The 114656-nt window shown below is 55.8% G+C and carries 114 protein-coding genes, 6 tRNA genes and 1 pseudogene (2 of these 121 cut by a window edge); 45 read left to right on the top strand and 76 right to left on the bottom strand.

What is annotated here, in order from left to right; all coding sequences use genetic code 11:
* From phaR to LKO31_RS00755, 22 genes and pseudogenes are all read right to left on the bottom strand, one after another.
* Positions 1–41 carry the 5' portion of a polyhydroxyalkanoate synthesis repressor PhaR gene (phaR, locus tag LKO31_RS00860; protein ID WP_227688183.1) on the bottom strand. 508 nt of this gene lie to the left of the window's left edge, so the window shows 41 of its 549 coding nt (coding positions 1–41); it begins with the start codon at positions 39–41; its stop codon lies beyond the left edge, outside the window.
* Between the two features lie 111 nt (positions 42–152).
* A complete protein-coding gene (gene alr, locus LKO31_RS00855; protein ID WP_227688182.1) occupies positions 153–1199 on the bottom strand; it encodes an alanine racemase in 1047 nt (348 codons plus the stop codon).
* Positions 1200–1208: 9 nt separating this feature from the next.
* A complete protein-coding gene (locus LKO31_RS00850; protein WP_227688181.1) occupies positions 1209–2885 on the bottom strand; it encodes an MFS transporter in 1677 nt (558 codons plus the stop codon).
* A gap of 188 nt (positions 2886–3073) precedes the next feature.
* A complete protein-coding gene (locus LKO31_RS00845; RefSeq protein WP_227688180.1) occupies positions 3074–3334 on the bottom strand; it encodes a DUF1467 family protein in 261 nt (86 codons plus the stop codon).
* 1 nt (position 3335) lies between these two features.
* The gene (locus LKO31_RS00840) at positions 3336–4910 is read right to left on the bottom strand and encodes a ribonuclease J (protein WP_227688292.1); all 1575 of its coding nucleotides are present in this window, start codon (positions 4908–4910) and stop codon (positions 3336–3338) included.
* Positions 4911–4966: 56 nt separating this feature from the next.
* Positions 4967–5749 (bottom strand): type III pantothenate kinase, encoded by a 783-nt coding sequence (locus LKO31_RS00835; protein WP_227688179.1) that lies wholly within the window; start codon positions 5747–5749, stop codon positions 4967–4969.
* 2 nt (positions 5750–5751) lie between these two features.
* Positions 5752–6549 (bottom strand): biotin--[acetyl-CoA-carboxylase] ligase, encoded by a 798-nt coding sequence (locus LKO31_RS00830; protein WP_320443465.1) that lies wholly within the window; start codon positions 6547–6549, stop codon positions 5752–5754.
* Positions 6477–7907 (bottom strand): NADH-quinone oxidoreductase subunit NuoN, encoded by a 1431-nt coding sequence (gene nuoN / locus LKO31_RS00825; protein WP_227688178.1) that lies wholly within the window; start codon positions 7905–7907, stop codon positions 6477–6479. The genes LKO31_RS00830 and nuoN overlap by 73 nt, the downstream gene beginning before the upstream one ends.
* Positions 7904–9406 carry an NADH-quinone oxidoreductase subunit M gene (locus tag LKO31_RS00820; protein WP_227688177.1) on the bottom strand — a complete coding sequence of 501 codons (1503 nt, stop codon included), beginning with the start codon at positions 9404–9406 and terminating at the stop codon, positions 7904–7906. Before LKO31_RS00820 ends, nuoN begins: the two co-directional genes overlap by 4 nt.
* A gap of 8 nt (positions 9407–9414) precedes the next feature.
* On the bottom strand, positions 9415–11448 hold the full coding sequence (gene nuoL / locus LKO31_RS00815; protein ID WP_227688176.1) for an NADH-quinone oxidoreductase subunit L: 2034 nt from the start codon (positions 11446–11448) through the stop codon (positions 9415–9417).
* A 4-nt stretch (positions 11449–11452) separates the two neighbouring features.
* Entirely contained in the window at positions 11453–11758 is a 306-nt protein-coding gene (gene nuoK, locus LKO31_RS00810; protein ID WP_003051614.1) for an NADH-quinone oxidoreductase subunit NuoK, read from the bottom strand.
* On the bottom strand, positions 11755–12366 hold the full coding sequence (locus LKO31_RS00805; RefSeq protein ID WP_227688175.1) for an NADH-quinone oxidoreductase subunit J: 612 nt from the start codon (positions 12364–12366) through the stop codon (positions 11755–11757). Before LKO31_RS00805 ends, nuoK begins: the two co-directional genes overlap by 4 nt.
* Positions 12367–12377: 11 nt before the next feature.
* Positions 12378–12866 (bottom strand): NADH-quinone oxidoreductase subunit NuoI, encoded by a 489-nt coding sequence (nuoI, locus tag LKO31_RS00800; protein WP_227688174.1) that lies wholly within the window; start codon positions 12864–12866, stop codon positions 12378–12380.
* The gene (nuoH, locus tag LKO31_RS00795) at positions 12863–13906 is read right to left on the bottom strand and encodes an NADH-quinone oxidoreductase subunit NuoH (protein ID WP_227688173.1); all 1044 of its coding nucleotides are present in this window, start codon (positions 13904–13906) and stop codon (positions 12863–12865) included. Before nuoH ends, nuoI begins: the two co-directional genes overlap by 4 nt.
* Entirely contained in the window at positions 13903–15915 is a 2013-nt protein-coding gene (nuoG, locus tag LKO31_RS00790) for an NADH-quinone oxidoreductase subunit NuoG (RefSeq protein WP_227688172.1), read from the bottom strand. The genes nuoH and nuoG overlap by 4 nt, the downstream gene beginning before the upstream one ends.
* Positions 15915–17204, bottom strand: coding sequence for an NADH-quinone oxidoreductase subunit NuoF (gene nuoF / locus LKO31_RS00785; RefSeq protein ID WP_227688171.1), 1290 nt, complete (start codon positions 17202–17204; stop codon positions 15915–15917). Before nuoF ends, nuoG begins: the two co-directional genes overlap by 1 nt.
* A 3-nt stretch (positions 17205–17207) precedes the next feature.
* Complete coding sequence (locus LKO31_RS00780) at positions 17208–17876, bottom strand: complex I 24 kDa subunit family protein (protein ID WP_227688170.1); 669 nt, start codon at positions 17874–17876, stop codon at positions 17208–17210.
* On the bottom strand, positions 17876–18181 hold the full coding sequence (locus LKO31_RS00775) for a nuclear transport factor 2 family protein (RefSeq protein ID WP_227688290.1): 306 nt from the start codon (positions 18179–18181) through the stop codon (positions 17876–17878). Before LKO31_RS00775 ends, LKO31_RS00780 begins: the two co-directional genes overlap by 1 nt.
* A gap of 23 nt (positions 18182–18204) precedes the next feature.
* The gene (locus tag LKO31_RS00770; RefSeq protein ID WP_407699226.1) at positions 18205–19434 is read right to left on the bottom strand and encodes an NADH-quinone oxidoreductase subunit D; all 1230 of its coding nucleotides are present in this window, start codon (positions 19432–19434) and stop codon (positions 18205–18207) included.
* Between the two features lie 47 nt (positions 19435–19481).
* Positions 19482–20093: pseudogene (locus tag LKO31_RS00765) on the bottom strand (NADH-quinone oxidoreductase subunit C); the annotation flags it as partial.
* On the bottom strand, positions 20093–20647 hold the full coding sequence (locus tag LKO31_RS00760) for a NuoB/complex I 20 kDa subunit family protein (RefSeq protein ID WP_320443464.1): 555 nt from the start codon (positions 20645–20647) through the stop codon (positions 20093–20095). The gene LKO31_RS00760 and the pseudogene LKO31_RS00765, both read right to left, overlap by 1 nt.
* Positions 20644–21018: an NADH-quinone oxidoreductase subunit A gene (locus LKO31_RS00755; RefSeq protein ID WP_227688168.1), complete on the bottom strand. Its 375-nt coding sequence runs from the start codon at positions 21016–21018 to the stop codon at positions 20644–20646. The genes LKO31_RS00760 and LKO31_RS00755 overlap by 4 nt, the downstream gene beginning before the upstream one ends.
* 401 nt (positions 21019–21419) lie before the next feature.
* Between LKO31_RS00755 and LKO31_RS00750 the strand changes: the two genes are divergently transcribed.
* Positions 21420–21917, top strand: a complete 498-nt coding sequence (locus LKO31_RS00750) for a YbjN domain-containing protein (RefSeq protein ID WP_227688167.1) — start codon at positions 21420–21422, stop codon at positions 21915–21917.
* Positions 21918–22060: 143 nt separating this feature from the next.
* On the opposite strand, the gene LKO31_RS00745 is transcribed toward LKO31_RS00750, so the two are convergent.
* Positions 22061–22879, bottom strand: a complete 819-nt coding sequence (locus LKO31_RS00745) for an inositol monophosphatase family protein (RefSeq protein WP_227688166.1) — start codon at positions 22877–22879, stop codon at positions 22061–22063.
* A gap of 52 nt (positions 22880–22931) precedes the next feature.
* Between LKO31_RS00745 and LKO31_RS00740 the strand changes: the two genes are divergently transcribed.
* Positions 22932–23117, top strand: a complete 186-nt coding sequence (locus LKO31_RS00740; protein WP_227688165.1) for a hypothetical protein — start codon at positions 22932–22934, stop codon at positions 23115–23117.
* On the opposite strand, the gene efp is transcribed toward LKO31_RS00740, so the two are convergent.
* Together efp and thiE are read right to left on the bottom strand one after the other, a co-directional pair.
* Positions 23118–23681 carry an elongation factor P gene (gene efp, locus LKO31_RS00735; RefSeq protein WP_227688164.1) on the bottom strand — a complete coding sequence of 188 codons (564 nt, stop codon included), beginning with the start codon at positions 23679–23681 and terminating at the stop codon, positions 23118–23120. It lies immediately after the preceding gene.
* Positions 23682–23854: 173 nt separating this feature from the next.
* Positions 23855–24499: a thiamine phosphate synthase gene (gene thiE / locus LKO31_RS00730; RefSeq protein WP_227688163.1), complete on the bottom strand. Its 645-nt coding sequence runs from the start codon at positions 24497–24499 to the stop codon at positions 23855–23857.
* 35 nt (positions 24500–24534) lie between these two features.
* Here thiE and LKO31_RS00725 point away from each other — a divergent pair, with 35 nt between their 5' ends.
* The gene (locus LKO31_RS00725) at positions 24535–24969 is read left to right on the top strand and encodes a hypothetical protein (RefSeq protein WP_227688162.1); all 435 of its coding nucleotides are present in this window, start codon (positions 24535–24537) and stop codon (positions 24967–24969) included.
* A 63-nt stretch (positions 24970–25032) separates the two neighbouring features.
* Here LKO31_RS00725 and LKO31_RS00720 read toward each other — a convergent pair whose 3' ends face one another.
* From LKO31_RS00720 to tkt, 4 genes are all read right to left on the bottom strand, one after another.
* On the bottom strand, positions 25033–25923 hold the full coding sequence (locus LKO31_RS00720) for a fructose bisphosphate aldolase (protein WP_227688161.1): 891 nt from the start codon (positions 25921–25923) through the stop codon (positions 25033–25035).
* 153 nt (positions 25924–26076) lie between these two features.
* Positions 26077–27273 carry a phosphoglycerate kinase gene (locus LKO31_RS00715; RefSeq protein WP_227688160.1) on the bottom strand — a complete coding sequence of 399 codons (1197 nt, stop codon included), beginning with the start codon at positions 27271–27273 and terminating at the stop codon, positions 26077–26079.
* A 99-nt stretch (positions 27274–27372) separates the two neighbouring features.
* The gene (gene gap / locus LKO31_RS00710) at positions 27373–28380 is read right to left on the bottom strand and encodes a type I glyceraldehyde-3-phosphate dehydrogenase (protein ID WP_227688159.1); all 1008 of its coding nucleotides are present in this window, start codon (positions 28378–28380) and stop codon (positions 27373–27375) included.
* A 60-nt stretch (positions 28381–28440) separates the two neighbouring features.
* On the bottom strand, positions 28441–30408 hold the full coding sequence (gene tkt / locus LKO31_RS00705; RefSeq protein WP_227688288.1) for a transketolase: 1968 nt from the start codon (positions 30406–30408) through the stop codon (positions 28441–28443).
* Positions 30409–30596: 188 nt separating this feature from the next.
* Between tkt and LKO31_RS00700 the strand changes: the two genes are divergently transcribed.
* The 4 genes from LKO31_RS00700 to LKO31_RS00685 all read left to right on the top strand — a co-directional run bounded on the left by LKO31_RS00700 (position 30597) and on the right by LKO31_RS00685 (position 32642).
* On the top strand, positions 30597–30833 hold the full coding sequence (locus LKO31_RS00700; RefSeq protein ID WP_227688158.1) for a hypothetical protein: 237 nt from the start codon (positions 30597–30599) through the stop codon (positions 30831–30833).
* Positions 30826–31422 carry a cell division protein ZapA gene (gene zapA, locus LKO31_RS00695; RefSeq protein WP_227688157.1) on the top strand — a complete coding sequence of 199 codons (597 nt, stop codon included), beginning with the start codon at positions 30826–30828 and terminating at the stop codon, positions 31420–31422. The genes LKO31_RS00700 and zapA overlap by 8 nt, the downstream gene beginning before the upstream one ends.
* A 396-nt stretch (positions 31423–31818) precedes the next feature.
* Positions 31819–32424: a 5-formyltetrahydrofolate cyclo-ligase gene (locus LKO31_RS00690; protein ID WP_227688156.1), complete on the top strand. Its 606-nt coding sequence runs from the start codon at positions 31819–31821 to the stop codon at positions 32422–32424.
* Positions 32421–32642 (top strand): DUF2842 domain-containing protein, encoded by a 222-nt coding sequence (locus LKO31_RS00685; protein WP_227688155.1) that lies wholly within the window; start codon positions 32421–32423, stop codon positions 32640–32642. Before LKO31_RS00690 ends, LKO31_RS00685 begins: the two co-directional genes overlap by 4 nt.
* 142 nt (positions 32643–32784) lie before the next feature.
* Here the strand turns inward: LKO31_RS00685 and LKO31_RS00680 are convergent.
* From LKO31_RS00680 to thyA, 8 genes are all read right to left on the bottom strand, one after another.
* A tRNA-Asp gene (locus tag LKO31_RS00680) sits at positions 32785–32861 on the bottom strand.
* 203 nt (positions 32862–33064) lie between these two features.
* Positions 33065–33141, bottom strand: a tRNA-Asp gene (locus LKO31_RS00675).
* 238 nt (positions 33142–33379) lie between these two features.
* Positions 33380–33456: transfer RNA gene (locus LKO31_RS00670), tRNA-Asp, on the bottom strand.
* 56 nt (positions 33457–33512) lie between these two features.
* A complete protein-coding gene (locus tag LKO31_RS00665) occupies positions 33513–34649 on the bottom strand; it encodes an AI-2E family transporter (protein ID WP_227688287.1) in 1137 nt (378 codons plus the stop codon).
* A gap of 243 nt (positions 34650–34892) precedes the next feature.
* A complete protein-coding gene (locus tag LKO31_RS00660) occupies positions 34893–36239 on the bottom strand; it encodes a dihydrolipoamide acetyltransferase family protein (protein ID WP_227688154.1) in 1347 nt (448 codons plus the stop codon).
* Between the two features lie 4 nt (positions 36240–36243).
* On the bottom strand, positions 36244–37272 hold the full coding sequence (locus LKO31_RS00655) for an alpha-ketoacid dehydrogenase subunit beta (RefSeq protein WP_227688153.1): 1029 nt from the start codon (positions 37270–37272) through the stop codon (positions 36244–36246).
* Positions 37269–38564, bottom strand: a complete 1296-nt coding sequence (locus LKO31_RS00650; protein ID WP_227688152.1) for a 3-methyl-2-oxobutanoate dehydrogenase (2-methylpropanoyl-transferring) subunit alpha — start codon at positions 38562–38564, stop codon at positions 37269–37271. Before LKO31_RS00650 ends, LKO31_RS00655 begins: the two co-directional genes overlap by 4 nt.
* A gap of 95 nt (positions 38565–38659) precedes the next feature.
* Positions 38660–39595 (bottom strand): thymidylate synthase, encoded by a 936-nt coding sequence (thyA, locus tag LKO31_RS00645; protein WP_265104490.1) that lies wholly within the window; start codon positions 39593–39595, stop codon positions 38660–38662.
* A gap of 142 nt (positions 39596–39737) precedes the next feature.
* On the opposite strand from thyA, the gene LKO31_RS00640 reads away from it, so the two are divergent.
* Together LKO31_RS00640 and LKO31_RS00635 are read left to right on the top strand one after the other, a co-directional pair.
* Positions 39738–40166 carry a JAB domain-containing protein gene (locus tag LKO31_RS00640; RefSeq protein WP_227688151.1) on the top strand — a complete coding sequence of 143 codons (429 nt, stop codon included), beginning with the start codon at positions 39738–39740 and terminating at the stop codon, positions 40164–40166.
* 111 nt (positions 40167–40277) lie between these two features.
* Positions 40278–40354, top strand: a tRNA-Pro gene (locus tag LKO31_RS00635).
* 410 nt (positions 40355–40764) lie between these two features.
* Here the strand turns inward: LKO31_RS00635 and LKO31_RS00630 are convergent.
* Together LKO31_RS00630 and LKO31_RS00625 are read right to left on the bottom strand one after the other, a co-directional pair.
* A complete protein-coding gene (locus LKO31_RS00630; protein ID WP_227688150.1) occupies positions 40765–41109 on the bottom strand; it encodes a hypothetical protein in 345 nt (114 codons plus the stop codon).
* 532 nt (positions 41110–41641) lie between these two features.
* Complete coding sequence (locus LKO31_RS00625) at positions 41642–42577, bottom strand: N-formylglutamate amidohydrolase (RefSeq protein WP_227688149.1); 936 nt, start codon at positions 42575–42577, stop codon at positions 41642–41644.
* A 106-nt stretch (positions 42578–42683) separates the two neighbouring features.
* Between LKO31_RS00625 and cpdR the strand changes: the two genes are divergently transcribed.
* Positions 42684–43061: a cell cycle two-component system response regulator CpdR gene (gene cpdR, locus LKO31_RS00620; RefSeq protein ID WP_227688148.1), complete on the top strand. Its 378-nt coding sequence runs from the start codon at positions 42684–42686 to the stop codon at positions 43059–43061.
* 81 nt (positions 43062–43142) lie between these two features.
* A tRNA-Val gene (locus LKO31_RS00615) sits at positions 43143–43217 on the top strand.
* Positions 43218–43312: 95 nt separating this feature from the next.
* On the opposite strand, the gene LKO31_RS00610 is transcribed toward LKO31_RS00615, so the two are convergent.
* Complete coding sequence (locus tag LKO31_RS00610) at positions 43313–44104, bottom strand: SDR family oxidoreductase (RefSeq protein ID WP_227688147.1); 792 nt, start codon at positions 44102–44104, stop codon at positions 43313–43315.
* Between the two features lie 119 nt (positions 44105–44223).
* Here LKO31_RS00610 and LKO31_RS00605 point away from each other — a divergent pair, with 119 nt between their 5' ends.
* Complete coding sequence (locus tag LKO31_RS00605; protein ID WP_227688146.1) at positions 44224–45093, top strand: alpha/beta fold hydrolase; 870 nt, start codon at positions 44224–44226, stop codon at positions 45091–45093.
* 58 nt (positions 45094–45151) lie between these two features.
* Complete coding sequence (locus LKO31_RS00600; protein ID WP_227688145.1) at positions 45152–45877, top strand: energy transducer TonB; 726 nt, start codon at positions 45152–45154, stop codon at positions 45875–45877.
* An 18-nt stretch (positions 45878–45895) separates the two neighbouring features.
* On the opposite strand, the gene LKO31_RS00595 is transcribed toward LKO31_RS00600, so the two are convergent.
* From LKO31_RS00595 to LKO31_RS00580, 4 genes are read right to left on the bottom strand one after another with little or no spacing between them, the layout of a single operon-like run.
* The gene (locus LKO31_RS00595) at positions 45896–46831 is read right to left on the bottom strand and encodes an FAD:protein FMN transferase (protein WP_227688144.1); all 936 of its coding nucleotides are present in this window, start codon (positions 46829–46831) and stop codon (positions 45896–45898) included.
* A gap of 29 nt (positions 46832–46860) precedes the next feature.
* Positions 46861–47676 carry a DUF4198 domain-containing protein gene (locus LKO31_RS00590; protein ID WP_227688143.1) on the bottom strand — a complete coding sequence of 272 codons (816 nt, stop codon included), beginning with the start codon at positions 47674–47676 and terminating at the stop codon, positions 46861–46863.
* 58 nt (positions 47677–47734) lie between these two features.
* On the bottom strand, positions 47735–48265 hold the full coding sequence (locus LKO31_RS00585) for a DUF2271 domain-containing protein (RefSeq protein ID WP_227688142.1): 531 nt from the start codon (positions 48263–48265) through the stop codon (positions 47735–47737).
* A 13-nt stretch (positions 48266–48278) separates the two neighbouring features.
* The gene (locus tag LKO31_RS00580; protein WP_227688141.1) at positions 48279–48920 is read right to left on the bottom strand and encodes a PepSY-associated TM helix domain-containing protein; all 642 of its coding nucleotides are present in this window, start codon (positions 48918–48920) and stop codon (positions 48279–48281) included.
* 376 nt (positions 48921–49296) lie between these two features.
* On the opposite strand from LKO31_RS00580, the gene LKO31_RS00575 reads away from it, so the two are divergent.
* The 6 genes from LKO31_RS00575 to mnhG are packed head-to-tail and all read left to right on the top strand — an operon-like array spanning position 49297 to position 55417.
* Positions 49297–52221 carry a monovalent cation/H+ antiporter subunit A gene (locus LKO31_RS00575; protein ID WP_227688140.1) on the top strand — a complete coding sequence of 975 codons (2925 nt, stop codon included), beginning with the start codon at positions 49297–49299 and terminating at the stop codon, positions 52219–52221.
* Positions 52221–52565 (top strand): Na+/H+ antiporter subunit C, encoded by a 345-nt coding sequence (locus tag LKO31_RS00570; RefSeq protein WP_227688139.1) that lies wholly within the window; start codon positions 52221–52223, stop codon positions 52563–52565. Before LKO31_RS00575 ends, LKO31_RS00570 begins: the two co-directional genes overlap by 1 nt.
* 8 nt (positions 52566–52573) lie before the next feature.
* Positions 52574–54256, top strand: coding sequence for a monovalent cation/H+ antiporter subunit D (locus LKO31_RS00565; RefSeq protein WP_227688138.1), 1683 nt, complete (start codon positions 52574–52576; stop codon positions 54254–54256).
* Positions 54253–54738 carry a Na+/H+ antiporter subunit E gene (locus LKO31_RS00560; protein WP_227688137.1) on the top strand — a complete coding sequence of 162 codons (486 nt, stop codon included), beginning with the start codon at positions 54253–54255 and terminating at the stop codon, positions 54736–54738. Before LKO31_RS00565 ends, LKO31_RS00560 begins: the two co-directional genes overlap by 4 nt.
* Positions 54735–55016, top strand: coding sequence for a K+/H+ antiporter subunit F (locus LKO31_RS00555; protein ID WP_227688136.1), 282 nt, complete (start codon positions 54735–54737; stop codon positions 55014–55016). The genes LKO31_RS00560 and LKO31_RS00555 overlap by 4 nt, the downstream gene beginning before the upstream one ends.
* Positions 55013–55417, top strand: a complete 405-nt coding sequence (gene mnhG / locus LKO31_RS00550) for a monovalent cation/H(+) antiporter subunit G (RefSeq protein ID WP_227688135.1) — start codon at positions 55013–55015, stop codon at positions 55415–55417. The genes LKO31_RS00555 and mnhG overlap by 4 nt, the downstream gene beginning before the upstream one ends.
* A 57-nt stretch (positions 55418–55474) precedes the next feature.
* Here the strand turns inward: mnhG and LKO31_RS00545 are convergent, their stop codons facing one another.
* The 4 genes from LKO31_RS00545 to LKO31_RS00530 form a co-directional block, all read right to left on the bottom strand.
* Entirely contained in the window at positions 55475–56614 is a 1140-nt protein-coding gene (locus LKO31_RS00545) for an acyl-CoA dehydrogenase family protein (protein ID WP_227688134.1), read from the bottom strand.
* Positions 56615–56702: 88 nt separating this feature from the next.
* A complete protein-coding gene (locus tag LKO31_RS00540) occupies positions 56703–57896 on the bottom strand; it encodes an acyl-CoA dehydrogenase family protein (RefSeq protein WP_227688133.1) in 1194 nt (397 codons plus the stop codon).
* Positions 57897–58214: 318 nt separating this feature from the next.
* On the bottom strand, positions 58215–59090 hold the full coding sequence (gene yghU, locus LKO31_RS00535) for a glutathione-dependent disulfide-bond oxidoreductase (RefSeq protein ID WP_227688132.1): 876 nt from the start codon (positions 59088–59090) through the stop codon (positions 58215–58217).
* A gap of 124 nt (positions 59091–59214) precedes the next feature.
* Entirely contained in the window at positions 59215–60393 is a 1179-nt protein-coding gene (locus tag LKO31_RS00530) for a CaiB/BaiF CoA transferase family protein (RefSeq protein WP_227688131.1), read from the bottom strand.
* Positions 60394–60594: 201 nt separating this feature from the next.
* Between LKO31_RS00530 and LKO31_RS00525 the strand changes: the two genes are divergently transcribed.
* A tRNA-Ser gene (locus tag LKO31_RS00525) sits at positions 60595–60684 on the top strand.
* A gap of 590 nt (positions 60685–61274) precedes the next feature.
* Complete coding sequence (gene hspQ / locus LKO31_RS00520; RefSeq protein ID WP_227688130.1) at positions 61275–61655, top strand: heat shock protein HspQ; 381 nt, start codon at positions 61275–61277, stop codon at positions 61653–61655.
* A gap of 121 nt (positions 61656–61776) precedes the next feature.
* On the opposite strand, the gene LKO31_RS00515 is transcribed toward hspQ, so the two are convergent.
* Positions 61777–62661, bottom strand: a complete 885-nt coding sequence (locus tag LKO31_RS00515) for an ABC transporter permease (RefSeq protein ID WP_227688129.1) — start codon at positions 62659–62661, stop codon at positions 61777–61779.
* 115 nt (positions 62662–62776) lie between these two features.
* On the opposite strand from LKO31_RS00515, the gene LKO31_RS00510 reads away from it, so the two are divergent.
* A complete protein-coding gene (locus LKO31_RS00510; protein WP_227688128.1) occupies positions 62777–63490 on the top strand; it encodes a GcrA family cell cycle regulator in 714 nt (237 codons plus the stop codon).
* Positions 63491–63509: 19 nt separating this feature from the next.
* On the top strand, positions 63510–63917 hold the full coding sequence (locus LKO31_RS00505; RefSeq protein WP_227688127.1) for a PaaI family thioesterase: 408 nt from the start codon (positions 63510–63512) through the stop codon (positions 63915–63917).
* A 98-nt stretch (positions 63918–64015) separates the two neighbouring features.
* On the opposite strand, the gene LKO31_RS00500 is transcribed toward LKO31_RS00505, so the two are convergent.
* Complete coding sequence (locus LKO31_RS00500) at positions 64016–64819, bottom strand: outer membrane protein (protein ID WP_227688126.1); 804 nt, start codon at positions 64817–64819, stop codon at positions 64016–64018.
* 210 nt (positions 64820–65029) lie between these two features.
* Here LKO31_RS00500 and parE point away from each other — a divergent pair, with 210 nt between their 5' ends.
* Entirely contained in the window at positions 65030–67009 is a 1980-nt protein-coding gene (parE, locus tag LKO31_RS00495; protein ID WP_227688125.1) for a DNA topoisomerase IV subunit B, read from the top strand.
* A gap of 108 nt (positions 67010–67117) precedes the next feature.
* On the opposite strand, the gene LKO31_RS00490 is transcribed toward parE, so the two are convergent.
* The 15 genes from LKO31_RS00490 to LKO31_RS00420 form a co-directional block, all read right to left on the bottom strand.
* Entirely contained in the window at positions 67118–67915 is a 798-nt protein-coding gene (locus LKO31_RS00490) for a LysR family transcriptional regulator (RefSeq protein WP_227688124.1), read from the bottom strand.
* Complete coding sequence (gene apaG, locus LKO31_RS00485; protein WP_227688285.1) at positions 67912–68310, bottom strand: Co2+/Mg2+ efflux protein ApaG; 399 nt, start codon at positions 68308–68310, stop codon at positions 67912–67914. Before apaG ends, LKO31_RS00490 begins: the two co-directional genes overlap by 4 nt.
* Positions 68311–68330: 20 nt before the next feature.
* A complete protein-coding gene (locus LKO31_RS00480; protein WP_227688123.1) occupies positions 68331–69539 on the bottom strand; it encodes a trans-sulfuration enzyme family protein in 1209 nt (402 codons plus the stop codon).
* A gap of 12 nt (positions 69540–69551) precedes the next feature.
* Entirely contained in the window at positions 69552–70592 is a 1041-nt protein-coding gene (gene leuB, locus LKO31_RS00475) for a 3-isopropylmalate dehydrogenase (protein ID WP_227688122.1), read from the bottom strand.
* A gap of 47 nt (positions 70593–70639) precedes the next feature.
* The gene (gene recO / locus LKO31_RS00470) at positions 70640–71377 is read right to left on the bottom strand and encodes a DNA repair protein RecO (protein WP_227688121.1); all 738 of its coding nucleotides are present in this window, start codon (positions 71375–71377) and stop codon (positions 70640–70642) included.
* Positions 71365–71757: a PaaI family thioesterase gene (locus tag LKO31_RS00465; protein WP_227688120.1), complete on the bottom strand. Its 393-nt coding sequence runs from the start codon at positions 71755–71757 to the stop codon at positions 71365–71367. Before LKO31_RS00465 ends, recO begins: the two co-directional genes overlap by 13 nt.
* A 20-nt stretch (positions 71758–71777) precedes the next feature.
* Positions 71778–73709, bottom strand: a complete 1932-nt coding sequence (gene uvrC / locus LKO31_RS00460; protein WP_227688284.1) for an excinuclease ABC subunit UvrC — start codon at positions 73707–73709, stop codon at positions 71778–71780.
* A gap of 169 nt (positions 73710–73878) precedes the next feature.
* A complete protein-coding gene (locus tag LKO31_RS00455) occupies positions 73879–74409 on the bottom strand; it encodes a F0F1 ATP synthase subunit B family protein (RefSeq protein ID WP_227688119.1) in 531 nt (176 codons plus the stop codon).
* Complete coding sequence (locus tag LKO31_RS00450) at positions 74402–74902, bottom strand: F0F1 ATP synthase subunit B family protein (protein WP_227688118.1); 501 nt, start codon at positions 74900–74902, stop codon at positions 74402–74404. Before LKO31_RS00450 ends, LKO31_RS00455 begins: the two co-directional genes overlap by 8 nt.
* Before the next feature lie 80 nt (positions 74903–74982).
* Complete coding sequence (locus LKO31_RS00445) at positions 74983–75210, bottom strand: F0F1 ATP synthase subunit C (RefSeq protein ID WP_227688117.1); 228 nt, start codon at positions 75208–75210, stop codon at positions 74983–74985.
* 39 nt (positions 75211–75249) lie between these two features.
* Positions 75250–76035: a F0F1 ATP synthase subunit A gene (locus tag LKO31_RS00440; protein ID WP_227688116.1), complete on the bottom strand. Its 786-nt coding sequence runs from the start codon at positions 76033–76035 to the stop codon at positions 75250–75252.
* 63 nt (positions 76036–76098) lie between these two features.
* The gene (locus LKO31_RS00435) at positions 76099–76416 is read right to left on the bottom strand and encodes an AtpZ/AtpI family protein (protein ID WP_407699225.1); all 318 of its coding nucleotides are present in this window, start codon (positions 76414–76416) and stop codon (positions 76099–76101) included.
* Between the two features lie 229 nt (positions 76417–76645).
* Positions 76646–77056 carry a YdbL family protein gene (locus tag LKO31_RS00430; RefSeq protein ID WP_407699221.1) on the bottom strand — a complete coding sequence of 137 codons (411 nt, stop codon included), beginning with the start codon at positions 77054–77056 and terminating at the stop codon, positions 76646–76648.
* A gap of 26 nt (positions 77057–77082) precedes the next feature.
* Positions 77083–77283 (bottom strand): YnbE family lipoprotein, encoded by a 201-nt coding sequence (locus LKO31_RS00425; protein WP_227688114.1) that lies wholly within the window; start codon positions 77281–77283, stop codon positions 77083–77085.
* A gap of 11 nt (positions 77284–77294) precedes the next feature.
* Positions 77295–80618 carry an intermembrane phospholipid transport protein YdbH family protein gene (locus LKO31_RS00420; RefSeq protein WP_227688113.1) on the bottom strand — a complete coding sequence of 1108 codons (3324 nt, stop codon included), beginning with the start codon at positions 80616–80618 and terminating at the stop codon, positions 77295–77297.
* A gap of 156 nt (positions 80619–80774) precedes the next feature.
* Here LKO31_RS00420 and radC point away from each other — a divergent pair, with 156 nt between their 5' ends.
* Both radC and rnk read left to right on the top strand, forming a co-directional pair.
* Positions 80775–81464 (top strand): RadC family protein, encoded by a 690-nt coding sequence (radC, locus tag LKO31_RS00415; protein WP_227688112.1) that lies wholly within the window; start codon positions 80775–80777, stop codon positions 81462–81464.
* 258 nt (positions 81465–81722) lie between these two features.
* Positions 81723–82142: a nucleoside diphosphate kinase regulator gene (gene rnk, locus LKO31_RS00410; protein ID WP_227688111.1), complete on the top strand. Its 420-nt coding sequence runs from the start codon at positions 81723–81725 to the stop codon at positions 82140–82142.
* 178 nt (positions 82143–82320) lie between these two features.
* Here the strand turns inward: rnk and LKO31_RS00405 are convergent, their stop codons facing one another.
* Positions 82321–82725, bottom strand: a complete 405-nt coding sequence (locus LKO31_RS00405) for an EF-hand domain-containing protein (RefSeq protein WP_227688110.1) — start codon at positions 82723–82725, stop codon at positions 82321–82323.
* A 209-nt stretch (positions 82726–82934) separates the two neighbouring features.
* Here LKO31_RS00405 and purB point away from each other — a divergent pair, with 209 nt between their 5' ends.
* The 8 genes from purB (at position 82935) to LKO31_RS00365 (ending at position 90583) form a co-directional block, all read left to right on the top strand.
* A complete protein-coding gene (purB, locus tag LKO31_RS00400; RefSeq protein WP_227688109.1) occupies positions 82935–84248 on the top strand; it encodes an adenylosuccinate lyase in 1314 nt (437 codons plus the stop codon).
* A gap of 195 nt (positions 84249–84443) precedes the next feature.
* The gene (locus LKO31_RS00395) at positions 84444–84857 is read left to right on the top strand and encodes a lipopolysaccharide assembly protein LapA domain-containing protein (RefSeq protein ID WP_227688108.1); all 414 of its coding nucleotides are present in this window, start codon (positions 84444–84446) and stop codon (positions 84855–84857) included.
* Positions 84854–85528, top strand: coding sequence for an orotidine-5'-phosphate decarboxylase (gene pyrF / locus LKO31_RS00390; RefSeq protein WP_227688107.1), 675 nt, complete (start codon positions 84854–84856; stop codon positions 85526–85528). Before LKO31_RS00395 ends, pyrF begins: the two co-directional genes overlap by 4 nt.
* 89 nt (positions 85529–85617) lie before the next feature.
* Positions 85618–86247 carry a phosphoribosylanthranilate isomerase gene (locus tag LKO31_RS00385; RefSeq protein ID WP_227688106.1) on the top strand — a complete coding sequence of 210 codons (630 nt, stop codon included), beginning with the start codon at positions 85618–85620 and terminating at the stop codon, positions 86245–86247.
* A 5-nt stretch (positions 86248–86252) separates the two neighbouring features.
* On the top strand, positions 86253–87491 hold the full coding sequence (gene trpB / locus LKO31_RS00380) for a tryptophan synthase subunit beta (RefSeq protein WP_407699224.1): 1239 nt from the start codon (positions 86253–86255) through the stop codon (positions 87489–87491).
* Positions 87488–88279, top strand: coding sequence for a tryptophan synthase subunit alpha (gene trpA, locus LKO31_RS00375; protein WP_227688105.1), 792 nt, complete (start codon positions 87488–87490; stop codon positions 88277–88279). Before trpB ends, trpA begins: the two co-directional genes overlap by 4 nt.
* On the top strand, positions 88276–89127 hold the full coding sequence (accD, locus tag LKO31_RS00370) for an acetyl-CoA carboxylase, carboxyltransferase subunit beta (protein ID WP_227688104.1): 852 nt from the start codon (positions 88276–88278) through the stop codon (positions 89125–89127). Before trpA ends, accD begins: the two co-directional genes overlap by 4 nt.
* 79 nt (positions 89128–89206) lie before the next feature.
* On the top strand, positions 89207–90583 hold the full coding sequence (locus LKO31_RS00365) for a bifunctional folylpolyglutamate synthase/dihydrofolate synthase (protein WP_227688103.1): 1377 nt from the start codon (positions 89207–89209) through the stop codon (positions 90581–90583).
* Positions 90584–90647: 64 nt separating this feature from the next.
* Here LKO31_RS00365 and LKO31_RS00360 read toward each other — a convergent pair whose 3' ends face one another.
* Entirely contained in the window at positions 90648–92324 is a 1677-nt protein-coding gene (locus tag LKO31_RS00360; protein ID WP_227688102.1) for an AmpG family muropeptide MFS transporter, read from the bottom strand.
* A gap of 99 nt (positions 92325–92423) precedes the next feature.
* Entirely contained in the window at positions 92424–92861 is a 438-nt protein-coding gene (locus LKO31_RS00355; RefSeq protein WP_227688101.1) for a response regulator, read from the bottom strand.
* 162 nt (positions 92862–93023) lie between these two features.
* Between LKO31_RS00355 and LKO31_RS00350 the strand changes: the two genes are divergently transcribed.
* Both LKO31_RS00350 and rsmD read left to right on the top strand, forming a co-directional pair.
* Positions 93024–94310 carry a pseudouridine synthase gene (locus tag LKO31_RS00350; protein ID WP_227688100.1) on the top strand — a complete coding sequence of 429 codons (1287 nt, stop codon included), beginning with the start codon at positions 93024–93026 and terminating at the stop codon, positions 94308–94310.
* Entirely contained in the window at positions 94310–94894 is a 585-nt protein-coding gene (rsmD, locus tag LKO31_RS00345) for a 16S rRNA (guanine(966)-N(2))-methyltransferase RsmD (RefSeq protein ID WP_227688099.1), read from the top strand. Before LKO31_RS00350 ends, rsmD begins: the two co-directional genes overlap by 1 nt.
* A gap of 95 nt (positions 94895–94989) precedes the next feature.
* Here rsmD and LKO31_RS00340 read toward each other — a convergent pair whose 3' ends face one another.
* The gene (locus LKO31_RS00340; protein WP_227688098.1) at positions 94990–96264 is read right to left on the bottom strand and encodes an MFS transporter; all 1275 of its coding nucleotides are present in this window, start codon (positions 96262–96264) and stop codon (positions 94990–94992) included.
* 172 nt (positions 96265–96436) lie between these two features.
* Here LKO31_RS00340 and LKO31_RS00335 point away from each other — a divergent pair, with 172 nt between their 5' ends.
* Together LKO31_RS00335 and LKO31_RS00330 are read left to right on the top strand one after the other, a co-directional pair.
* Positions 96437–98743, top strand: coding sequence for an ATP-dependent helicase (locus tag LKO31_RS00335; RefSeq protein WP_227688097.1), 2307 nt, complete (start codon positions 96437–96439; stop codon positions 98741–98743).
* Between the two features lie 264 nt (positions 98744–99007).
* Positions 99008–99598 (top strand): hypothetical protein, encoded by a 591-nt coding sequence (locus tag LKO31_RS00330; RefSeq protein ID WP_227688096.1) that lies wholly within the window; start codon positions 99008–99010, stop codon positions 99596–99598.
* Between the two features lie 116 nt (positions 99599–99714).
* Here LKO31_RS00330 and LKO31_RS00325 read toward each other — a convergent pair whose 3' ends face one another.
* Positions 99715–101157: a DEAD/DEAH box helicase gene (locus LKO31_RS00325; RefSeq protein ID WP_227688095.1), complete on the bottom strand. Its 1443-nt coding sequence runs from the start codon at positions 101155–101157 to the stop codon at positions 99715–99717.
* Positions 101158–101290: 133 nt separating this feature from the next.
* Positions 101291–101827: a hypothetical protein gene (locus LKO31_RS00320; RefSeq protein WP_227688094.1), complete on the bottom strand. Its 537-nt coding sequence runs from the start codon at positions 101825–101827 to the stop codon at positions 101291–101293.
* Between the two features lie 265 nt (positions 101828–102092).
* Here LKO31_RS00320 and LKO31_RS00315 point away from each other — a divergent pair, with 265 nt between their 5' ends.
* Complete coding sequence (locus LKO31_RS00315) at positions 102093–103526, top strand: FAD-binding oxidoreductase (protein ID WP_227688093.1); 1434 nt, start codon at positions 102093–102095, stop codon at positions 103524–103526.
* 181 nt (positions 103527–103707) lie between these two features.
* Positions 103708–104496, top strand: coding sequence for a SapC family protein (locus tag LKO31_RS00310; protein ID WP_227688092.1), 789 nt, complete (start codon positions 103708–103710; stop codon positions 104494–104496).
* 132 nt (positions 104497–104628) lie between these two features.
* Here the strand turns inward: LKO31_RS00310 and LKO31_RS00305 are convergent, their stop codons facing one another.
* Positions 104629–104838, bottom strand: a complete 210-nt coding sequence (locus LKO31_RS00305; protein WP_227688091.1) for a DUF1674 domain-containing protein — start codon at positions 104836–104838, stop codon at positions 104629–104631.
* Positions 104839–104925: 87 nt separating this feature from the next.
* On the opposite strand from LKO31_RS00305, the gene LKO31_RS00300 reads away from it, so the two are divergent.
* The 5 genes from LKO31_RS00300 to LKO31_RS00280 all read left to right on the top strand — a co-directional run bounded on the left by LKO31_RS00300 (position 104926) and on the right by LKO31_RS00280 (position 110601).
* Positions 104926–106221 carry an RsmB/NOP family class I SAM-dependent RNA methyltransferase gene (locus tag LKO31_RS00300; protein WP_227688090.1) on the top strand — a complete coding sequence of 432 codons (1296 nt, stop codon included), beginning with the start codon at positions 104926–104928 and terminating at the stop codon, positions 106219–106221.
* 123 nt (positions 106222–106344) lie between these two features.
* Entirely contained in the window at positions 106345–107673 is a 1329-nt protein-coding gene (locus tag LKO31_RS00295) for an MFS transporter (protein ID WP_227688089.1), read from the top strand.
* A gap of 156 nt (positions 107674–107829) precedes the next feature.
* A complete protein-coding gene (locus LKO31_RS00290; RefSeq protein WP_227688088.1) occupies positions 107830–108489 on the top strand; it encodes an RBBP9/YdeN family alpha/beta hydrolase in 660 nt (219 codons plus the stop codon).
* A complete protein-coding gene (gene cysK, locus LKO31_RS00285) occupies positions 108486–109406 on the top strand; it encodes a cysteine synthase A (protein WP_227688087.1) in 921 nt (306 codons plus the stop codon). The genes LKO31_RS00290 and cysK overlap by 4 nt, the downstream gene beginning before the upstream one ends.
* A 13-nt stretch (positions 109407–109419) precedes the next feature.
* Positions 109420–110601 (top strand): cell wall hydrolase, encoded by a 1182-nt coding sequence (locus LKO31_RS00280; RefSeq protein WP_227688086.1) that lies wholly within the window; start codon positions 109420–109422, stop codon positions 110599–110601.
* Between the two features lie 102 nt (positions 110602–110703).
* Here the strand turns inward: LKO31_RS00280 and LKO31_RS00275 are convergent, their stop codons facing one another.
* The 4 genes from LKO31_RS00275 to cysD form a co-directional block, all read right to left on the bottom strand.
* On the bottom strand, positions 110704–111840 hold the full coding sequence (locus LKO31_RS00275; protein ID WP_227688085.1) for a zinc-binding dehydrogenase: 1137 nt from the start codon (positions 111838–111840) through the stop codon (positions 110704–110706).
* Positions 111841–111961: 121 nt separating this feature from the next.
* On the bottom strand, positions 111962–112705 hold the full coding sequence (locus LKO31_RS00270; RefSeq protein WP_227688084.1) for a 3'(2'),5'-bisphosphate nucleotidase CysQ: 744 nt from the start codon (positions 112703–112705) through the stop codon (positions 111962–111964).
* Positions 112702–114609, bottom strand: a complete 1908-nt coding sequence (cysN, locus tag LKO31_RS00265; RefSeq protein WP_227688083.1) for a sulfate adenylyltransferase subunit CysN — start codon at positions 114607–114609, stop codon at positions 112702–112704. The genes LKO31_RS00270 and cysN overlap by 4 nt, the downstream gene beginning before the upstream one ends.
* Positions 114609–114656, bottom strand: partial view of a sulfate adenylyltransferase subunit CysD gene (cysD, locus tag LKO31_RS00260; protein ID WP_227688082.1) — the 3' portion only. The gene runs 858 nt beyond the window's last position; only the last 48 of its 906 coding nucleotides appear in the window; the start codon falls outside the window, past its right edge; it ends in the stop codon at positions 114609–114611. The genes cysN and cysD overlap by 1 nt, the downstream gene beginning before the upstream one ends.

The following is a 114656-nucleotide window of genomic DNA, read 5'->3' as shown; positions in this document are numbered from 1 at the left end:
GTTATGACATCGCCTTCGGCGCTTGCCTTCGATTTACCCATGCCGCAATTGCTCCATCTTCCTGTGTGTGGCATGTCACTAGCATCAAAGCGCGCCGCATCGCAACATGACTGTCACCGCCATAGCGCACAAAAGGCGCAGATTTCAGACGATCATTCCCAGATGCGCAAAAAGCGTTGGCCCAGCACTGTCAGCAGTTCATATTGCGACAGGCCCGTTTTTTCCGCCTGCTCGGCCAGATCATAAGACAGGCTGATCCAATCCCCCTCGGCAACATCACCGACGTCGCTGACATCAAAGGCCAGCAGATCCATTGAGACACGGCCAATGGTCGGAACAAGCATTCCATTCAACATACCAGCCCCATTGCCGCCGTGACACCGCAAATAGCCGTCCGCATAGCCCAAATTGACCACCGCCACGCGGGTTTCGCGCGATGCGGTCCATGTGCAGCCATAGCCAACGGTTTCTCCCACATCTACGGTGCGAAGTTGCAAAATACGGGCTTCGGGCACCACAACTTGGCCAATATTACCTGCCATGCGGGGGTGAACGATGCCGCCATAAAGCGCGATGCCGGGGCGCATCAGGTCAAATTGATACTCCGTCCCCAAACATAGACCCGCACTATTGGCCAAGCTGTAACGCTGGGCCTTCACAAGGCGGGTCACGGTCTGAAACGCCGCCAATTGCGCGGCGCTGACGTCCAAATCCTCATCAGCCGAGGATAAGTGGCTGAGGCAATTGACGATATGCAACCCATCCGCTGCGCCTTGGGCGACTTGTTCCACACGCAGCCCAAGGCGGTTCATCCCCGTGTCGACCATGATATCGCAGGGCCGCCCTGCCCCCATCGCCTTCCACCGCTGGATTTGCTCTGGACTGGCCAGCACCGGACGGGCGGCTATGGCGGAGGCAGGTCCCATATCATCGGGCCCAAGGCCGTGCAGCACGGACAATTCGCAGCCATAAGGCAATGGCAACAGCGCCGCTGCCTCTGCCCATGTCGCGACAAAGAAATGACGACAGCCTACCCCAGCCAAGCGCAACATCACGTCGCGCGCGCCCAAACCATAGCCATTGGCCTTCACCGCCGCGCCGCATGCCGCGCCATCCGCTTGCGCCGCCAACCAGCGCCAGTTGGAAATCAGGGTATCATGGGACAAACGAAGGCGCAGCGGCGATGTTATTTCAAGCATTTGGGCTAACTAGCCGGATTTACTTCCATCGCCAATGGGGCTTTGATGATTATCTGCCCCGCCCCATGCGTCGCGTCCCGCTTCTTTCAGCATGAAGGCACTGATGAGAAAGGCGACCAGCACTACCACCCATGTATACCACAGACCGGCAAAAGCATTGCCCGATTTGGCAACAATGAAGGTCGCGATCAGTGGCAAAAATCCGCCAAAATACCCCGTTCCCAAATGATAAGGCAATGATAGCGACGAATAGCGGACATGCGGCGGAAAATATTCCGACAAAAGCGCCGCCACCGGCCCATAGGTAAAGCCCGACAAAGCACTCAGCCCAACAAGCGCCAAGAAAATCATCAACAAACCTGTCCAATGCGGGATTTGCGGGTCGAAACCATAGCCCATCGCTTCAAGCGCAGGCTTTAATATGCTGGGGTCATCGCTGGCAACTTCGCGTCCGCCGATATGGACGGTCGCCACGTCAAAGGCGCTATCGCTGGGTGCTACATCATAGGATACGCCCAATTTTGTTAATTCTGACAATATCTTGCCGCATGACGTAGCCTGAACCTGTGCAAAGGGATCAAAATTACATTGCGACCCCGTGACCACCACGGGCGCGTCCTTCGCGGCTTGGGTCAAGGCCGGATTTCCGACCGCGCCCATCAACCAAAACAGCGGAAACAACAGCAACAATGTCGCGGCATAGCCCCAGACAATTGGCTTTTTCCGGCCCACACGGTCCGACACACGGCCCGCCCAAATGAAAAACAGCATCCCCACCGCCGCCGCCAAACCAACAATAATTTCCGCCACGGTTTCCTCAACTCGCATCGGTCCTTTTAAGAAGGACAGGCCAGAAAACATCGCCGTATACCAAATCACCGTCAAACCTGCTGCTATGCCGAACAAGGCAACGAACATGCGGCGAATATTGCCGGGATAAGTAAAGCTTTCCTTGATGGGGTTTTTAACAATTTCGCCCTTGGCTTTCATGGCCTTAAAGACCGGGCTTTCGGATAGTTTCAAGCGCATCCACAAGGATATAGCCAGCAATAGGATCGACAATAAAAAGGGAACGCGCCAGCCCCAGCTTTGCCAAATATCATCGGACATCAACGCCTTGCACCCCAACAACACCATCAGGCTGAGCACAAAGCCGCCCACTACGCTGGCTTGAATGAAGCTGGTGTAAAATCCGCGCTTTTCCGGCGGGCTATGTTCGGCGACATAAATGGCCGCGCCGCCATATTCGCCGCCCAGCGCCAATCCTTGCAAGATACGCAGCAAAATCACGATGATCGGGGCCGCAATGCCGATACTCTCTGCCGATGGAATAAGCCCAACGCCCGCCGTCGCGACGCCCATCAGGGTGACGGTGACCAAAAATGTATATTTGCGTCCCAAACGGTCGCCCAAGAAACCGAACAACAGCGCACCAAGAGGGCGAAAGCCAAATCCGACAGCAAAGCCCGCCCACACCAGCAAAACCTCTAAGGTTGTATTATCGCTGGGGAAAAAGGTTCGTCCAATGATGGCCGCCAAAGTCCCATAGATGAAGAAATCATACCATTCAAAGATCGTCCCTGCGGACGATGCCGCAATGACCATGCGAATTTCTTTGGCATTGGGTTGATATTCCGACGCCGTATCGGCGGGGTGCATCGGGCCATGGTCGGACGTTGCGCTCATTCTCTCTCCCTACTTTATTCGGCGGTGAATGGTTCGCATAGGACCAGATTGTTACAGCCGCCTCGGTCCACATGTGTAGCGATGGGCGATGCGGGTGCAATATATTTTGCGCCCGCAATTTCGGGCGATGCCCAAGACAGAAAGGAGCAAAGAAAACACGGCCCATTTTACGGCATGGACCGCCCTTGTCATGCCCGACCTGCGATCACGTTCGGATCGGCCCAACCTTGGGTGAAAGCTATGTAAAATAAGGCAAAAAGCAAGGCTGACAAAATTGTTATTTGCAGGGCAATACGTCCAAGGCGCACCTGTGACGGTGCGCCCGGTTCTTGGCCCGCGATCAACGGCACCGCGTCATCCGCGGGGCGCCGACCATGAAAAGGCAGGACAAAAAATGCGCTGATCGACCAGACAAGCGCGTAAATCGCAAGCATGGACGTCCAACTCATTTTATACCTCCACGACCAAAACATCGGTGATCGGCTTTTTGCCTGTCCACTCGGTTGCCACACGGCGCACGCCAAGGCGAATATTTTCTTTGCGGGCATCAAAGTCTTTGGCCGGTTTGTCCGCCGCTGTTTCGGCGGCCTCATTGAGCTGGGCCAAAAATTCTTCGCGGTCATCCTCCACCGGAACACCACGATATTGGATGCGGGTGCCAATGCAGCGCCCCTTTTGCAGCACAATCGCCACGCTGATATGGCCATAGATAGCCAGTTTGCGGCGCTCGTTGATGCTTTCGCCGTCGGCGGGCAAAATGACATCCCCGTCCAGCAACAAGCGGCCAGCGCGCACTTGGTCGATGATTTTCCCGCCCTTGGGGGCCAAGCGGACCAGATCGCCATTTTTCTGGGTAATGGCGTGGGGGACACCGCATTGCAGCGCAAAGCGCGCCTGTTCCTGCATATGGCGAATTTCGCCATGCACCGGCAAAATGGTTGTCGGGCGCAACCAGCCATATAGCGCCGCCAATTCCGGCTGACCGGGGTGGCCACTGACATGGATATGGGCTTGTTTTTCCGTGACAGTCAAAACTTCCTTGGCCGCCAATTGGTTCATAATACGCCCAATGGCCAATTCATTGCCCGGAATTTGCTTGGACGAAAATATTACCGTGTCGCCCGCGTCCAATTTAATTTGGTGCGTGTCGGCGGCGATGCGGGCCAAAGCGGCACGCGGTTCGCCCTGCCCGCCGGTGGCGATAATCATTACCTCGTGACGCGGCAGGCGCATCGCTTCGTCAAAGCTGATGGTCGCGGGAAAATCTGTCAAATAGCCGCAAGATTGGGCAACGCCCAAAATCCGATCCAGCGAACGACCCGCCACGCATAATTTGCGGCCACTGGCTTTGGCGACTTCGCCCAATGTGTGCAGGCGCGCAGCATTGGACGCAAAGGTCGTCACCAAAGCGCGCCCGCGCGCATTGGTGACGGCGCGCAGCAAATGTTCATGCACGCTGCCTTCGCTGCCCGAGCTTTCGGGGTTGAACACATTGGTGCTGTCGCACACCAGCACGTCGACCCCTTCGTCGCCAATGCTCTTGAGATATTGGGCAGGCGCGGGCTGGCCCAAAACGGGCGTTTCGTCCAATTTCCAGTCGCCGGTATGGAACACGCGCCCATAAGGCGTGTCGAGCACGACCGCGCTCATTTCCAAAATGCTGTGCGCCAAGGGAACAAAGCGCACACCAAAGGGGCCAATATCGACTTGGCCGTCAATGTCCATAACCCGCAGGTCGACGTCTTTCTCCAGCCCCTCTTCGATCAGTTTGTGCGCGATCAGCCCCGCTGTAAATCGATTGGCATACAGCGGAACGCCCAAATCGGCCGCCAAATAAGGGATCGCCCCAATATGATCTTCATGACCATGGGTCAGCACGATAGCCAGCAGGTCATCACGCCGTTCCTCGATAAATTCCAGATCGGGCATGACAATATCAATGCCCGGATATTCTTCACCGCCAAAGCTGACGCCCAAATCAATCATCAACCATTTGCCGTCACAGCCATAAAGATTGGCGTTCATGCCAATCTCTCCTGACCCGCCAAGGGCCAGAAATAGCAATTCTTTACCGGGCTTTGTCACTCAGCGTCTCGCTTTTCATATAATTGCATTAAACCATTTAAGGTTAAATCTGGTTCGATACGGTCGAACAAACCCGTTTCTTGATCAAATAATACCGCCAAGCCGCCGGTGGCGATTACCGTGACAGGCTGGCCAATTTCCGCCTTCATGCGCGCAATCAGCCCCTCAACCATGGCAACATAGCCCCAATAGATGCCAATCAACATCTGGCTTTCGGTGGTGCGGCCAATCACGCTGCGTGTTTCCGGCGCTTCGATGGCGATGCGCGGCAATTTCGCGGCGGCGGCCACCAAAGCTTCCAGCGACAAATTCACACCGGGGGCGATAATTCCGCCCATATAAGCGCCCTCTGCGCTGATATGGTCCAATGTCGTTGCCGTGCCAAAGCTAATGACCAATTTCTCGCCTTGTGGTTCCAACGCTTGTGCGGAAATAGCGTTCACCGCGCGGTCGGCGCCAACGGAACCCGGCTCCTCTACCTTTAACGCAATACCCCAGCCCACCGGATCGCGGCCCGCGATCAACGGTTCCAGTTGGAAATATTTTTGGGACAGCAAACGCAAATTATGAAGCGCACGGGGCACCACGGTGGAAATAATCACCGCTTGCACCAGCTTGCGGTCCAGATTTTCGATGCGCATCAATTGATCAAGCCACACGGCATATTCATCGGCCGTGCGGCGATCATCGGTGGCGATACGCCAGCGCGTGACCATGCGATGCCCGTCAAACAGGGCAAATTTGGCGTTGGTATTGCCAACATCAATCGCAAGCAGCACCGTTAATTTCCTTCTTCGACAGGGCGCAGCAATTCGACATCACCGGCGTGCACCTCAACAATATGACCATCCGCCATTTTCAAGCGCAAGGCCCCATCGGGGTTCAATCCGTGAAACAAGCCATCGATCCCCTGCTCGCTGACGCGCAGCGGGGTGCCGATGGGATGGGCGATGGCCAACCAGCGGTGAACAATGGCCGCGACCCCTTCATCGCGCCAACAGCGCAGCGCGTCCATCAGGGCGATGGCCAGCGCATCGCCAAATAAGTCGCGCGAAAATGTCACGTCATAATCCGCGAAACAGGCCGTGCGGCGATCCGGTAAATCGGGGGATGACACAAGATTGACCCCGATGCCAATGACGACCGCGTCCCCGCTGCGTTCCAGCAAAATGCCCGCGCACTTCGCCCCATCCAGTAACAGATCATTGGGCCATTTCATTTGCATCGGAAGGTCTGGCGCTAAAGCCTTGACCGTATCGGTCAGTGCGACGGCGGCCACCAAAGCCAATGTCGCGGCCATCGGGTCGGTTTTGGTCAAATGGATAGCGACCGACCCCATAAAATTTCCAAAACCATCGCCCCATGCACGGCCCAATCGGCCACGACCGGCACTTTGTCTGTCAGCGACGAGCCAATGCCCGTCGCCAACATATTCTTGCCTCGCAAGGCGTCCCAGCAGATCGGCGCTGGTAGAGCCGGTCTGCTGAACCCGTTCAATGGGCGGTATCAGAACAGCACCGAAGCAGCGCTGGTCGAAACCGTGCCCAGAACGGGAATGAACAAATAGCCGATGACGCACAGCCAAACCGCGCTGGCGGCCAGCATGGCATTGTCAATCAGCGTGCCCTGACCCGTGATTTGAACGTCCGACTTGTCGTCAAAATACATCGTCTTGATGACGGCGATATAATAATAAGCGCCAATCACCGAAGCGACGATACCTGCAACCGCCAAGGGCACCAGATCGGCGGCAACAGCGGCTTCGAACACCAAATATTTGGGCCAGAAACCGAAGAGCGGCGGAATGCCAGCAAGGCTGAACAGGAACACTGCCATGGCCGCTGCCAAACCGGGGCGGCTGGACGACAGACCCGCCAAAGCCGGAATGCTTTCAACGCGGTTGCCGTCTTTGTCGGTCAGTTGCAATACAACCAAGAAGGCACCCAAGGTGGTGACCAAATAAACGACCAAATAGGTCAGGATCGCTTCGACGCCGGCCTGTGTGCCTGCCGCCAAACCAATCAGCATGAAGCCGACGTTGTTGATCGACGAATACGCCAGCAGACGCTTGATATTCTTTTGTCCAATGGCACCAACCGCACCCAAGATGATCGAGGCCAAGGCCAAGAAAATCACGATTTGCTGCCATGCGCCCAATGCAGGGCCCATCGCATCAATGGCAACGCGGGTCATCAAAGCCATAGCCGCCACTTTGGGGGCCGACGCAAAGAAAGCGGTGACAGGGGTCGGCGCGCCTTCATAGACGTCGGGCGTCCACATGTGGAACGGAACAGCGCTGATTTTAAACGCCAGACCGGCCAAGACAAAGATCAGGCCGAACAATTCGCCCCTCGACACATCGCTGGCCAAGGCGGCTGCGATTTCGTTGAACTGGGTCGAACCCGAAAAACCATAGAGCAGCGAGATACCGTAAAGCAGCATACCCGAAGCCAAAGCACCCAAAACAAAATATTTCAGGCCCGCTTCGCTGGAGCGATCATCATTGCGCATGAAGCTGGCCAAAACATAAGCCGCGAGGCTGTTCAGTTCCAGACCGATATAAAGCGTCATCATGTCGCGCGACGACACCATGATGCCCATACCCAGCGCGGCCAACACGACCAGAACCGGATATTCCGCCTTCATGCCTTTTTCAAAAAAGCGCGGCGCAATGACAATGCAAACCAAGCTGGCGGCATAAATCAGGATTTTGGCAAAATTGCCGAAATTATCGACCGCAACCGTGCCCGAAAAAGCAGTGGCTTCGGTACCAAAGATGGTGGCGACGGCTGCAATTGCAGCCGCCAGCGTAACCATGGTGCTGATTTGATACAGCGCCACGCGGCGATCGCCGAGATAGACACCAATCATCAGCGTCACCATCGCCCCAACGGCGAGGATGATTTCAGGCCAAATCAAGTTCAGATCAGCGATCATTGCGCCACTCCTGCAATCACGGCAGGTGCCGCAAGCTGTGCATCACCCGCAGGCTTTGCATCGGCCAGACGCTCTACCACAAAGGCTACGTCATCGCGCATCGGCGCAAGGAAGCTTTCCGGATAGATACCCATCCACAAAGCCACGGCGGCCAGCGGAACCATGATGGCCCATTCACGGGCATTCAGGTCGGTCATCGCCTTCACATCGTCCTTGGTCAAATCGCCGAACACCACACGGCGATACAGATAAAGCATATAGGCAGCACCCAAGATGATGCCGGTAGCGCAGATCAAAGCTACAAAGCTGGATGCTTCGTAAATGCCCAGCAAGCTGAGGAATTCACCGACGAAACCGCTGGTGCCTGGCAAGCCAATCGACGCCATGGTGAACAGCAAGAAGAAGACAGCATAAGCTGGCATGTTAATAGCCAAACCGCCGTAACGGCTGATTTCACGCGTGTGCAGACGATCGTAAATCACGCCAACACAGAAGAACAATGCCGCCGAAACAACACCGTGGCTGAGCATGATGACCAGCGCGCCTTCAAGGCCTTGTTGGTTGAACGCGAACAGACCAGCGGTGACAATCGCCATGTGGGCAACCGACGAATAAGCAATCAGCTTCTTCATATCATTCTGCACCAAGGCGATCAGGCTGGTGTACACCACCGCGATCATCGACAAGATGAACACGACCCACATCAGATCAGCAGATGCGTCTGGGAACATCGGCATCATGAAACGAATGAAGCCATAGCTACCCATTTTCAGCAACACACCGGCCAAGATCATCGACCCTGCGGTTGGTGCCTGAACGTGGGCGTCCGGCAACCAAGTGTGCACAGGGAACATCGGCATTTTCACAGCCAAGCTAGCGAAGAACGCAAGCCACAGCCAGAATTGCATGTTGGTCGGGAAATCATAGTTCAGCAAAGCGGTAATGTCAGACGTGCCAGCCGTGTTGATCATCACGATCATCGCAATCAGCATCAAGACAGAACCGAGCAGCGTATAAAGGAAGAATTTAAACGCGGCATATTTGCGGTTGTCGCCGCCCCAGATACCGATGATGAAATACATCGGGATCAGCGCTGCTTCAAAGAAGATGTAAAAGAGGATCAAATCCTGCGCTGCGAAAACGCCGATCACGATCGCTTCCATCAGCAAGAACATGCCCATGTACAGGCCAACACGCTTTTGAATGGCCTGCCAGCTAGCGAGGATGCACAGCGGCATCAAAAATGCCGTCAGCAAGATCAGCATCAACGCCATACCGTCAATGCCCAAAGCATATTGGAAACGGCCAAATAGGTCGGCGCGCTCGACAAATTGCCATTGCGCCCCATTCACTTCGAAACCGCGCCACATGACGAGCCCCAAAGCAAAGTTCACCAAGGTGGCGCCCAGCGCGACAAAGCGCGCCAGACGATCACCGGAAAAGATACAAAGGATGGCAGCGATCGCGGGGATCGCCAGCATCAGCGAAAGGATACCCATAGAGCCGCTCACAGGAATTTGACCATTGCCCATGTGACCAACCCGACCAAGCCGAGCAGCATCACAAAAGCATATCCATAAACATAACCCGACTGAAGTCGGACGGCGAGACGCGAACCACCGGAAACAACCGATGCAACGCCATTCGGACCCAGCGCGTCAATGGTGCCAACGTCACCGCGCTGCCAGAAGAACCGGCCCAAAGCAAAGGCAGGCTTGACGAAGATTTTATCGTAAAGTTCGTCAAAATACCATTTGTTGAACAGGAACTGGTGCAGCGGGCGGAAGGTCGCCACAAAGCGGGCCGGGATCGACGGATTGCGAATATAGCTGTTCCAAGCAAGGAGCAGACCAATGGCCATGACGGCAAATGGCGTCCATTTCACCCACATCGGCACTTCATGCGCCGCATGCATCAACTCAGCATTATAAGCCAAGCTGCCAGCCCAGAAGGCCGTGCCTTCTTCGGGATAGATGAACGGGTGGTTGAAGATAAAGCCAGCGAACACCGCACCAATCGACAAGATCACCAGTGGAACCAGCATCGGCAGCGGGCTTTCATGTGGATGATAACCCGCTGTGCCATCGCTGTCCGCCTTTGGTGCATGGGCATGGGCATAATCATGCGCATCATCATGATGTTCGTCATGAACAGCATGTTGAATATGCTCGCTCTGTTCCCAACGCGGCTTGCCGTGGAAGGTCAGGAACACCAGACGCCAGCTATAGAAGCTGGTGAGCAGAGCTGCGAAAATGCCGACCCAAAACGCCATGGTGCCAAGACCGCCAGCGGCAAAGGCTGCTTCCAAAATGCCGTCCTTGGAATAGAAACCAGCAAAACCAAATACGCCATAAATACCCACACCGGTTATGGCGAGCGTGCCCATCATCATCGCCCAATAGGTCAGCGGGATATGCTTACGCAGGCCGCCATAATAGCGCATATCTTGTTCGTGATGCATCGCATGGATCACCGAACCGGCGCCCAAGAACAACAAAGCCTTGAAAAATGCGTGCGTGAACAAGTGGAACATCGCTGCGCCATAGGCCCCAACGCCAGCAGCGAAGAACATATAGCCAAGCTGCGAACAGGTCGAATAAGCGATTACGCGCTTGATATCATGCTGCGTGGTGCCAACGGTTGCCGCAAAGAAGCATGTCGCAGCGCCAACAACGGTCACCACCGACAAAGCCACCGGAGCAGCTTCGAACATCGGCGACAAGCGGCAAACCATGAACACACCAGCCGTCACCATGGTGGCGGCGTGGATCAGCGCCGACACAGGGGTCGGACCTTCCATGGCGTCTGGCAACCAAGTGTGCAGACCCAATTGCGCCGACTTGCCCATTGCGCCGATGAACAGCAGCAAGCACAGCACGGTCATCGTATCAAGGCGCAACCCCAAGAAACCGATGGTCGATCCAGCCATGGCCGGAGCCGCTTCGAGAATTTCAGGGATCGACACGGTGCCGAACACCAAAAAGGTCGCGAAGATACCCAGCATGAAGCCCAAGTCGCCAACGCGGTTGACCACAAAGGCCTTCATGGCCGCAGCATTTGCGCTTTGTTTCTTGTACCAGAAACCAATCAGCAAATAGGACGCCAGACCAACGCCTTCCCAGCCAAAGAACATCTGAACGAGGTTATTGGCTGTCACCAGCATCAACATCGCAAAGGTGAACAAGGACAGATAGGCAAAGAAGCGCGGCTGGTGCGGATCCTCGCTCATATAGCTCCAGCTATAGAGGTGAACGAGGGCCGAAACCGTGTTGATCACCACCAGCATTACCGCTGTCAGCGTATCAATCTTCAATTCCCAGTTAAAGCTGAGCGTGCCCGATTGGACCCACTGCAGCACCGTCACAACACCCGCTTCGCCGGTGCCGTTGATGAACGAAAGGAAAATTGGCCAGCTCAGGGCCGCGCTGATGAACAGCGCGCCCGTCGTGATCATTTTCGATGCGGTTTTGCCGATGACATGATGCCCCAGCCCCGCAACAAGCGCCGCCAGCAGCGGCAGGAATACGATTGCCTGTATCACCGGCTTATCCCTTCATCCGGTTGGCATCGTCAACCGCGATGGTGCCACGGCCACGGAAATAAATAACAAGAATTGCCAGACCAATGGCTGCTTCACCCGCCGCAACGGTCAGAACAAACATCGAAAAGACCTGACCAACCAAATCCCCCAATGCCGCCGAAAAAGCGACAAGGTTGATGTTGACGGCCAACAAGATCAATTCGATCGCCATCAAAATGACGATGATATTCTTGCGGTTGATAAAGATGCCAAGCACGCCCAGCGTGAACAGCACTGCCGAGACGGCAAGATAATGTCCTACGGAAATCACAGTTCGACCCCCTGCCCGACGGGCTGATCAACAAGGCGCGTAGCCTCTTCCGGACGACGACGGACCTGATCGGCAATCACTTGCCGGCGAACACCTGCGCGCTGACGGTTGGTCAGAACAATGGCGCCAATCATGGCCACCAACAGGATCATGCCCGATGCTTCGAACAGGAACACATAGCGCGTAAAGATCTGCGCACCAATTTGTTCGATGTTCGTCATGTCGGTTGCAATCGGAGCGGCGCGTGCGGCCATGTCAATGGCCCCTGCATTCCATGCCCCCAGCGCAAAGACGAGTTCAGCTACCAAGATAATGGCCACCAACGCGCCAAGCGGAAGGTAACGGACAAAGCCCGCTCGCAATTCAGCAAAGTCAATATCCAGCATCATGACGACGAACAGGAACAACACCGCCACCGCGCCGACATAAACAATGATCAGCAACATGGCGATAAATTCCGCGCCGCACAGCAGCATCAGACCCGCAGCATTGAAAAATGCCAAGATCAGCCACATCACGCTATGCACGGGGTTGCGAGAAAAGATCACCATCGCCGCAGAGGCAATGCAGACCGTAGCGAAGATATAAAAGGCAAATATTTGAATCATTTGCGCTGCCCCTAGCGATAGGGCGCGTCAGCGGCAAGGTTTGCCGCAATCGCGCTTTCCCATTTGTCACCATTGGCCAGCAGCTTTGCCTTGTCGTAAAGCAACTCTTGGCGCGTTTCGGTGGCGAATTCGAAATTCGGACCCTCGACGATCGCATCGACCGGACATGCTTCCTGACAGAAGCCGCAATAAATGCACTTTGTCATGTCGATGTCATAGCGCGTGGTGCGACGCGAGCCGTCCTCACGCGGTTCCGCTTCGATAGTGATCGCCTGTGCGGGGCACACCGCTTCGCACAACTTGCAAGCGATGCAACGCTCTTCCCCATTGGGATAGCGGCGCAGCGCATGCTCACCACGAAAACGTGGTGAGAGCGGATTCTTTTCGAACGGATAGTTAATCGTCGCTTTTGGCTTGAAGAAATATTTCAGCGTCAGCGCATGCGCCTTCACAAATTCCCAAAGCGTAAAGCTTTTGACGAGATGACCAACGTAACTCATGCGTACCTCGTCAGCATCAGATAACCGGAAACCAAGACCACAAAGATCAACGACAATGGCAGGAAGATTTTCCAACCCAAACGCATCAACTGGTCATAACGATAACGGGGAACCGTTGCCTTCACCCAGCTGAACACGAAGAAGAAGAAAGCAATCTTCAGCAGCAGCCAGACAAAGCCGGGAACCAGATAGAGCGGTGCCCAATCCAGCGGCGGCAACCAGCCACCCCAGAACAAAATGGCGTTCAATGCACACATCAAAATGACGTTCGCATATTCACCCAGCCAGAACAGCGCAAAGCTCATCGACGAATATTCGGTTTGATAACCGGCGACGAGTTCGCTTTCCGCTTCGGTCAAGTCGAACGGCGCACGGGCCGTTTCCGCCAAGGCGGTGATCAAGAACATGATCGCCAACGGGAATAACAGCAAGTTGAAACCAAAAGCGTTGACGATGCCAAGACCGTGGCCTTGCTGTGCCTTGACGATTTCGTTCATGTTAAAGCTGTCGGCGAACAGGATCACGCCGATCAAGATGAATCCCATCGAGACTTCATAAGAGATCATCTGAGCCGATGCACGCAGCGCTGAGAAGAACGGATATTTCGAGTTGGACGCCCAACCCGCCAAAATCACGCCATAAACACCCAGCGAGCTGACCGCCAAAATATAGAGCAAGCCAACGTTAATATCGGCCAGCACCGCGCCAGAGTTGAACGGGATTACCGCCCAAGCAATCAGCGCCACCGTGAAGGTGATGATCGGTGCGATCAGGAACAAGGTGCGGTTGGCGGCGGTCGGAACAATGGTTTCCTGCAAGAAAACCTTCAGACCGTCGGCGAAACTTTGCAGCAGACCAAAGGGACCAACCACGTTGGGGCCACGGCGCAGTGCAATGGCGGCCCAAATTTTACGGTCGGCGTAGATGATCATCGCCACCGCCAGCATCAGCGGCAAAGCGATCAACAAAATGCCAGCGACGGTGGCAAGGCCCCATGCCCATTCATAGGACAGGCCTAGGCTTTGGAAAAACTCGGTCATTCCGCTGCCTCCACAAATTCAACGCCGTGGATCAGTTCATCCGAACAACGCTGCATGGTCGGCGATGCGCGGCAAATCGCGTTGGTCAGGTAAAAATCCTTGATCGGCGTACCGATTTCCCGCGCTTCGGGGTTCGAGGGCAGCTTTGGTACTGTCCAACCATAATCCGCCAAGCCTTCGACGCCCAGCGCCGGAACCTCTGCCACCATTGCAGCGCGGCAAGCGTCAAAGCTGTCGAAACCAAGGCTTACGCCCAACGTATCGGCCAGTGCGCGGAAAATGCTCCAATCTTCACGGGCATCGCCGGGGGCAAAGACCGCGCGTTCGCTGCGTTGGACGCGGCCTTCGGTGTTGACCGTCGTAAAGTCTTTTTCCGTCCATGCGGCGGCTGGCAGGATGATGTCAGCCGCATGCGCGCCCTTGTCACCATGATGGCCCACATAAACCTTTACCGTGCCGGCAAAATTGGTGAAGTCGACTTCATCGGCGCCCAAGAAGAAGGCCAGCTTTGGCTTGGCTGCGATGATATCCGCGATACCGCCAACTTGCGCATAGCCCAGCATCAAACTGCCCATACGAGCGGCCGAGAAATGAACAACGTTAAAGCCGTTCCAGCCGTCCTTCACCGCGCCAACCTTGTCTGCCAAGGCCAACAAAGCGCCATGCACACCGTCGATCGCCAGCGCGCCGCCGCCAGCAATGATCATCGGCCGCTCTGCCTTCGACAGGGCTTCCAATACATCAGCAGGCAGATTGGCAACCAGCGAAGCGTCATTGCCCAGATGCTGGGTCTTATAGCTTTGGTCAATATCTTGACCGATGGTATAAACCTTGACGCCGCGCTTCCACGCAGCCTTGCGGATGCGGGTGTTGATCAGCGGTGCTTCCCAGCGCAGATTGGTGCCAACCAACAGCACCAGATCAGCATTTTCAGCCTGTGCAATGCTGGTGTTGAAATTGACAGCCGACAGGCTGGATACATCATATTTCAGGCCGGTCTGACGACCTTCGAGCAGGTTGGAACCCAATGCGCTGACCAAAGCCTTGGCCGCAAACATGGTTTCGCAATCCGCCATATCGCCCGCTATGGCCGCAACCGACGAACCAGCATTGACCGCCTTGATGGCGGCAAAGGCTTCGCCCCAGCTTGCTTCCACCAGCTTGCCATCCTTGCGGACGAACGGGCGGTCAAGGCGGCGCAAGATCAGACCATCGACATGGTGGCGTGTCTTGTCGCTGGCCCATTCTTCGTTCACGTCATCATTGACGCGCGGCAGAACGCGCAGCACTTGGCGGCCACGGCTGTCGATGCGCACATTGGTGCCAACAGCGTCGGTCATGTCGATGCCCATGGTCTTGGTAAGTTCCCAAGGACGGGCTTCGAAAGCATAGGGTTTCGACGTCAAAGCACCCACAGGGCACAGATCGACCACGTTACCGCTGAGTTCGCTGTTAACCGCGCGCTCAAGATAGCTGGTGATCTGCATATTTTCGCCGCGATAAATCGCACCGATTTCTTCGACACCCGCCACTTCTTCGGCGAAGCGCACGCAGCGTGTGCATTGGATGCAGCGGGTCATCACCGTTTTCACGATGGGGCCCATATATTTTTCGGTCACGGCGCGCTTATTTTCGTCATAGCGCGAACCGCCACGACCATAAGCAACCGATTGATCCTGAAGATCACACTCGCCGCCCTGATCGCAAATCGGGCAATCCAGCGGGTGGTTGATCAGCAGAAATTCCATCACGCCCTCGCGTGCCTTTTTCACCATCGGGCTGTCGGTCTTGATGACCTGACCTTCGGCGGCGGGCAGCGCGCAAGATGCTTGCGGCTTGGGCGGTCCGGGGGACACTTCGACCAAGCACATGCGGCAGTTGCCCGCAATGCTCAGGCGTTCGTGGTAACAGAAACGGGGAATTTCCTTCCCCGCCATTTCGCAAGCCTGAAGAACGGTCGCGCCCTGTGGCACTTCCAATTCTTGGCCGTCTACGGTGACTTTAACCATTATTCCGCGGCCTCCATCATGCCGCCATTTTCACGGATGCGACGTTCCATTTCCGGACGGAAGTGACGGATCAGGCCTTGAATGGGCCATGCCGCTGCGTCGCCAAGCGCGCAAATCGTATGGCCTTCCACCTGCTTCGTCACGTCAAACAGCGTGTCAATTTCTTCGATCTGGGCGTCACCGGTGCGCATACGCTCCATCACGCGCCACATCCAGCCCGTGCCTTCACGGCAAGGCGTGCATTGGCCGCAGCTTTCATGCTTATAGAAATAGCTGATGCGGCTGATCGCCTGCACAATATCGGTGGACTTATCCATCACGATGGCAGCCGCGGTGCCCAGACCCGACCCAACAGCCTTCAAGCCGTCGAAATCCATCGGACAATCCATGATCTGTTCTGCGGGAACCAACGGAACGGACGACCCGCCGGGGATCACCGCCAGCAAATTGTCCCAGCCACCGCGAATGCCGCCACAATGACGGTCGATCAATTCGCGAAAGGTGATGCCCATTTCTTCTTCGACCACGCAAGGGGTGTTCACATGGCCCGAGATTTGGAACAGCTTGGTGCCCTTATTGCCTTCGCGGCCAATGCTGGAGAACCAGCCCGACCCGCGCCGCAAAATGGTCGGAACAACCGCAATGGATTCCACATTATTCACCGTGGTGGGGCAGCCATAAAGGCCAGCGCCAGCGGGGAATGGTGGCTTCAAACGGGGCTGACCCTTTTTGCCTTCCAAGCTTTCGATCATCGCCGTTTCTTCGCCGCAGATATAAGCCCCTGCGCCGCGATGAACGAACACATCGAAGTCATAGCCCGAACCAGCCGCGTTTTTGCCCAGCAGGCCCGCGTCATAAGCTTCTTGGACGGCCGCAAATAATGTCTTCGCTTCGGCGATAAACTCACCGCGAATATAGATATAAGCCGCACGTGCCCGCATCGCGAAACCAGCAATCAACGCGCCTTCGATCAGCTTGTGCGGATCGTGACGGATGATTTCACGGTCTTTGCACGAACCCGGTTCGGATTCGTCGGCATTGATGACCAAGAAGCTTGGACGATCTTCGCGTGGTTCCTTGGGCATGAAGCTCCACTTCAAGCCCGTTGGAAAGCCAGCGCCGCCGCGCCCACGCAGGCCCGACGCTTTAATCTCTTCGATGATCGCGTCTTGACCGCGCGCGATAATATCTTTGGTATTATCCCAATCGCCACGCATTTGAGCGGAGCTAAGGTTCCATGGCTGGAACCCGTAAAGATTGGTAAAGATACGATCCTTATCGGCTAGCATCGCTTACCACTCCTTCCGGTAATCATGGTTGGCGTTTTGCATGTCCTTCAGCGTCGTCGGTCCGCCTTCTGGATCGGCCTTGTGGCGACCCGAATTTTGCGTGCCAACCTTGGGCTGACGACCAGCGGCCAGTTCTTCTAGGATATGGCTCATGCTGTCATAATCCAGATCTTCGAAATTATCGTCGTTAATCTGAACCATGGGCGCATTGGTGCATGTGCCAAGGCATTCCACTTCGGTCAGGGTGAACAGACCATCAGGGGTTGTCTTGCCCTTGACCATGCCGCGATTTTTACACGCCGCCATGACATTGTCGGAACCGCGCAGCAGGCACGGCGTGGTGCCGCAAACCTGCACATGGAAACGGCCAACGGGTGCCATATTGTACATGGTATAGAAGGTGGCGACTTCATAAGCGCGGATGAACGGCATATCGAGCTGGGCTGCGACATATTCGATCACCGGCACGGGCAGCCAGCCTTGGGTTTGGGTCTCGGCTCCAACCTGACGCTGGGCCAAGTCCAGAAGCGGCATCACCGCAGAACGCTGACGTCCGGCGGGATAACGGGCGATAACCGTTTTGGCGTTTTCGGCGTTTTCGGCTGTCCAGGCAAAATTGCCCCAGCGAGCGCGTACTTCGGCTTCATCGGGAATTTGGGGTGCGTCGGCCATTAGCGGACAAACTCCACGCGCGACACAAGGTCGTTTTCAAAAGTGTAAATCGACATGACCTCGAAAGGTTCTGCGTCGGACGAACGAAACACCTTTTCGTGCAGGGCGACATGGTTGCCCAATTCATAACCCGTCAGGATTTCGGCACGATTTTCAGGAAATTCCGCAAACATAGCCTTCAGGCCGCTACGCACGCCTTCCTTGCCATCGCGCACCACATCACCGCGATAGCCCGCCTCGGCGGCATCATCGGTCATCAGCGCGACATAGGCATCCGCATCCTGCGCATTATAATGCGCGATCATCTGCTTTGCGATTGCCAGCTTGCTCAACGGTCACACTCCCCGAACACGACGTCGATGGCACCGATGATAGCCGTGGTATCGGCCAGCATATGCCCCTTGGACATCATATCCATCGCCTGAAGGTGGCTGAATGCGGTCGGGCGAATTTTGCAGCGATAAGGTTTGTTGGAACCATCGCTGACCAAATAGACGCCAAATTCGCCCTTCGGGCTTTCGGTGGCGACATAGACTTCGCCAGCGGGAACGTGGAAACCCTCGGTGTAGAGCTTGAAATGGTGGATCAAGCTTTCCATCGATTGCTTCATTTCGCCGCGCTTGGGCGGCACGACCTTGCGATCGGTGCTGGCAACGGGGCCTGACGGCATTTCGTTGATGCACTGCTTGATGATGCGGGCCGATTGATAGACTTCTTGGACGCGCACCATGAAACGATCATAGCAATCGCCGCGTGTGCCAACCGGAATGTCAAAGTCCATCTTGGCATAAGCGTCATAGGGCTGCGATTTCCGCAAATCCCATGCAATACCGCTGCCACGGATCATCGGACCAGAGAAGCCCCACGCCAAGGCATCTTCTTTGCTCACGGTCGAAATATCGACGTTACGCTGTTTGAAAATGCGGTTATCGATAACCAAGCTCATGGCATCGCCGAACAGCTTGGGCAGACGTGTATCTACCCAATCTGCAATATCCACCAACAGCTTTTCTGGCACATCTTGATGAACGCCGCCGGGACGGAAATAGGCGCTGTGCATCCGCGCGCCCGACGCCCGTTCAAAGAAGTTCAGGCAATCTTCGCGCAGTTCGAACACCCACAGGTTCGGCGTCATCGCGCCAACGTCCATGACATGAGCACCGATGTTCAGCATATGGTTACAAATGCGCGTCAATTCCGCAAACATCACCCGCAGATATTGGCCGCGCTCTGGAACCTCTAGGCCCAGCAATTTTTCGACAGCCAGAACATAGCTATGCTCCATGCCCAAGGGCGAGCAATAGTCGAGGCGGTCAAAATAAGGCAAAGCCTGAAGATAGGTTTTATGCTCGATCAGCTTTTCGGTGCCGCGATGCAGCAGGCCGACGTGCGGATCGACACGTTCGATGATTTCGCCGTCCAGTTCCAACACCATACGCAAAACGCCGTGCGCCGCAGGGTGCTGCGGGCCGAAGTTAATCGTATAATTGCTAACGCTCAGGTCGCCAGCGGTTGAACCGGGGTCCAGCGGGCCATCAATGGGATAGCCTTCGAACATATCACTGCCGTGATGCTTGACGGTTACGGTTTCCGTCATGCTTTATCTCCTTCGGCCTTCTCATCGCCGGGCAGCACATAATCAGCACCTTCCCATGGCGACATAAAGTCAAAGCTGCGGAAATCCTGTTGCAAACGAACAGGTTCTTGCACGACGCGCTTTTCCTCTTCGGAATAGCGCAATTCGACATAACCGGTCAGCGGGAAATCCTTGCGCTGCGGATGGCCTTCAAAGCCATAGTCCGTCAAAATACGGCGCAAATCGGGATTGCCAGCGAACAACACGCCATACATGTCGAACACTTCACGTTCCAACCAACCCGCGACGGGCCAGATGTTGACGACCGTCGGCACCGGCGTGGCTTCGTCGGTGGTGACGCGTACACGCAGGCGGTGATTTTTCGTCACCGACAGCAAATGATAAACCACCTCGAACCGTTCGGCACGGTCCAGATAGTCAACACCCGCAATTTCCATCAGTTGCTGATATTCCAGCCGGTCGCGCAGCGCGACCATCACACCGCCCAGCGCATCGCGCTTTACGGTGATGCTGTCTTCATCAACGGCGAAAACATGATCCAGCAGATCTACACCCAATACGGACTTCAGATCAGCCGCAATCCCTGCCCGAGGGGCGATGAGGGGAGCATTATGGGCCATCAGCGTTCAATCGTCCCAACGCGGCGGATTTTCCGCTGCAACTGCATCACGCCATAAAGCAAAGCTTCGGCGGTCGGCGGGCACCCGGGAACATAAATGTCCACCGGAACGATGCGATCACAGCCGCGAACCACCGAATAGCTATAATGGTAATAGCCGCCACCATTGGCGCAGCTGCCCATCGAAATCACATATTTGGGGTTCGACATCTGGTCATACACGCGGCGCAATGCCGGCGCCATTTTGTTGCACAGCGTACCAGCAACAATCATCACGTCCGACTGGCGCGGCGAAGCGCGCGGCGCAGCGCCGAAACGCTCCATGTCATAACGCGGCATGTTCACATGGATCATTTCCACCGCGCAGCAGGCCAGACCAAAGGTCATCCACCACAGCGAGCCGGTGCGCGCCCACGAAAAAAGATCCTCAGCCGAGGTAACAAGAAAACCCTTGTCATTCACCTCGGCATTCAGATCATCGAAAAACCCTTGGTCCGGAGCAGTGCCGGGCGCAACCGGCATCTGACCGGGGGTGAGGATAGATGTATTGGTCATTCCCAATCCAACGCCCCTTTCTTCCATTCATAAATAAAGCCGACCAACAAAATGCCGAGGAACACCATCATGGCGCCCCAGCCAGCCCAACCAATCACATCCAGGCTAACAGCCCAGGGAAAGAGGAAGGCAGCTTCAAGATCGAAGATGATAAAAAGGATAGCGACGAGATAAAAGCGCACGTCAAATTGGCCACGTGCACTTTCAAATGCAGGGAAGCCGCACTCATATTCCGTCAGCTTTTCGGCGTCGGGCTGATGCGATCCGGTCAGCTTCGCCACACCCATCGGCAAAAATACAAATGCCGTGGATAGTGCCAGAGCTATCGCCAGAAAGATCAGAATCGGCAGATAATGCGTCAGATCGACCATGGGAACTCGCAGTCAAGTTTGTGCAATCATTGGGGTGAACTTCTTCACCCGATTGGACGCGCTTTAGGCCAGCTATCCCCTTCCCGCAAGCACTGAGGCCATGATTTTATCATCAAATGAGTGGATTATCGTGGCTAGATCGAAAAGTAGGCGCGAACCAACGCGTAAAATTCCACCGGCGTCGAATATCCTGCGGCCAACCAGCCATAACAACATAACAGCAAGGCAATGACATTTCCGCCACTTAGCCTTGGTGAGCGATACGCCTTGCGAAAAGCCATGACGTCGTGGAAACAGCAAAGACGCCCAATTTCGCTATCAACCAATTCCGGCAATCTATTGACGTAATATAAAAATATCTCTTTCTACCCTTTATCCTATGATCGATAAAAAGGAATGACATGCGCTCGCTCGTGACAAGGCTCTCCCTTCCCCTTTTGCTGGCGGCGATGGTTGGATCGCCAGCCGCTGTAGCCCAGACATGGGTTGATGCCAAAAATCCAAAAACTTTGTTTGCACTGGCCAAGGCCGAAGGCTTTGCCCCCGAAATAATTAACAAAAAAGGCGAGGCTCCGTCTTTTCGTATGTCGGTCAATGGCACCAATTCGCTGGTGCTGTTCATGGACTGCGACGATGCCAAGACCAATTGCAAGACCATCCAATTTTATGCGGGCTACAGCATCAGCGATGTGTTCGAGACCGATCGCATCAATCAATGGAATCGCAAAAAACGCTTTGCCCGCGCTTATGTGGATGACAGCGGAGACCCTGTCATAGAAATGGACGTCGATCTGGACTTCAACGGTTTGCCGCGTGAGAATATCGTCGAGTCTTTTGCCATCTGGAAGTCGCTAGTGAGCAGCTTTGGGAAATTTGTGAACGGCGAAGAGGCCGAATGACGGTTCGGGCAATATCCACCCGCCGATATATTCATCAATGACCCACATAAATAAAGGCCACCCACCCTATTGGTGAGCGGCCTTTATTTTTAGCGCGCCGCAGCCCCTTGCCTGTCAACATTTGGGCAAAGGCGGTTTTCAGATCAGGCGTTCCGCAGCGATCCGGCGATCAGCTTTTGCAGCTTGCTGTGCACAGCGCCGCTACCTGCGATCAACTCCTTACGCTCAACCGCGCGGTCGCCACCGCGATAATCGCTGACGAAACCGCCCGCTTCGCGCACCAGCAACATACCAGCCGCAACATCCCAGACATTCAGATCGCTTTCCCAAAACCCATCGAAGCGGCCCGACGCCACCCATGCCAAATCCAAGCTGGCAGCGCCAAAGCGACGCAAACCGGCCACTTCGGGTGCTACCGCGCCGAAAATGCGCGCCCATTGGCCCATATCGCCATGGCCCATGAAGGGGATGCCCGTGCCAATCAAACATTCGTGCAAATGACGGCGCGACGATACGCGCAAGCGGCGGTCGTGCAGCCACGCACCGCGACCACGTTCCGCCCAATAGCTTTCGTCGGTCACCGGCTGGTAAATCAGGCCAGAGGTAATATCCCCCCAACCACCGCCCAGCTTGGGTTCCTGTACCGCGATGGAAATCGCAAATTGCGGAATGGCGTGCAGGAAGTTCGACGTGCCATCCAAAGGATCGACGATGAAACGCGGCTTGCCGGGTTCCCCCTCAATCTCGCCCGCTTCCTCCATCAAAAAGCCCCAGCCCGGACGAGCATGGCTCAACTCTTCGTAAAGGGTGCGTTCCGAGGCCTGATCAGCCTTGGTCACAAAGTCGGCGGGACCTTTTTGCGAGACTTGCAGATGTTCGATTTCGCCAAAGTCGCGGCGCAGCTTGGCACCAGCCTTGCGCGCTGCGCGTTCCATGACGGTAATGATGCCGGAAATGGCCATGATCAATCCACTCGCTTGTTAAAATATATAATCGCATACCCATAAAATAGGCATGTATAAGACCAAAATGTCGGTCCCAATGGCGGGGCCTGATTGGCATCCCTTGGCGCTATGGCTGAGCAACAGGCCTCCCGCCCTGCCTGTTCCGCCGCCCGCGACCAAGGGCGATAAAGCAAGGCCGCCAACCGCGCCGATTACCAAATTTGGTAAGATGAGCGGCAAGCGGCCAAAATCTTAATTAGTCGGCGCGGCGCACATATTCGCGGTCAGCCACATTCACAACAATGCGGGTTCCGCTGCTGATGTGCGGCGGCACCATCACGCGCACGCCATTGTCGAGGATCGCGGGCTTGTAAGACGAAGAGGCCGTCTGACCCTTCACAACCGCGTCGGCTTCAACGATGGTGGCTTCAATATTTTCGGGCAGTTCCACCGAAATCGGGCGTTCTTCCCACAGTTCCAGAACCACTTCCATGCCATCTTGCAGAAAATCGGCGTCGTCGCCAATCACTGCCTTGGCAATGGTGATTTGTTCATAGCTATCTTTGTCCATGAACACGAGATCCGTGCCTTCGGCGTAAAGATATTGGAAATCTTTGGTTTCCAGACGGACTTTTTCGACCGTATCGGCGCTACGAAAGCGCACGTTGGTTTTGCGGCCATCAATCAGGTTCTTCATTTCAACCTGCATATAGGCGCCACCCTTGCCTGGTTGGGTGTGCTGAATTTTGGCGACCTTCCAGATGCCACCTTCATATTCAAGAATATTGCCGGGACGGATTTCAACGCCGGATATTTTCATCGCGCACACTCTCTAGAACAAAGATGGAAAGAGCAGCCAGCGCATTGCGCGCTGGATCAGAAGGCGGGCCAATAGACGGCCTCGCCCAAAATGGCAAGATGCTTGACCGCCAAAAACGTTCAAGCATCAGAGCCGCCCATGCCCGCAAGGGCTTGGGCGGATGGTCATGGCCGTTATAGTTCGCGCGGCGGCGCGGCGGCGAAAATTTCGGCAAAGGCTTTGACAGCCGCAGCCGGACCGTCGGGGTGGTTCCATACACCGCCCGAAACAGCCAAAAAGTCTGCGCCAGCTTCCACCAAAGCCGCCGCATTATCCACGGTAATACCGCCAATGGCGACGCAAGGCAGTTCAAACAAGCCCTGCCACCATGTCAGCAATTCTGGGTCGGCATAGACCTCCACCTCTTTGGTGGTGGTGGGATGAAAGGCCCCAAATGCGACATAGTCCGCGCCAGCATCGCCCGCCTCCATCGCCAAATGGCGGCTATTATAGCAGGATATGCCAATTTGCGTGTCGGGCCCCAATGCGGCTCGCGCATCACGCGGGTCGCCGTCATCCTTGCCCAAATGCACGCCGTCCGCGCCGACGCGCTTGGCCAAAGCCACATCGTCATTAACGATGAACGCCACATCATGGTCCGCGCAAATGGCGCGCAGCGGCGCGGCCAAATCGGCGGCTTGGTGCTGGGTCAATCCTTTGACACGGAACTGAAAAGCCGCAACGGGGCCAGCCGTCAAAGCGGCAGTCAGGCGTTCGGGGAAATCTCCGCCCACATCTTGCGGGGAGATCAAATATAATTGGCAGGAATCTGTGGTCATGCAGCGTTCATAGCGATGGAGTGATGGTGCCGCAAATGATGAAAGCCCCCCTTCCCCTCGTCGCTGGCGCTTTTTTGCCCATAACCCTGTTGCTGGCAGGCTGTGCCAGCGGCAACACGCCGCTGGCGACACCCAACCAAGCCGCAGCCATTCTGCCCCAAGCGCAGGATATGGCATTGGGCCAGCGCGCTTATGCAGATGGTCCGATTATCGAAGCCGTAAAGATTTTAGAAGATAGTCGCTGCCCACAAAATGCGCGCTGTGTGTGGGCGGGCCGGTTAAAATTGGCGATGATTTGGCATCGCGGAAATGGGCAGGCTTTTCCCTTTGAACTGACGTTGGGCGAAATCACGCATATCGCCGATGGACATATTGAAATCACCGCCGCCACGCCGCCATCCCTTGCAGGCGAAGAACCAGTGAAGCCGCAAGATTATCGTTTTTCTTTCCGCTTTTCGGGCGGATATTAAAATGAAACAGCCCCGCTAGCCTAGGCCAGCGGGGCTGTTATCAAAACTGATCGATGCTTGAAATTATGCGACCGATGCCGCGTGAATTTCGTCAATCGCACCGCCGAGCGAGGCGTCAAATTCGTCATCGCTCATTTGTGCGCGTAGATCCGACAGCAGGGCGCGGCTGAAGCTGGCGATGATGCCGGGGTTTTTGGCCAGCTCTACGCACGCTTCGGCACGAGCGAAACCGCCCGACAGCGCCACGACGCGCAGCACCTTGGCATGGTCAACCAGCGGCTGGAACAGGCCAGCTTCGGTCGGCAGGCTGAGCTTCAGCATGACTGGTGCGCCAGTCCATGCATCCAAAGCCGCCAGCAATTCGGTCAGCAAGATACGATCCGCAGCGTCGCGTTCCACGCTCTTGATGTTCACTTCTGGTTCGATCATCGGAACCAAGCCATGCGCGGCAATACGGGCAGCTTCTTCAAACTGCTGCTTAACGATCGCCTTAACGCCAGCTTCGTTCGCCAGGTTCACAACGCTGCGCATCTTGGTGCCGAACACGCCCTTGGCAACCGAGCGAGCGCATAGTTCGTCCAGCGTGGGGTTGGCCTTCATCAATTGGACGCCATTGGCTTCGTCCTCAAGGCCCTTGTCGACCTTGATGAACGGAACCACGCCGCGTTCCCACAGCAAGGCAGGAACCGACTTGCCGCCAGCTTCACCGTCCATGGTGCGTTCGAACAAGATCGCACCGATGACCTTTTGACCATCAAAGCAAGGCGCGGTCACAATGCGGCTGCGCATTTGGTGGATCAGGGCGAACATTTCTTCTTCGTTCGCATAGGCATCTTCATCAACGCCATAGCCCTTCAATGCCTTTGGCGTAGAGCCGCCCGACTGGTCGAGTGCGGCAATGAAACCTTGTCCCGATTTAATCTTTTCCATCATCGCGGCATTGGGGGTTGTCATAACGTCTCCGTGGCTGTGCATACGTATGTTGTGCGGGCGCATAGCATGACCAGTGCATGATGCAACCGGCCTGTTGATCTTTTGCGCTGGCGCTATGAAAAAAGGCCCGCCTTTTGTTCAGCGGACCCTTTAATTCTATGGGCAAATGGGGTTTCAGGCCTTGAGCGCGTCAACGCCGGGCAAGGGCTTGCCTTCCATCCATTCCAAAAATGCGCCGCCTGCGGTCGACACAAAGCTGAATTGGGCCGCAACACCGGCATGGTTCAGCGCCGCCACCGTATCACCGCCGCCCGCAACGGAGGTCAGCGATCCGTCAACGGTCAGCGCGGCAGCGGTTTTGGCCAAGGCGACGGTTGCCATGTCAAAGGGCGGGGTTTCAAAAGCACCCAGCGGGCCATTCCATACCAAAGTGCGGCAGTTTTTGATCGCATCGCCCAAGGCTTCGACGGCGGCGGGGCCAACATCGAGGATCATTTCATCTGCGGCCACTTCATGCACATTGACGGTGCGCGTTGGTGGGTTGGGCGCGAATATTTTTGAAACCACCACATCATAGGGCAGATGGATGGTACAACCCGCCGCATCCGCGCTTTCAAAGATCGCATTGGCCGTGTCGATCAAATCATGTTCGCAGAGCGACTTGCCGACATTCACGCCGCGTGCGGCCAAGAAGGTGTTGGCCATGCCGCCGCCGATGATCAGATGATCGACTTGGCCGACCAAATTGCGCAGCACGTCGATTTTTGACGATACTTTTGCGCCGCCGACAACGGCGGCCACCGGATGCACCGGCGCGCCCAGTGCAGCGTCGAGCGCCTTGAGTTCCGCTTCCATCGAGCGGCCAGCATAAGCGGGCAGACGGCGCGCAATGCCCTCGGTCGAACCATGGGCACGATGCGCGGCCGAGAAAGCGTCGTTCACATAAAGATCACCGATTTCCGCCAAAGCATCGGCGAAAGCAGGGTCGTTGGTTTCTTCGCCGGGGTTGAAGCGGGTATTTTCCAAAATTGCGACGTCACCAGCGGCCAACACGGCCACGCCAGCCTTGGCCCCTTCCCCAACGCATTCGGGAATGAACATCACGCCGTGCCCCAGCACATCTTCGACACCGCCGACCACCAAGGACAGCGATTGCTTGGGGTCTTTCGCGCCTTTCGGACGGCCAAAATGGGCCAGCAACAACACGATAGCACCCTTGTCCGACAATTCCTTAATTGTCGGCATGGCGGCGCGAATGCGCGTATCGTCTGCAACCGCTCCGTCATTCATCGGGACGTTCAAATCGACGCGCACCAACACGCGCTTGCCATGAATGTCACCAATATCGTCGAGGGTTTTAAAGCTAGCCATTATCTTCATCCGTTTCCCGAAAGCCGGAGCTATTCCTGATATGGCGATGCCCTCCGACGCCAAAAGCGCCAGAGGGCAACACCGATAGTCTTGCTGATCTTAGAGCAGCTTGCCGATCACGCCAGCGGTATCAACCATGCGGTTCGAGAAACCCCATTCATTGTCATACCAGCTCACCACGCGAACCAGCTTGCCTTCCAGCACGGTGGTTTCCAAGCTGTCGATGGTCGACGACGCTGGGCAATGGTTATAGTCGATCGAAACCAGCGGCTCGTCCGAATAATCCAACACGCCCTTCAGCGCGCCTTCCGAAGCATCCTTCAGCAGCTTGTTCACTTCTTCCACGCTGGTATCGCGAGCTGGCGTGAAGGTCAGGTCAACCAAGCTGACGTTCGGGGTGGGAACGCGGATAGCCGAACCGTCCAGCTTGCCCTTCAATTCGGGCAGCACTTCGCCAACAGCGCGGGCTGCGCCGGTGGTGGTTGGGATCATCGACATGCCAGCAGCGCGGGCGCGGCGGTCATCCGTGTGGATTTGGTCGAGGATTTTTTGGTCGTTGGTATAGGCATGAACCGTGGTCATCAGGCCGCGTTCGATACCGATGGCGTCGTTCAGCACCTTGGCAACCGGAGCCAAGCAGTTGGTGGTGCACGAAGCGTTCGACACGATTGTGTGTTCTGCAGTCAGCTTGTCATGGTTCACACCATAAACAACGGTCAGATCCACGCCCTTGGCAGGAGCCGAGATCAGAACGCGCTTGGCGCCAGCGTTCAGATGCTTTTGTGCGCTGTCACGGTCGGTAAAGAAGCCGGTGCATTCCAAAGCAATATCCACGCCCAATTCGCCATGCGGCAGGTTCGCAGGATCGCGTTCCTTGGTGACGCGGATTTGCTTGCCGTTGATCGTCAGCACATCGCCGTCTGCCGATACGTCGCCAGGGAATGCGCCGTGAACGCTGTCGCGCTTGAACAGCAAAGCATTGGCCTTGGCATCAGCCAAATCGTTGATGGCGACCAATTCCAGACCGCAATCGGGGCGTTCCAAAATTGCGCGTGCCACCAAGCGGCCAATGCGACCGAAACCGTTAATTGCGACTTTTACTGCCATGTTATTCTGTCCTCTTGATGAAAGAGTGGGTCAATGAAGGAGTGGGAGGCAAAGGCCGGCTTATGCGCCGACCTTGGCCAAGATTTTGGGTGCAATTTGGTCAGCGGTCAGGCCGAAATGACGATAAAGATCATCAATCGGGGCCGACGCACCAAAGCTGTCGATGCCGAAGCGCAGACCGTCACGACCCGTATAACGTTCCCAACCAAAGGTCGTGCCCGCTTCGATAGAAACGATCAGCGCATCACGCGGCAGGATATCGGCTTGATATTCGCCGCTTTGTTCGTCGAACAATTCGGTCGATACCATCGACACCACATCCGCGCCAATGCCAGCGGCTTCCAGCTTGTCTGCGACTTCGCGGGCCAGCGACACTTCCGACCCAGTGCCGAGCAACACGACCTTGCGGGCAGCATCGGCCGTTTTAACGCGGTAAGCACCCTTGACCGACAGGTTCACGCGGGCGTCATCGCGGAAGGCAGGCAGGTTCTGACGGGTCAAAGCCAGCAAGGTCGGACGATCTTTTTGTTCCAGCGCAATCGCCCAGCATTCCGCCGTTTCCACCGCATCGGCGGGACGCATCACCAACAGGTTCGGCATCGCACGCAGCGATTGGATATGCTCGATGGGCTGGTGGGTTGGGCCATCTTCGCCCAAGCCAATGCTGTCGTGTGTCATCACATAGACAACGCGCTGCTGCTGCAAAGCCGACAGACGGATCGCGCCGCGGCAATAGTCCGAGAACACCAAGAAGGTGCCGCCATATGGAATGATGCCGCCATGCAGCGCCATACCATTCATCGCCGCCGACATGCCAAATTCGCGAATGCCATAATAGACATAGCGGCCCGAATAATCATCCTTGCTGAATGGCGCGGTTGATTTGGTTTTGGTGTTGTTCGAACCGGTCAAATCGGCGCTGCCGCCAATCATCGATGCGATATCGGCGGTCAATGCACCCAGCGCATTTTCCGATGCTTTGCGCGTTGCCACATTGGGCTTGTTCGCGGTGATATCCGCCAGATAGGCTTTGAAATTTTCACCAGGGGTTACATCACCCGAAAGCTGAGCTTCAAAGGCCGCCTTTTGGTCAGCCGATGCCAAACGAGCTTTCCATTCGGCGTGCGCAGCCTTGCCGCGTTCACCAAAGCCAGCCCAAGCGGCCTGCACATCCGCAGGCACCACAAAGGCTTCGAACGTCCAACCCAATTCGCTGCGCGTCGCAGCGATTTCATCGGCGCCCAAAGGCGCGCCGTGGGTTGCCGATGTACCCTGCTTGTTGGGCGAACCATAGCCAATAACCGTGCGGCAAGCGACCAACGACGGACGCGGATCCGCCAAAGCTTCGTCAATCGCGCGGCGGATGTCCGCAGCGTCATGACCATCGCAGGCCACAACATGCCAATTGGTGGCGCGGTAACGGGCTTGCACATCTTCGCTGGTCGACAGGTCGGTCGAACCATCGATGGTGATGCGGTTATCGTCCCACAGCACGATCAAACGGCCAAGGCCAAGGTGACCTGCCAGACCAATGGCTTCGTGGTTGATGCCTTCCATCAAGCAGCCATCGCCCGCGATTACCCATGTGCGGTGATCGACCAGATCATCGCCATAGGTCGCGTTCAAATGCCGTTCGGCCATCGCCATACCAACGGCGGTGGCAATGCCCTGCCCCAGCGGACCGGTGGTGGTTTCGACGCCTTCCAGCTCGAAATTCTCGGGATGGCCAGCGCAAGGGCTGGTCAATTGACGGAAATTCTTAATGTCGTCGATGGTCGGACGCGCATAGCCCGCCAGATGCAATGTGGCATAGGCCAGCATCGAACCATGGCCCGCCGACAGAATAAAACGATCGCGGTCGGCCCATTTCGGCTGGGTCGGATCAAATTTCAAATAATCCGAATATAACACAGTGGCGACATCGGCCATGCCCATCGGCATACCTGGATGTCCGCTGTTGGCGGCTTGGACGGCGTCCATAGCAAGAGCGCGGATCGCATTAGCGAGCTGGCGTTCGGGCAGTGTCATAATTCCCCCGGTCATAGGCTGGGCTGCATAAAGGTGCCGCCGCGCGGGAGGCACCCGTTCGTTGCGACAGCCCTTTGGCGTGATAGGGACAGGAGTCAACCTTCTGTGGCACCAGATTTGATAAAAAGCGCCCATATCTTGTGTTTCAGATGATTGCTTAGGGTCCAACTCGCTGCTAGGCGATCAATATGGAACTCGACATCGATGAATCCAGCCTGGCCATCAGCCGGATTGAACGCGCCCTAAGCCGCATGGAAGATACATTATCTCTGCTGGCGAGTCGCGCGCCCGAATTGCCGCTTGGAATTTCCGGCGCGAACACTGCTGCAACACCGTCCCCCGAAGATTCGGCGCTACTTCGCCAAGAAGTGGTCGCTGTAATCGCCGAATTAGACCGCCTGATATCGGAGGCTGAAAATGGCTGACGTCCGTTTGAACATTGCTGGCCGCCATTATGATGTCCACTGTTCGGACGGTCAGGAACAACAATTGCTGACCCTAGCGGCAATGGTGGATGAAAAAGCCGCCGGCGCTGTTGGAACGACGGAAATTCGGCAATTGCTTTTCTCCGCTCTCTTTTTGGCGGATGAATTAAAAGAAGCCCGTGCTGGCATCCCGAAAAATTCCCCAGAACAGGATGAATTGCGCAGCAAATTGGCCCAAGCCGAAGCGCAAGAGCAAAAATTGGCGGCGGATTTGGCTGCCATGACCCAAGAAGCACAGCGTCTGCGCGAGCAAAGCATTACACAGGTTCAGCAATTGGCCGACACCCAAGCCGCGCTTCAGGCCGCTCATGTCGCCCTGACCGAAGCGGAAGTGGCCGCAGACAACGCCGCCGAGCAAGCCGAGGCCGCGACCCAAGCCTTGGCCGAAGTCCGCGCCGCAAACGCAGCAAGCGCAGCAAACGCAGAGAATGACGGGGCACCAGCCACGCCGCCCATCCCTGCACAGATTTTATCGGCCTTGGCGGACCGTGTTGAGGCTTTGGCCGACAAGTTTCAATCCTTAACCTGAACAGCCGCGTGCGAAAATCCTGTCAGGATCAAGGCTCCGCCCGACAATATCGACGCCGCCCACATCTAAGCCCTTGAGCTATGGGGCCATCCCGCCTACATAGAGGGAGGCGGGAACTGCTCGGCACGAGCCGCTGCGAAAATCCCTGAGGCGATACATCTATCCACGGGAGCTGTCCCTGCCCGGGCCCTGGCCCGACGTACATGGCGCCCACCTGACGTTACTGGCGTCAGAGGATCTTCCGGAAAACGACCCATAGTGGTCCCGCCACCCTTTCCCCATCCAGTCCGCGCACACATCGCTTCCCTCCGGCCTATTTGGCCGACCAACAGGGATAATCCCGCAATTGGCAGCAATCATCTGGACAGCCGCGGCGCAAGCGCGCACAGCGACGGGATGGAGAGCGAAAGCGATATGGACGGCATCTTGGCCGAAAAAGCCCGATTGCGGGAACGGCTGCGTTTTCGGCGGCACCATTTCACCGCCAATCTGGACGGCATGGCGGCCCTGACAGCCTTTCGCACCCTGCCCGCACCGCTTTATGACGTGATAAACAGCGGCGACCCCATTGTCAGTGCTTATGCCGCAACGAACGGCGAACCAGATATTCTGCCGCTGATGCGCGAATTTGTGCCGCTTGGCCGGCTGGCCATGCCCTTTCACGCGGCGCGCGACGAGCATATGAGCTTTCGGCTGTGGAACATCGGTGACGCCCTAGAAAAAGGGCCATGGCGGACGCCGCAGCCCAGCCCAGACAGCACAGCCACGACACCCGATATCCTATTATGCCCGTTGCTGGGCTTTGACCGCTCGGGCGGGCGCTTGGGCCAAGGCGGCGGCCATTATGATCGATATTTTGCAAAAAATCCAAATGCCTTACGCATCGGAATCGCATGGTCCATTCAAGAAGTGGATCAAATCGCCTGCGAAAGCACCGACATGCGCCTAGACGCGATCCTGACCGAACAAGAATATATAGACTGCGGGGAACGAACGACATGAACCAAGAACAGCCACAACCAAGCTGGCGCAAGCCCGCTGGAATTTTCATGATCCTCGCGCTGATCGTCATTTGGGCCGTGGCGATTGGCAGCCTGTCGCCATGGGTCGGTGAATGGCCCATTTTGGTTCAAGCGCTTTTCTATTTGATAACAGGTGTTTTGTGGATCATGCCGCTGAAGCCATTGCTTCGCTGGATGGAATTGGGGCGCTGGCGTTAAACGCCAGCGCCACCATCATAGCAACCGAAACCCGCCGCCCACCTATGCCCGCAAAAGACGCATAAACTAGCTGACAGCAATTTATCAAAAATTTTTGGGAATTGTCCGAGCAAATAACAATCGCCACCCTTCCAAGAAGGAGTGGCGCGAGTGACGGGACTCGAACCCGCGACCTCCGGCGTGACAGGCCGGCGCTCTAACCAACTGAGCTACACCCGCTTTGTTTGCGGTAAACAGGCCTCTAGGGGCGGGCACAACATCTGTCAACAGCGGAAAATGCCCTTGCAAAGAAAAGAAAAAATTCCGGTAACACAGGCAAGAATAGGCCCAGAAATCATCCGATCAGGCTTTACGATATATAGCGTATGAGATGTAGAAGAATGCGCTTCTGCGCTGCGCCAACTCACTTGCATTTCAAGGAGTGGCGCGAGTGACGGGACTCGAACCCGCGACCTCCGGCGTGACAGGCCGGCGCTCTAACCAACTGAGCTACACCCGCTTTGTTTGCGGTAAACAGGCCTCTAGGGGGGGACGCTTCATCTGTCAACGGAGCAAAAGCATTTTTTGAAAAATATTTAGATACCGGACACTTAGCCCGAAAAATCTGCCGCCCTCATGCGCAAATCCCTCGCCCACGCAGAAGCAAGTGACGGGCCGCCAAGGCCAATCTGAGAATGTATAGATGAGGATTAAACCAGCGAAATCGGAACAGGAGTGCGCCATTCTTGTTCAAAGAATGGCGCGAGTGACGGGACTCGAACCCGCGACCTCCGGCGTGACAGGCCGGCGCTCTAACCAACTGAGCTACACCCGCTTTCGCTGTGGTAGGGCGCATCTATGCTGAGGCTTGCGCCCTGTCAATCAGGAGTTTCAAAAATCCGTATCTTTCAACTGATCGCGGTCGAAATCCTTACCGGTCAAGGTGCCGCGCTCGAACAGAAAACCCGCGAAATCCGGCGTTCCTGTCGACCGTAATATTGTTTGCATAATCAACAACAACGGAACCGCCAACAAGGCCCCTGCGGTTCCCCACACCCAGCCCCAAAAACTGAGAGATACCAGAATCAACAGCGGATTGATGGTCAGACGGCGTCCCAATATCGTCGGGGTCAGTATATTCGCTTCGACCAGATGAACCGAAATGAAAATCAGGGCGGGCAACATCGCATAGCCCACCGCATCAAAGGTCATTAATCCGCCCAGTCCCAACAGCACGGATGCGACAATCGGCCCCAAATAAGGCACAAAGTTACACAGCGTAACAATACCGCCCCACATGAACGGCGATGGCATCCCCAACGCCCACAATAATAACGCGACGATCAAGCCCAGAATCGCGTTGATAAAGGTGATGATCGCCAAATAATTGGCGGTGACGTCGACCACATTTTGGATCATGCGCGCCGTCTGCATCGCGCCATCAAAGCTGCCGCGCCGCCGGATGGTGCTTTTGCGCAGACGCGTCCAACCCGCCAAAAAGAAAAAGATCACCAATATAGCGAAAAATAATTGAATGGCCGCCGCCGGAGCCGTGGAGATTGCATAATCAATGATTGAAGACGGCGTGGTGGCTGCCACAGCCTGTGCGGTAGCCTCTGTCCCGCTAGCGACAAAAAACAATGTCTTTTCAACGAAGTCTTGCAGTGACGCGTAAAAATCAATCAGCGGTGCCAGATTATTTTGAATGCGTGGTATCGAACTGGGGATCATCGCAAACCAGTCCGTCGCTGGTACAACAATCACGGCCAGTGCAACGTTGGTCAGCATCAGAAAGGCGAAGGTAGCAACAAAGGCCGCGAGCGCAGAGGGCAAACGGCGGCGTTCCAGCCATTCGAGCAATGGCACCAAGGCGACCGAGATGACCAGTGCCGCCGTCAACGGCATGAAAAACTCTTGCCCCGCCTTTAAGGCAAAGGGCAAAGCGATACAAAATGCAGCCCCAACAGTCAGCGCCAAAGCCGCCAGCAATCGGTCACGCCGCAGGTCATCATCCGCAATTTGTGCCAACGAATCGCGCGATGGTGCATCTTGTTGATCAAGACCGGTTGGATCGCCCACGCACCACTCCCCTCATTGGAACTGCCGTCCTAATAAACCGACACCCCATTTCATGCTAGGATAATAGTGATTTGGCGCAAAGAAGGGCGCGCGAAAAAGAAGAGCGCGCGAAAGAAATTGCCCCCTTCCGCGCGCCCATCATTTCATCGGGTCATGCCGACATAGTTTATCAGCACGGTGATCGGTAACGCATCACAAGGAGAAAAGCTGGACTGGCTTTTCGATCAGCCGCTTTAGTGCCTGCACAAAGCTGGCCGCGTCCCAACCATCCACCACACGGTGATCGCAGCTAATGGACAAGTTCATCAACTTGGCTTTGCGAATTTCCTCCACGCCTTGCGCGTTGGTGACAAATATGGGCCGTTCAACGATCTTATTTGGCCCGATGATCGCCACTTCGGGACGATTGATAACGGGCGTGGTGGCAATTCCGCCAAGCGGCCCCAATGAAGTGATGGTCAATGTGCCCCCGCCCATTTCCTGCGGTGCAATTTTTCCATTGCGCGCAGCATCGGACAACCGCCGGATTTCATTGGCCAACTGCCATATATTTTGGGCCTGCGCATCGCGGATCACCGGCACCATCAGGCCCCCGTCCGTCTGCGTCGCCATGCCCAAATGCACAGCGCCATATTGGGTGACAACACCGCCTTCATCATCATAACGGGCGTTGATCATCGGGAAATCGGCGACGGTGCGGCAAATGGCAGCAATTAAAAAGGGCAACATCGTCAGCTTGGGACGATCGCCGCGCACATCGTTTAAATCCGCGCGCAGCGCCTCCAGTGCCGTGACGTCGATTTCTTCGACATAGGTGAAATGCGGAATAGCCCGCTTGGACGCGGCCATATTCTCGGCAATTTTCCGTCGCATCCCAATCACTTTAATGGGATTATCTGCGCGAGGAGCTGCTGTTTGCGGGGCATGATAGCCCTGCCCGCTGCCATAACGCAGAAAGGCATCCAAATCAGCATGCCGAATGCGGTCGCCCTCGGCCTTCACTTGGCTCAGATCGACCCCCAAATCCTTGGCACGCGCCCGCACGGCTGGTGACGCCAGAACATGGCGCACGGCCCCAATCGCGGCTTGCGCGCGCTCACCCTCTGTATGGACTGCTGCAGGGATGGGAACAGCTTCTGCCGTAGTTTCTCCCTTGGCCACTATTTCAACCGCATGAGCGTCCTGCGCTGGCGCGGCCTGTGGTGCCGATATCATTTCGGCATCGGATATCACCGCGCTCGTTTCAGCAGCTGTTTCGGAGCGCTGATCACTTTCCGCGTCATCCGTCCCATCCGCACCCTCCACACGAATAACCGCGAGGGTGGAGCCGATAGGGATCATGTCCCCAACCTCGCCCGCCAATTCAACAACCACACCCGTCACAGGGGATTCCATTTCAACAGTGGCCTTGTCGGTCATCATGTCGGCCAATGGACTATCTTCGTTAATCACGTCACCCACGGCGACATGCCAAGTGACGATTTCTGCTTCAGCGATGCCTTCACCGATATCCGGAAGGCGAAAGGAATACAGACCCATAGAATCAGTCCTTCAAAATCTTTTTAACTGCAGTCGCGATACGAATGGGGCCTGGAAAATAAGCCCACTCCAGACTGTGCGGATAGGGTGTGTCAAAACCAGTGGCCCGCTCAACGGGCGCCTCCAAATGATAGAAGCATCGTTCCTGCACCAATGCCGCCAGTTCGGCACCGAAACCGGAAGTTCGTGTCGCTTCATGGACAATCAGGCAGCGGCCGGTTTTTTGCACCGAACGTTCAATCGCCTCAATATCCAAAGGCAACAGTGACCGCAGGTCAAGGATTTCGGCGTCCACGCCCATTTCCTCTATGACGGTTTTCGTGACATGCACCATCGCACCATAGGTCAATATGGTCAGCGCCTCGCCCGCGCGAACGGTTGCGGCCTTGCCCAACGCGATCTTATAATAACCCTCTGGCACTTCTGCTTCGCGGTGCCGCGACCAAGGTTCGACAGGACGATCATAATAGCCGCTAAATGGCCCATTATAAATGCGTTTCGGTTCCAGAAAGACCACCGGATCATTGTCTTCGATGGCGGCAATCAGCAACCCCTTGGCGTCATAAGGACTGGACGGGATCACCGTTTTGACACCGCAAATATGCGTCATGATGCTTTCGGGGGATTGGCTGTGCGTCTGCCCACCGAAAATGCCGCCGCCAAAAGGCGTGCGGACCGTCATCGGACAAATGAAATCGGCCGCGGAGCGGTAACGAAGGCGCGCCGCCTCACTGACCAACTGGTCTAGGCCCGGATAGATATAGTCCGCAAATTGAATTTCCGGCACCGGACGCAAGCCATAAGCGCCCATACCAATGGCGACGCCAATAATGCCGCATTCGTTAATCGGCGTATCGAAAACGCGGGTTTTTCCGTGCTTTGTTTGCAAGCCCGCCGTTGCGCGAAAAACGCCGCCAAAATAGCCGACATCCTCACCCATCACCACGACATTTTTGTCGCGTTCCAACATGACGTCCATGGCGCTGTTGATCGCTTCGATCATGTTCATCGTTCGCATCGTATCGCCCGTCATGCTGGTGTCCAATCTGGCCCGAATTTCGCTACACGCTCTGCCAGCATTTGCTCGCGCTGTTCTTTCAGGTGCCACGGCAACTCTTCGAACACGTCGTCGAACATGCTTTCAAATGGCTGGTGCATGCCATGCCCCAAAATACCAAGCTTTTCTGATTGTTTCTGGTTCGACTTTACCAAATCTTCTAGCTCAGCATATAGCGCCTGATGGCGATCCGCATCCCATGCCCCGATTTCTTCTAGATGCTGGCGCAATCGCGCAATCGGGTCACCGAGCGGCCAAGCGGACGCTTCTTCTGCTGCGCGATAAGCACTGGGGTCATCGGATGTGCTATGCCCTTCAGCGCGGTAGGTAAAATGCTCAATCAAGGTTGGCCCTTGGTTGGTACGCGCCCGTTCCGCTGCCCATGCCGTGGCGGCGTAAACAGCCAAAGCGTCATTGCCATCAACGCGCAGACCAGCAATGCCATAACCAATAGCGCGCGCCGCAAAGGTTGTGCGCTCGGCCCCCGCAAATCCCGAGAAGCTGGAGATGGCCCATTGATTGTTGATGATATTAAAGATGACCGGTGCATTATAAACGGCCGCAAATATCATGGCAGAGTGGAAGTCACCTTCCGCCGACGATCCTTCGCCGCACCATGCCGTCGCAATACGGTTATCGCCGCGTGATGCCGATGCCATCGCCCAGCCCACAGCCTGCGGATATTGCGTCGTTAAATTTCCAGAAACGCTAAAAAAACCGCATTCTGGCGCGCTATACATAATCGGCAATTGACGACCGAGCAGATGATCGCCGCGATTGGAGTAGATTTGGTTCATCATCTGAATGATGGGATATCCGCGTGTGATCAAAATGCCTTGCTGGCGATAGCTGGGAAAGCACATGTCCGCACGGTCCAGCGCCATGGTCGAAGCAACGCTCGTCGCTTCCTCGCCCGTCGCCTTCATATAAAAGCTGGTTTTCCCCTGACGCTGGGCCCGAAACATCCGATTATCAAATGCGCGCAGCAGCATCATAGAGCGGAGCATCTGCAATAAGCGATCAGGCGACAAATGCGGGTTCCATGACCCGGACGCCCGACCATCAAAATCCAAAACCCGAATCAGACCATATGATAGGTCCCGAATATCATCCGGTTTTGCCGCTTCGGACGGCCTTACCATCGCGCCCACGGGCGGGACGTCGATATCCCCAAAATCTGGCGTGTCGCCCGGACGATAGCGCGGTTCCGGAACATGCAAGGACAGCGGCGGCAAATTATGTGCCGCGCGGGGCGGGTCGTCAGCCATAGGTTTCCACTCCAACGCGAATCAACGCGCAAACAGTTATATTTCAATACTAGGACATAATATTTCAACCTATCTTATATGACAATATAGCAAAATCAGATCGCAACAGGAGCAGCGATATGTTGAAGCGGATTATAATCTTCAACCACAAAATCGCTGAATTGATATGAGAATATATCATCCGCTTTGCGGATTATGCGCATTTTCGGGGCGCCTGAAGGGGTTCGTTTCAATTGCTCCTCCACCAATTCGGCATGGTTGAGATACAAATGAACATCGCCGCCAGTCCACACCAATTCATGGGCGTGCAGGCCCGTTTGGTCTGCGATCATTCGCGTCAGCAACGCCGCCTCGAATATATTAAACGCAAAACCCAGCCCAAGGTCGCAAGACCGCTGGAACAACAGACATGATAGCCCGCCATCGCTCTGCACATGAAATTGATATGTCATATGACAAGGCGGCAAAGCCATTTGCGATAATTCCGCGACATTCCAACCCGTAAAAATGTGACGGCGCGATGCAGGGTTGGTTCGTAGCGACGAAATCAATTCGACAATTTGATTATATCCTTGATCGGAACGACGGAATAATCCCTGCCCCGCATCTTCATATCGCGGCCAATTCACCCATTGCGCACCATAAACAGGGCCCAAATCACCCCATTTCCGCGCAAACTCTGCATCATTGACAATATTTTGTTCAAAATCAGCCAAGGACATATCATCATCGGTTTCGGCACGATATTTTTGATGAGGCCATTCGGTCCAAATCCGCACACCCTGCTGAAGCAGCGGGCGAATATTGGTGTCTCCGCTCAAGAACCACAGCATTTCGCGCAGGGCCGTCTTCCAATAAACACGCTTTGTCGTCAGCAACGGAATCGAATCATCCCGCAGCGAAAAACGCATAGTTTCCCCGAAAAGCGAGCGCGTCCCCACGCCTGTTCGGTCCCGTCGTTCGTCCCCTTCGTTCCAAATGCGACGCATGAGATCCAAATATTGATCTTCGTAATGGACCAGCTGAGACAAAGAAACCTCCAGAAAATTCAATCAATAAGATCGTCACGCACCATCAAAATGGCACAAGCAGCGCATCGAACCCGATGCCAATTCCTCCGATATGGCGCAATCCCTGCTTGGGCCGTGCGCATGTTGAGCGCAAGGCGAAGCGATGTCCACACCAGCCTCCGCCATAGCAAACAGCGCCAGCCCGAAAAGCTTGGGTTTCATCGAGCGCGATCAAGAAAACAGCATCGCTCATGATCTGATTCGCCCTTATTTTCAGGACGATCATGAACTATTTCTGCTGCTGGCCTTTGACGCCATGGGGCGATTGGTCCGCATGCAGCAAGCCAACAGTCAGTCCCGCCTTCATTGCATCATACCACTATCATTGTGGCGCAATATATTGGGGAACGAGGTTCGAAGCGTCGTCATGGCCCACAATCACCCCTCCGGCATTGCGTGGCCCAGCGGCGGCGACCGACAGACCACATTGCGCGCTGCAATCATGCTGGACCTATTGGGTATCCGCTTGGGTGATCATCTGATTTTTGTGAAGAATGGCCATTATAGCTTTCAGCGCGCCGGATTGCTGTGACACAATAATTTGCACCTCCGCGCCACTTTCCGTCTTGCAGTTCATATACGCCCCGCCTAAACGGCAGCCCTGCCTCGGCGCCAAAGCACAGACTAAGGCGCCAGCATCGGTCGGGGAATAGCTCAGCCTGGTAGAGCACTGTCTTCGGGAGGCAGGGGCCGGAGGTTCGAATCCTCTTTCCCCGACCAACTTAACAAGCTGATCTACTAAAGAAATTCATCTAGAAAATCCCTCTATTGACTGCTCTCAAATGGCAGGGAAACGCTGGGGCAATGCCCTTCTATTTCTAGAATAATCTGCTCTGCCACAGCCAAAGCGGCCCCCAAATTGGCAAGGTCTGACGACGCAGAAAGGTCCGAGATATCGGCGCGCAAATGGATCGTCACCGTGCGACCGTGCGCCCAACCTTCTCCATCAAGTCACCGTTAGCGATCCATCAACCAGTGGGGCCATCGGCGGCACCGGATTAGCTGTGCCCGCTGTCAACTCACGCTGATCCACCCACGACGATTGACAAAATCTGAATTGGCTCAATGAAAATGGCGCGATACTCGGTATCGCGCCACCAAAAATCGTTACTGCGCTTAGCGCCTGCCAATCACGCAAGCGCACCATTGCGCTTGTTTGCACTTGGACTGGACACATAGGATTGCGGGGTCACCGGCACAACCACATCGCCCTTCAAACCATCAATTGCGGCGATGGGCGCGACATCGGCCATGCTTTCCAGCAATTCAATGGCCTGTTGACGGCGGGATTCTGGGATACGCTCAAACAATTCCATGACAGGCGACGCTTCTTCGCCAAACAAAAGCCATCGCAGCGACACGCCAGCAGCAACCGCAACTTTTTGCAGATTATCGGTCGTCATGCTTTGGGTACGGCCCGTGCAATATTTATGAACCGCACTGTCAGACAAGCCTGCGCGGACCGACACACTCACAAATGTAAGCGTATCACTTTGTTCGATTAACTTTCGAAGCCTTTGCCTCGTATCCATATTCTGCCCCCCGGCTTGTAAAAAGGCCACCTTACTGCACGATAGCAGCAAATGTTCCTGAAACAGGCGTTAGCAACTTGATTACTTTTTACTAGCGTAAATTTAGTCATTTATGTTCAAATTGGCTAGAAACACGGATCAAAATGTTAAATTTGCTAAAAACTTTCTTAGCCAAGTCGGCAGCGACCACCCTCAACTTTCGTCGCTAACCATCGGTATCGCAGGGAGGAGCATGGCGAAAAGCGTCGGATTGCATCCGAAACAAACTGCCCGATTCTGAATTATTTTCTTTTATGTGCCATTTTTGCAGCACTTCTTCTTGTAAGTCGCCTACCGCGCCCCTAAATTCTAAATCGCCGCTGTGGTTTCCCCCCTTTACCATCGCGGCAGTATCTCTGCCTTTGCTGGCAAAGATGCGTCCTCCCTGGACCCTGGCCACCTCATGCACGCATGGGGTGGTTTTTTTTTGCGGTCTTTATTCGGCCGCAACATTCATAGGGTAATGACGAGGATCGCCCATGGAGACCAAGGCGGCAAAGTCCGAAAAAAATTTTTCCAATTCTATCAATGCGGTAATACAGGGATCACCATGGGGGGTCAGATATAAGGAACGATCCCATTCCAACTGCACCCCATAAATATGCCGCTTGGGGGCCGCGTGTCGTTCCAAGATATACCCGCCCGCATAGGGACGGTTTAAGCCCACCGACAGGCCCATATGCTGCCCCATTTCGATGGCAGCACCCGTTAACCAATCCGCGCCGCTCGCGCCAAACAAGTCCCCGACGATCAATTTCTGCCCATGACCAACCCGATTCGCTGAAATGCTCGGCATAGAATGTAAGTCGATCAGCACCGCATATCCGTGCAGATGCAGGGCGCATGTTATTTCTTGATCAATCGCACGATGATAGGGGCGATGGATCATATTTAAGCGCCGTTCCCATGATGCACGGTCAATTGGGCGCCGCCACAACACCCCCGCCGTGCCAAGCCGCGTGGGAACGACCCCCAAGCCCGCTCGCTCCTTCACGCCAACAGCGTTCATCTGACCCCTGAGGTCGTTCGCGACGTCGGTCGATGCCATTTGCAGTTCCGCCCGGTTACAGTCGGCGACGGCGCGTGCATATCGAGCGGTGACGATCGTCGCCCCTTCGGTCTGCGCCTTTCGCGCGATTAAATCGCTCCATCGGTCCTCAAATTGTTCAAGAACCGTCTGCGGAACACGCGCCTCATCCAATATTTCTTGCGGATAAATTCGCCCAGCGTGCGGAATTGAGACAATCACGGGCGAAGGCACCGCAGCGCGATTGACAGTGACAGGGGCAAAGGAAATGCTCTGAGGCGACATGTTACATGGGTGACAAAATTCCGACCACAAATCCAGTGGAACCGAAATTAAATGCGTCACTCAGGGATCATGAACTTTTGAATACCGCCTAAAAACAATAAACTAATAACATGCTGTCGCACCGGCCATTTGGGCCAAACGTCAGCTTGCCTTGGGGTACAAGCATATGACACAAATTTTACTGGCCGAAGATGACGATGTGATGCGGGAATATCTGACCCGCGCCCTCAGCCGTGCTGGCTATGTGGTCACGGCCGTTGATCGCGGCACCGCCGCCCTGCCCCATATCGAAAGCGGAATTTTTGATTTGCTGCTGACCGACATTGTGATGCCCGAGATGGACGGCATTGAACTGGCTCAGCATAGCGCCAAAGTCGCCCCCCATACCCAAGTCATGTTCATTACCGGCTTTGCGGCGGTATCGCTTCGCGCAGAAGAAAGCATGCCGCAGGCCAAATTGCTGTCCAAACCATTTCATCTGAAAGATTTGATCCGCGAAGTGGACATGCTTTTTTCCACAAAACACCGGTCGACGCTGCAATAAGTCATTTTTTTGAAAAGATTGCAAAAGAAGGGCTTGCCAGAATCTATCACCCCCATTAGAGGCGGCGTCACCCCAACGGTTGGGCGTATAGCTCAGTGGTAGAGCACTATGTTGACATCGTAGGGGTCGCAAGTTCAATCCTTGCTACGCCCACCATTTTAAAAACCCGCCCTCTCTATGAGACGGCGGGTTTTTTAATATCTATTCAAAGCAACGCATATTGCGCCGAGCTTGGAAATTGAGCCGCGTCGTCATGCCATCCCGCGCGACAGATCGATGCGGGACGCATCGCCGATTTGACTGCCGCCATCACAATCCAAAATTGTGCCGGTAATATAGCTAGCGGCCGGTGAGCAGAGGAACAGCGCCGAATCCGCAACTTCATCAATCAAGCCCCACCGCTTCATGGCGATACGCGCATAATGAGCATCCCGCGCCGCAGGGTCCGGTGCCAAGCGCTTCATGCCTTCGGTGTCGGCGATGGGCCCCGGGGAAATACCATTCACCCGTACCTCTGGTCCCCATTCCAAGGCCAAAACGCGGATCAACTGGTTAATCCCTGCCTTGGCCGCGCAAGCATGAGCCTGAAGAGCGGAAGCATTCACCGCCTGCCCCGCCGAAATGGCGATCAACGATGCCCCCGGCTTGTTCAGCAGATCATGGCATCCGCGAAAGACGTTGAAGGTGCCGTTCAGGTCAATATCAATCACCGTGCGAAAGGCATTGGCCGACATGCCATTGACGGGGGCCAGAAAATTGCCCGCCGCGCCCGATATCACAATGTCCAGCGAACCAAAGGCAGAGGCGACATTTTCCATGGCACAGCGAATCGCGTCATAATCGCGAACATCGGCGGACAGGCCCATGGCATCATGGCCAATTTCCTGCGCCGCATGGGCGGCCTTTTCGGGATTGCGCCCCACCACAGCGACCTTTGCGCCATATTCAGCAAATTTCTTGGCGATGCCCAGATTGATTCCACTGGTTCCACCCGCAATGAATGCATTTTTTCCGGCCAATAAATTTTCACGAAATGTATTCATTTCCAACTCTCTCCCATTCATTATTATCATATCGGTTGTGGGGCATCGGGACGCGCTGCTCTTGACGAAACGACAATCCGTGGCCTTTTGAAACGGATAGAAACAACAAGGATGGCAAAATGGCAAGCACTGGTCCCACGTCAAACAGCTATATTTCGCAGCGGATGAAGCTGCATTATATGGATTGGGGAAATGCCGGTGCGCCGCCATTATTGTTGATCCACGGTGGCCGCGACCATTGCCGCAACTGGGACTGGACGGCGCAAAGGCTGCGTGATCGGTTCCACATCATTGCCCCCGATTGGCGCGGACATGGTGACAGTAGCTGGGCCGCCGACGGCAATTATGACATGCAATCTTATATTTATGATCTGGCCCAATTGATCCACCAATTGGATTTGGGGCCGGTGTCGATTGTGGCCCATTCCATGGGCGGCAATATCGCGCTGCGTTACACCGGCCTATATCCTGAAAATGTTAAAAATATTGTGGCGATTGAGGGGCTTGGACCATCGCCCAAAGTCCTCGAAGAGCGAGCTAAGAAAAGCTATGCGGAGCATTTCCGTGGCTGGATCTTGGACAAACGCCAAGCTGCTGGGCGCACCCCGCGCCGCTATGCGAGTTTTGAGGACGCGCTGGCGCGGATGATGGCGGAAAATGCCTATTTGACCGAAGAACAGGCGCGCCATTTATCCATTCATGGCATCAGCCGGAACGAAGATGGCAGTTGGAGCTGGAAGTTCGACAATCACCTTAATATCTGGCCAAATAATGATGTTGCCCAAGCCGACTTGCATGACCTGTGGGGGGCCATCACTTGCCCGACCTTGCTATTATATGGCGCAGATAGCTGGGCATCCAACCCCGAACGCGATGGCCGAATAGAATATTTCAAAACCGCCAAAGTCATCGAATTTGAAAATGCGGGCCATTGGCTGCACCATGACCAATTTGAGCGGTTCATCTCTACGTTAGAAGAGTTTCTATAAACGAGGATGAGCCTTCCGCATTTCGCGGGACCACAGCCAAGACGGGCATAGATCGGATATGGCATATCGCGCATCCTTGAACCGGAAAGACCATATGGCCGCCGCCGCCATGACCGTGGCGGTATGTGCGGCCATGGTGTCATGGCTCATATGGGGTCTGAATGTCGACACGCTGAAAAAGGTCAGCGATTATATGAAGGTGGTGAATATCGACGCGCCCCCGCCGCCCGAACCTCCGTCTATACCCGCCGAGGTGCCATACCAAAAAGCCGCTAGCAAGGCGGGCGCGCCGAATATCACATCAAAAGCCGCATCTATAGTAGCTCCCAAAGCGGTCATTCCCCCGCAGACCCCCACCGTTCCAGCGGCACCCATCGCCGGAAGCGGCAGCGAGCATCAGTCGGGCGCAACGCCGACACTAGGCGCAGGAACGGGCGCTGCCGGCCAGGGTCATGGGACTGGTGCGGGCGGATCGGGTATGGGCACCGGCGGCGGGACACGCCCCGTCTGGCAGAGCGGCACCATCCAAGATCGCGATTACCCCCGCAGCAGTTCCAGCGCCCAGCGCGGGGGAGAGGTGGAGGCACGTTTTACCATCACGCCAACAGGCCGTGTGACGTCATGCCGCGTCACAAAATCAAGTGGTGATAGCGACTTAGACCAAATAACTTGCAAGTTAATTGAACAAAGATTTCGCTTCCGCCCTGCTACCAATGCTGCTGGCGAGGCCATATCCAGCACCTATGGCTGGCGGCAAAGCTGGTGGTTGGAACGGCGGCGCTAAGGCTGCTTGGCCCTGCCTTTAATCCAACATCGCTCGCCAAGCCGGGCTGGTCCATTCTCGGTCGCCCGCAACAATGCACAAAGCAATATCCAATTGCGCGGCCAGTTTCATCGCTTCTGCCGCTTTCATCACCGTGAAGGCGGTTGCCCAACCATCGGCCATCATGCAGCTACGGTGCAAGACCGTCACCGACGATGTGCCATGAGCGATGGGCATGCCCGTGCGCGGGTCAAAGCTGTGGCTATAATGCTGATGATCGATCACAATCCCTCGGCGGTAATTGCCCGATGTCGCAATGGATATATCGTGCAGCGCGACCCGATATGGGGCGACATTGCTGGTCGGCGGCATTTCAATGTCCACCCACCAAGGTTGGCCGCTGGGTTCAATCCCCTCCCCGCGCAGTTCTCCGCCAATTTCAATCAGGAAATGGCGCATGCCGCGGGCCAGCAGATGCTCTGCGACGAGGTCCACCGCAAAGCCTTTAGCGATGCCGGATAAGTCGAGCAAAGCCCCCTGTTGGCGCGAAATGGACGATGTTTGTGGGTCTAGGCCAATGGCGTTAATCGGCACAAGTGGGCGTTGAACGGCTTGCGGCTTGCCATCTATCGCGGCTGTGCCAAAACCCCATGCCTCGCTCCATTCCCCCAAGGCTGGGTGAAATGCGCCGCCGCTTGCCCTGCCAATCTGCTGCGCGGCCATGATAACATGTAGAAATTCAGCGGGGATGGGAAACCAATCGCCAGCACGGGCGCGGTTAAATTGGGCCAGGGTCGATTGCGCATCCCACTGGCTCATTTGGGAAATCACGCGGGCAAAGCCAGCCTCGGCCACAGCGCGCATATCAAAGCCTGCTGCGACGCCGTGCAGCGACCAACTGGTCCCCATCGTATCACCGACATGGCTTTCCACTATGGCGGCGGGGTTACGCTGGGCAAATGCCGCGGGCGTCAACGCCCGCGGTATCAAAATTCGGTCGTTGCTCAGAGTTCGCTGACCTCAAAGGTTCCGACATAGGATGCACGGCTGGGCGCCGGAGCAGCCCCTTCGGCGCGCGGCGTGGTGACATTAATCCAATACATGCCAGCCATGGTCCAGTTGATCGTCACCTTGCCTTCGGCATCGGTTTTCAAATCCTGTTGTCCCAGATCGTTACGGTAGCGAATACCGCCCGGAATGACGGTGACATTCAATCCCGCAACTGGCTTGCCGTCCAGCAGAAACTTGAATGTTGCGGCTTCGCCGTTCACCAAATCATTGGGATGGGTGACGGGCACAAATTCGATGCCCTTATTTTCCAGCTTGAAAACATCCAGCGATGGCTCACCCACCGTCACATAGGTTTCGTTGCGATTAACCGAGACGCCGGTTTTCACATCCGTCGCGCCCGCTGGAATACGCTCAGCCAATGTAGCCGTGGTGACGCCGCGTGGCAGGCGCTCTTCCTTGCCATTCAGCATATAAGTGCCCGATACGCTTTCCATCATCGACGCGATGCGCCACGTGCCGCGCTTGTCCAATTGCAGGTCGAACGTGCTGCGATAGCGGCCCGTCGCTTTATTCTTCAGTTCCGCTTCGACGCCGTCGGGCGCAATGGCTTTGACACCATCAAGGCGCAGGGGCTGGTGTTGAAAATAGAAAACATCGTTGGACACGGCTGCATCGACCGTTACCCATACATCATCGCCAGACAGGGTCGTGGACGATGGCAACATCCATTGGCGGTGCGCTTGGGCTGGTTGAACGGTCAATGCGACAATCGCTGCCGTCATGGCGAGCCCCAAAATTCCCTTTTTCATGACTTATCCCTCTTGATCCGACATATATCTGATATGCGATGAAATGCGCTGATGGCGATTAACGGAAGGCCACGGACACAAGGCCCAATTCGCTTTGACCTTGGGCATTGCCACCACTTCCGGCTCGGGCAGGCCAGGTGAAGGGGATCCGCAGCAATTCGCGTCCGCCCACTTCGCGTGCAGCCTCAACCACCAGCACATAAGCCCCCGGTGCAGTCGCGCCCAATTGCGCGCGCGTGAAGGAAATTTTGTGCGAACCTGGTGCGCGGGTCGCGCTGCTGACACCGCGTGCGGGGAAGGTCATCGACCGGCCCGAAACCCGCCACCATTGGCGCATATCGCGCAGCCATTTGGTGCCTTCATTGGCCTTCATGTCAAAATCATACCAAACCGCGACGGTCTTTGGCGCCTCGCCCTGCTTCTCCACCCAAAACGCCACATAGGGACGGTGATATTCCGCCACTGTCAGACGCGGAATATTAACCGTGACATCCATGGTAGTGGGGGCCGCCGCCATGACGGGCGCAGCAAAAACACTTCCCAAACCGGCGGTTCCACCGATCAGCAAAGCACGAGATTTCATGGTCATGCTGTGTCTTTCCTTAATGAATGAAGATGATCGCAATGGCCGCCGGGATGGCCAAGCCCAAAGCCACTAAGGGCCATGTGCTTTTGCGTTTGGCGGCATGAAGTTGCAGCAAAAACAAACCGGTGATCGCAAAAACCAGTGATGCTGCGGCAAAAATATCTATAAACCATGACCATGCCGTTCCGCTGTTGCGACCTTTGTGCAGGTCATTCAGATAAGCGATGGTCCCACGGCTGGAAATTTCGCCGACAACCGCACCACTTTCCCGATCAATCGTCACCCAAGCATCGCCGCCTGGGCGGGGAGCAGGCAGATAGACTTCGCTATCCGACCATTCCGCTTCGCCGCGCGCGCGCAGAGGCAAATTATCCTCAAGCCATGCCGCAACCGGCATGGGCAATACAGCCTTTTCGGATTGCGGCGCGGCCTCGGCCAATTTGGATAAGAGCACCGGCGGCAATTGCACGCTGACTTCGGCGGACTGGGATTGTCCTTCGATGTCAGCAGCATGGTTCAGGGTGAAACCCGTGATGGTAAACAGCAACAAGCCAATCAAGCATATAGCCGAGCTAACCCAATGCCATGTATGCAATTGCTTCAGCCAAAAGGCTTTGGCGGCTTTCTTGGTCTTTTTCGGAGGAAGCGTTGCGTGCATTGGACCTTCAGACTTTATCGGCTATGGAGCGCCCATATCGAGAACGATTTGCAATTGCAATTGTGAAACGCAATTTTTCCGTGCCTCATTCCGCTTTTTCCTTTGGCTAATAAGCGGACGCAAAAAAACTGCCTGATGCTCAGGCCCTCGGCATTTCACCATGGCTTGGTCGATCTTGCGGCGAGATATATTGGGATGAGATACAGCGATGCCCCAATGATGTCCGGTACAGTTCATGCCAACGACCCGTAGTTTTGAAGGGAATATTTGCCAGACGGGCGAAAAAAATTCTGCGGTGGGTTGCCCGATGCGCCCCACCTTTCCATAAGGGCTTGGCTCACCCCGCAAGCTTAACCCATGGAGAACCCCCGCAGCGATGCAGAACAGCCCGCTTTTATTGATAGCACTCGCCCTTCCCTTTCTGGGCAGTCTTATCGCGGCTTTTCTGCCATCTCGCGCTCGAAATGCGGCTTCGTCGATTGCTGGATTATTAGCGGTTGCGTCTGCCTTGCTATTGGCGACCCATTTCCAAAATGTCTTAAACGGCGAAAAATTGCGCTATCTTGGCGAATGGCTGCCATCGCTGGGTCTGAATTTTTCGCTGCGCCTTGATGGCTTTACGTGGATGTTCGCCACAATGGTGCTGGGCATCGGGGCATTGGTCATTCTTTATGCCCGCTATTATATGTCACCCCAAGATCCCGTCCCGCGTTTCTTTGCTTTTTTACAGGCATTTATGGGGTCCATGTTGGGTGTTGTCCTGTCTGGAAACTTGATCCAACTGGCATTTTTCTGGGAATTAACCAGCATCTTTTCCTTTTTGCTGATCGGATATTGGCACCACAACCAAGGCGCGCGTGACGGCGCACGAATGGCGTTTATCGTCACGGGCTTTGGCGGTGTATGCTTGCTGGTCGGCATTTTGTTGTTGGGCCGTATTGCCGGAAGCTATGATGTCGACACGGTTCTGCAATCGGGTGCCATCATCCGCGCCCATGATGCCTATGTTCCGGCGCTGATCTTTATCTTGCTGGGTGCCTTCACAAAAAGCGCGCAATTCCCGTTTCATTTTTGGTTGCCGCACGCCATGGCAGCCCCGACACCGGTATCGGCCTACTTGCACTCAGCAACGATGGTCAAGGCGGGCATATTCTTGATGATCCTGCTGTGGCCCGCGCTGGCGGGGACCACCGAATGGTATGTCATTGTGACCTCAGCGGGTCTCGCGACCTTGGTGATCGGGGCATGGGTGGCAATTTTCCAACAGGATATGAAAGGCCTGCTGGCCTATTCAACAATCAGCCATTTGGGCTTGATCACCCTATTGTTGGGCCTCAGCAGCCCCTTGGCCTGTGTCGCGGCCATTTTCCACACCATGAACCATGCGACATTCAAGGCATCGCTTTTCATGGCAACCGGTATCATCGACCATGAAACTGGAACGCGCGACCTGCGATTATTGTCGGGGTTGGCGCGCTATATGCCCATCACCGCAACACTAGCCATGGTCGCGGCCGCCGCTATGGCTGGCGTCCCCTTGCTGAACGGCTTTATTTCCAAAGAAATGTTTTTGGCCGAAGCCTTGGACGCCCAAAGCGGAACGTTGATTGACCTCATCCTGCCCGTCGCTGCGACCATCGCCAGCGGTTTTAGCGTTTTTTATTCCATCCGCTTCATTCATCAAACCTTCTTTGGCCCGCCGCCGACCAACCTGCCCCGCCAGCCCCATGAGGCCCCGCATTGGATGCGCTTGCCGATTGAAATTCTGGTGATTGCCTGTTTGCTGGTCGGTATCTTGCCCGCCATCACCATTGGCCCCGTGCTGCGCATGGCGGCGCATTCGGTACTAGGCGATCAAATGCCGGAGTTCAGCTTGGCGATCTGGCACGGATTTAACGCGCCTTTGGTCATGAGCTTAATGGCGCTGGCGGGTGGTGCCCTTGCTTATAAAAAATTCGGCGCACGCCTTAATGCCGTCGAGGAAAGCCCGATTGTTGGCCGCCTGAAGGCCCGACGCACCTTTGAAGCGGTACTGGCTGCCGTGGTCGATGCGGCGCGGGCTTTGCACAGCGTTACGGGCACCGCCAAATTGCAAACACAGCTTCGCCTACTCATCGCCACGGCGCTCTGTATGGCGCTGACGCCTTTCCTATTTATGGGATATAGCCGAGGGCCAGAGCCGGATACATTGATCGACCCAATTTTTGCCTTGCTATGGGTCATCGGCGGCTTGTGCGCCATTGGCGCGGCATGGCAGGCAAAGTTCCACCGTTTGGTGGCTCTGATTTTGCTGGGCGGATCAGGTTTGGCGACCTGCATCTCCTTTATTTGGCTGTCCGCGCCGGACTTGGGCCTGACGCAATTGCTGGTCGAGGTGGTCACATTGGTGCTGCTGTTGCTCAGCCTGCGTTGGCTGCCGCAGCGCAAACCTGAAATTTGGCTGCAAGAGCGCATACCTGCGTCGGTACGTCTGCGCCGTTCCGGTGATTTGCTGCTGGCGATATTGGGCGGATTGGGCATGGCCTTATTATCTTATGCCATGATGACGCGCCCAATCCCGCCAACGATTTCCGATTATTTCTTGGACAATGCCTATTCGGGCGGTGGCGGCACCAATGTCGTCAACGTCATTTTGGTCGATTTCCGCAGCTTTGATACATTGGGCGAGATTACGGTTTTGTCGATTGTGGCGCTGACGATCTTCACGTTGCTACGCCGCTTCCGCCCCGCGCCGGAAAGCGTGGAACGCCCGCATCAGCAACGCCGCCAGTCCAAATTTGACGAAGAACAAGAACATCGCAGCGAAGGCGATACGTTGGAACATTATTTATTCGTTCCCCGTATTATCATGCAATGGATGTTCCCGATTATCATCACTTTGGCGCTCTATTTGTTGATACGCGGGCATGATTTACCCGGTGGAGGCTTTGCGGCGGGAATCACCGCGTCCATTGCGATTTTGCTGCTGTATATGGCGGGCGGCACCCGATGGGTGGAGGCGCGCCTGAATGTTCAACCTATTCGCTGGATTTCGCTGGGACTGCTGAGCGCAGCGTTAACCGGCGTCGGTGCGATTGTGGCGGGTTTTCCTTTCCTCACCACCTATTTCAATTATTTAACCGTGCCGATCATCGGGGACATTCCCATCGCCAGCGCGCTCATCTTTGACATTGGGGTCTTTGCCGTTGTTGTCGGAACAACCGTGCTGATGCTGATTGCCATCGCGCACCAAAGCATCCGCTCGCCGCGGGCGAAAAAGCCTGTCGAACCGAGCAATCCTGCCAAGGGGGAGGCCGGCTGATGGAAATCGTCTTGTCTCTTGCCATTGGTGTGTTGACAGCCTCTGGCCTGTGGTTGTTGTTCCGCCCCCGCACCTTCCAAGTCATATTAGGATTGGCGTTACTATCTTATGCCGTGAATTTGTTCATCATTGCATCCGGCAGGCTGCGTCTGGATGCCCCGCCAATTATCGGTAAATCGGCCGAGGTGGACCCATCGGCCTTCGCCGATCCGCTGCCCCAAGCCTTGGTTCTGACAGCCATTGTGATTTCTTTTGCCACCACCGCTTTGTTGCTGGTGGTCCTGCTCGCGTCGCGCGGACTGACCGGCACGGACCATGTTGACGGAGAGGATGGCGAACTGTGAACGCGTTCATGCAACATCTTATCATCATCCCAATCCTGTTACCGCTGATCGCCAGCGCCGCGATGTTGGCGCTGAATGAACGGCGGCGGACGCTGAAGCGCAGCATTAGCTTGGCCACAGCGGCGCTGTTGGTGGCGACAGCAACGGCTTTGCTTTGGTCCGTGTCGCAAAGCATCGATAGCGGGCCCATGGTTTACCGACTGGGCAATTGGCCATCGCCATTTGGCATTGTGCTGGTCGCTGATCGTTTATCAACGATCATGTTGTTGCTCACCAGCATATTGGGCTTCACATCCTTATTCTATGCCACCGCGCGGTGGGACCAAAGCGGGCCGCGTTTTCACAGCCTATTCCTCCTGTTGTTGATGGGCCTGAATGGCGCATTTTTGACCGGTGACATATTTAACCTCTTTGTTTTCTTTGAGGTTTTGCTGGCCGCCAGCTATGGTCTGATTTTGCATGGTTCTGGCACCGAAAAAACCAGCGCCAGCCTGCATTATATCACCATCAACATCACCGCATCCCTGCTCTTCCTCATTGGTGTCGCGCTGCTCTATTCGGTGGCGGGGACATTGAATATGGCGGATCTGGCCGTTCGCCTTGCCAATACACATAGCGAAGATTTGGCGGTCCTAGAAGCTGGCGCCGCGATTTTGGGCGCGGCCTTTTTGGTGAAGGCAGGCATTTGGCCGCTATGTTTTTGGTTGCCCCGCACCTATGCGGCAGCCGCTCCACCCGTCGCCGCCATATTTGCGATCATGACCAAAGTCGGCATTTACATCATCCTGCGCTTGTCCTTTTTGCTGTTCGGCAAAGGGGCCGGCGGCGCGGCGGGCTTTGCCAATGATTGGTTGATGTATGCGGGCCTTGCCACCATGGCCTTTGGGACCATCGGCCTGTTTTCTGCGCGTCAATTGTCGCGGGTTGCGGGCAATTATCTGTTGGTTTCATCGGGCACTTTGCTGGCATCCATCGGTATTGGCGGTGAAAAGCTGACGTCTGCCATGCTATTTTACATGATCAGTTCGACACTAGCAGTCAGCGCCTTATATCTGATCATCGAACCGGTTCAGCGTAACGCCGACGAAGATGACAAGATCGAGGGCCTGTTGGAACCCGTGTTCGACGACGAATATATCGGCACCGCCAAATATCAGGAGGATGAGGATGAAGTCGGCGTCGTCATTCCCGGCACCATCGCCATTTTGGGTGGCGGCTTTATTTTCTGCGCCTTGCTATTGGCTGGCTTACCGCCCCTGTCGGGCTTTATCGCGAAATTTGCGATTATCGATGCCTTGTTCGGCAATGTCGTAATTGCGCCGCCACATTGGACGATGATCGGCCTGCTCATTCTGTCTGGTCTGGCGACCATGATGGTGATGACCCGCGCTGGCATTGATTTGCTGTGGACGCCGGGCGAAGATAGCCCCGCCCACCTCAGCATCATTGAAGTGACCCCCATTGCCCTGCTGCTTAGCGTATGCTTGGGATTGATGGTCGCGGCCGGTCCCGTCATGCTGTTTATGGAAGCGACGACCAATGCTTTGTACAATCCTGCCGATTATATCCGCAACGCTGGTCCTGTGCCAGAACCGCTGCCAATTGAAATCCGCTCGGCTCCCCCAGCAGAAAGCGTCGCGCCGATAGCAATAAACCCCAATATGATCGGCACGGGGGCAAGTCCGTTATGATACAAAGGCTTATTCCATATCCGATTTTGTCTGCCTGTATCTTTTCGATGTGGGTGTTGTTGACCGGATTTTCGCCCGGCCATATTTTGTTGGCTAGCGTCATCGCCATTTTGGTGTCGCGGACCATGTTGGCCTTACTGCCGGAAAAACCGGCCTTAAAATTGGGGTGGGCGATACCAAAACTGGCCTATTATGTTGCGTTGGACATTATCCAATCCAATATCTTGACGGCGCGCATCATTTTGTTCGGCAAAAAAGACCGTGAAGCCGATTTCGTGCTGATGCCCGTTCAGCTCCGCAGTCCTTATGCGCTTGCGACCTTGTCGATCATTTTGACGGCCACACCTGGCACCTTGTGGATCCAGCATGACCCCAGCCGCCATATGATCCTGATCCATATGCTGGACCTGACGCAAAAAGAGGCATGGGTTGCGATGATGAAGGACCGCTATGAGCCCTTGTTGATGGAGATTTTCGAATGAGCGCCTTGCTATTCGCCCTCGTCATCACGTCGGCCCAGATTTTATTGGGCCTTGCCATGCTGTGCGGCGCTTATCGCATGTTGCGCGGGCCACGCGCCCAAGATCGGGCATTGGGGCTCGACTCCCTTTATGTCAGCGGCATGTTGCTATTGATCACCTATGGCGTGCAAACGGGCCGTACCTTATATTTTGAGGCGGCTTTGGTGATCGCATTGCTCGGCTTTACCGGAACGGTCGCCATCGGAAAATTCTTGATGCGTGGGGAGGTTATCGAATGATCCAAGCTCCCAATCTTCCCGGCTGGGCCGCCTTGATTGTTGGCATTTTGCTGCTGTCTGGTGCGTCCTTGACCTTGCTGGGCACGATCGGCCTTGTCAGCCTGAAAAGCTTTTATGAACGCGCGCACGCCCCCGGATTGGGAACCTCTATGGGTTCGATTTTGGTGTTAAGCGCATCCATGATATGCTTTTCCGTGCTTCAGACGCGGCCGGTGGTTCATGAAATTTTGATTTTCATTTTCATCACCATCACCACCCCCGTCACCCTTATGCTTTTATCGCGGGCATCCGTTTACCGCGACCGTGCCGAAGCATCGGTGGATCAGGCCCCGCCGGACTTGGCCCGTGTGCAGCCGAATGCCCCGAACAACAACGACTGCAAAGGTCAAAAAAAGGAATAGGAAAAGGGCCGGATCGCATGTGGCGATCCGGCCCTTTTCATGGTCCTTCATTCCCGATCAGTCGGGCAGAACCAATTGTTCGAAACGGTCCATGTGGAAATCATGGCTGCCAAATTGACCTTCGATCAAGGTTGCCCGCTTGAAATAATGGCCGATCGCCAATTCCTGCGTAATGCCAATGCCGCCATGGGTTTGGATGGCATTTTGACCAACAAATTTCGCCGCACGGCTGACCTTGGCTTTACAGGCCGACACTGCAGCCTTGCGTTCATTGTCGGGCAGGCCAAGCTTCAGCGTCGCCATCAATGTCATGGATTTGGACTGTTCCCATTCCATGAACATGTCAACCATGCGATGCTGCAACACTTGGAACTTGGAAATGGGCACGCCAAATTGCTTGCGCTGCTGGGTATATTCCAACGTTCCTTCATGCAATTTATGCATCACGCCCACAGCCTCGGCGCAAATGGCGACGGTGGCTTCGTCCATGATTTTTTCGATGAGTGGCAAGGCCCCGCCTTCGGCACCCAGCAAAGCATCGGCAGGAACCGATACATTTTCAAAATACACCTCGGACGCCCGATTGCCATCAACGGTGGGATAGTCACGACGCGAAATACCCGCCGTCTTGGCGTCGATTAGGAACAACGAAATGCCATCCCGTTCGCTTTGGCTGCCACCCGTGCGGGCCGTGACCAGCAAATGCGTGGCCCAAGGCGCCGCATAAACAACCGCCTTATGGCCGTTCAGCACATAAGATCCGCCTTCTTTCTTGGCGGTGGTGCGCAGGTTGGCTGGATTATAACGGCCCTGTGGTTCGGCATAGGCAAAAGCAACAATGGCCTCGCCCCCAATGATCGCGGGGATCATTTGTTCAGCCAAAGGACCACCGACGGCGGTCAGCGCACTGCCCGCGACAACAACCGTTGGAATATAGGGTTCTACGGCCAAGACCTTGCCCATTTCTTCCATGATGATCGCATGTTCCAGCGCGCCGCCGCCCAGACCGCCTTGTTCTTCGGAAAAGGCAGCGCCCAGCATACCCAAATCCTGTGCCAACGCCTTCCAAACACCGGGATCACGGCCAGCGTCGCTGGCAATCAATTTCTGGCGATGTTCGAAATCATAGCTATCGCTCAGAAAACGCGACAAAGTATCGCGGATCATATCCTGTGTTTCGGTATAGGTGAAATCCATCTTACATCCCTCTTCCCATCAGCGTCAGCCAATCTGCAGACATGGTCTTTGCCATTCCACGCAGATTGGCCGCGCCATCATTTTTCTGTCAAAGGCCAAGCACCATCTTTGCAATAATGCCGCGCTGGATTTCATTCGACCCGCCATAAATGGTAGTTTTTCGCATATTGAAATAGGTCGGCGCAGCGCGGTGGGCATAATCTGGCCCAATTGGATGGGCATTGTCGCCTTCGTCAAAGCCGCGGAAATATGGCGCGCCATAATGGCCCACAGCTTCGAGCGTCAGTTCGGTCAAGCGTTGCTGAATTTCACTGCCCTTAATCTTGAGCAAGCTGGATTCCGGTCCGGGGCCTTTATTGGCATTGGGGCCAGCCAAGCCGCGCAATTCCGTGAATTCCAGCGCCGTCAGGTCGATTTCCAATTCCGCGACTTTGCGCTTGAAGAAAGCGTTGGACAGCAAGGGCTTGTCGCCGTCCACTTCGGTACGGGCGATTTCTTTGACCTTTTCAAGACCACGCTTGGATGATGCAACACCGGCAATGCCCGTGCGTTCATGGGCCAATAGGAATTTGGCACAGGTCCAACCCTTATTTTCCTCATAGACGAGTTGATCGGCTGGAACGCGAACATTTTCCAAAAACACTTCGTTCACTTCATGCTCGCCGCCCAAGGTAATGATGGGGCGCACGGTGATTCCGGGTGTTTTCATGTCGATCAACAAGAAGCTAATGCCTTCTTGTGGCTTGGCATCCTTGTTGGTGCGCACCAAGAAAAAGCCCCAGTCCGCATGTTGGGCCAAGGTCGTCCATGTTTTTTGGCCGTTGACGATATATTCGTCGCCCTCGCGAACAGCCGCGGTGCGAAGCGACGCCAAATCCGACCCTGCGCCTGGTTCGGAATATCCCTGACACCACCAATCTTCGCCCGACAAGATGCGGGGCAAAAAGCGTGCCTTTTGTTCCGGCGTGCCGAAAGTATAGATAACCGGCCCCACCATGGTCAGGCCGAATGGCATCAATTTCACGCATTCTGCGCGCGCGGTTTCTTCGGAGAAAATGAAGCGTTGGGTTGGCGTCCATCCGGTGCCGCCATATTCCACGGGCCAAGCCGGCGCGATCCAACCCTTTTCATATAAAACCTTGTGCCAAGCGAGGAAATCCTCCTTGCTCAACTCATCCCCTTCATCCTGCTTGCCACGCAATTGCGCGGGATAATTTTCAGCGATGAATGTGCGGACTTCTTGTTGGAAGGCGAGTTCTTCTGGGCTGAACTCCATCTCCATTTTCATTCTCCCATCGACGGTAATTTTCTGTTTCCACTGTATCAACGACTATCGTTTACGTAAACGGGAAGATGCGCGGGAAAAAGCTGGCAAATCTGTTGGTTTCCGGCGAATTTCAGACGCCTCTTAACGCTACGTCATAGCGGATATATTCCGCATAGATGACCAAAATCGTCATTTGACCGGCCAAAGCAGCCCGAAGATGCCGCAACGCCCCCGCAACCGATATTGAATAAAATGTCAATGCGATGAGCAAAAACCATACTCACCGCACCGACTGATTCTTTGCGGCATCTGCGCCGCCAAAGCCGATATGAGTTAATTTTGATCGGCCAATTTATCCTGTGTCTTGGTATCAAAATCGGACGCATCATGTCGTTCATGCAGCTGGCTGGCGGGGTCGCCTTGCACGCGGTTTACCATGCGGCCGCGGCGCACAGCCGGACGCAAGGCCAGTTGATCCGCCCAGCGGTTCACATGTTCATATTCCTGAACCTGCAAAAATTCGCCGGATTCATAAGCTAAACCTTTGACCGTCAATCCATACCATGGCCAAATCGCCATGTCCGCAATGCTATAATCGGCGCCAGCGATATATTCCCGATCCGCCAAATTCCGGTTTAACACGTCCAACTGCCGCTTGGCTTCCATCGCATAGCGGTTGATCGCATATTCAATCTTGATGGGCGCATAAGCATAAAAATGCCCAAAGCCGCCGCCCAAAAATGGAGCGCTGCCCATTTGCCACATCAGCCATGACAAGGTTTCGGTGCGCCCGCGGGTCTCGGTTGGCAGAAAGGCGCCAAATTTTTCTGCGAGATAGATCATGATCGAACCGCTTTCGAAAACCCGCAGCGGTTCGCCAACACTATGATCCACCAACGCCGGAATTTTGCTGTTGGGGTTAATGTCTACAAATCCCGACGAAAATTGATCGCCGTCACTGATGTTAATCAACCACGCATCATATTCCGCGCCGCTGTGGCCCGCCGCCAGCAATTCTTCGAGCATGATGGTGACCTTGACCCCATTGGGCGTGCCTAAGGAATAAAGCTGCAACGGATGCTGTCCCACTGGCAAAATCTTGTCATGCGTTGGACCTGCAATCGGCCGATTAATTTGAGCGAAACGCCCACCGCTTTCCTTGTCCCATTTCCAAATTTTTGGCGGAACATATGCTGTCTGATCGGTCATCAACGGCTCCCTAAATTCTCTATATCATCATAAAATGGCGCTATGCGGCCCATTGGTCACGCCAGCACCATAATTGATTGGGCGAAATTTTCATCATCACAAATCCACGGGGGCTTCGCAAAATCTAAACCACATCTGCCTCAACAAGGGCTTGTATTTCCGTGTCATTATAACCCAAATCCCGCAAGATATCGTCCCGCCCTTCCCCCAATATGGGGGCTGCCCGCAGCACTTGCTTTGGGCTGTCGGACAATAAAATTGGCGCGCGAACCACGGGTGCGGGACGAGGCAAATCTGGATAGCTCATGGGTTCCGCCAGTCCCATCGCTTGGACCTGCGGATGGGCTAGCACATCCGATGGTTTTAGCACGGGCGCAGCCGGTACGCGGGCGCGGCCCAATGTCGCCAGCACGGTTTCATTGTCTTTATCACGGCACCAATTTTGCATGATGGCGCACAGCAGCGCGCTATTTTCCCCGCGATCAATATCGGTTCCAAAGCGCGGGTCGTCGACCAATTCGGGGGCGTCCACCATATGCGCCCAACGGGCAAAAATGGCATTGCCGACAACTTGCGTGATGACAGAGCCATTGCTGGTTTGAAATACATCTGTCGGCCCAGAACTGAAGGAGCGGTTGCCCATGGGCGCGCGGTCCGTGCCATTCACAGCAGCGTCGATGGTCAAGCTGTTGCTATAGGCTATCGCCGTGCCCAACAGAGATGCCGACACCCGCTGGCCCTTGCCCGTCGCGTCGCGGTGGCGCAGTGCGGCCATCACGCCAAAGGCCAAATGAAGTGCCGTTCCAAAATCGACATAATTGACTTGGCTTCGCGATGGCTGTTTGTCGGTCCCACTAAAATAGACTGCACCGGACATGGCTTGGCCAACCGCGTCAAATCCCACATGATTGGACAGCGGCCCCGTCGATCCAAAAGAGGATGCGGTGGCCAGAATGACCCGTGGGTTGATCGCGCTGACATGATCATAATCCAGTTCCAATTTTTCCAGAACCTGATCGGGCAGATTGGCAATGATCACATCGACAGATTTGACCAGACGCCGTAAAATCTCCTGCCCTTGGGGTGTTGATGGCCGCAGGGTCAAACAACGCTTGTTCCGGCTCATTTGCAGGAACATTCCACCGGACCCATCTGGGGCTGCTGGCACATTGTAACGATCATCATTGCCCTCTGGCGATTCCACACGGATCACATCGGCGCCATAATCGGCCAGCAGCGTCGCACAATATGGTCCCGCAATATAGCGCCCGAAATCAAGCACGCGCACACCGGTCAATGGCATAAACTCTCCCGCTCTTTGGCTGATCTTTTATAGATATGATGGGTAGCATCCTATGTTCACCACAGCCACCGCCTTTCCAACCAACATGAAGGATGGCGCCGTTTCGCTTCAGCCCATTCAGAACATGTGATTTTTATGACATTTTTTCAAATAGCGCTTGCCAGACCCTGATTCCCCCTTTAGAGGCGGCCTCCTCAGCGAGGAGAGTTGGCTGAGTGGTCGAAAGCGTCGCACTCGAAATGCGAAGTGCCGGCAACGGTACCGAGGGTTCGAATCCCTCACTCTCCTCCAGTTTACTGTTCACAGTAAGCCTGATCCGACCACAGCCCACAATAAGAACACCTCCCCTCTTGGGGGAGTAAAGCCCCCATTCATCGGCCCAAACCCATAGTCATTTCCAGCCCATCATAGCATGGTATAATCCATGGTATCGGGTCAGACATCCATGACATTTGGGTTGTCATGAGGTAAAAATCCTCTCCCCCGACAACGTCCGAAGGCAGCCTATCGCACACCAATCGGCACAGCTATGGTCACAAGCTATCGCAACCCCGCAACCTTGCTCATATCATCGATCGTAATTTTTTTAAAAAAAACGTCGCCCAAATGCGCAGCGAGAATTGCGGAGAAAGCCGCTCGCATGACAGTATAATTTCTCAAGCAAGCGACGCTTTCCACATTTTATTTCAAACACGCCCAAGAGATACCATCCCTTTCACTGATATATTAATATATTTCATATATTAATGAATAACTTTTAAAGGTATCCTCTCAACTGTTCAGCAGGGTCAGCATATCGCATGCAACCTTCATCCTAGCTTCATGTTTGAGCGGCCAAAGCCTCTTGAACTTCTCGTTCCTCCTCATAGATATGCAAGACGATGCCCCACAAAGCGACCCATATTCATGACAGCGGCGAATGGAACGCTGCCCCCCTGATCGGCAAAGCGAATTTTGCACCCGGCGATATTGTACGTCACCGGATGTTCAATTTTCGCGGCGTGATCTTCGACGTCGATCCTGTGTTTAACAACAGCGATGAATGGTATGACGCCATTCCCGAAGCGATCCGCCCGTCCAAAGATCAGCCCTATTATCACTTGCTCGCGGAAAATGATGACAGCAGCTATGTTGCCTATGTCAGCCAGCAAAATCTGATTGAGGATAGCAAGTCAGGCCCCATCGACCATCCGCAAATTGATGCGATGTTCGAAGGACTGACCAAAGGACGCTATCAGGTTCGCAATATCCATCGACACTAAGCCCCGTTTCAGGTTCTTCGGCGGAAGTCCCCAAGCACCGCGAAACACGGAATAGATTAAGGGCGCGCCAGATCATCTGAGCGCGCCCTTATTGCTTATTGTCTTTTTCGTGGTTCGTCCGTTAGGCCTTAATTTTCCAGCCTGATTTCAGCAGTCCATAGGACAAGCCCGCCAACAATAGATTGACGGCAGTCAGCATCATGATCGCCACCATGATCGGGTTTGCGATCGTCGTATCCACTGTGCCGACAAAGGCATAACGAAAGCCCATGATCGCATAATAGACAGGGTTGGCATGGGCGACCTGCTGGAACCAGCCAGCCAGACTTTCAATCGAATAAAATGTGCCCGACAGCAGAGCCAGCGGCGTCACGACAAAATTGGTGACAGCAGCCGCATGGTCAAATTTTTCGGCCCAAATGGAGGTGATTAAACCCAAAAAGCCGAATAATGCCGAACCCAGCAGCGCGAAAACCACCACGGCCCACAAATGTTGCGGCACCACATGGACCCCCGGCCACGCCAACATGGCCAACCACAAGGCACATCCAACCAATAAGGCGCGGGTAACCGAGGCCGCAACCACCGCGACGATCAATTCCCCTGTGCCAATCGGCGGCATCAGATAATCAACAATCGTGCCTTGGATTTTTCCAACCAACAAAGAAAAGCTACTGTTCGCAAAGCTATTTTGCAGCATCGCCATCATGATCAACCCTGGCGCGATAAAGTCCGCAAACGGAACGCCAATCACCTGTCGATCACCGCGCCCCAATGCCACGGTGAAAATCACCAGAAACAATAAAGTGGTAATAGCTGGCGCCCAGATTGTTTGCATGTGGACCTTGAAAAACCGCTTCACCTCCTTGACATAGAGGGCTCGTAGGCCAGAGAGGTTCAAAGATCGGATTTGCGGCACGCCAGGTTCCGAAAAATGGAATGATTTTTTTTGAGCCTGATCGGTGTCATGCATGTCGGATGTCGCAATTTTGGGCTGGTTGTTCATAAGAAACTGGCCTATCGCCTCCCTGACCTTACCGCAAGATGGCCCTTCATTTATGGCATATGACATGCCAAATAAATATTGTGCCGTCCCGCGTGAGAAGATTGAGGAATAATATATGTCATGGACTGATGAGCGCATCGATAGTTTGCGCGCCATGTGGGAAAAAGGCCTGACGGCTAGTCAGATCGCCGAAGAGCTGGGCGGTGTCAGCCGTAACGCCGTGATCGGCAAAGCGCACCGCTTGGGTCTGAAATCACGTCCGTCGCCCGTAAAGTCGGCGGACAAGAGCAAGGCGGCCAAGGCACCTGCCGCGCCAAAGGCCGCGCCGACACCGGCGCCCGCCGCCGCGACGCCAGCCGCGCCAGTTCGCGCTGCTGCGCCGCGCCCTGCTGCGCCAACACCGCCGCGCCCTGAAGCCAAGCCCATGCCGGCCCCCGCTGCGCCGGTCGCCGCCGCAGGTGATGCCAGCGAAGCTCCGCCAAAACCAGAAGGCCCACGGATTGTTTCCATTGGCCCAGGTGGTTTTATCCGCCAAGGTCCTGGCGATCAGCAGGCACCGATTCCGCCGGCCCCGCCGCGCCGTTTGGTTCCTGCCAAGCCAAGCCCAGAAATTGCCGACAAAACCAGTTTGCTGGACCTGAACGACCGAATTTGCCGCTGGCCGATGGGCCACCCGGGCGAGCCGGACTTCCACTTCTGTGGTGACGCGGTCAACCCTGGCTTCCCTTATTGCGTCGAACATTGTGGCCGTGCCTATCAAGCGCAATTGCCACGCGGCACTCGCCGTCCGCCGCCGCCGCCGCCATTTGGCGGACCGCGCGTCCGCTAATTTCGCGTTGGGGCGTCAATTGCGAAGCTATAATCCCGATTTTGCATTTGCGCGCGCGCTGGGCCTTGAAATGGTCCAACGCGGCGATGGCCGATGCGTTATGGCGATTGATATTAACGCGGAGCAACATTTCAGTCCCCAACAAGCCGCCCATGGCGGCGTGGCCTATAGCTTGGCTGACACCGCAATGGGCGGAGCGCTCACCAGCGTGCTGCCGCTCGATATGTGGTGCGCGACGCTGGAAATGAAATTTAATTATCATATTCGGATTAGCGAAGGTCGGTTGACCTGCGAAGCAACGATCATTCACCGCGGCAAGCGCGTAGCGAATATTGAAGCGCGGCTTTATCAACATGATAAATTGGTCAGCAGCGCCAATGGGAATTTCGTGATTTTCCCTGCCCCCAACCCCAATAGAGACGGTTGAATATCGGCTGGTTCAGCGTATTCACCCGAGCAGAATTTCAAAAAAGGGCCCCATATCCATGGATATGAGGCCCTTTTCATGCGAACCAAGCCGATGACTTAGAAACGGAAGTTCAAGCTGCCACGCACGGAGTGGGTACGGAAATTTTGATTGCTACGCTGAACATCGGCCAAAGTTACGGCTGATGGTGTTGCTGGTGCCGCAATGTTCGCAGCATAATCGTCATCCTTAATGTCGGTATAAAGATATTCGACGCCCAAGGACAAATTCTTGGCGACCATCACTTCGGCGCCGCCACCAGCCGACCAGCCCCACGCGTTGCTGTTTCCGCTGTCGCTGATGATGTTCACGGCGTCCGTGGTGCTAAAGCTGTTTTTCAAACGCGCATAAGCCCCACCGCCCGTCACATAAAAAAGCGCACCGCCATTGGGTGTATAACCGGCACGTAGACGTGCGCCAGCATTCCACTTGGCTTTGCGGGTCATGGTATAAAAATCAGTGGGGGTGAAACCGCTGACACTGTCGGTCGAATCATTCTTGCCAGCTTCGATCAGGCCACCGATAACGAAATTGCCCATGCGGCGGTCATAACCGGCGCGGGCATAATATTCCCAGCCATCCTTATCGTTGCGACAATCCAGCGCAGCGGCGCTTCGTGCGGCACCGTTACAGCCGGCGGTAAAAACATCGACGCCGCCAACTTGCGGTATGTTATCGTACACACCATCGCCGTCAGTGTCGAACACCAAGCTCTCGCCCGTGTCGTTATTCTGCATGGTTTTTCCGCCAACAACGGAGATATATCCGCCGTTAAAATGTTCCGATCGGTCGTTTGACTGGGCCATGGCCGGAACAGCGGCAACCGCAGCTGTGGTTACTGCAAGGAGAGCGATGAATTTCATATTATTTTCCTCCACTTTTTTGACGAAGTGTCGGCTGCGCAACGTCCGCCTTCTTTCATTGTTCCTCGATAATATGATAATTCTCTTTATATTATCTGATAAATATCTTATAATCTTTTCAAGATTTGAAAATTTCCAACGCGCTGCTGGCCAGCGCAAATGGAAAAACTGGCCTTGCCAGCGCCCTTCCCTGCCCCCTATATCTGTCGCATGAGTCACGATTTGTTCGACGCCTCCCAGCCCGCTGTGGAAAATTATGATGCCTCGCAAATTGAGGTTCTCGAAGGGCTGGAGCCTGTCCGGCGCAGGCCGGGCATGTATATTGGCGGAACCGACGAACGCGCCCTGCATCATCTGGCATCCGAAGTGCTGGACAATAGCATGGACGAAGCCGTGGCGGGCCATGCCACCCGCATCGAGATCACGCTGGATGTCGGCAACCGCCTGACGATTACCGACAATGGGCGTGGCATCCCCGTCGACCCGCACCCCAAATATCCGGGCCAGTCGGCGCTCGAAGTGATTTTAACCACTTTGCACTCGGGCGGTAAGTTCGAAGGCAAAGCCTATGCGACATCTGGCGGTTTGCACGGCGTGGGGATCAGTGTGGTTAACGCTTTGTCCACGGAAACCATCGTCGAGGTTGCGCGCGCCAGGAAATTATATCGTCAGATTTTCTCGCAGGGCAAAAGCCTTGGCCCTGTGACCGAAGTTGGCGCAGCCCCCAACCGGCGCGGCACCAGCGTATCCTTTACGCCGGACACCAGCATTTTTGGCGACCATAATCGTTTTCGCCCGAACCGCCTGTATCGACTGGCCCGTTCCAAGGCCTATTTGTTCGCAGGCGTCGAAATTCGTTGGAAATGCGCCCCCGAACTTATTGGGGATGACACACCCGCCGAAGCCACATTCCAATTCCCCGGCGGTTTGGCAGACCATCTCAAAGAACAAATCGGCAATCGCGAATGCGCCGCCGCCGAACCTTTTGTCGGGCGGCAAGATTTTCCCGATGAACAAGGCCGCGCGGAATGGGCGATCGCATGGCCTTTATGGTCCGATGGCAGCTACAGCTATTATTGTAATACCATTCCGACGCCCGCTGGCGGCACGCATGAAAGCGGCCTGCGCGCTGCTTTGTCCAAGGGGTTGCGCGCCTTTGGTGAATTGATCGGGCAAAAGAAGGCCGCGCAAATCACACCCGAAGATGTGTTCAACGGCGGCGAAATGATGCTGTCGGTGTTCATCCGTGACCCGCAATTCCAAAGCCAAACCAAAGACCGCCTGACCAGCCCAGAGGCTTCGCGCCTGACCGAGGCCGCAATCCGCGACCATTTCGATTATTATTTGTCGAACAATATGGACCGTGGCCGCGCCATTTTGGGCTTGGTTATCGACCGGATGGATGAGCGGCTGAAGCGCAAAGCCGAACGCGAGGTTAAACGCAAAACCGCCACCAGCGCCCGCAAATTGCGCTTGCCTGGCAAATTGACCGACTGTGCCAATGATGGGCCAGAGGGCACCGAATTGTTCATCGTCGAAGGCGACAGCGCCGGCGGCAGCGCCAAACAAGCACGGGACCGCAAGACCCAAGCGATTTTGCCCATTCGTGGTAAAATATTGAACGTCGCCAGCGCCAGCGCCGACAAAATCCGCGCCAATCAGGAAATCGCCGATCTGGCCCTTGCCTTGGGTTGCGGTATGCGAAAGGACTGCGACGCAGATCGACTGCGTTATGAACGCATCGTCATTATGACCGATGCTGACGTTGACGGCGCGCATATTGCCACTTTGTTAATGACTTTCTTTTTCCAAGAAATGCCGGACATTGTGCGGCGCGGTCATATTTATCTGGCCCAGCCCCCGCTCTATCGCCTGACATCCGGCGCAAAATCCGCTTATGCCCGCGACGATGAGCATCGCGCTGAATTGGAACGCACCATATTCAAAGGCAAAAAGGTGGAGGTTGGCCGGTTCAAAGGCCTTGGAGAAATGAACGCCAACCAGCTTAAAGAAACGACGATGGACCCCAGCAGCCGTTCGATGCTGCGCGTCACCTTGCCGCAAGAATATGAAGAAAGACATCAGGTCAAGGACTTGGTGGACCGCTTGATGGGCAAACACCCCGAACACCGCTTCCAATTCATTCAGGCCAATGCCGCGACCTTGGATGATGACGCCATTGATGCTTAAGACCTAGTTGGTCCGCCATCGACCACGCAGATATAAAAAATGCGCCATTCCCAATCGGATTGGCGCATTTTCTATATCTGCATGGCTATCATCACTTAGGCGGTACGTTTAACCCTCCGCACTCAGCGCGGCCACCAATGCTTTGACCTTGGCTTGTCGCCATTGCGGCAAGGGCGCGACCAACCAATAGCCTTTGCGTATTTCCTCCGCATCGCCAATTTTGCGCACACGGCCCGCGGCCAAATCGCCCGCGGCCAACAAGGCTGGCACCACCGCGCGGCCCAAGCCACTAGCCGCTGCATCAATGGCCAAACCTGCATCGCCCAAGCGAAGCAATGGGTCCTGTTCGGCGTGCAAAGCACCCGGCCAGCTAATCACATGATCGCTGTTGCCATCAGGGCTAGCAATTTCGATCAATCCCTGACCGTTCAATGCCACCCCTTCATGCTCGCCAGCATTTTCGGCCCATAAAATGGCCAAATCCAAATTGGCCTCTGTAAAATCAATACCATCGTCCGATGCGACCAAGGTGAAGCGCACGTCCGGCGCGCCTTGGCTATAGCGGGCCAAGCGCGGGGCCAGCCATTTGGCGGTAAAATCCCGCGGCGCGGCAATGGTCAGCGACTGCGAGCTTTGGCCCGCCTGCATCGCGCGCACGCTTTCTTCAAATTGCAAAAACCCTTGACGCAGCGCCTCTAGGCCAGCCTCCGCCTCACCCGTCAGTTCCAACCCTTTGGGGGTTCGGCGAAACAGAACGACGCCCAGCATATCTTCTAACGCGCGGATTTGTTGGCCGACCGCCGCAGGGGTCACCGCCAGTTCATCCGCCGCGCGGGTAAAGCTTAGGTGGCGGGCCGCCGCATCAAATACCCGCAAAGCGTTAAGGGGAAGATGTGTTCTTTTCATGGGATTGTGGCCGGTGCAGTCAAAAGAAAGTGGGGAATGACGACCAGCATTTCTGTGCCGTCCGCCAAGACCATTAAATAGCTGCCCTCCATCGACCCTTCGGTGGTCGACAAGGGGCAACCGGACACATAGTCGTATGAGGCGCCAGGAAGCAGCACAGGCTGTTCGCCCACGACCCCCTCGCCCTCAACTTCGCTCAGCGCGCCATTGCCGTCGGTGATCAACCAATGGCGGCTGATCAATTGCGCGGCGACATCACCATGATTTTCCAGTCGAATATGATATGACCAGAACCAACGCCCCAAGGCGGGCAGAGATTGTTCTGCCAAATAGCTGACCGCCACACGTACAGTGATCGGGCCCGTTATGGACACATAGGGGAAGAAGGATTCCATCATGATGGGCGGAAAATCCCTTAAAGTCCGACCTGCGTCAATGCTTGCTCCATATCGGCAATCAGATCAATGGGATCTTCCAAGCCGATATTGATACGAAGCATCCCCTCAACGACCCCCATATCCGCCCGCGCTTCGGCGCTGACACTGAAATGGGTCGTTGACGCAGGGTGACAGCACAAGCTGCGTGCATCGCCGATATTGTTGCTGATATCGACCAATTCCAAAGCGTTCAAAAAGGCCATGGCTTGTTCGCGGCCACCATCCAAGATGAACGAGAAAATCGGGCCGCACATCGCCATCTGGCTTTGTGCCAGTTCAAATTGCGGGTGGCTTTCCAAACCGGGGTGCAAGATGCGCGACACGCGATGCTCGATGGCGCGGCCCACCGCCAAGCTATTTTCCGACTGGCGGCGTGCGCGCAGTTCCAGCGTTTCCAAACCCTTGTGAACCACCCATGCGTTGAACGGCGACAGGTTCGGCCCCGTATTGCGCTGAAATGGCATCAGCACATCGTTGATAAAGGCCTCGCTGCCGCAGACGGCCCCTGCCAACACGCGGCCTTGGCCTTCCATCAACTTTGTCGCGCTATAGGCGACGATATCCGCGCCAAAATCCATCGGTTTTTGAATGACGCTGGTGCAAAAGGCATTGTCCACCACCGTGGTGATGCCATGCGCCTTTGCGATGTCGCACAGACCGCGCAAATCGACGATATCCATCGTCGGGTTGGCGGGGGTTTCAAAGAAAAAGACTTTCGTATTGGGACGAATGGCTTCTTCCCAAGCCTTCAGGTCGCGGCCATCAACCACCGTGGTTTCGATACCGAAACGGGGCAGCAGATTGTCGACCAACCAACGGCAGCTTCCAAAGGCAGCCTTCGCGGCCACCAGATGGTCGCCCACCGACAATTGGCACAATAAAGCCGTGGTCATCGCCGACATGCCGGTCGCTTGAACACGGCAAGCTTCAGCCCCTTCCAACAGGGCGATGCGTTCTTCCAGCATCGCCACCGTTGGATTTTGCAACCGGCTGTAAGTCATGCCTTGTTCGTCGCCCGCAAAGCGTGCCGCAACGATTTCTGCACTGTCATAGGTATAGCCCGAGGTTAGGAACAAAGCCTCGGACGTTTCCCCATGCTCGCTGCGCCACGTTCCACCACGGACAGCCTGTGTTGCAGGCTGCCATTGGCGCGTCTTGCTGCGATCAAAGCCGGTTGTCTTTTTCATATACTCAGTCCGTTATAAGGCAGCAACAACAGCATCACCCAATGCCGATGTGCTCATATCTCCGCCCAGATCGGCGCCGCGTGCGCCGCTGGCCAATACTTTTGCAACGGCGGCTTCGATCCGCGCTGCGCTCGCTTCGTCGCCGCCCGAATGACGCAGCAACATAGCCAGTGACAAAATCATCGCCAAGGGGTTGGCGATGCCCTTGCCTGCGATATCAGGGGCGCTGCCATGAATGGGTTCATACAGACCCAGCTTCCCTTCGCCCAGCGATGCCGATGCCAACAGGCCGATGGAACCAACGCACATAGAGGCCTGATCGGACAAAATATCACCAAATAAATTGCCCGTCACGATCACGTCAAATTGGCCAGGATTGCGCACCAACTGCATGGCCGCATTGTCGACATACATATGGGTCAATTCAACATCGGGATATTCTGCCGAAACCTCGATCATCACGTCACGCCACAATTGCGATGTTTCGAGCACATTGGCTTTATCAACGGAACAGAGGCGCTTTTGACGACCTTGGGCCGCACGAAACGCCACATGGGCGATGCGGCGGACTTCGTTTTCGCTATAGGACATGACGTCATATCCCTCGCGCTGGCCATCGGCGGTTTGGCGCATACCCTTGTCGCCGAAATATACGTCGCCGTTCAGTTCGCGTACGATCAGCAAATCAATGGCCGCTGCCACTTCGGGGCGCAGCGCCGAATGTTCTTCAAGGCCCGAAAACACTTGGGCGGGGCGCAGGTTCGCGAAAAGACCCAACGCCGTGCGAATGCCCAAAATCGCTTGTTCGGGGCGCAAATGGCGCTCGACATGATCATATCGAAAATCACCAACCGCGCCGAACAGCACAGCATCGGATGCGCGGGCTTTTTCAACGGTTTCAGGCGGCAGAGGATGTCCCGTGGCGGCATAAGCAACGCCGCCGACCAACCCACGGTCCAGCGTGACGGGTAAATTCAGCGCCATCAGCACCTTTTCGGCTTCCGCCATAATTTCCGGTCCGATGCCGTCGCCGGCCAGCAAAAGAATTTTCACAACATCCCCTTTCAAATCATTCCAGCCGCTTACGGAGCGATTGCGAGTCACGCAACCGCCCTGTGCAATCTCTCGATTAATCGCAGACGGACATTTCCCAATTCTCGCATCCGACCATCCATCAGGTCACGTTCCAGAAAATGACCTGTTATCAATAACCCATCCATCACATCGCGCATAGGCGGGTCACGATCCATGCCTTTCAAAAAGTTCGGCAAATGAAAAAGCTTTTTTTCATAACCCCTTGCAGCTTGATCTGAAACTGCGCCGCCAGATCTGGGGCTAAGATAGGATAAATCCGTGCTTTGATCGCTTATCACACAGTTGGTCAGGTTCAGCCCAAAGCCAAGCTCTGCTAGCAACAATAATTCATATCGCGTCAAAGCTGCCGCCCATTGCCGCGCAGACGCTGCCACCATCACCGCGTCCAATGTTGCGGACAAGGCATCATATATCATCGGATAGGGCTGCGCTTCCGGCAGGGTAGCGGCAGTCAAGCTGGTCAGCCAATCCAAGGCCGCCGCCGATAGGGCTTGGTTGAGACAGGGCGCACGGCTGATCAGCAATTCTGCCGTCATACTGCCAAGCTGCCCCTCTGTCCGGCTGCGCAGGTCCAAGCTTATGGCGTTTCCCGCCATCAATATGGGCCGATATTGGCGGGAACGCCCGCCGCGCACATAGCCCGCAACAATACCCGCCTCGCGCGTTAGGGCGCGGACTATGGCGCCATGTTCACCATGCTGGCGCACCGAAACGATCATCGCGTCATAATTTATGCTGGCCACAGCACCAACTGCGTTTGCGTCACCAAGGCGACGTCGGATCCGTCATCGGTGCGGATTTGACATTGCCAAACCGACAGCCGTTTGCCAATTTTCACTGGCGTCGCCACCGCAACCAAATGGCTAGCTTGCGGCGCACTTCCCAAGAAATTGCTTTTGCTTTCAATGGTCGTGGTCATATTGGCACCGGATGGCAACGCCAAATAGGCCCCAATGGCCGACACGCAATCGGCCAATGCCATAATGGTCCCGCCATGGGCGATCTGACCGATGGTGCAAAGCTCGGGCCGCACCAGCAATTGACCAACCACTTTATCGGGGTTGGCTTCGCTAATCTTTATGCCCAAATGCTGTGCTAGCGGCATCATCGTGGCCAATTCCATATTGCCTCCCTCCCCCAATTTCATCCTTCGGGATGATAAAAGTCATAAACAGTTTGCGCGACACCGGCGCTGACCCCTGGTGCCCGTTGTAAATCGGCCAAAGTCGCGTTTTTCACCGCGCGCGCCGTGCCAAAATGCATCAGCAACGCCTTTTTCCGCGCGGGGCCAATGCCAGGAACCTCGTCAAGCGGTGAACTGCCAATGGCTTTGGATCGCTTCTGGCGATGCGCCCCAATGGCAAAACGATGGGCTTCATCGCGCAGACGTTGGATATAGAATAGCACGGCATTGTTGGGGGGCAGCGTAAATTCACGGCCATCGGGATGATAAAATGTTTCGCGCCCAGCGTTACGGTCCGGTCCCTTGGCCACACCGACATAGCAAATATCGTCAATGCCCAATTCCGCAAAAACCTCGCTGACAGCGGACACTTGCCCCTTGCCGCCGTCGATCAGCACCAAATCGGGCCATTCCCCCTTTTCGCGATCTGGGTCTTCCTCCATCGCGCGGGCAAAGCGGCGGGTAAACACCTCGCGCATCATCGCGAAATCATCACCGGGTTGGGTTTCGGCGCGCTTGATGTTGAATTTGCGATAGGCCCCTTTCATCCAGCCTTCCGGCCCTGCAACCACCATCGCGCCCAAGGCATGGCTGCCCTGAATATGGCTATTGTCATATATCTCGATGCGCTGGGGCGGCCCATCCAAATCGAATAGCTCGGCCAATTCGCGGCCCAATTTGGCCTGACTGCTGCTTTCAGCCAAACGGCGGTCCAGACCTTCGCTGGCGTTGCGAATAGCCTGATCGAGCAAATGCTTGCGGCTTCCCCGTTGCGGAATAAGAAACTCCACCTTGCGGCCCGCAATCTCGGTCAGGGCATCGGTCAGCAACTCTGCCTCGGCGGGTTGGCGATCCAGCAAAATTAGTTTGGGCGGCGGAACGCCTTCGTAAAATTGGGTCAGAAAACTCGCCATCACTTCATCTTCGGGAACATCGGCGATGTGCGCCGGAAAAAAGTTCCGATGCCCCCAATTTTGGCCGCCCCGAATGAAAAATCCCGCGATGCATAATTGCCCGCCCCGCGCCGCCAAAGCAAAAACATCGGCGTCACCCAAACCTTCGGCATGGGTGGTTTGCGAGCCTTGGACAAAGGAGAGCGACTTCAAGCGGTCGCGCAAAACCGCTGCCAGTTCAAAATCTAAATCCTCGGCGGCCTGCATCATCGCATCGCCCAAGCGCTTTTGAACGGCCGTTGATCGCCCTTCCAGAAAATCCTGCGCATCACGCACCAAGGCGGCATAATCCGCCTGATCAATACGCCCCACGCATGGCGCGGAACAGCGACGGATTTGATACAGCAAACAGGGGCGCGAACGATTGGCGAAATAGCTGTCGGTGCAGCTGCGCAGCAAAAAGATTTTTTGCAGAGCGTTCAGCGTTTGGGACACCGCCCCGCCACTGGCGAACGGGCCATAGTAACGGCCCTTGGCGCGCCGCGCGCCGCGATGTTTCTGGACCCGCGCAAAAATATGATCGGTCCGGAGCAAAATGAAGGGAAAGCTTTTATCGTCGCGTAGCAGCACATTATAGGGTGGCCGATAATGTTTGATCAGCTGCGCTTCCATCAACAAAGCCTCGGCCTCGCTGACGGTAGTGACAATCTCCATCGCGCGGGTCTGGGCCACCATGCGTTGGATGCGCTGGGTCAGCCGGCCAATTTGGGTATAATTGGCCACACGGCGCTTTAGCTGTTTGGCCTTGCCGACATAAAGCACGTCGCCGCGCGCATTCAGCATCCGGTAAACCCCCGCCCGTAGCGGCAGGGTTTTCACGACAGCGCGAATGACCTCTGCCCCCCGTTCCAGATCGGGCAAGTCCTGCTGATCCTCGCCGCGCACCAAATAGGCGGATTTTTCTTCGTGAAATCTATCGGGATTATTCGAAACGGACATATCATCCATTTAGGGTGTCTTTCGCCCCACCGCCAGTCTGTTCGGGGCTGGCGCATCGACAGTGGCACCAAATCTGGCCGCTGAACACGCCCAAAAACGAAGAAAGGCGCTGTACCCATGGGTTCAGCGCCTTCGCATCTTGTTCGGTCCAAGGACCTATTCGGTCAGATCAAGCTTTGGTGACCGAAGCAATCGCACTATCAACCAACGCCTTGTCAGCGGCCGCATCATGCTTTGCAGCAATCAGCACAGCAGCGGCATCAGTAGCAGCCTTGGCAGCAGCCGAACGAACATCTGCCAACGCACCAGCTTCTGCTGCTGCGATGCGATCTTCGGCCATTTGCTGGCGGCGGCCAATCAAAGCGGTCGCATCTGCCTTGGCCTTTTCGATCAGGCCATCGGCTTCTGCGCTGGCGCGGCTGCGAATGTCTGCGACTTCGCGTTCCGCCGATGCCAACTTGGCTTCATATTCGCTCTTCAAAGCTTCGGCATCCTTACGGAGCGCCTCTGCTTCAGTGAGCTGCTTTGAAATCTCAGCAATCTTGTTGTCCAAGCTGCCTGCGATCATCGCAGGAACCTTTTTCCACAAGACAATGGCGACCAGCGCCAGCATGGCGATGGAAACCCAGCCTGTGGCGTCAAAGCCAAAAGCTGTGGGTTCATTGGCACCTGCAGCCAAAATCAAGGATGCATTAACCACGGATCACCGCCTTTACTGCCTGCTGAGCATCAGCCTGTTCGACTGTAACGCCGGAAAGCTTGGCAACCAAATCCGTCGCTGCTTCTGCAGCAACCGATTCCACTTCTGCCATAGCAGAGGTGCGAGCAGCCGAAATTTCCTGTTCAGCCGAAGCCAGTTTTTGCGCCAATTCTGCGTCGATAACCGCAAGGCGCTTTTCTGCATCACGTGCAGCAGCATCCTTGGCTTCCGTCACAACGCGCTGGGCGTCGGCACGGGCGGCATCATTTTTCTGGCGATAGCTTTCTTCCAAAGCGTCGGCGGCGGCGTGGGCCGATTTGGCGGCTGCCAAATCACCTGCGACCTTGCGATCGCGTGCGTCAACCGTCGCCTCGATCTTCGGCAGCATGCCGCGGCCGATTACCACATAGACGCTGGCGAAAATGACCAGCAACCAAAAGAGTTGCGAGGCAAGATACCAATTGTCAGCGGTTAGCTGGGCTATCTGAGGCATGAAAATCGAGCCTTGATGAAAGGAAACACGTCAAGAGCAAGCCGGTCACCCCATAGGGCAACCGGCGAATTCTCTTGGGATTAGGCGACGAAGATCAACAGAACTGCGACGACGAACGCCAACAGGCCCAGAAGTTCTGCCGCGGCAAAGCCGATGAACAGACGGCCTTGCTGACCATCAGCAGCTGCTGGATTGCGCAGAGCGCCTTCCAAGAAGCTGGAGAAAACATTGCCCACGCCCAGAGCCGAAATACCGGCGCCAATTGCGGCCAGACCAGCACCGATCAGCTTTGCTGCTTCTGCGTCCATTATCTTAACTCCTTCGTATGATAACTTAAAAATCTAGTATTAGTGAAGATTAACCGCGTCGTTAATGTACAACGAGGTCAAAAGGGCGAAAACATAAGCCTGAATACCAGCCACCAGCAGTTCCAGCGCGGTAATACCGATCATCAGCGTGAAGCTGAGAACCGAAACAATCGAACCAAGCCACAGCGTGTCAGCGTTAAAGCCGCTGATCACGAAGCTGGAAAGAACCTTCAGCAAAAGGTGACCGGCTGTCATGGCCACAAAGAGACGCAGTGCCAAGCTGAACGGACGGATCATGAAAGAGAAAAACTCAATCGGAACAATCAGCGGCAACATCACTTTGGGCGTGCCCTGCGGCACGAACAGCGAGAAGAAATGCAGGCCATGCTTCCAAAAGCCAACAATCAGCACAATGGAGAAGGAGAGCAGCGCCAAAACGCCGGTCACCGCCAAATGGCTGGTGGCTGTAAAGGGATGAAGCCCAAAAACACCCAGCGGCAACATGCCGACAAGGTTACAAAATAGGATGAACATGAAAAGCGAGAAGACATAAGGCGTATATTTACGACCTTCACTGCCAATGCTTTGCGTGGTCATGCCAGCGATAAAATTGGTGAAGCCCTCGACTGCTGCCTGCCAACGGCCAGGCACCAGTTGACGCTTCATGCCGCCAATCATGAACACAGCCAGCAGAATGGCCGCTACAGCCATCCACAAAGCGCTGTTCGTGAACATGATTTCCTGACCGCCCAAGTCGAAGCCGCTGCCGATTGGCGCAACTTCAAACTGGTGCATCGGATCGATCTTGCCGGATTCCGCCGCCACTCGTTCACTCCACACGCATTGCGAAGCAGCAAAACTGCCCCGCTGAAAAACCCCATGCTCGCGCTAGTCGCGCGGCGTTGAAGCCAGACGAATAATGTTCCGAAACGCCACAATGACGCCCAGCAACAACATGCCCAGCAAACCCCAAGGTTGGGTACCAGCGACCAGATCAATCAACCACCCAAAAAGAGCGCCGCCGATCAAACCGCCCAGCAATTCCGCCAGAACACGGTTTCCAAGTCGGTAGTTGGCATCGCCTTCCGCCGTCCCTTTCACCGCTGTCCGCTTCACTTCATTGGCCGCAGCCTGATCCAATCGCTTGTTCAGCGAGGCCAGACGCGAATCCTCCGAAGTGCGTTTCGGATCGCTGCCACTCTCCATCGTCATTGGCCATCCTCCTTGAATGGATACGGAAGCCTTTCCGAATTCCATTTACGAAAAAGGCCCAGAAACTCTGGGAGCCCCTAAGGCGCGGTCCGTTTAGGTATGCATCCCCCGTAAGTCAATGCTTGTGCTGCACCATATAGAAATGCCGCAGCGCAAAAAGACGCCGCGGCATGAAAATTGTGGGTTATTCAATGGATTGCAGCGCAATATCCAAAATATATTTTTAGATGCACCGCGAATCGCGTATTGGCGCATCCGCACCCCGCGTTTGCCAGCTTCCATCGGGGGCTTTATATTTTTCACCCGGCTTTGTTTTGGCGATCAAATTACAAGCCGTGGTGAAGGCAAATTGCTCCACCGTGCTGCCAGCCGGCGCGCCATTGGTATAAGCTGCTTTGCGTTTGATATTGATATCCGTCACCAAATTGCGAATGTCGGGGGTCGGCGCGGTGACAAAGCCCAAATAGCCGTCAGGCTGCTCGCCAATCTGGCCTGCCGCACGTGCGGCTTCATAAGCAGGGTCACGCTGCGCCATGGCCGATGGAACCGCAACCGCCACAGCGGCAGCCGTTAACAAGGCCCCAGCGATCCAACGCTTCCGACCCATCAGCTTTTGTGATCCAATCTTTGTCATAATCTTCGTCCCTGTCGAATATATTGTCAGAATATGCCGCTATTTTGATCGATCAGCTTTTTGGCATCCCCGTCCAGCTTATAAACGATTTCCTGATTGATGCGGATGTTCAGGTTGATCTTTATTGGCTTATCTGGCGCTTTGATCTGCACACAGGCGGCCAGCGACATCAACGCAACTGCCACAACAATATTTTTCCCACCCAAGGCCAATAGACCTTCCTTCATTTTCGAAATTATCATTGCACAGGCTCGCTTGCTGAAGGCTGAACAAGCTTATTTTGCTGTTCGACCTGCTCTTCCATCTCTTCTTGCCTACGGATCAGTTCAGGCAAATTCTGTTCTATTTGGACACTGGGGTCATATAATCCCCGCACCGTTGTAAAAAGCGACCGGAAAGGCGCGCTGATTTTCACATTAAATATCATGGGAATACGCGCGATCTGACGAGTCAGGAAATTTTGGGTGGTCCCTTCCCCCTGTCCTACACCGCCAAAACGAATATCGGTCACCATTTCCCCGTCCAACTCGCCATTTAAGACAATCGACAGTTCGGAATAGTTGAGCGAGCGCAGCGCGCCAAAGGCAAAATTGGCCATCGCGCCCAGATTGCGGTTCGATAATTCGCCGACATAGGCGATATTTCCACCACCCGAACGCGAATCGACACGGCCATCGACAATCCGACCACCCAACCCACCAAATTCCACTGGCAAGCTTCCGTCAAACACCCCAGTCACGTTCAAATTTTCGAAATCAAAGCTTTGCATTAAATGCGCCGCATCAATGCCCACCAATTCAAAATTCAAATGGCGGGTTTCCTCGACGCCAAAATTCAACGTCGCGGGGTGCAAACGCAGTTCCCCGCTGGCCAACGGCCAACGGCCACCCTCGATCCGCACGGTTTGATCGCCGGTCAGCATATATTCGACTTTGCCGTCCAGCACGGCGATACCGGGGTTAATTTCGCCAATCGTCACAACTTGCGTTGGGGCCGAGCGCAAATTCAACAGATCATCAAAAACGATGGTCCCGCTTAGGTTACTAACGGGACCAAAGGCGGCCGCCAAATTGGTGTGCGCTGTGGCGAAAGTGCCATTGCTGGTGACGCCAGCATCATTCCAGCGAATAAAACCTTCACCAACAACCGACCCGTCGACATTGGCGACCACACCCAAGGCCAGACGGGTCAGTTGGTCGGGCTGAAATTGTTCATCAAAGCGCAATTCCTTGACAGTCAGCTTGGTCGAGCCACCGCTGCCATCAAATTGGTGGACGATATCGGCATCGACAATATGGCGAGCACTACGTTCTTCGTTGAAAGCGGCATGAGCGGTCATGCGGCCATTTTCAAAGCGCAGCGATGCAGCGGGCGCAACCAATGGCTGAAAACGCGGATCATCAGACGCATCCGTCAGGCGCATTTGGCCGTCCAGCGTTAGCGCCCCATTCGCCCATCGCCACACGCCATCAATTTGCCCCATGTTCAAGGGGACAGCGCCTATGCGCCCTTCCGCGCCGCTTAAATTGCCCGCCATGGCTGCACCGTCACGCCGCCCGTCAATATGGGCAACAGCAAAATGGGTAGGAACGGCTGGCGCGTCCTCTGGCTGGCTTGGGTTCGCGGGGCCTGTGCCTGACGGTGTTGCCACTTGGGCGGCAACCGCAGCAGGCGACAGGCTGATCACCGCATCGCGGGCGCTCCATCGGCCGCTGGCCAAATCCACCACGCTACGGCCTGCTTTGATATCCAGCAGGCTACCGTCTTGCGACGTGCCGCGTAGCGCCAATACGGGCATATTTATCTGCCCCGACAATCCTTGCGGCCCCATCGCCATCAAGGGCCGCCCCGCCGCGCTGCATAGGGACAAACGCGGCTTATCCACATGATAGCCGCCAAACAAAATCATCTGAGCATTTAGATTGTGACACCCACTATCCAGCGCCAAGACACCATTTCGGCTCCACCGGCCTTTCAGCGGGACGGTCGCACTTTCCACACGCCCGTCACCCACCGGACCCGACAGGCGAATCTGACCGTCGAAACGATAATCACCATCACCCGCGCCGCTGACCCTAAGCGGAGACATGGCGAGCATCGCATTGCCAGCGACATAAGGGGCCAAAGCAAATTGTCCATGGACATGGCCATCGTATTTACGCTGCACCTGGGCGGACAGATGCGGCAAGCCCCCACCGCGTACGTCCCATTTGCCATTCATAGTCCATGTCGGGCCGTCGCCGCCCATTTTATAGATTAAGCGGCTACCGGCGCCGCTGGTAATTTGACCGCCCGTTCCGCTTCGCAACTGCACATTGGCCAAGGTGAATTCGGAAACATCGCCGCTGCCCAACAACGCAAATTCCGCGCTGGTCGAAAAATCTGCCAAGGCCATGGATGCAGCGCGCCCCGCTTGCAGAACCACCGGACCGATGGGTGTGGCCGACAGGCCCGCCCCGCCTTGCACCAAGCTGTTTCGCCATGATGAGGCGACCGATGCCCGCGTCATCTTGGCTTCGCCTTCAATAGCTTGGCCATTGGACCCCGCATAGCCTGCGAAGTTCAGCGTCACCGCTTGCCCCTGCCCCTGCGGGGCCGACCAACGCTTGATCAAAGCAGAAACATTAACATCGGTTCGCTGCCTAGTTCCGGAAAAATGCCCCTCTATGCCGACGTCCCGCGCCGATAGTGATGCGACTTTCACCGTTGGCGACGCCGCATCCATGCGGCCGCGCCAACGGGTCATGTCTTCGGAAATTCCGGCATCCAGATTAACGCGAAGCTTGTCCAGCCGCACATCCTGCTGTGCACAGGTCAAGCGATCCAATGTCAGCGGACCAAGAAATTGCGGTTCTGCGCGGCGTATCCGCACATCCCCTTGGAAGGTGGTCTGCTGCCCTGAACAGCCCGCCACCTGTAACGCAGGTGCCAGCAACACCAGCTTGCCATTGAAATTGCGCCGCAAATTCCCAGCGCCATTCAAAGACGCGCCGATATTCGCCCATGGCGTGACAATCGACAGGCGCGCATCGTCCAATCGGGCATAAAAGTCAGGCAGTGAAAAGGGTTTATCGCTGGTGGGGTCCGTAAATTTATCCAATTCCCCAAAGCTGACTTTGCCTTGTTGATAGCGCCCCACCAAGCGCAAGCCATCCGCCCGCACGCTGTCAATTGTTGGACCAGACAAGCCCCAATGCAGCGTCAATTCCAACGATTTGGCAAGCAAATCAGGCCGGTCAGGCCGCCCTATGACAACATTGGTCAACCGCTGGGTACGCAGTCCAATGGCTTCGATATCATAGGTGGCGGCAATACCGCGATCATCCAATTGTTGGCGGATCAATTCATCGCTGATGGCCACCCGCTGTGCCCACAACAGGCCAGCAACCGCCACCAATGTTCCCGTACCAATCAGCAAAGCTTTTTTGCGGCGCGATAGGCGCGAGAAGCGGGATCCCAATTGACTTGAACGCGCATCGCCGCTGCCAAGGGCGTCGTCGTCCACGGCACTTTGTGCATCCATGGGCCGATCAGGCCTATTGGGCGGCACGCTGCTGGTCATAATTTTTGCTTTTGGGCTGATATATCAAAGATACTCGGCAACTGCTCCGCTTTGCAGCAGAATATAGAGCATCTTAAGCATTGGGTCGCCATGATCATCACTGCCATGACCTTATGACCGTTGAGGTGCGCCCGCAAGGCGGCTATTCTCAATTTCATGGGGGACACGGAAAATATTCAGCCTGACCATTTGGGGCATCGCGGACGATTGCGGGCTCGACTGCTGGCGGACCCGCAAAGCTTGGCCGATTACGAACTTATTGAATATCTTCTGGCGCTTGCCATTCCCCGCCGTGACACAAAGCCCTTGGCGAAAATATTGCTGCGCGAATTTGGCAGCTTTTCCCAAACCATCAGCGCCGACCCCGAATCGCTGCGCCGTATAAAAGGCATGGGGGACGGCGCGATTGCTGCCTTGAAAATTGCCCAAGCCACCAGCCTGACCATGTTACGCGATCAATTTCGTGATCAACCCATTTTGTCCAGCTGGGACGCCCTGCTCGATTGGCTGCGCGCCGACATGGGGCCAATAGAGCGCGAACGGGTTCGGGTTTTATATTTGAACAGCCGCAATATGTTAATCCGCGACGAATTGGTTAGCGAAGGCTCTGTTGATCAAAGCGCCATTTATATTCGCGAAATTGTCCGCCGTGCGTTGGAACTGGCCGCCGCCGCCATCATCATTGTCCACAACCACCCCAGTGGAAATCCAGAACCCAGCCGGCAAGACATTAATATTACCCGCGATCTGGCCGACGCAGCGGGCAAATTGGGTATCACGCTGCATGATCATATCATCATTGGCGGCCAAGATTTCCGAAGCCTGCGTTCTATGGGATTGATTTAGGTATATTTCTTACATCATTAAAGCGCATTTGACTTGCCCGCCCATGCAGGACATCATTGCAGGATGAAGATTCGACGCGACCTTTTTCGTTTTCGCCTTCACGGGGGCCAACTTCTCGCGGGCATTTAGCCCCGGGTTCCAGCGCGCCCGCGCTTAGAGCCCGGGGCAGCCGCTGACGTCCTTCCTAAATAACTGAAATTTTCTGACCACAGCGTATGATTTGCGCTGACTTTGTCTATACCACGGAAAGCCCGTACCATGACCACTCGTCCCACGGTTCGTAAGCCACGCGTTCATATGATCGACACGCAAGCTGATGCCCTCTCCACTTTGGCATTGGCCAAGGAAGATGATCTTCCCGAAATTTGCGAAATGCTGCTGGACGAAATCAACCGCGCGAACATCCATACCGCCAAGAAATTCCCCGCAGATGCCGTGGCGATGGGATCGCAGGTAACCTATGTGGATGAAGCATCGGGCGCCGAGCGCAGCGTAACATTGGTTTTCCCACGCGATGCCGATATTTCAGCAGGGCGTGTGTCCATTTTGACGCCCATTGGTGCCGGACTAATTGGAATGACAAAGGGCGCGTCCATCAGCTGGCCTGACCGCGATGGCAAGAAACGTATTTTGACAATCATCGACGTGAGCCAACCGGCTGATTTGCCGTCAAGCTAAACATGATCATGAGGGCCCCTGTCGCTCGAACCTTCATGGACGGTGACGGATGTGGTTCAGGACCTCATGCCGCCAAAATTAAAAACAGCCGCCGAAATGTTCCGGCGGCTGTTTTTATTTACGTCTTTTTCACATCCCATCGTCAAATCCACGGCTTTCCGACGATAGGACAGGATATTTAAGCTCCACGCGACAAAAAGCTGAGCAATTCGGCTTTGCTGACGCTTGCCGAGCTATCAGCGTCAGCAACCTTAAAGGCCTGAGCCGCCCAAGTTGCGGGGTCAACGGCTGGTGACTGCTGCGGCGCAGACGCACGAAGCTTGGTCATCCATGCTGTAAACTCTGCCGCGCTCAATTCCCCATTGGCGTCGCTGTCATATATTCCAAACTCCTTGTCCACAATGGCCGCAATTTGATCAGCCGATGCCGCTTGGCCGGTTGGGGCCTGATCAGCCACCGGTCGCGCGGCCTGTTCGGTCGGGGCGTGCGCATGTTCCGCGCCATCTGTTGGCTGCATAGTCTGCGCCATAGCAGGAACACTCATGATAGCGGCACCAACGAACAAAATCTGCTTTAACATCATATTCTCCTTGTGGGCGCAGGACCGCGATAGCGTGATGTGCGCCCGTTCCAAAAGACATGGGCCATAAAGACATGGGATAATAAGGCGCGATTTTCCTTTCCGTTGCGTGCAACAGCCGATTGGCGAAGCAGCCCACCGATGCTAGGGGGCGGTCAACCCCTGTTGCGCTTCGATTCCACGACAAGCCGACAAAATAGGAAGGAATTTTCATGGTCCCGCGTTACGCTCGGCCGGATATGACCGCGATCTGGTCTGCCGAAAACCGTTTCAAAATCTGGTTTGAGATTGAAGCCCATGCAACGCAGGCGCTTGGCGAGCTTGGGGTTGTCCCCAAATCTGCCGCCAAGGCGCTGTGGGACTGGTGGGCCACCAACCCTGCCATTGACGTTCCCGCCCTCGACGCCATTGAAGCGGTCACCAAGCATGACGTCATCGCATTTTTGACGTGGGTGTCGGAAAATGTCGGCGAAGAAGCGCGCTTTATGCACCAAGGCATGACGTCTAGCGACGTGCTCGACACCTGCCTTGCTGTGCAAATGACCCAAGCCGCCGACATTTTGCTGGCTGATCTGGACCAGTTGCTGGCCGCCATTAAAAAGCGCGCTTATGAACATAAGCTCACCCCAACCATTGGCCGCAGCCATGGCATTCACGCCGAACCTGTCACCTTTGGTTTGAAGCTGGCCCAAGCTTATGCCGAATTTGATCGCTGCAAAAAGCGCCTGATTGCGGCCCGCGAAGATATTGCGACCTGTGCGATTTCGGGCGCGGTGGGCACCTTCGCCAATATCGACCCCAAGGTTGAAGCCTATGTGGCGGACAAGCTGGGCCTTGCTATTGAACCGGTATCCACACAAGTTATCCCGCGCGACCGCCATGCGATGTTCTTTGCGGTGCTGGGTGTGATCGCTGGCTCGATCGAACGTTTGGCCATTGAAGTGCGTCACTTGCAGCGCACCGAAGTGCTGGAAGCGGAGGAATATTTCTCCCCCGGTCAAAAGGGCTCGTCCGCGATGCCGCACAAGCGCAATCCTGTGCTGACAGAAAATCTGACCGGTTTGGCCCGCATGGTGCGCAGCGCCGTTATCCCGGCGATGGAAAATGTTGCTTTGTGGCACGAACGCGACATCAGCCATTCGTCGGTGGAACGCTTCATCGGCCCAGACGCGACCATCACGCTGGACTTTGCCTTGGCTCGCCTGACCGGTGTGATCGACAAATTGGTAATCTATCCAGCACGGATGGAAAAGAATTTGAACCGCATGGGCGGTTTGGTGCATTCGCAGCGCGTATTGCTTGCCCTGACCCAAGCTGGCGCGAGCCGCGAAGAAAGCTATGTGCTGGTTCAACGCAACGCCATGCGCGTCTGGGAAAGCGATGGCCAATTGTCGCTGCTGGAACTGCTGAAGGCCGACACGGACGTTTCCGCGCGATTGTCGGACGCCGAACTGACCGCTTTGTTCGATCTGGAATATCATATGAAGCATGTCGACACGATTTTTGATCGCGTTTTCACGGCTTAATTCAGCCGATAATTGAGTTCAATTGGCCCGCCAATTGAACTCAATGCCCGCTCAAACGTCACAGACAGGCCGTCTTTGTCTGTGACGTTTCGCTTATATCAAGCGCCGAGCATGGGCGGCACTGGTCAACAACGCCAATATGGCCTAGCCTGATCCATAGGCAGACCATATCGGTCACCGCAAGGATCTGGCACGATGAATATGCTGCGCACGATTATCTGGGTTTTGCTCACCGCCATATTGGTGATTTTTGCGATGGCCAATTGGAGCCCAGTCACGGTCACAGTGTGGCCCGGACAGGTTCTGGATACCAAATTGCCCTTGCTGATCTTGATTTCCTTTTTAATCGGCAGCGTACCGATGTGGATTGCCCTGCGCACCACACGCTGGACATTGAACCGCCGCTTGAATGACAGCGATCGCCAATTGGCCGATCTGCGCGCCATGGCGCATCGTCAGGCCGAAGCAAATGCCGCCGTTGCCGCTGCCGTCGCCGCGTCACCGGAACCCGTTCCAGCCCCCACCACCCATCTTGCCGACGACATCAACCCTGTCGCTGTGCCGACGCGCGGCGACAATGTGCCCCCTCCGCCAATGGAAAAATTATGACCTCTCCCATTTATCTTGCGATTGACACAGTAAAGACAGATGCCGCCATTGCCTTGGCAGGACAGGTTCGAAACCATGTTGGCGGCCTGAAATTGGGTTTGGAATTTTTCTGCGCCAATGGTCATCATGGCGTGCAAGAGGTCGCGAAACTGGGCTTGCCCATTTTCTTGGATTTGAAACTGCACGATATTCCCAACACGGTGGCCAAAGCGGTGGAGGCTCTGCGTCCGTTGGAGCCCGCCATTTTGACGGTTCATGCGGCGGGCGGACGCGCGATGTTGGAAGCAGCCAAAGCGGCCGCATCGCCCAAAACAAAGGTTGTGGCCGTCACCGTGCTAACCAGTTTGGACCAACCCGACCTTGCGGACATTGGCGTGAACGCCCAGCCGATTGAGCAAGTGGAACGTCTGGCCAAGCTGGTCCGCGATGCCGGATTGGACGGCATTGTCTGTTCGGGTCACGAGGTAGGGCATGTCCACAAATTCTGGCCCGATGGTTTTTTTGTTGTGCCCGGTGTTCGCCCCGCCAACAGCGCATCCGGCGATCAGAAACGCACGGTTACGCCCGCACAGGCCAAAGCCGACGGCGCATCCATCTTGGTGATTGGTCGCCCGATCAGTCAGGCCGAAAACCCCGACCAAGCGGCGCGCGATATTGGCGCGACGCTGTAACCATCACCGGAATATAATGGCGTAACCGCTAGGCGAAAGCGAAGGCGCAATATTCGATGCATCAGGGAAAATTGGGGGTCTGGTTCACTATGCCGCCGCTTGTCAAAATCTGTGGGCTGTCAAACGCCCAGACCATCGACGCCGCCATATTTGGGGGTGCGACCCACATTGGCTTGGTCCATTTCGCGCCCAGTCCGCGCCATTTGACGCTGGCGAAGGCCGCCGAAATGCGCGCCGTCGTCGGGCCACGTGCGAAAGTGGCCTTATTATTGGTCAATGCTGCGCCCGCATTGATCGCCGAAGCCATTGCAGCGGTTCAACCCGACATCATTCAATTTCATGGTGCGGAAACGCCCGATTTTATGGCGCAAGTCAAACAGCAAAGTGGGCTGGAAATTTGGAAGGCGATGGGATTAAAATCGCGCGAAAACCTGAATGATAGCGCGCAATATCAAGGCATTGTGGACCGCATGCTGTTTGATGCGCCAGCACAGGCCTTGCCCGGCGGCAATGGCACAAGATTTGACTGGTCGCTGTTGCAGGGCCACCGGCACCAAATGGATTGGGGCATTGCGGGCGGCCTGTCACCGGCGAATGTCGCCCAAGCCATTGCCGAAACCCACGCCCCTTTGGTCGATGTATCATCGGGCGTTGAAAGCGAAGCAGGCGTGAAGGATGTGGACAAGATCGCCGCATTCCTTAAAGCAGCAGGGCGATGAACAAGATGACCGATATGAACGACCATAATTCCCATGCTACCGCGGCCAACAGCCTGCGCCAGCAACCTGATGCGCGCGGCCATTTCGGCCAATTTGGCGGGCGCTATGTCGCCGAAACGCTGATGCCGCTGATCCTTGACTTGGAACGCGAATATCGCGCCGCACAAGCCGACCCCGAATTTCAGCGGGAATTTGACTATCTGCTGAAACATTATGTTGGCCGCCCCAGCCCGCTGTGGCTGGCCCAGCGCCTGACCGATGATTTGGGCGGTGCCAAAATTTATCTCAAGCGCGAGGACCTCAACCACACGGGCGCGCACAAAATCAACAATTGCATCGGTCAGATCCTGCTGGCCAAGCGCATGGGCAAACAACGCATTATTGCGGAAACGGGCGCTGGCCAACATGGTGTGGCAACCGCAACTGTGGCGGCCTTATTCGGCTTGCCCTGCACTATATTCATGGGCGCGGTGGACGTCGCACGCCAGCAACCCAATGTGTTCCGCATGAAATTGCTTGGCGCAGAAGTGGTCGCGGTGGAAAGCGGTGCCAAAACGCTGAAGGACGCGATGAACGAAGCGATGCGCTATTGGGTCGCCAATGTGCATGACACTTTCTACATCATCGGCACCGCTGCGGGCCCACACCCCTACCCCGAATTGGTGCGCGATTTCCAAAGCATTATCGGCACCGAAGCGCGCGAACAAATTTTGGAAGCCGAAGGCCGCTTGCCGGACATGCTGATCGCCCCTGTTGGCGGCGGCAGCAACGCCATTGGCTTGTTCCACCCCTTCTTGGATGACACAGATGTCGAAATCGTCGGCGTCGAAGCCGCTGGCGAAGGGCTGGACAAGCGCCATGCCGCCAGCCTCACCGGCGGACGTCCCGGCATTTTGCACGGCAATAAAACCTATTTACTGCAAGACGAAGACGGTCAAATCACCGACGCGCACAGCATTTCGGCGGGTCTGGATTATCCCGGAATCGGACCAGAACATAGCTGGCTGCACGAAATTGGCCGTGTGCGTTATGAACCTGTGACCGATGACGAAGCCTTGGCCAGTTTCCAACGCTTGACCAAGCTGGAGGGCATTATTCCAGCCTTGGAAAGCGCGCACGCCATTGCCGCGGCGGAGCGTATCGCGCCCACCATGTCCAAGGATCAGATTATCATCGTCAACCTGTCTGGGCGCGGCGACAAGGATATTTTCACCATTGCCGATGCCTTGGGAGTAAAGCTGTGAGCCGGTTTGACGCTGCATTTGGCAAGGGCCACCCTGCTTTGGTGACCTTTATCACCGCCGGAGACGGGGACACGCCAGCGATATTGGATGCCGTGATGGCAGGCGGCGCGGATGTTATCGAATTGGGCATGCCCTTTACCGACCCGATGGCCGATGGTCCCGCTATTCAGGCCGCCAACCTGCGCAGCCTTTGCAAAGGCACGACCACCGCAGATGTTTTCCAAATCGCCCGCGATTTTCGTGCGCGCTATCCCGAAACACCCGTCGTGTTGATGGGCTATGCCAATCCCATGACCATTCGCGGGGCCGATTGGTTTGCCGCGCAATGCAAGGACGCGGGCGTTGACGGCGTGATTTGCGTCGATATTCCTGCCGAAGAAGATCCAGAGCTGGGTCCGGCGCTGCGCGACGCGGGCGTCGATTTCATCCGCCTTGCCACCCCGACAACCGATGCAAAGCGCTTGCCCGCCGTACTAGATGGCGCGGGCGGCTTCCTATATTATGTATCGGTGGCAGGCATCACAGGATCGCAGCAAGCGGCGCAGTCCAGCGTGCAAGAAGCAGTTAATCGCTTGAAAGCGGCTACGAAATTGCCCGTCGCGGTTGGATTTGGTATTCGCACCCCCGAACAAGCCGCAGCCATCGCCAAGGTGGCAGATGGTGTTGTTGTTGGTTCTGCGCTTATCGACATTGTCGCAGAATATGGTAATGACGCGCCCCGACACGTTGAAATATTAACGAAAAAACTTGCCGATGCCATTCACGGCGCAAAGGAGATCGCCGCATGAGCTGGCTAGACCGCGTTCGCAACGCCCTTCCCTTCGCAGCAAAGCGCGATACCGCCGATAATTTGTGGCACAAATGCCGCCAATGTTCGCAAATGGTGTTTGTCAAGGAATGGGAAGATAATCTGCACGTCTGCCCGCGCTGCGACCATCATGACCGTATTGGGGCAAAGCAACGTTTTGCTCAATTATTTGACGGTGGCCGTCATGAATTAATCAGCGCCCCTTCGGCCCCCGAAGATCCGCTGAAATTTCGCGACACCAAAAAATATGTCGACCGCATCAAGGCCGCGCGCACCCAAACGGGTGATCGGGACGCGTTTCAAAACGCCTATGGCACCATAAAAGGCCAAGGCGCGGTGGTTGGCGTGCAAGATTTCGCTTTCATGGGCGGGTCGATGGGCGTCGCGGTGGGCGAAGCCTTTGTGGCCGGTGTCAACGAAGCCATTCGCCGCAAAGTGCCGTTCATCGCCCTGACTGCGGCTGGTGGCGCGCGCATGCAAGAAGGCACCTTGTCGTTGATGCAAATGCCGCGCTCGACCGTGGCGCTGGCCCGTCTGCGCCGTGCTGGTTTACCCTATATTGTGCTGTTGACCGACCCGACAACGGGCGGCGTTACCGCCAGCTATGCGATGTTGGGCGATATCCAAATTTCCGAACCCAAGGCCCTGATCGGCTTTGCGGGTGCGCGCGTCATTGAAAACACCATTCGCGAAAAATTGCCCGAAGGGTTCCAGCGCGCGGAATATTTGTTGGATCATGGCATGATCGACATGGTGGTCCACCGCCGCGATTTGCCGGAAACGCTGGGCCGCTTGATCGGTTATATGGTGCCTGAAAAGGCCGCCTAAGCGCCGAACATCGGGATATCGCATCAGGCGGCGAAGGCAATTTCGCCGTCTGATTTCTTATAGAAAACAGGCTGACAAGATGGTCGATCACGCGATTTCCGCACATGCTGGCGTTCAAGCGCAACTCGACAGGCTGACCGCTTTGTCTCCAGGCCGCGATATTTTGGGCTTGGACCGTATCCGCAGTCTGTGCGAACGGCTGGGCAACCCCCAAGATCAACTGCCGCGCATTTTCCATGTCGCGGGCACCAATGGCAAAGGGTCAACCTGCGCCAATTTGCGCGCCATGCTGGAAGCCCAAGGCCGCCGCGTTCATTGTTACAGCAGCCCCCATTTGGTGCGTTTTAACGAACGTATCCGCATAGCAGGCACGCTGATCAGCGACGATTATCTGGCCGAACTGCTGTCCGAAGTATTGGACGTCGCCGAAGATTTGCGCGCTAGTTTCTTTGAAGTCACCACCGCCGCCGCTTTGCTGGCCTTTGCCCGCAACCCCGCCGATGATGTGATCATCGAGGTTGGTCTGGGCGGGCGATTGGACGCCACCAACATCATCCCCGCTCCGGCGGTTTGCGGCATTGCATCGCTGGCCATTGACCATGAAGCCTTTTTGTTGGCGCCAGAGGATGGCACGCCGTCCGAACCTTTGGCCCGCATCGGCTTTGAAAAAAGCGGGATCATCAAGCAAGGGTGCAAGGTCGCGACATCAGCCTATCCCGCCCATGTCCGCGCGGTGATCGCGGACAAAGCCGCATCGGTGGGGGCAGAAGTTTTTGCCCAAGACTTGCATTGGCGCGCCGAAGTGGTGGACGGACAGCTATATTGGCATGGCGATGGCCAGACATTCGGCCCCTTCACGCCCGCGCTTATCGGACCACATCAGGTGCAAAATGCAGCCTTGGCGGTGGCCATGCTCTATTTGGCGGACGGCAAAGCCTTTGATGTTGATGCGGCGAAAAAAGGGATCGCCAGCACCGTCTGGCCGGGCCGTATCCAACGCTTAGAGGCTGGTCCGCTGGCGGATATTCTGCTGCCCTCACGCCCCATTTGGGTTGATGGCGGGCATAATCTGGATGCCGCACAGCAATTGGCCAACAGCTTGGCGGCCCATATCGCCCTTGATCAGAAAATTGACCTGATTTTGGGCATGTTATCGAACAAAGACGCCCAAGGTTTTTTGACCAACATCGCCCCCCATGTGCGCCGCATGATCGCCGTGCCGATTGATGGGCATGAGCATTTTCAGGCCGATGATCTGATCACTATGGCAGCCAATGCTGGCATCATGCGCCAAGATAGCGCGCCCAATTTGACCGCCGCGATGCAGATGTTGGCACAGGTGGATAGCGCGAGAACAGACCCAAGCACCCCGACCAGCACCGCCCCCGTGCTGATCGGCGGTTCGCTTTATCTGGTTGGTCTCGCGCTATTGGCCAACGAGCAATATCCGGAATAATCGGGCCAGCTGGCTCGGCGTGCTAGGGGCGCTGATAAGCGCCCCTATTTTAACGCGCTACCGTTCAGGCCCGCGTACGCGCCTTGCTCCACCCGTCGCGCAGCCATTCGAACAAGCAGAGCACAACGGCAATACCGCCCAATCCCGCCGCGAAAATAAAGATGCTGGCATAGCCATTTTGTTCAATCGCTTCGCCAATCGCGCCGCGTCCCAATGCTCCGACCAAAAATGTCAGCGACGACAATAAAGCATATTGCACCGCGGAATAGGTTTTCGAGGTAATGCTGGACAGATAGGCGACAAAGGCCGCCCCCGCTATACCGCCGGCGACATTCTCGCCAGCAATGGCGATGAGCAAACGGCCAAATCGTTCATCGACGCCAAAATGCGCAACCGCCCAGTAAAATCCTGACAAACGGCCAAAAATATCAATCGCCGCCCCGCCAGAGGCCAGATCGGCATAGAGCAAGTTGGTCGCGGCGGCCAAAACCGCGCCCAAAAACAGCGTCAGCAAGCGCCCAGCCCAAACGAACATCATCGCGCCAACCGCAATGCCCAGCATCGTCATGCCAACGCCAAAAAATTTGCTGGCAATCGCCACCTGATCATTGGTGTAGCCCAATTCTTGCAAATAAAATGGCAGAGCGAACGGCCCCCACACACTGTCGGTCAGACGATAGGTTAAGATGATGCCCAAGGCCGTCACCGCGCCCCATTTCAACCGCCCAACAATTTCGGCCAGCGGCATGAGCAAGGCATCATAAGCGTGGCTGAGGAAATTGCGCAGCGCCCCGCCCGTCGTCAATGACGCTTGGCGATCATCGCCTGCTGGGTCTGCGGCATTCATGCTCATTCCATTTAAAATGGCGGCAATAATGGCGGGAACCAGTACGGTGGCGATGACAATGAATGGCCCCGTGAATTTGATAAAGGCGGTGGCATCGGGGCGCAGGTCCGGCGTCGCCGTCAAAGATTGCACCATGAATTGCAGAACCGTAAAAATGGCCCACGCCCATGCCGCGCCAACCAAGCCGATGGCCGCGGCGCGAACCCGAAATGGCAAATTATCGTGCATCCGCGTAGCAGCATCGCCCGCCAAAGCTTGGGGACGCGGCGTGTCTGGCGCGCACAGCGTCGCAATGACGGCCCCCAACATCGCCACACCCAGCATCAAATATACTTGGGGCCAACCAATGCGCGCGGCCAAAATCAAGGCCAGCGCGCCGCCCACCAGCGTCGCCACCCGATATCCCAATTGGGTGACGGCGGACATAATTTCCAACGTCGCCTGTTCATCCGCCACATCGACGCGCCATGCATCAATGACGATATCTTGGGAAGCGGATGCAAAAGCACCAATACCGGCGATCAACGAGAACCAGCCCAAATAGCTGGATGGGTCGAGCCGCGACAAAAGAATGAAACTGCCCGCCAACAGCATTTGAATGGGCAGCAACCAACTGCGGCGGCGGCCCAGATGATGCAACACAGGTAAAGCAACGCGGTCCACCGCTGGAGACCAAAGGAATTTAAAGGCATAGGCCAAACCAATGAGCGAAAAGACGCCCATGGTTTCCAAATCCACCTTTTCCTCGCCCAGCCACGCATAGAGCGTGCCGAGCAACAAAACATTGGGCAGGCCCGATGCAAAACCAAAGATCAGCATGATGGCCATTTTGCGGTTGGTCATCGCGGCGCGGAACAGCGCCCAACCGCTCAGCTTGCCATCATTCCCTGCCATATCTGCAAATCCTCCGCTGCTGGGTTAAGCCTTGGGGTTAAAGGCCTTGGCCAGCAATTGAAACGGTGAATTTCACCATGGCCCGATTAGTTTGAATGATCAGATGATCTCTGGCCGCCAAAATGTCTCTATCCCGCGAATTTTACGGGGCATTTTTCGTTTGGCAATCATCATATCCAACCCGCGCAGGGCCGATAACAACAAGGCAGGCGTATGCGGTTTATGCAGGCATGAAATGGCAAAGTCCGCGACGTCATCGGGGCGTTTCCCCGTTACCAACAATACCGGTATTTTGCGGTCTTTGGCCAATCGGGCGACATCACGGCCCGTCATATGGCCCGCCAATTCCATGTCCAAAATCAGGGCATCCAGCGGTACGTCCGCAATGAAGGGCACCGCCGCCTCCCCACTCTCGACCGTGGCGATCACCTCATAGCCATGTTGTTTCAATGCATATTCATTATCGAAAGCGATCAAGGGATCGTCCTCGATAATCAACAGCCGCTTGACGGATGACGGGCGAAACGCGAAGAGCATCTTTATTCCTTCAGTCACCATTTGCATGACTTGCCAGATAGATTCTTACAAGATGGCATCGACACCCCATCGACGAACCGACCATTTTCGGGCTATGAACGTGGCAGAAACGCAACATATTCGGCTGTAAAGACAGCCATAACAGAAAGCCTTATTCCCGCGATGACGACACGACGTCCACCTCGCCCCCCTTCAGATCGCGGCAGCCCTAGTGGCGGCCGCTCGGGCCGCACCCCAACGGGTCGCGGCACTAGCCGCGCTGACAGCCGCGCCGAGGGCCGTGATGCCCCTCGATCTGATCGCCGTTTCAGCAAGCAAAATGATGCGCCGCGCGGCCAACACAGCGAAGGCGGTCGAGCCGAACGCTCCGGCGGCCAACGCCCTGATCGTGCGCCCAGCCGTGGAAACCCGCGTGACGGCGCCCCATCACGCACAGGTTCACGCGATGATGCGCGTTCGCCCTATCGCGCCGATGCGCGCAGCACGGGCCGAAGCGATAACCGCGCCCCCTCGCGCCGCGATGACCGACCAGCCCACCGCCGCACTGACGCACGCGTGGATGCGGGCCGCAGCGACCGCCCCAACCGCCGCCGTCCCTCGGACACGCGCGGGCCCGACACACGCACGCTGCGCCAAGAAAGTTCGGCCAAGTCCGCACCGCGCAAGGCCCCCGCACGTCCGCACAGCAATGGATCCGACACCGAAGTCGACAGTGAAGGCGATTTGATCGACGGGCCCCAGCGCATTGCGAAGTTACTGGCCCGTGCCGGCGTCGGTTCGCGCCGCGACGTGGAACGGATGATCGACGAAGGACGCATCGCGCTGAACGGGGAATTAATTACCCAGCCTGCGCCTTTGCTGGCCAGCCTTGACGGGCTCACGGTCGATGGCAATCCGGTCGCCAAGCCGGTTTCGACCCGCCTCTATCGTTTTTACAAGCCAGTGGGGTGCTTGACGGCGGCCCGCGACCCCAAAGGGCGCAAAACCATTTATGATGTGTTGCCCGAAGGTTTGCCGCGATTGATGCCGGTTGGCCGATTGGACTATAACACCGAAGGGCTGATGCTGCTGACCAATGATGGCGAATTTAAGCGCAAGCTGGAACTGCCCGCCAGCGGCGTAGAACGCACCTATCGTGCCCGCGCCTTTGGTGATGTATCGCAAGCCCAGCTCGAAGAATTGGTGCTGGGCGTTGAAATTGATGGCGTGCGCTATGGCAAAATCGACGCCAATTTGGAACGGCGTACAGGCCGCAACCAATGGATTGAACTGACCCTGACCGAAGGCAAGAACCGCGAAGTGCGTAACGTGCTGGAACATTTGGGTTTGCAAGTCAGCCGCTTGATCCGTGTTCGCTATGGCGAGTTTAGCATCGACGGGCTGGAGGCCGGTCAGGTCGATGTAGTTCCGCGTGATATCTTGTTCCAATTCCGTAGGTTACTTAGCTGATGCGTATTATTTCTGGTGAATGGCGCGGGCGCAAATTGCTGGCCCCCAAAAATGACGCCACCCGTCCCACGGCGGACCGCACGCGCGAAACACTGTTTTCCATGCTGACCAGCCGTGTCGGCAGCTTTGAAGGCCTGGTGGTGGCGGACCTGTTCGCGGGCTCTGGCGCTTTGGGGCTGGAGGCTTTGTCACGCGGGGCCGAAAGCTGCTTGTTCGCGGAGCAAGACCGCGACGCGTTGGACGCGCTCAAGAAAAATCTGACGAGCTTGGATGCCGGTAAGCGGGCCGAGGTACGGGCGGGTTCCGTGATGTCCTTGGGTCCAGCGCGCCGTGGCTATGATATCATCTTTATCGACGCCCCTTATGGTACGGGCGCGGGCAGCGTCGCGCTCGATAAATTGCGTCGCTTGGGCTGGGTGGGTGCGGGCACATGGGTGTCCATCGAAACCGCCGGAACCGAAGAGGTGAATATTCGCGGTTTTGAAATGGAGGCCGAGCGCAAGGTCGGCAAAGCCAAGCTCAGCTTGCTGCGCACCATCGCCGCGCCAGCGGATCAGGTCGATCAGACAGATAAGGCCGACTGAGCCCCTCCCCACATCATGGGCCGAAACCAACACAAGACATAGCAAAAACGCCGCCCCAACCGGAGCGGCGTTTTTTTTATCCTGTCCCAATCGGTTTATGCAGCCAACTTCTTGCGGCGCACCACCATCAGGCCTAGCCAACTGACGACACCCGCCAAGGCCAGATATAGGCCGATCACCTGTGTTCCGCCCCAATCGCCCAAGGCCTGCGCGATGATGGGGGCCGCCGCGCCGCCCAAAATCCCGCCGCCATTAAAAGCGATAGACGATCCGGTATAGCGCAAATGCACGGGGAATAATTCGGTCAGCCACACGCTTAATGGGCCATAGACCAAGCCCATTACAAATAGCGATGCCGACAGGCCCATCCACACCAGCCACAAATTGCCCGACGCCAGCAACGGGCCAAAGCCAAGGCCGATCACAATCGTCGCGCCGCAGCCCCATGTCAGCACCTTTTGCGCGCTGGTTGCGTCGCTTTTATAGCCGGAATAAATAATCCCCGCCGCCATGAACAGAATGGCGAACAGTTGGACGACCAAAAATTCGGTGCGATTATAACCCAATACCGTGGTGCCATGCGCCAAGGCAAAGGATGTCGCGAGATAGAAAATCGCGAAACAGGCCACCACCGCGAATATGCCAGCCAAGGTCAGTGTCAAATGATGGCGCAGCAACAGGCTGATCGGCACGCCTTCTGGTGGGCCTTTTTCCAATACCTCGGCAAAGGCGGGCGTTTCGCCGATCTTCAGACGCACCCATAGGCCCAGCCCGACCAACACCGCCGAAAATAAGAACGGAATGCGCCAGCCCCAAGCCATGAAATCTGCGTCACTCAGTGTCAGACCAAGGATCAGGAACAGGCCGTTGGCCGCGATAAAGCCCACGGGCGCGCCCAATTGCGGGAACATGCCAAAACGGGCGCGCCAGCCTTTGGGCGCATTTTCCACCGCCAACAGCGCCGCACCGCCCCATTCACCGCCCAGCCCCAGCCCCTGACCAAAGCGCAGCAAGCATAGCAAGAAGGGCGCAACCCAGCCCACCATCGCATGGGTCGGCAAAAAGGCGATCAGCGTGGTGGAAGCCCCCATCAGCATCAATGATGCGACCAATGTGGATTTACGGCCCACCCTGTCGCCGAAATGGCCAAAGACGACTGCCCCGACAGGCCGTGCAAAAAAGGCCAGTGCAAAGCTCATGAAACTGAGCATCAACTGGGCGGATGCGGATTCCGTCGGAAAAAATAGCGGGCCGAACACCAAGGCCGCAGCCGTGCCATAAATATAAAAATCATAAAATTCGACCGCCGTCCCAACAAGGCTGGCAGAAAGCACGCGCCCGTTCGCGCGATATGGCGCTAAATTTAGCAAATGCAGACCTTTCCATATGGTCAATCAGCCAATGGCGGAGCGGCATAGCCCGCAATTGTGCAATATGGTGCGGTGTTAAAGAGCGGAACGCGGCACGATGCAAGTACCAAAGCATGCAAATAAGCCCGTCACCCTGCTGGACAAAAAGACAGCTGTTCCCTAATCGTTCACCGTGACCCAAAATCCTTTCCATGCCCCCGAACCCGCGCCTATTGCGTCTGAACCAGCCTATTTGCGCGGCCTGAACGCGCCGCAGCGCGAGGCGGTGTTGACCACCGAAGGCCCTGTGTTGATGTTGGCGGGTGCTGGAACCGGAAAAACGGCAGCGCTGACCGCGCGTTTGGCGCATATTATTGCGACGCGCCGCGCATGGCCGTCCGAGATTTTGGCCGTCACCTTTACCAACAAAGCCGCGCGCGAAATGCGCGAACGCATGGGGCGGATGATCGGCGACGATGTCGAAGGGATGCCATGGCTGGGCACTTTCCACTCGGTCGCCGCCAAAATGCTGCGCCGCCACAGCGAATTGGTCGGTCTGCAAAGCAATTTTGTCATTTTGGACACCGACGATCAATTGCGGGTGTTGAAACAGCTTATTCAGGCCGAGGGGCTGGACGATAAACGCTGGCCCGCTAAGCAATTGGCCGCGCTGATTGACCGCTGGAAAAACCGCGGACTGACGCCCAGCGACTTGGACGCCAGCGAAAGCGAAGCCTTTGCCGATGGCAAGGGACAGCATTTCTATGCCCTGTACCAAGCGCGGCTCAAGACATTAAACGCCTGTGATTTCGGGGATTTGCTGCTGCATATGTTGGTGATCCTGCGCAGCCACCGCGATGTGTTGGAACAATATCAGCAGCGTTTCAAATATATCATGGTGGACGAATATCAGGACACCAATGCCAGCCAATATCTGTGGCTGCGTTTGTTGGCGCAAAGCCGCAAGAACATCTGCTGTGTCGGCGATGACGACCAAAGCATTTATAGCTGGCGCGGCGCAGAAGTGGCCAATATCCTGCGCTTTGAAAAAGATTTTCCTGGTGCGGCGGTGATCAAGCTGGAGCAAAATTACCGGTCCACCCCGCAAATTTTGGCGGCCGCGTCGGCGCTCATCTCCCAAAATAGCGGGCGTTTGGGCAAGACCTTGTGGACGGAATTGGACGCTGGCGACAAAGTTCATATTAACGGCGTCTGGGATGGACCCGAGGAAGCGCGGCGCATTGGCGAGGAATTGGACAGCTTGCAACGCCAAGGCATTGGGCTGGACCACACCGCCATTTTGGTGCGCGCCCAATTCCAAACCCGCGAATTTGAAGAACGCTTTATCGCCACCGGCCTGCCCTATCGCATCATTGGCGGCTTTCGTTTCTATGAACGCGCCGAAATTCGCGATGCTATGGCTTATTTACGGCTGGTTCATTCGGCCAGCGATGATCTGGCTTTTGAGCGGATCGTCAATGTTCCCAAGCGCGGTTTGGGTGACAAGGCCTTGTCCCGTATCCATCAATATGCCCGCGCCCAGCAAATGTCGCTGTTCAGCGCCGCGTCGCAATTGGTGGAAACGGACGAATTGACACCGCAAGCCCGCCGTCAATTGGCCGCTTTCGTAGCGATGGTGCGCGGTTGGCGCGACCAGACGGCGGCGCTGAACCATGCCGAACTAACGCAAATCATTTTGGAAGACAGCGGCTATACCGCCATGCTGCAAGCCGACCGCAGCGCCGATAATGCGGGCCGTTTGGAAAATCTGTCCGAACTGGTCCGCGCGATGGAAGAATATGAAACGCTGGACGCATTTTTGGAACATGTCAGTTTGGTGATGGACCGCGACAATCAAGACAATGCGGAAAATGTTACGATCATGACCATCCACGCCAGCAAAGGCTTGGAATTTGACTATGTATATCTGGCTGGATGGGAAGAAGGGGTGTTCCCATCCCAAAGGGCGCTCGACGAAGGCGGCATCGCCAGCCTAGAAGAAGAGCGGCGACTGGCCTATGTCGCCATCACCCGCGCGCGCAAACGCGCCAGCATATTTCACGCCGCCAACCGCCGCATTTATGGCCAATGGACCAGCAGCATTCCCAGCCGCTTTATCGCCGAAATCCCCCCCGAGCATGTCGAGGCGGAAAATAGCGTCGGGGCCAGCGCCAATCATTGGACGACGCGCTGGGGCGCGGACAGCGACCCCTTCGCCCATGTTGCGTCCAACCAAGGGCGATATGGTCAAGATCGTGGCCCAGCGTGGCAGCGCGATATGGTCCAGTCGGCCACTGTTACCCGTTCCCCCACCCCCAGCAAGACGGCCTCGGCCTCTTTCGCCAGCAAAGCACGGTCCGATCTGGCGATTGGCCAGCGCGTGTTCCATGAAAAATTCGGCTATGGCCACATCACGGATATGGACGGCAATAAGTTGGAAGTCGATTTTGAACAGACAGGCAGTAAGCGCGTGCTGGACAGCTTTGTTAAAATTGCCTGACCGGCTTGAACGCAGCGGACATCGACAAAAAATATAGCAGATATTGTCCGCAAAACTGTTGCCGTTGACCCTTTGCTCATTGCGTGATTTGTCGCCATTTGCGGGATATAAATGGTCAAAAATAGCTATCAATTTGCATTTTATGGTTAATTTTTGGTCAATTCACCCCATAGATGCCACACACCGTCCCCAATAGCTTTAACCCATCAGCGTTGCTGTCTTAGCTTGGGTCTTCGAATTATCGTTTTTCGGAGACACCAAATTATGAAAAGCTTTGCCAATCTTGCTATCGCTGTTGCCTTGAGTGCGGCTGGGACCATTGCGGTTCCCGCCACGGCGATAGCGCAAGATGCGGCTGCGCCTGCTGGCGTTACGCTGAATACGGGCACCACAGTCTATGACAGCGCTGGCGCGGTCATTGGAACGGTCTCCAGCAATGACGGCACCAACAGTGTCATCAACATGGGCGATCAACAAATCGCTTTGCCCAATGCATCCTTTGGTGCGGGTGAGAAAGGCCCTGCAATTGGCGTCACGCTGGAACAATTGACAGCCGGCATCGCCCAGCAAAAAGCAGCAGCGCAAGCGGCGGTTACCGCCGCCTTGGTTCCTGGTGCATCCGTGAAAAGCCTGAACGGCACGGCAGAGGTGGGCACCGTCAAATCGGCGGATGCCGACGGGGTCATTTTGACCACGACCGAGGGTGATGTGCGCTTACCAAGCAACAGCTTTTTCATCGCCGCACACGGCCTATCCAGCAGCTTCACCGCAGAACAATTTGCCGCCGCAATCGCTCAGGCCAAACCGGAAGCTGGCGCTGAAACCAGCGCGGAGGTTGCTCAGCCCGCCAAATAAGGCACATATTTTCGTCGCGCCTTATGGCCCGCCATAAGAAAGAAAGGCGCGGAAGAAGATTTCTTCCGCGCCTTTCTTTATGACTTTTGAAATAGAGTATTAATCGTGCGGATAAATTATCCGCCAACGCCTACGGACAAAAAGGCGGGAATGGGGCCATTCCACCCTTCGTCGGGCCCATCAACCGCATTGGGGTCGCGGCCCAAGCTTTCGTCCCAGCGTGGCTTGTGATCTTGTCCTCGACCAGAGCGCCGCGACTTGGACGATCGTGATGAGCCATAATCGCGGCTGTCGCCATTGTCCTGACCATCACGTTTATCGCTGCCTTCTCGGCTTTCACGGCTTTCACGATTTTCGCGCTTATCCCGCCCAACATCGGCATCATCGCGGCCATCGTCTTGACGCCGCGGCTTATCACCACGTCCGCGCGCCGCGGGTTCTGGCAATTCCAGCTTGAGCACATCAATTTTGCTGCCCGTCAGCTTTTGAATATTATCAATCGCTTCGGCGTCAGACGGAGTCATCAAGGTGAAAGCACGTCCCTTGGCACCCCCCCGTCCGGTCCGGCCAATACGGTGAACATAATCGTCGGGGTGCCATGGGGCGTCAAAATTGAACACATGGCTGACGCCCTTTACGTCCAATCCGCGCGCGGCCACATCCGACGCCACCAAAATATTCACATCACCGCGTTTAAAGCGTTCCAATTCCGCCAAGCGGCTGGACTGGTCCATATCGCCATGAATTTCGCTCGCCAAATAACGATGACGTTGCAAAGATTTGGCCAATTCACGCACGGTCGTTTTGCGGTTACAAAATACAATCGCGGTACTGACTTCTTCGGCCTGCAACAGCGCGCGAAGCGTTTCACGCTTTTTCCGTTCCGCAGAGGGCACCAGATATTGCACAATATTTTTGTTGGTCGATGCCGGACGTGACACTTCGATCATCTTGGGGTTGGACAAGAATTTGTCCGCCAATTTCTTGATCGGTGCGGGCATCGTCGCAGAGAACAGCAACGTCTGACGATTCGCGGGCAGCTTGGTGCAGATATTTTCAATATCCGGAATAAAGCCCATATCCAGCATACGGTCGGCTTCGTCGATCACCAGTAAATCGCAGCCCGTCAGCAAGATTTTGCCGCGCTCAAACAGGTCCATCAAGCGGCCCGGTGTCGCGATCAATACGTCCACGCCCTTTTCCAAGGCCTTGATTTGATCGCCCATCTGCACGCCGCCGATCAACAACGCCATACTAAGCTTGTGATATTTTCCGTATTTTTCGAAATTCTCGGCCACCTGCGCCGCGAGTTCGCGGGTCGGTTCCAAAATCAACGAACGTGGCATCAAGGCCCGTGTTCGCCCATGGGCCAAAATATCGATCATCGGCAGAACGAAAGACGCGGTTTTACCGGTCCCTGTTTGTGCAATACCAATGAGGTCACGCATCATTAGAACGGACGGGATGGCCCCAGCCTGAATAGGCGTCGGTTCATCATAGCCCGCTTCTGTAACGGCACGCATAAGTTCGTCGGATAGGCCGAGGTCGGCAAATTTCATAAGGGCATCATGTCCGGAATAGCGGCACAGGCCTGGCCAACCCAAGCGAGCCACTGATGCGGGGGCCATGGCGAACGCCACCGGAAATGTCAAGAATTGCCTGATCGGCCCGACGCAAAAGCCGCATTTGTGGTTAATCTTCGCGGACTTCGGGAACCATCAGGCGAAATTTCTCGACTTCGCACCTCGCCCCTGTGCGGGCATGAAGCTGATCACGGCCTTCGCACAGGCGGCCATCATCATTGCGCTCCATATAGAAGCCGGCATAAAAATCCAGCGCACGGCAACCGCGATTAAGCTGGGCACGAAGTCGCTGATTTTGGCGCGTGATCAGGTCGATACTGTCGCGCTGGGTCGTTTGCATCCCCGCAATATCGCGCATCGTGATACATTTCGGGCCTTTTTTCTCGCGCCAGACAATGGACGTGCTGTTGGCACCCGCCTGGGGTGCGGGCATCGAAAAATGGGTCAGCGAGGAACGACGTGCTGGTACGCGAATGATAATGCGTTCTTCAATCACCACCTGCCATTGGTTGCCGCCTTCGTCGATTTGTGGAATCGCAAAGGTCCAACTTCCGGTGAGTGGCGTCGGGCTTTGCCCTGTATCGGCGGGACTGCCCGTCAGGGTGAAGGGAGCGGCAGCAATGAGAAAAAATGGCCAGTTCATCATAGCCCTGTCCACCAAAGGCACAGCATTCCATCGCCGAACACACAGGGAAGCCCGCGTGCAGATAGATTTGGCAATGCAAGTTGCGTCACTTGATGTATTCCACTTCGCAGCCGATGGAAGGGTTCAAACAAACTGAACTTTTTCCATATATAGGTTATGCGGTTGAACAAGATATGAACTGATGCCCAGACCCATGAATCGCTGCAACGGCTTTTTCTATATTGCTGCATTTATGTCGTTATGGGGTTAAGAAAGCGTGGATATCATGCCCTTACCGCCGTCGCCTGCATTGCTTGATGCCCTCCGTCACATTGTGGGCGACAAAGGCTTTACCACTAGCCCCCAAGATATGGCGATATGGCTGACCGACTGGCGCGGCAAATATCATGGCAAGGCAGCTGCAATGCTGTCCCCAAATTCGACCGCCCAAGTGTCCCAGATCATGAAATTATGTCATGACGCACGGGTTGCGGTGGTTCCGCAAGGCGGAAACAGTGGCATGGTTGGCGGCGCGACGCCCGACCATAGCGGTGATCAAATCCTGCTCTGCCTTCGCCGCATGACCGGCGTGCGGCATATAGACGTGGATGCCCGCCTAGCTTGTGTTGACGCGGGCGTTATATTGGAAAATTTTCATCATATTGCACTGGATCATGGCCTGCGCTTTCCGCTGACGCTGGGCGGCAAAGGGTCGGCGACCATCGGCGGCTTGGTGTCGACCAATGCGGGCGGAACGCAGGTTTTACGCCATGGCAATATGCGCGAATTGGTCGCGGGGCTAGAGGTTGTGCTGCCCGATGGTCAGATTTTGGACGCGCTTTCGCCGCTAAAAAAAGACAATCGCGGTTATGATCTGCGCCATTTATTTTGCGGGGCTGAAGGGACGCTGGGTATCGTCACCGCCGCGACATTGCGCCTATCCCCCAGCGCCCCTGCCCGCCAAACGGCGTGGGTTGGGCTGACCAATGTTCATCAAGCCCTGGTGCTGCTGCGCCAGTTGGATAGGGGCTTAGGCGCCATGCTGGAGGGGTTTGAAATCCTGCCGCAATCCTGCCTGACGGCGGTGCTAAACCATATCCCCAACAGCCGGAATCCCTTGGAAAGCGACCATATATGGTATGCGCTCATTGAACTGGCTGGTGACGATCAAGATATCATGGCCTCGGCCTTGGAACGGGAGCTGGCCCAAGCCCTTGAAGCATCCCTGATCCAAGATGCCGTGATCGCGAAAAATGACCAAGAAAGCGATGATTTTTGGCGCATCCGCGACAGTATATCCGCCGCATCTCGTGCCGAGGGGCCGGCCATTCAGCATGACATCAGCGTGCCAGTCGAAAAAATGCCGGAATTCATCGAGAGCAATCCCGCGCGATTATCCGCCAATTTTGCGGGCGTGCGATGCTTATCCTTTGGCCATTTGGGCGATGGCAATGTACATCACCATATTCAGCCGCCTGTCGGCGTCGATGGCCAAAAATGGCTGGCGCAATATGGCGAAGAGGCCAGCCGCGCCGTCTATCGTCATGTCATGGAGATTGGCGGGTCAATATCGGCAGAACATGGCATTGGGCAAATGAAGCGCGACATTTTGGCCGAACTGGACAGCCCCGCACGGCTAGCGGCCCTGCGGGCGATTAAATTGGGTATGGACCCGCATCAGATTTGCAATCCGGACAAGCTGATCCGTCTGCAAAACTAAGGGAGCATATCCGGCAATCTTGATCAATAAGCTGCCGCACAATGGCGCAAACAACCGTCACTGGCGTCTTTTCTGATCGGCAAACAGCTTTGTCTTGCGTCAGCACGTTTTGGCAAATATGGCTTGGCGCCATTAAAGTCTAAAGGGCCGCAAGGCCATCCTCGATTTCGGAGCTTGATCCATGGCCACTGCGCCCGCACCTGCCAATCTGCCACTTTTTTATCAAGACCTGCAGCCGCTTTCCAGCGTCGACCATGCAGAATGGCGCGCCCGTCCTTTGGACCGCGCAGACTTCCTGATTTCGCAGCATGCCGTGCCGCTGACCAGCGATGAATTTGTTGCCGCTTCGCGCTTTTACCCCATCGTATTCTCGTCCGGCGAAAACCCTGTGCCGTTGGCGCTGATGGGCCTGAACGAAGGGGTGAACACCTTTGTCGACGCCGAAGGCAAGCTGCTGAACCCCGTATATGTTCCAGCCTATATCCGCCGCTACCCCTTCTTGCTGGCACGCCTGCGTCCAGACAGCGACGAATTGTCGCTATGCTTTGACCCCAAGGCGGACGCCATCGGTCCATTCGAAGATGGTGACAAATTGTTCGAAGACGGCAAGCCTTCGGAAGCGGTGAACGGCATTTTGCAATTCTGCCAAAATTTCGAAGAAGCTGGTATGCGCACCGGCCAATTCGTGGAAGAATTGAAAAAAGCGGATTTGTTGATGGAAGGCGAAGTCGCCATTCAACAAGAAGGCAATCCGACACCGTTCGTGTATCGCGGTTTCCAGATGATCGACGAAAATAAGGTTCGCGAGCTGCGCGGCGACGTTCTGCGTAAAATGACGCAAAATGGAATGCTGCCGCTGATTTTCGCGCATCTTTTCTCGCTGCAACTGATGCGCGAAATTTTCGCGGAACAAGTCAAAGCAGGCAAGGTGCCCAATGCACCAGAAGCCACGGCACCCGCCAACGCTTAAGCCTGCTTTTGCAGATGATGAGAAAATGGACGGCGGGAATATCCCGCCGTCCATTTTCTATGGGCTATCGCTCGCCAAACTGAGCGCGCTGGCCCAGCCCAATCAAAGCTCGCCCGTTCAGAAATCGCCTATTCAAAAATCGATGGCCAAACCGCCCTTTTCCCAATCCCCATAACGAACAGGGTTGCGGCCAGTTGGCTGATCTTCGGCCGCTTCTATAATGGGCTGCGCCGGCAATGGCACAGGGGGATTCTCCCATCCCTCCGGTGCCTTGACATCATCGGGACGTTTCGTGGCGCGCGCTGTGCCGCCAATGGATGGATTCTCACGGATCTCGCTCATATAAAGCATATTAGACAGGTTTCACCCCCGCGCCAACCATTTGCGTGGCCTCTTATCGCCGCACCTTTACGACAGAGACAGATTATCATGAACGACCAACGCCGCCCCCGTAACCGCCGCCACACCGAAGGCGATCCACCCGGAACCGGTACACGGCGCGCCGCCTTGCGGTTGGTCGATGCGATTTTGCGTCGGGGCGACCCGCTGGAAATCGCATCCCATGCCGCGACACAAGGCCTGTCGCCCGCCGACCGCGCCTTTGCGATTGCCATTGCGTCGGAAAGCCTGCGTTGGATGACCGACATTGACGCGATGATCGACGATGCCACGCCCCAGCAATTGCCCGAGGATGTGAAAAGCCGCGCCGTGCTGCGGATCGCATTGGCCCAGCTTTTGTCGCTGAACAGCCCTGCCCATGCGGTGGTATCCACGGCTTTGCCATTGGTCGCGGGCGGCCCGCGCCGCTTGGTTCATGCCCTATTGTCCCGCGCTCAAAAAGAAGAATGGCGCCTGCCTCCAACCGCCAGCCTGCCGGAAAGTGTGGCAGAACGTTGGTCCGAACAATGGGGCGATGACATGATCGCTTCGGCCGAGGCTGCATGGAGCAGCGCGCCGCCAATTGACCTAAGCTTTGCCGCAGAACCACAAATCGAAGGCTGGCCCGACGCCCAAAGCCTCGCCCCGCTGCACCTGCGCTTGCCGCGCGGCCATGCTGTCGAAAGCCTGCCCGGCTTTGAAGAAGGTGGCTGGTGGGTCCAAGATTTGGCCGCCAGCCTTGCCGCCCGATTGCTGGGCAAGGGCGATGGCCGCACCGTGCTGGACCTGTGCGCTGCCCCCGGCGGCAAGACCATGCAATTGGCCGCTGCTGGCTGGCATGTCACCGCCGTTGATGCCAGCGCCAAGCGGCTAGAACGTCTGGCCGACAATCTGGCCCGCACGGGATTGCAGGCCGATGTCAAAAAGGGCGATCTGCTGCATTGGCAGCCCAAGGAACAGGCCGATGCCATTTTGCTGGACGCCCCTTGTTCGGCCACTGGCATTTTCCGCCGCCACCCCGATGTGCTGCACCGTGTCGAGGGGCGAAACATCGCGGAAATGGCTGATTTGCAGGCACGTCTGCTGAACCGCGCCACCAAATGGGTCAAGCCCGGTGGCACGCTCATCTATGCCACTTGTTCGTTGGAACGCGCCGAGGGTGAGGAACAGATTGAGACCTTCTTATATGAACATCCACAATGGACGTTGTCGCCCATTCGCGCCGACGAACTTCCCGCTGGCATCACGCCGGACGAGCAAGGGCAATTGCGTACCCTACCGCATATGTTGGCCGAACAAGGCGGAATGGACGGATTTTTCATCGCCCGCTTGATCGCGCCGAACTAATATCTTTGATCAACGCTGATGCGCTCGCCCGCATGGGCGCGCATCAGCGGCGGCAATAAAATTTGCACGCCCCGCTATCCTGCCCATTGGAAGCTGAGGTCATTTGCCTTACAGCGATGGGCCATGACCAGCAGCGCCACTGATGCCGATGCCCCCGCATCCGCCCCGAAAGCCCCCTCCCCCCTCGCTTTTGTGGACTATCGCTATTTTTGGCTGGCGCGATTCACCTCAGTCATGGCGACTATCGCCATGGTGGTGGTGATTGGTTACCAACTCTATGACACAGCGCGCAGCGATTATGGCATGTCCATTGGCGAGGCTTCGTTTCAACTCGGGCTGCTGGGGTTGTTCCAATTTGTGCCATTGGCCCTGTTAACACCGGTCGCCGGATGGGCAGCGGATCGTTTTGAACGCAGAAAAGTCGCTATTTTTTCGCTGTGCATCGACTTTTTGATCGCGCTATTGCTGGCATGGCTGACATGGAAAAATGGCTTAACGCTGCCGATCTTGTTTGCATTGGGCGCATTACATGGTGTGGCGCGTGTGTTTTCTGGTCCGGCGCTGAGTGCCATCGCCCCCAATATCGTGCCCGCTGCCGCCCTGCCCCGCGCCATCGCGATGAGCAGCATTGCATGGCAGTCGGCATCCATTGTCGGACCCGCAGCAGGCGGACTGATTTTTGCGGCCCATCCAGCATCGGTCTATATTTTTACGGCATCCTTATTGGCGCTCGCCGCCCTGTTGCTGAGCCGCGTTCGCCCTGTTCACCCGCCAGCCAATCCGGCGCGCGCGCGGCCCTTGGTCGAAATGGCCGAAGGGTTGAAATTCACATGGCGCGAACGCTTTTTATTCGCCACCATCACCTTGGATTTGTTCGCCGTTATTCTGTCCGGCGCGACAGCCATGCTGCCGGTTTTTGCCCGCGATATTTTGCAAACCGGTTCCGAGGGGCTGGGTTTCTTGCGCGCCGCACCGGGGGTTGGCGCGGCGTTGGTGGCCCTGATGCTGGCCTTTCGTCCCATTGAAAATAATGTCGGCGTGAAGATGTTGTGGGCCGTCGCCCTATTTGGCGCGGCGACCACGGCCTTTGCTTATTCCACCAATGTGTTGCTGTCGCTGGGCTTGCTGGCCTTTATTGGCGCAGCCGATATGTTCTCGGTCTTTGTGCGCGGCAGTTTGATCCAACTCAACACGCCCGACCATATGCGCGGCCGCGTCAGCGCGGTGTCGGGCCTTGCGATTTCTGCATCCAATGAATTGGGTGAAATGCGGGCGGGGTCGATGGCCTCTGTGCTCGGCCCCGTGGGCGCTGTGGCCATTGGCGGCGTTGCTGCCATTGGTGTCACCGCGCTGTGGGCATGGCGTTTTCCCGAATTGCGCCGTGCCAAGACCTTTGCGCCCCAGCCCAGTTTTACGTCCAGCCTGCCTGCCGAAGAAGCACATAAAATCTAGGCTGCTTGCGCCGCCCAACCTGATCATGGGCGGTGTCAGCACCTTATCCACAGTATCGGGCGGTTAAGAAAAAATATATTGTCGATTATTTTGGTTGAGTTAAAACAAACTCACCCGTTCCCACGGATTCCCATATCATGTGATGGAGAAACCGTTATGCCATTATTATCACCCGCCACCCGCATTTTGACCATCCCTGGACTGGACAATAGCGGGCCGACACATTGGCAAAGCTTGTGGGAACAAAAGTTCACGCACTGCCACCGCGCCGATTTGGGCCAATGGGGCACGCCGGACCTGAATGATTGGGTCCGCCGGCTTGACGCCATATTCGCCGATATTGACCAACCGGTATTGATTGCCGCCCACAGTCTGGGGTGCCATGCCTTCACCCATTGGTTTGAACAGGCATCATGGACTGATCGTGCGAAAATAGGCGGGGCGCTATTGGTCGCGCCGCCCGACCTTGGCCGTATTTCCAAGCTTAGCCGCGTCACGGGTTTTTCCCATCATGCCAGTTTCGTCAGTCAAACACCAATGATCGTCGTTGGCAGTGACAATGACCATTATGCCAAAACGGCCTATGTCTGGCGTTTGTCCCGTCATTGGGACGCACGTTTTGTCAACGCTGGTCCCTTTGGGCATATTAACGCAGAATCCGACATCGGCGATTGGCATTATGGACAGTATCTGCTGGCTTCGTTACAAACTTCTGTAAATGCTGTGATCAGCGGGGAACGACCATGGTCGCCTGCTGACCCACGGCCCCACCGCGAACATCGCTTCGGATATCAAGAAAGCATTCACCGACCATGAAAGCCAATTCGATCCTCGATACCATCGGCAACACACCGCATATTCGTTTGGGACGATTATTCCCAGACGCCGAAGTGTGGGTAAAATCCGAACGCAGCAATCCGGCAGGGTCCATCAAGGATCGTATCGGCCTAGCGATGATCGAAGCTGCCGAAGCTTCGGGCGCGTTAAAGGCGGGCGGCACCATCATTGAACCGACATCGGGTAATACCGGCATTGGTCTGGCGATGGCGGCCGCTGTCAAGGGATATAAGCTAGTGCTAGTCATGCCAGAAAGCATGTCACTGGAACGTCGCCGCTTAATGCTGGCCTATGGCGCGACCTTTGACCTGACGCCCCGCGAAAAGGGCATGAAGGGTGCCATCGAACGCGCCATTGAACTGGTGGACAATACGCCGGGTGGGTGGATGCCGCAGCAGTTTGAAAATGAATCCAATATCGATATCCACATTCGCACCACGGGCCCCGAAATTTTGGCGGATTTTGCCGATACACCCATTGATGTGCTGATCACTGGTGTTGGCACAGGTGGCCATATCACAGGCACGGCAAAATTCCTGAAATCCCACTGGCCCAACCTCAAAGTCTTTGCCGTCGAACCCGAAGCATCGCCGGTTATATCGGGCGGACAGCCTGCGCCGCACCCCATTCAGGGTATTGGCGCAGGCTTTGTCCCGCGCAACCTGCATACTGACTTGCTGGATGGCGTGATCAAGGTCGACGCCGCCGATGCCAAAGAATATGCCCGCCGCTCAGCGCGCGAAGAAGGGTTGTTGGTCGGTATTTCGTCGGGCGCGACATTGGCCGCTATCGCCCAAAAACTAAAAGAACTGCCCGAAGGTAGCCGTGTCATGGGCTTCAACTATGACACAGGCGAACGCTATTTGTCGGTTCCGGACTTTTTGCCAGAGCCATAATGGCGATTTCGGCATGACGCCGAGCAACCCCGATGATGCCAAGCCACTTATGGCAGGGCATGACGTTAGCGGCTGGCTATTTTGGCTAGCCGCTGCGGCGGCTATTGGCGGCGTTCTAAATAGCGTCCCTGCGCCGCAGCAAAGGCTGCCCCAGTCGTCACGGCACCAGTCTCTAGGGCCCATCCACATAGCGCCACCGCGCAACATCATTCCGGCCCCGCCTGCCATGGAATTGGCACCCGTAACACAAGATGATGCACGCAGCCAAAATGCCGCCATACCGCTGGTTACCGCTGGTTTTTCCACGGCCAAAGCCTTTGTTCATTCCGGCAAGGGCGAGGATTTGGCGCGCGCCAATGACTGTATGGCTGCGGCGATGCTCTATGAGGCAGGCGATGATCCTCGCGGCCAATATGCGGTCGGCCAAGTGGTGATTAACCGCGCACGTCATGCGGCCTTTCCAAAATCCATCTGCGGCGTGGTGTTTCAGGGCGCGGAACGGGCAACAGGATGCCAATTTACCTTTACTTGCGATGGCGCCCTCTCGCGCCGATATAGCGCTGCGGCATGGACGCGGGCGCAAAGCCATGCCCGCCAAATGTTGACCGGCAGTATCGCACCCGAAGTAGGCCTTGCCACCCATTATCACACCAATTGGGTACGCCCTTATTGGAGCGATACGCTCAGCAAAATTGCCATTGTTGATACCCATTTATTTTTTCGCTGGCCCGGTTTTTGGGGCACCAGCCCCGCTTTTCGGCATGACGTATCGGGCGTCGAACCCCATATTGCCAAAATGGTGGCGCTGTCCCCCGCCCATGCGGGCACGGCCCTTGCCAGCAATCCCAGCATCATCACCGACGAAGATGCATTATCAGCCGCCAAAGAAGCGAAAATCATCGCTGACCGTAAAGATCAGGGAAAACGCGATACCATTTTGGTGGAATTGGACGCACGGGCGGCGCCAGAAACCTATCTGACCATGGCGCTTCGTCTGTGTGCAGAGCGGCCCTATTGCAAATTGCTGGGCTGGACCAACCCCATGCTCAAACCCAAAAGCGAAGCGATGAGCGACCTAGAACGCGCCGCCATGAGCTTCTCTTACCTGCGCGATGACAGCGCCAGCTTTGAAAAGGCCTTGTGGAATTGCAGCGAATATCGGCGTGATGATATCCGGCAATGTATGAAGCGATAAATTGCGCCTGGTGCCGTGACTAGCGGCAGGACCTAGGCTTGCGACCTTGGCACGAAAAGCAAGGCCGCAAGCAACATTCGATATCATCCGCCGTGGCGGCGTTTACCCATGCGGGCGGATCAAATATTTGTCGCCAGTGCGCTTAGCATTATAGGCCTGCACCACGTCCAATTTCAGCGCGTCGGTCAGGCTGATTTCTTGGGAATAATGGCTTTTGAACGTCGTGGTCAGTTCATTTGCGACCCGTTTGCGCATCCGCGCCACCACCTCTGGCCCCGCCTTGGCCATGAACGGCGTTAGCAAAAAGCCATTGATCGACCAGCTAAAGCCGAAATTGCGGGTAAACTGTGTTGGCCCCATGTCCAATCCGCCGTAAATATATAATTCTTTATAGGCGTCAGAGCCATAGCGGCTGTACACCGTCATGCGTTTAACCGCTGCGGCCTCCATCGCCGTCAAAATTTGCCCGCCCAGCTTGCCACCGCCAATGGCATCAAAGGCCAGCGTTGCGCCGGTTTCGACCAAGGCCGCAATCAATTGCTCCATAAAATCACTGTCTTGGCTGTTCACCACATAACGGCTATCCAGCCCTTTCAGCAATTCCGCCTGCTGTTCGCTGCGAACGATATTGACCAGTTCCAACCCGTCTGCCGCGCAGATTTTCACCAACATTTGGCCCAAATTGCTGGCCGCCGCCGTATGGACCAAGGCCTTGTGACCGCCCGCCTTGGCAACCTCCGTAAAGGCAAGGCTAGTCAGCGGGTTGACGAAGCAAGATGCGCCGTCCTTGGGGTCCGTGTCATCGGGCAATTCCATACACATTTGGACGGGCAAACAGCGATATTCTGCGTAAATTTCCCCGCCCAGCATGGCTACCATCTTGCCGATCAAGGCTTGGGCGTCAGGGTTTTCACCCGCCGCGACCACAATGCCGCAACCTTCATTACCAATTGGCAGCGCGTCGCCCACACGCCCTTGCATGGCGCGCATCCCAGCATCGCTAATATTGGCGCTGATCATCGGCAATCCATTGCGCTCGCCTGCTTTGGCTGTCCCCATATCCGCCGCGCCGACCAACAAGCCTAGATCAGATGGATTAATTGGGGTCGCCAATACCTTGACCAACACCTCATGCGCCTTTGGCCGGGGCATGGGCCGTTCTTCCAAAAACACCTCAAGCTGCCCTTCGGCTTTCACCAAGGTCAGCATGACTTTATGGGTGGCTGGTATGTCGGTCATCTCGTCTCTCTCCCAAATAGCATTTTCTGCGCCAAGGGATATCGAGGGACGAAGGTCATGGCAATGCGGCTGATCTCCCCCCGATCATCCGCACCCCATCCATGGATGCGCCAAATTGAGGTTACGCCCTATATTGCGCCGCAATTTTCACCACATCCTCGGCATATTCTTTGCGGCAAATCAGCAAATCGGGCAGATAGCTATTGCGGTTGTTATAATATAACGGGGAACCGTCGACACGGCTGACATGCAGCCCCGCCGCCGCCGCCACGGCGACTGGAGCGCAATTGTCCCATTCAAACTGGCCGCCCGTGTGCAGATAAATATCCGCCTCGCCGCGCACCACCGCCATGGCCTTTGCCCCCGCAGAGCCCATGGGCAGCAATGTCGCGCCCAGCTTTTCAGCGACAAACACCGCCTCTGCAGCAGGGCGTGTGCGGCTGACCAACATTTTCAACGGCGGCACGCTAGGCGCCAAAGGCCATGCTTCATCGCTGCACAGGGTTTGCGACAATGATGGCAGGGCCACCGCGCCGACCATAGCAACGCCGTCCACCGCCAAGGCGACGTGCACGGCCCAATCGCTGCGTCCCTCGCTATATTCGCGGGTGCCATCCAGCGGGTCAATAATCCACACTCGGCTGGCGGACAGACGCGCTTCGCTGTCTTGCTCTTCCTCCGACAAAATGGCGTCATCAGGGCGCAAGGCTTGCAATTCACGGATCAACATGGCGTTGGCGGCGGCATCCCCCGCATCGCCCAAGGCTTTGCCAGCTAATCCCCCTTCCGCACGCAGCGATAGCAAAATCTGCCCCGCCTCATGCGCCAGCCTTTTGGCCAGCGCATTGTCGCTTATGGCGGTCATGCCGGACCCAGCACATAATCGATGATCCGATCCGCCGCTGCCTCGGCACTTTCCGATGCGGTGTCGATGTGGATTTCCGGTGCCTCGGGCGCTTCATAGGGGCTGTCGATGCCCGTGAAGTTTTTCAACTGCCCCTCGCGTGCCTTTTTATAGAGGCCCTTCACATCGCGGCTTTCCGCCACATCGAGTGCGGTATCGATAAAGACTTCGATAAATTCGCCGTCCTTGAGCATCGAACGAACCAATTCCCGTTCCGCACGGAACGGCGAAATAAACGCCGTAATGACGATCAAACCAGCGTCGGTCATCAGCTTTGCCACCTCGCCCACGCGGCGGATATTTTCCACACGGTCAGCTTCGGTAAAGCCCAGATCCTTGTTCAAACCGTGGCGCACATTGTCGCCGTCCAACAAGAAACTGTGGCGGTTCATGCGGTGCAGTTTCTTTTCGACCAAATTGGCGATGGTCGATTTTCCGCTGCCCGACAGGCCCGTGAACCACAATAAAGCAGGCTTTTGGTTTTTCAGGTCGGCCCGCATATCGCGGCTGATATCGGTGGCCTGCCAATGCACATTTTGGGCGCGGCGCAGACTGAAGTGCAACATGCCCGCCGCGATGGTCGCGTTGGTCATCTTGTCGATCAGAATGAAGCCACCCAATGTGTGGCTGTCGCCATATGGTTCGAACACAATTGGTTTGTCCGTCGCCAAAGCGACCACACCGATGCTGTTCAATTCCAATGTCTTGGCCGCCAAATGCTCCAAGGAGTTGACATTGATTTCATATTTCGGCGCTTGCAAAGTCACAGACACAGTCTGTGTGCCCAATTTCAACCAATAGGCACGGCCAGGGATCATGGCTTCATCCGCCATCCAAACGACCGTTGCCTCGAACTGGTCGGACACCTCTGGCGGGGCATCGGCGACGGCGATGACGTCCCCGCGCGAACAGTCCACTTCGTCCGCCAAGGTCAGCGTCACCGATTGGCCAGCCTTGGCCTCGTCCAAATCGCCGTCCAAAGTGACGATGCGGGCAATGTTGCTGGTCTTGCCGCTGGGCAAGATACGGACGGCATCACCCGGGGCGACACGACCACTGGCGATTTGGCCCGAAAAACCACGAAAATCCAAATTCGGACGGTTCACCCACTGAACAGGCATCCGGAAAGGATGCGCTTCATCGGCGCTGGTGCCGACCTCGACATTTTCCAAATGCTCGATCAGAGCGGGACCTTGATACCAAGGGGTGTTGTCCGACGCAGCAGCAATATTGTCGCCCTTGAAGCCGGAAATCGGGATGGCTTGGAAATTGGTGATGCCAATTTCGCTGGCAAAGGCGCGATAGGACAAGCAAATACGGTCAAATACCTCTTTGCTATAATCCACCAAGTCCATCTTGTTGACGGCCAGCACGATATGCTTGATGCCCAGCAAATGCGCCAAGAAACTGTGGCGGCGGGTCTGGGTCAGAACGCCTTTGCGCGCATCAATCAGGATGATCGCCAGATCGGCCGTCGATGCGCCCGTCACCATGTTGCGGGTATATTGTTCATGCCCCGGCGTATCCGCCACAATGAATTTGCGCTTTTCGGTGGTGAAGAAACGATACGCAACGTCGATAGTGATGCCCTGCTCGCGTTCCGCAGCCAAGCCGTCGACCAGCAACGCAAAATCAATATCTTGCCCCTGCGTGCCGACACGTTTGCTGTCGGCTTCAAGCGCCGCCAATTGATCTTCAAAGATCATCTTGCTGTCATATAGCAAGCGGCCAATCAGCGTCGATTTTCCATCATCCACGCTGCCACAGGTGATGAAGCGAAGCAGAGATTTTTTTTCATGCTGCGCCAAATAAGCGTCGATATCCTCGGCGATCAGCGCGTCGGTAACGTAAACCGGATCCGACATCAGAAATAACCCTCTTGCTTTTTCTTTTCCATGGAGGCGTCTCCGCC

This window comes from Sphingopyxis yananensis (genome assembly GCF_020687785.1).
GTDB lineage: Bacteria > Pseudomonadota > Alphaproteobacteria > Sphingomonadales > Sphingomonadaceae > Sphingopyxis > Sphingopyxis yananensis.
This window is presented reverse-complemented; position numbering and strand designations above follow the sequence as displayed.

Coding starts and splice junctions, on each gene's coding strand:
- alr (WP_227688182.1), bottom strand. CDS start 1,199: ATGCTTGAAATAACATCGCCGCTGCGCCTTCGTTTGTCCCATGATACC.
- LKO31_RS00565 (WP_227688138.1), top strand. CDS start 52,574: ATGCAACATCTTATCATCATCCCAATCCTGTTACCGCTGATCGCCAGC.
- LKO31_RS00745 (WP_227688166.1), bottom strand. CDS start 22,879: ATGGCCATTTCCGGCATCATTACCGTCATGGAACGCGCAGCGCGCAAG.
- LKO31_RS00365 (WP_227688103.1), top strand. CDS start 89,207: ATGGTCGATCACGCGATTTCCGCACATGCTGGCGTTCAAGCGCAACTC.
- LKO31_RS00350 (WP_227688100.1), top strand. CDS start 93,024: ATGACGACACGACGTCCACCTCGCCCCCCTTCAGATCGCGGCAGCCCT.
- zapA (WP_227688157.1), top strand. CDS start 30,826: ATGGCTGACGTCCGTTTGAACATTGCTGGCCGCCATTATGATGTCCAC.
- tkt (WP_227688288.1), bottom strand. CDS start 30,408: ATGACACTGCCCGAACGCCAGCTCGCTAATGCGATCCGCGCTCTTGCT.
- LKO31_RS00650 (WP_227688152.1), bottom strand. CDS start 38,564: ATGGCTGACGACCCGCCCCGCGCGGCACATAATTTGCCGCCGCTGTCC.
- nuoN (WP_227688178.1), bottom strand. CDS start 7,907: ATGATCGCTGATCTGAACTTGATTTGGCCTGAAATCATCCTCGCCGTT.
- efp (WP_227688164.1), bottom strand. CDS start 23,681: ATGAAAATATCCGGCGTTGAAATCCGTCCCGGCAATATTCTTGAATAT.
- LKO31_RS00465 (WP_227688120.1), bottom strand. CDS start 71,757: ATGGAATTGGCCACGATGATGCCGCTAGCACAGCATTTGGGCATAAAG.
- LKO31_RS00740 (WP_227688165.1), top strand. CDS start 22,932: ATGTATAAGACCAAAATGTCGGTCCCAATGGCGGGGCCTGATTGGCAT.
- LKO31_RS00660 (WP_227688154.1), bottom strand. CDS start 36,239: ATGGGTCTGTATTCCTTTCGCCTTCCGGATATCGGTGAAGGCATCGCT.
- accD (WP_227688104.1), top strand. CDS start 88,276: ATGAGCTGGCTAGACCGCGTTCGCAACGCCCTTCCCTTCGCAGCAAAG.
- LKO31_RS00270 (WP_227688084.1), bottom strand. CDS start 112,705: ATGACCGCCATAAGCGACAATGCGCTGGCCAAAAGGCTGGCGCATGAG.
- LKO31_RS00290 (WP_227688088.1), top strand. CDS start 107,830: ATGCCATTATTATCACCCGCCACCCGCATTTTGACCATCCCTGGACTG.
- LKO31_RS00840 (WP_227688292.1), bottom strand. CDS start 4,910: ATGAACGCCAATCTTTATGGCTGTGACGGCAAATGGTTGATGATTGAT.
- LKO31_RS00685 (WP_227688155.1), top strand. CDS start 32,421: ATGAACCAAGAACAGCCACAACCAAGCTGGCGCAAGCCCGCTGGAATT.
- LKO31_RS00490 (WP_227688124.1), bottom strand. CDS start 67,915: ATGAAAAGAACACATCTTCCCCTTAACGCTTTGCGGGTATTTGATGCG.
- LKO31_RS00575 (WP_227688140.1), top strand. CDS start 49,297: ATGCAGAACAGCCCGCTTTTATTGATAGCACTCGCCCTTCCCTTTCTG.
- yghU (WP_227688132.1), bottom strand. CDS start 59,090: ATGACCGATCAGACAGCATATGTTCCGCCAAAAATTTGGAAATGGGAC.
- LKO31_RS00355 (WP_227688101.1), bottom strand. CDS start 92,861: ATGCTCTTCGCGTTTCGCCCGTCATCCGTCAAGCGGCTGTTGATTATC.
- LKO31_RS00540 (WP_227688133.1), bottom strand. CDS start 57,896: ATGGAGATGGAGTTCAGCCCAGAAGAACTCGCCTTCCAACAAGAAGTC.
- LKO31_RS00775 (WP_227688290.1), bottom strand. CDS start 18,181: ATGATCGCGCATTATAATGCGCAGGATGCGGATGCCTATGTCGCGCTG.
- LKO31_RS00715 (WP_227688160.1), bottom strand. CDS start 27,273: ATGGCTAGCTTTAAAACCCTCGACGATATTGGTGACATTCATGGCAAG.
- LKO31_RS00280 (WP_227688086.1), top strand. CDS start 109,420: ATGACGCCGAGCAACCCCGATGATGCCAAGCCACTTATGGCAGGGCAT.
- LKO31_RS00305 (WP_227688091.1), bottom strand. CDS start 104,838: ATGAGCGAGATCCGTGAGAATCCATCCATTGGCGGCACAGCGCGCGCC.
- uvrC (WP_227688284.1), bottom strand. CDS start 73,709: ATGTCCGTTTCGAATAATCCCGATAGATTTCACGAAGAAAAATCCGCC.
- LKO31_RS00655 (WP_227688153.1), bottom strand. CDS start 37,272: ATGACGGGCGATACGATGCGAACGATGAACATGATCGAAGCGATCAAC.
- LKO31_RS00515 (WP_227688129.1), bottom strand. CDS start 62,661: ATGAACAACCAGCCCAAAATTGCGACATCCGACATGCATGACACCGAT.
- LKO31_RS00640 (WP_227688151.1), top strand. CDS start 39,738: ATGTCCACACCAGCCTCCGCCATAGCAAACAGCGCCAGCCCGAAAAGC.
- cpdR (WP_227688148.1), top strand. CDS start 42,684: ATGACACAAATTTTACTGGCCGAAGATGACGATGTGATGCGGGAATAT.
- LKO31_RS00760 (WP_320443464.1), bottom strand. CDS start 20,647: ATGACCAATACATCTATCCTCACCCCCGGTCAGATGCCGGTTGCGCCC.
- LKO31_RS00545 (WP_227688134.1), bottom strand. CDS start 56,614: ATGGATTTCACCTATACCGAAACACAGGATATGATCCGCGATACTTTG.
- LKO31_RS00310 (WP_227688092.1), top strand. CDS start 103,708: ATGGCCACTGCGCCCGCACCTGCCAATCTGCCACTTTTTTATCAAGAC.
- LKO31_RS00755 (WP_227688168.1), bottom strand. CDS start 21,018: ATGGTCGATCTGACGCATTATCTGCCGATTCTGATCTTTCTGGCGATA.
- LKO31_RS00330 (WP_227688096.1), top strand. CDS start 99,008: ATGAAAAGCTTTGCCAATCTTGCTATCGCTGTTGCCTTGAGTGCGGCT.
- LKO31_RS00780 (WP_227688170.1), bottom strand. CDS start 17,876: ATGGCCGACGCACCCCAAATTCCCGATGAAGCCGAAGTACGCGCTCGC.
- LKO31_RS00275 (WP_227688085.1), bottom strand. CDS start 111,840: ATGACCGACATACCAGCCACCCATAAAGTCATGCTGACCTTGGTGAAA.
- LKO31_RS00580 (WP_227688141.1), bottom strand. CDS start 48,920: ATGCACGCAACGCTTCCTCCGAAAAAGACCAAGAAAGCCGCCAAAGCC.
- LKO31_RS00555 (WP_227688136.1), top strand. CDS start 54,735: ATGAGCGCCTTGCTATTCGCCCTCGTCATCACGTCGGCCCAGATTTTA.
- LKO31_RS00420 (WP_227688113.1), bottom strand. CDS start 80,618: ATGACCAGCAGCGTGCCGCCCAATAGGCCTGATCGGCCCATGGATGCA.
- LKO31_RS00605 (WP_227688146.1), top strand. CDS start 44,224: ATGGCAAGCACTGGTCCCACGTCAAACAGCTATATTTCGCAGCGGATG.
- LKO31_RS00820 (WP_227688177.1), bottom strand. CDS start 9,406: ATGGGTATCCTTTCGCTGATGCTGGCGATCCCCGCGATCGCTGCCATC.
- LKO31_RS00300 (WP_227688090.1), top strand. CDS start 104,926: ATGAACGACCAACGCCGCCCCCGTAACCGCCGCCACACCGAAGGCGAT.
- LKO31_RS00805 (WP_227688175.1), bottom strand. CDS start 12,366: ATGATTCAAATATTTGCCTTTTATATCTTCGCTACGGTCTGCATTGCC.
- LKO31_RS00610 (WP_227688147.1), bottom strand. CDS start 44,104: ATGAATACATTTCGTGAAAATTTATTGGCCGGAAAAAATGCATTCATT.
- LKO31_RS00585 (WP_227688142.1), bottom strand. CDS start 48,265: ATGACCATGAAATCTCGTGCTTTGCTGATCGGTGGAACCGCCGGTTTG.
- LKO31_RS00530 (WP_227688131.1), bottom strand. CDS start 60,393: ATGCCATTGACCGGTGTGCGCGTGCTTGATTTCGGGCGCTATATTGCG.
- LKO31_RS00405 (WP_227688110.1), bottom strand. CDS start 82,725: ATGATGTTAAAGCAGATTTTGTTCGTTGGTGCCGCTATCATGAGTGTT.
- LKO31_RS00570 (WP_227688139.1), top strand. CDS start 52,221: ATGGAAATCGTCTTGTCTCTTGCCATTGGTGTGTTGACAGCCTCTGGC.
- LKO31_RS00450 (WP_227688118.1), bottom strand. CDS start 74,902: ATGCCTCAGATAGCCCAGCTAACCGCTGACAATTGGTATCTTGCCTCG.
- nuoI (WP_227688174.1), bottom strand. CDS start 12,866: ATGAGTTACGTTGGTCATCTCGTCAAAAGCTTTACGCTTTGGGAATTT.
- pyrF (WP_227688107.1), top strand. CDS start 84,854: ATGACCTCTCCCATTTATCTTGCGATTGACACAGTAAAGACAGATGCC.
- LKO31_RS00425 (WP_227688114.1), bottom strand. CDS start 77,283: ATGAAGGAAGGTCTATTGGCCTTGGGTGGGAAAAATATTGTTGTGGCA.
- nuoG (WP_227688172.1), bottom strand. CDS start 15,915: ATGGTTAAAGTCACCGTAGACGGCCAAGAATTGGAAGTGCCACAGGGC.
- LKO31_RS00325 (WP_227688095.1), bottom strand. CDS start 101,157: ATGAAATTTGCCGACCTCGGCCTATCCGACGAACTTATGCGTGCCGTT.
- apaG (WP_227688285.1), bottom strand. CDS start 68,310: ATGGAATCCTTCTTCCCCTATGTGTCCATAACGGGCCCGATCACTGTA.
- LKO31_RS00435 (WP_407699225.1), bottom strand. CDS start 76,416: ATGGAGAGTGGCAGCGATCCGAAACGCACTTCGGAGGATTCGCGTCTG.
- cysK (WP_227688087.1), top strand. CDS start 108,486: ATGAAAGCCAATTCGATCCTCGATACCATCGGCAACACACCGCATATT.
- LKO31_RS00700 (WP_227688158.1), top strand. CDS start 30,597: ATGGAACTCGACATCGATGAATCCAGCCTGGCCATCAGCCGGATTGAA.
- cysN (WP_227688083.1), bottom strand. CDS start 114,609: ATGTCGGATCCGGTTTACGTTACCGACGCGCTGATCGCCGAGGATATC.
- parE (WP_227688125.1), top strand. CDS start 65,030: ATGAGTCACGATTTGTTCGACGCCTCCCAGCCCGCTGTGGAAAATTAT.
- LKO31_RS00750 (WP_227688167.1), top strand. CDS start 21,420: ATGCGCTCGCTCGTGACAAGGCTCTCCCTTCCCCTTTTGCTGGCGGCG.
- LKO31_RS00560 (WP_227688137.1), top strand. CDS start 54,253: ATGATACAAAGGCTTATTCCATATCCGATTTTGTCTGCCTGTATCTTT.
- purB (WP_227688109.1), top strand. CDS start 82,935: ATGGTCCCGCGTTACGCTCGGCCGGATATGACCGCGATCTGGTCTGCC.
- radC (WP_227688112.1), top strand. CDS start 80,775: ATGGGGGACACGGAAAATATTCAGCCTGACCATTTGGGGCATCGCGGA.
- LKO31_RS00845 (WP_227688180.1), bottom strand. CDS start 3,334: ATGAGTTGGACGTCCATGCTTGCGATTTACGCGCTTGTCTGGTCGATC.
- LKO31_RS00295 (WP_227688089.1), top strand. CDS start 106,345: ATGACCAGCAGCGCCACTGATGCCGATGCCCCCGCATCCGCCCCGAAA.
- trpB (WP_407699224.1), top strand. CDS start 86,253: ATGACCGATATGAACGACCATAATTCCCATGCTACCGCGGCCAACAGC.
- rnk (WP_227688111.1), top strand. CDS start 81,723: ATGACCACTCGTCCCACGGTTCGTAAGCCACGCGTTCATATGATCGAC.
- LKO31_RS00600 (WP_227688145.1), top strand. CDS start 45,152: ATGGCATATCGCGCATCCTTGAACCGGAAAGACCATATGGCCGCCGCC.
- LKO31_RS00590 (WP_227688143.1), bottom strand. CDS start 47,676: ATGAAAAAGGGAATTTTGGGGCTCGCCATGACGGCAGCGATTGTCGCA.
- hspQ (WP_227688130.1), top strand. CDS start 61,275: ATGCCCCACAAAGCGACCCATATTCATGACAGCGGCGAATGGAACGCT.
- LKO31_RS00690 (WP_227688156.1), top strand. CDS start 31,819: ATGGAGAGCGAAAGCGATATGGACGGCATCTTGGCCGAAAAAGCCCGA.
- thiE (WP_227688163.1), bottom strand. CDS start 24,499: ATGACCACAGATTCCTGCCAATTATATTTGATCTCCCCGCAAGATGTG.
- LKO31_RS00720 (WP_227688161.1), bottom strand. CDS start 25,923: ATGACAACCCCCAATGCCGCGATGATGGAAAAGATTAAATCGGGACAA.
- LKO31_RS00510 (WP_227688128.1), top strand. CDS start 62,777: ATGTCATGGACTGATGAGCGCATCGATAGTTTGCGCGCCATGTGGGAA.
- LKO31_RS00500 (WP_227688126.1), bottom strand. CDS start 64,819: ATGAAATTCATCGCTCTCCTTGCAGTAACCACAGCTGCGGTTGCCGCT.
- rsmD (WP_227688099.1), top strand. CDS start 94,310: ATGCGTATTATTTCTGGTGAATGGCGCGGGCGCAAATTGCTGGCCCCC.
- LKO31_RS00385 (WP_227688106.1), top strand. CDS start 85,618: ATGCCGCCGCTTGTCAAAATCTGTGGGCTGTCAAACGCCCAGACCATC.
- LKO31_RS00770 (WP_407699226.1), bottom strand. CDS start 19,434: ATGTTCGAAGGCTATCCCATTGATGGCCCGCTGGACCCCGGTTCAACC.
- LKO31_RS00430 (WP_407699221.1), bottom strand. CDS start 77,056: ATGACAAAGATTGGATCACAAAAGCTGATGGGTCGGAAGCGTTGGATC.
- mnhG (WP_227688135.1), top strand. CDS start 55,013: ATGATCCAAGCTCCCAATCTTCCCGGCTGGGCCGCCTTGATTGTTGGC.
- LKO31_RS00725 (WP_227688162.1), top strand. CDS start 24,535: ATGATGAAAGCCCCCCTTCCCCTCGTCGCTGGCGCTTTTTTGCCCATA.
- nuoH (WP_227688173.1), bottom strand. CDS start 13,906: ATGACCGAGTTTTTCCAAAGCCTAGGCCTGTCCTATGAATGGGCATGG.
- LKO31_RS00360 (WP_227688102.1), bottom strand. CDS start 92,324: ATGGCAGGGAATGATGGCAAGCTGAGCGGTTGGGCGCTGTTCCGCGCC.
- gap (WP_227688159.1), bottom strand. CDS start 28,380: ATGGCAGTAAAAGTCGCAATTAACGGTTTCGGTCGCATTGGCCGCTTG.
- LKO31_RS00445 (WP_227688117.1), bottom strand. CDS start 75,210: ATGGACGCAGAAGCAGCAAAGCTGATCGGTGCTGGTCTGGCCGCAATT.
- LKO31_RS00395 (WP_227688108.1), top strand. CDS start 84,444: ATGAATATGCTGCGCACGATTATCTGGGTTTTGCTCACCGCCATATTG.
- LKO31_RS00850 (WP_227688181.1), bottom strand. CDS start 2,885: ATGAGCGCAACGTCCGACCATGGCCCGATGCACCCCGCCGATACGGCG.
- LKO31_RS00320 (WP_227688094.1), bottom strand. CDS start 101,827: ATGATGAACTGGCCATTTTTTCTCATTGCTGCCGCTCCCTTCACCCTG.
- LKO31_RS00315 (WP_227688093.1), top strand. CDS start 102,093: ATGCCCTTACCGCCGTCGCCTGCATTGCTTGATGCCCTCCGTCACATT.
- LKO31_RS00480 (WP_227688123.1), bottom strand. CDS start 69,539: ATGAAAAAGACAACCGGCTTTGATCGCAGCAAGACGCGCCAATGGCAG.
- nuoF (WP_227688171.1), bottom strand. CDS start 17,204: ATGCTAGCCGATAAGGATCGTATCTTTACCAATCTTTACGGGTTCCAG.